At 50.4% G+C, this 115,343-nt stretch carries 117 protein-coding genes and 1 tRNA gene (1 of these 118 running past the window's edge); 37 read left to right on the forward strand and 81 right to left on the reverse strand.

Going from position 1 to position 115,343, the window contains the following annotated elements:
• The 4 genes from VMW30_00005 to VMW30_00020 form a co-directional block, all read right to left on the reverse strand.
• Positions 1–1,556: hypothetical protein (locus tag VMW30_00005; protein ID HUW86749.1), on the reverse strand; the 1,556-nt coding region annotated here is incomplete at its 3' end.
• 314 nt (positions 1,557–1,870) lie between these two features.
• On the reverse strand, positions 1,871–3,058 hold the full coding sequence (locus VMW30_00010) for an SAM-dependent methyltransferase (protein ID HUW86750.1): 1,188 nt from the start codon (positions 3,056–3,058) through the stop codon (positions 1,871–1,873).
• A complete protein-coding gene (locus VMW30_00015) occupies positions 3,055–4,416 on the reverse strand; it encodes a histidine kinase dimerization/phospho-acceptor domain-containing protein (protein HUW86751.1) in 1,362 nt (453 codons plus the stop codon). The genes VMW30_00010 and VMW30_00015 overlap by 4 nt, the downstream gene beginning before the upstream one ends.
• Complete coding sequence (locus VMW30_00020) at positions 4,413–5,108, reverse strand: response regulator transcription factor (GenBank protein HUW86752.1); 696 nt, start codon at positions 5,106–5,108, stop codon at positions 4,413–4,415. The genes VMW30_00015 and VMW30_00020 overlap by 4 nt, the downstream gene beginning before the upstream one ends.
• Positions 5,109–5,296: 188 nt before the next feature.
• On the opposite strand from VMW30_00020, the gene VMW30_00025 reads away from it, so the two are divergent.
• Positions 5,297–5,929, forward strand: coding sequence for a hypothetical protein (locus VMW30_00025; protein HUW86753.1), 633 nt, complete (start codon positions 5,297–5,299; stop codon positions 5,927–5,929).
• 47 nt (positions 5,930–5,976) lie between these two features.
• On the opposite strand, the gene VMW30_00030 is transcribed toward VMW30_00025, so the two are convergent.
• Genes VMW30_00030 through VMW30_00040 form a run of 3 tightly spaced genes read right to left on the reverse strand, consistent with a single transcriptional unit; the run spans position 5,977 to position 10,865 of the window.
• Positions 5,977–7,368 carry an FAD-linked oxidase C-terminal domain-containing protein gene (locus tag VMW30_00030; GenBank protein ID HUW86754.1) on the reverse strand — a complete coding sequence of 464 codons (1,392 nt, stop codon included), beginning with the start codon at positions 7,366–7,368 and terminating at the stop codon, positions 5,977–5,979.
• Positions 7,365–10,154 (reverse strand): FAD-binding and (Fe-S)-binding domain-containing protein, encoded by a 2,790-nt coding sequence (locus tag VMW30_00035; GenBank protein ID HUW86755.1) that lies wholly within the window; start codon positions 10,152–10,154, stop codon positions 7,365–7,367. The genes VMW30_00030 and VMW30_00035 overlap by 4 nt, the downstream gene beginning before the upstream one ends.
• A gap of 30 nt (positions 10,155–10,184) precedes the next feature.
• A complete protein-coding gene (locus tag VMW30_00040; GenBank protein HUW86756.1) occupies positions 10,185–10,865 on the reverse strand; it encodes a hypothetical protein in 681 nt (226 codons plus the stop codon).
• 131 nt (positions 10,866–10,996) lie between these two features.
• On the opposite strand from VMW30_00040, the gene VMW30_00045 reads away from it, so the two are divergent.
• Both VMW30_00045 and VMW30_00050 read left to right on the forward strand, forming a co-directional pair.
• Positions 10,997–11,392, forward strand: coding sequence for a hypothetical protein (locus tag VMW30_00045; GenBank protein ID HUW86757.1), 396 nt, complete (start codon positions 10,997–10,999; stop codon positions 11,390–11,392).
• A gap of 30 nt (positions 11,393–11,422) precedes the next feature.
• A complete protein-coding gene (locus VMW30_00050; protein HUW86758.1) occupies positions 11,423–12,328 on the forward strand; it encodes a TerC family protein in 906 nt (301 codons plus the stop codon).
• Positions 12,329–12,334: 6 nt separating this feature from the next.
• On the opposite strand, the gene raiA is transcribed toward VMW30_00050, so the two are convergent.
• The 4 genes from raiA to VMW30_00070 all read right to left on the reverse strand — a co-directional run bounded on the left by raiA (position 12,335) and on the right by VMW30_00070 (position 16,286).
• Entirely contained in the window at positions 12,335–12,676 is a 342-nt protein-coding gene (gene raiA / locus VMW30_00055; protein ID HUW86759.1) for a ribosome-associated translation inhibitor RaiA, read from the reverse strand.
• 305 nt (positions 12,677–12,981) lie between these two features.
• Positions 12,982–14,097 (reverse strand): aminotransferase class I/II-fold pyridoxal phosphate-dependent enzyme, encoded by a 1,116-nt coding sequence (locus tag VMW30_00060; protein HUW86760.1) that lies wholly within the window; start codon positions 14,095–14,097, stop codon positions 12,982–12,984.
• Complete coding sequence (locus VMW30_00065) at positions 14,094–15,248, reverse strand: aminotransferase class I/II-fold pyridoxal phosphate-dependent enzyme (protein ID HUW86761.1); 1,155 nt, start codon at positions 15,246–15,248, stop codon at positions 14,094–14,096. The genes VMW30_00060 and VMW30_00065 overlap by 4 nt, the downstream gene beginning before the upstream one ends.
• A gap of 33 nt (positions 15,249–15,281) precedes the next feature.
• The gene (locus VMW30_00070) at positions 15,282–16,286 is read right to left on the reverse strand and encodes a LacI family DNA-binding transcriptional regulator (GenBank protein ID HUW86762.1); all 1,005 of its coding nucleotides are present in this window, start codon (positions 16,284–16,286) and stop codon (positions 15,282–15,284) included.
• Positions 16,287–16,405: 119 nt separating this feature from the next.
• Between VMW30_00070 and VMW30_00075 the strand changes: the two genes are divergently transcribed.
• Positions 16,406–16,996, forward strand: a complete 591-nt coding sequence (locus VMW30_00075) for a DUF4389 domain-containing protein (protein ID HUW86763.1) — start codon at positions 16,406–16,408, stop codon at positions 16,994–16,996.
• Positions 16,997–17,014: 18 nt separating this feature from the next.
• The gene (locus tag VMW30_00080; protein HUW86764.1) at positions 17,015–17,638 is read left to right on the forward strand and encodes a hypothetical protein; all 624 of its coding nucleotides are present in this window, start codon (positions 17,015–17,017) and stop codon (positions 17,636–17,638) included.
• A gap of 51 nt (positions 17,639–17,689) precedes the next feature.
• Here VMW30_00080 and msrB read toward each other — a convergent pair whose 3' ends face one another.
• Complete coding sequence (msrB, locus tag VMW30_00085; GenBank protein HUW86765.1) at positions 17,690–18,118, reverse strand: peptide-methionine (R)-S-oxide reductase MsrB; 429 nt, start codon at positions 18,116–18,118, stop codon at positions 17,690–17,692.
• A gap of 4 nt (positions 18,119–18,122) precedes the next feature.
• Positions 18,123–18,656, reverse strand: a complete 534-nt coding sequence (gene msrA / locus VMW30_00090; protein ID HUW86766.1) for a peptide-methionine (S)-S-oxide reductase MsrA — start codon at positions 18,654–18,656, stop codon at positions 18,123–18,125.
• Positions 18,657–18,747: 91 nt separating this feature from the next.
• On the opposite strand from msrA, the gene VMW30_00095 reads away from it, so the two are divergent.
• Positions 18,748–18,819 (forward strand) — tRNA-Arg (locus VMW30_00095).
• Between the two features lie 208 nt (positions 18,820–19,027).
• On the forward strand, positions 19,028–19,297 hold the full coding sequence (locus VMW30_00100; GenBank protein ID HUW86767.1) for a WhiB family transcriptional regulator: 270 nt from the start codon (positions 19,028–19,030) through the stop codon (positions 19,295–19,297).
• Positions 19,298–19,331: 34 nt separating this feature from the next.
• Here VMW30_00100 and VMW30_00105 read toward each other — a convergent pair whose 3' ends face one another.
• From VMW30_00105 to VMW30_00120, 4 genes are read right to left on the reverse strand one after another with little or no spacing between them, the layout of a single operon-like run.
• Complete coding sequence (locus tag VMW30_00105) at positions 19,332–20,801, reverse strand: sensor histidine kinase (GenBank protein HUW86768.1); 1,470 nt, start codon at positions 20,799–20,801, stop codon at positions 19,332–19,334.
• Positions 20,802–20,813: 12 nt separating this feature from the next.
• Complete coding sequence (locus tag VMW30_00110) at positions 20,814–21,203, reverse strand: hypothetical protein (GenBank protein HUW86769.1); 390 nt, start codon at positions 21,201–21,203, stop codon at positions 20,814–20,816.
• Positions 21,204–21,222: 19 nt separating this feature from the next.
• Complete coding sequence (locus VMW30_00115) at positions 21,223–22,323, reverse strand: hypothetical protein (protein ID HUW86770.1); 1,101 nt, start codon at positions 22,321–22,323, stop codon at positions 21,223–21,225.
• Positions 22,316–22,915 (reverse strand): SAF domain-containing protein, encoded by a 600-nt coding sequence (locus VMW30_00120; GenBank protein HUW86771.1) that lies wholly within the window; start codon positions 22,913–22,915, stop codon positions 22,316–22,318. The genes VMW30_00115 and VMW30_00120 overlap by 8 nt, the downstream gene beginning before the upstream one ends.
• A 125-nt stretch (positions 22,916–23,040) precedes the next feature.
• Here VMW30_00120 and VMW30_00125 point away from each other — a divergent pair, with 125 nt between their 5' ends.
• Complete coding sequence (locus VMW30_00125) at positions 23,041–23,553, forward strand: Rv3235 family protein (protein HUW86772.1); 513 nt, start codon at positions 23,041–23,043, stop codon at positions 23,551–23,553.
• On the opposite strand, the gene secA is transcribed toward VMW30_00125, so the two are convergent.
• From secA to fdxA, 13 genes are all read right to left on the reverse strand, one after another.
• The gene (gene secA / locus VMW30_00130; protein HUW86773.1) at positions 23,548–26,226 is read right to left on the reverse strand and encodes a preprotein translocase subunit SecA; all 2,679 of its coding nucleotides are present in this window, start codon (positions 26,224–26,226) and stop codon (positions 23,548–23,550) included. The genes VMW30_00125 and secA overlap by 6 nt on opposite strands.
• A 72-nt stretch (positions 26,227–26,298) precedes the next feature.
• The gene (locus VMW30_00135) at positions 26,299–26,937 is read right to left on the reverse strand and encodes a hypothetical protein (protein HUW86774.1); all 639 of its coding nucleotides are present in this window, start codon (positions 26,935–26,937) and stop codon (positions 26,299–26,301) included.
• Between the two features lie 42 nt (positions 26,938–26,979).
• Positions 26,980–28,551 carry an MtrAB system histidine kinase MtrB gene (gene mtrB, locus VMW30_00140; GenBank protein HUW86775.1) on the reverse strand — a complete coding sequence of 524 codons (1,572 nt, stop codon included), beginning with the start codon at positions 28,549–28,551 and terminating at the stop codon, positions 26,980–26,982.
• A 1-nt stretch (position 28,552) separates the two neighbouring features.
• Positions 28,553–29,239: an MtrAB system response regulator MtrA gene (gene mtrA, locus VMW30_00145; protein ID HUW86776.1), complete on the reverse strand. Its 687-nt coding sequence runs from the start codon at positions 29,237–29,239 to the stop codon at positions 28,553–28,555.
• Entirely contained in the window at positions 29,239–30,531 is a 1,293-nt protein-coding gene (ahcY, locus tag VMW30_00150; GenBank protein ID HUW86777.1) for an adenosylhomocysteinase, read from the reverse strand. The genes mtrA and ahcY overlap by 1 nt, the downstream gene beginning before the upstream one ends.
• A gap of 63 nt (positions 30,532–30,594) precedes the next feature.
• On the reverse strand, positions 30,595–31,956 hold the full coding sequence (locus VMW30_00155; protein HUW86778.1) for a phosphomannomutase/phosphoglucomutase: 1,362 nt from the start codon (positions 31,954–31,956) through the stop codon (positions 30,595–30,597).
• Between the two features lie 2 nt (positions 31,957–31,958).
• A complete protein-coding gene (locus VMW30_00160; protein ID HUW86779.1) occupies positions 31,959–32,342 on the reverse strand; it encodes a DUF3499 domain-containing protein in 384 nt (127 codons plus the stop codon).
• A 54-nt stretch (positions 32,343–32,396) separates the two neighbouring features.
• Positions 32,397–33,794, reverse strand: a complete 1,398-nt coding sequence (locus tag VMW30_00165) for a DUF5719 family protein (GenBank protein ID HUW86780.1) — start codon at positions 33,792–33,794, stop codon at positions 32,397–32,399.
• Entirely contained in the window at positions 33,695–36,742 is a 3,048-nt protein-coding gene (locus VMW30_00170) for a glycosyltransferase (GenBank protein HUW86781.1), read from the reverse strand. Before VMW30_00170 ends, VMW30_00165 begins: the two co-directional genes overlap by 100 nt.
• Before the next feature lie 20 nt (positions 36,743–36,762).
• Positions 36,763–37,038, reverse strand: coding sequence for a WhiB family transcriptional regulator (locus VMW30_00175; protein HUW86782.1), 276 nt, complete (start codon positions 37,036–37,038; stop codon positions 36,763–36,765).
• 182 nt (positions 37,039–37,220) lie between these two features.
• Positions 37,221–38,222, reverse strand: a complete 1,002-nt coding sequence (locus VMW30_00180; GenBank protein ID HUW86783.1) for an NDP-sugar synthase — start codon at positions 38,220–38,222, stop codon at positions 37,221–37,223.
• Positions 38,223–38,229: 7 nt separating this feature from the next.
• Positions 38,230–39,306: a succinyldiaminopimelate transaminase gene (dapC, locus tag VMW30_00185; GenBank protein HUW86784.1), complete on the reverse strand. Its 1,077-nt coding sequence runs from the start codon at positions 39,304–39,306 to the stop codon at positions 38,230–38,232.
• Between the two features lie 12 nt (positions 39,307–39,318).
• A complete protein-coding gene (gene fdxA, locus VMW30_00190) occupies positions 39,319–39,639 on the reverse strand; it encodes a ferredoxin (GenBank protein HUW86785.1) in 321 nt (106 codons plus the stop codon).
• 103 nt (positions 39,640–39,742) lie between these two features.
• On the opposite strand from fdxA, the gene VMW30_00195 reads away from it, so the two are divergent.
• Both VMW30_00195 and cysS read left to right on the forward strand, forming a co-directional pair.
• Complete coding sequence (locus VMW30_00195; GenBank protein HUW86786.1) at positions 39,743–40,735, forward strand: GNAT family N-acetyltransferase; 993 nt, start codon at positions 39,743–39,745, stop codon at positions 40,733–40,735.
• On the forward strand, positions 40,735–42,096 hold the full coding sequence (gene cysS, locus VMW30_00200) for a cysteine--tRNA ligase (GenBank protein ID HUW86787.1): 1,362 nt from the start codon (positions 40,735–40,737) through the stop codon (positions 42,094–42,096). The genes VMW30_00195 and cysS overlap by 1 nt, the downstream gene beginning before the upstream one ends.
• Before the next feature lie 7 nt (positions 42,097–42,103).
• Here the strand turns inward: cysS and VMW30_00205 are convergent, their stop codons facing one another.
• Genes VMW30_00205 through moeZ form a run of 3 tightly spaced genes read right to left on the reverse strand, consistent with a single transcriptional unit; the run spans position 42,104 to position 44,486 of the window.
• A complete protein-coding gene (locus tag VMW30_00205; GenBank protein ID HUW86788.1) occupies positions 42,104–42,415 on the reverse strand; it encodes a hypothetical protein in 312 nt (103 codons plus the stop codon).
• Positions 42,416–42,418: 3 nt separating this feature from the next.
• A complete protein-coding gene (gene mshB, locus VMW30_00210) occupies positions 42,419–43,303 on the reverse strand; it encodes an N-acetyl-1-D-myo-inositol-2-amino-2-deoxy-alpha-D-glucopyranoside deacetylase (protein HUW86789.1) in 885 nt (294 codons plus the stop codon).
• Position 43,304: 1 nt separating this feature from the next.
• Positions 43,305–44,486: an adenylyltransferase/sulfurtransferase MoeZ gene (moeZ, locus tag VMW30_00215; protein HUW86790.1), complete on the reverse strand. Its 1,182-nt coding sequence runs from the start codon at positions 44,484–44,486 to the stop codon at positions 43,305–43,307.
• A 126-nt stretch (positions 44,487–44,612) separates the two neighbouring features.
• Here moeZ and VMW30_00220 point away from each other — a divergent pair, with 126 nt between their 5' ends.
• Genes VMW30_00220 through VMW30_00230 form a run of 3 tightly spaced genes read left to right on the forward strand, consistent with a single transcriptional unit; the run spans position 44,613 to position 46,919 of the window.
• Positions 44,613–45,239: a TetR/AcrR family transcriptional regulator gene (locus VMW30_00220; protein HUW86791.1), complete on the forward strand. Its 627-nt coding sequence runs from the start codon at positions 44,613–44,615 to the stop codon at positions 45,237–45,239.
• 47 nt (positions 45,240–45,286) lie between these two features.
• Positions 45,287–45,544 (forward strand): DUF3107 domain-containing protein, encoded by a 258-nt coding sequence (locus tag VMW30_00225; protein ID HUW86792.1) that lies wholly within the window; start codon positions 45,287–45,289, stop codon positions 45,542–45,544.
• Between the two features lies 1 nt (position 45,545).
• Positions 45,546–46,919 (forward strand): DEAD/DEAH box helicase, encoded by a 1,374-nt coding sequence (locus VMW30_00230; GenBank protein HUW86793.1) that lies wholly within the window; start codon positions 45,546–45,548, stop codon positions 46,917–46,919.
• Between the two features lie 29 nt (positions 46,920–46,948).
• Here VMW30_00230 and VMW30_00235 read toward each other — a convergent pair whose 3' ends face one another.
• The 11 genes from VMW30_00235 to VMW30_00285 all read right to left on the reverse strand — a co-directional run bounded on the left by VMW30_00235 (position 46,949) and on the right by VMW30_00285 (position 55,265).
• Positions 46,949–47,569, reverse strand: coding sequence for a MarC family protein (locus tag VMW30_00235; GenBank protein ID HUW86794.1), 621 nt, complete (start codon positions 47,567–47,569; stop codon positions 46,949–46,951).
• Entirely contained in the window at positions 47,566–48,408 is an 843-nt protein-coding gene (locus VMW30_00240) for a PHP domain-containing protein (protein ID HUW86795.1), read from the reverse strand. The genes VMW30_00235 and VMW30_00240 overlap by 4 nt, the downstream gene beginning before the upstream one ends.
• Positions 48,405–49,319 carry a DMT family transporter gene (locus VMW30_00245; GenBank protein ID HUW86796.1) on the reverse strand — a complete coding sequence of 305 codons (915 nt, stop codon included), beginning with the start codon at positions 49,317–49,319 and terminating at the stop codon, positions 48,405–48,407. The genes VMW30_00240 and VMW30_00245 overlap by 4 nt, the downstream gene beginning before the upstream one ends.
• Positions 49,319–50,437, reverse strand: coding sequence for a P-loop NTPase (locus tag VMW30_00250; GenBank protein ID HUW86797.1), 1,119 nt, complete (start codon positions 50,435–50,437; stop codon positions 49,319–49,321). The genes VMW30_00245 and VMW30_00250 overlap by 1 nt, the downstream gene beginning before the upstream one ends.
• Positions 50,434–50,733 carry a sec-independent translocase gene (locus tag VMW30_00255; protein ID HUW86798.1) on the reverse strand — a complete coding sequence of 100 codons (300 nt, stop codon included), beginning with the start codon at positions 50,731–50,733 and terminating at the stop codon, positions 50,434–50,436. The genes VMW30_00250 and VMW30_00255 overlap by 4 nt, the downstream gene beginning before the upstream one ends.
• A gap of 55 nt (positions 50,734–50,788) precedes the next feature.
• Entirely contained in the window at positions 50,789–51,949 is a 1,161-nt protein-coding gene (locus VMW30_00260; protein HUW86799.1) for a trypsin-like peptidase domain-containing protein, read from the reverse strand.
• 133 nt (positions 51,950–52,082) lie between these two features.
• The gene (locus VMW30_00265; protein HUW86800.1) at positions 52,083–52,709 is read right to left on the reverse strand and encodes a class I SAM-dependent methyltransferase; all 627 of its coding nucleotides are present in this window, start codon (positions 52,707–52,709) and stop codon (positions 52,083–52,085) included.
• Positions 52,709–54,190: a leucyl aminopeptidase family protein gene (locus tag VMW30_00270; GenBank protein ID HUW86801.1), complete on the reverse strand. Its 1,482-nt coding sequence runs from the start codon at positions 54,188–54,190 to the stop codon at positions 52,709–52,711. The genes VMW30_00265 and VMW30_00270 overlap by 1 nt, the downstream gene beginning before the upstream one ends.
• Before the next feature lie 27 nt (positions 54,191–54,217).
• Positions 54,218–54,400 carry a DUF3117 domain-containing protein gene (locus tag VMW30_00275; GenBank protein ID HUW86802.1) on the reverse strand — a complete coding sequence of 61 codons (183 nt, stop codon included), beginning with the start codon at positions 54,398–54,400 and terminating at the stop codon, positions 54,218–54,220.
• Positions 54,401–54,521: 121 nt separating this feature from the next.
• Positions 54,522–54,710 carry a sigma factor-like helix-turn-helix DNA-binding protein gene (locus VMW30_00280; protein ID HUW86803.1) on the reverse strand — a complete coding sequence of 63 codons (189 nt, stop codon included), beginning with the start codon at positions 54,708–54,710 and terminating at the stop codon, positions 54,522–54,524.
• 24 nt (positions 54,711–54,734) lie between these two features.
• Entirely contained in the window at positions 54,735–55,265 is a 531-nt protein-coding gene (locus VMW30_00285; GenBank protein HUW86804.1) for a TIGR00730 family Rossman fold protein, read from the reverse strand.
• 29 nt (positions 55,266–55,294) lie between these two features.
• On the opposite strand from VMW30_00285, the gene dapD reads away from it, so the two are divergent.
• On the forward strand, positions 55,295–56,224 hold the full coding sequence (gene dapD / locus VMW30_00290) for a 2,3,4,5-tetrahydropyridine-2,6-dicarboxylate N-succinyltransferase (GenBank protein HUW86805.1): 930 nt from the start codon (positions 55,295–55,297) through the stop codon (positions 56,222–56,224).
• Here dapD and VMW30_00295 read toward each other — a convergent pair.
• The 4 genes from VMW30_00295 to VMW30_00310 form a co-directional block, all read right to left on the reverse strand.
• Positions 56,217–57,488 carry a SpoIID/LytB domain-containing protein gene (locus VMW30_00295; GenBank protein HUW86806.1) on the reverse strand — a complete coding sequence of 424 codons (1,272 nt, stop codon included), beginning with the start codon at positions 57,486–57,488 and terminating at the stop codon, positions 56,217–56,219. The two genes, dapD and VMW30_00295, sit on opposite strands and share 8 nt — an antisense overlap.
• The gene (locus VMW30_00300; protein ID HUW86807.1) at positions 57,475–58,161 is read right to left on the reverse strand and encodes an ABC transporter ATP-binding protein; all 687 of its coding nucleotides are present in this window, start codon (positions 58,159–58,161) and stop codon (positions 57,475–57,477) included. The genes VMW30_00295 and VMW30_00300 overlap by 14 nt, the downstream gene beginning before the upstream one ends.
• 97 nt (positions 58,162–58,258) lie before the next feature.
• Positions 58,259–59,089, reverse strand: coding sequence for an ABC transporter permease (locus tag VMW30_00305; GenBank protein HUW86808.1), 831 nt, complete (start codon positions 59,087–59,089; stop codon positions 58,259–58,261).
• 37 nt (positions 59,090–59,126) lie between these two features.
• Entirely contained in the window at positions 59,127–60,119 is a 993-nt protein-coding gene (locus tag VMW30_00310; protein ID HUW86809.1) for a glycosyltransferase family 2 protein, read from the reverse strand.
• A 36-nt stretch (positions 60,120–60,155) separates the two neighbouring features.
• Between VMW30_00310 and VMW30_00315 the strand changes: the two genes are divergently transcribed.
• From VMW30_00315 to VMW30_00325, 3 genes are read left to right on the forward strand one after another with little or no spacing between them, the layout of a single operon-like run.
• Positions 60,156–61,298 (forward strand): LCP family protein, encoded by a 1,143-nt coding sequence (locus tag VMW30_00315; GenBank protein HUW86810.1) that lies wholly within the window; start codon positions 60,156–60,158, stop codon positions 61,296–61,298.
• 28 nt (positions 61,299–61,326) lie between these two features.
• Complete coding sequence (locus VMW30_00320; protein ID HUW86811.1) at positions 61,327–62,640, forward strand: UDP-glucose/GDP-mannose dehydrogenase family protein; 1,314 nt, start codon at positions 61,327–61,329, stop codon at positions 62,638–62,640.
• The gene (locus VMW30_00325) at positions 62,637–63,053 is read left to right on the forward strand and encodes a CoA-binding protein (protein ID HUW86812.1); all 417 of its coding nucleotides are present in this window, start codon (positions 62,637–62,639) and stop codon (positions 63,051–63,053) included. The genes VMW30_00320 and VMW30_00325 overlap by 4 nt, the downstream gene beginning before the upstream one ends.
• Here VMW30_00325 and purE read toward each other — a convergent pair.
• The 3 genes from purE to VMW30_00340 are packed head-to-tail and all read right to left on the reverse strand — an operon-like array spanning position 63,050 to position 65,240.
• The gene (gene purE, locus VMW30_00330; protein HUW86813.1) at positions 63,050–63,562 is read right to left on the reverse strand and encodes a 5-(carboxyamino)imidazole ribonucleotide mutase; all 513 of its coding nucleotides are present in this window, start codon (positions 63,560–63,562) and stop codon (positions 63,050–63,052) included. The two genes, VMW30_00325 and purE, sit on opposite strands and share 4 nt — an antisense overlap.
• The gene (locus VMW30_00335; GenBank protein HUW86814.1) at positions 63,555–64,436 is read right to left on the reverse strand and encodes a hypothetical protein; all 882 of its coding nucleotides are present in this window, start codon (positions 64,434–64,436) and stop codon (positions 63,555–63,557) included. The genes purE and VMW30_00335 overlap by 8 nt, the downstream gene beginning before the upstream one ends.
• 9 nt (positions 64,437–64,445) lie before the next feature.
• Positions 64,446–65,240, reverse strand: coding sequence for a biotin--[acetyl-CoA-carboxylase] ligase (locus VMW30_00340; protein HUW86815.1), 795 nt, complete (start codon positions 65,238–65,240; stop codon positions 64,446–64,448).
• Between the two features lie 18 nt (positions 65,241–65,258).
• On the opposite strand from VMW30_00340, the gene VMW30_00345 reads away from it, so the two are divergent.
• Genes VMW30_00345 through VMW30_00385 form a run of 9 tightly spaced genes read left to right on the forward strand, consistent with a single transcriptional unit; the run spans position 65,259 to position 75,075 of the window.
• On the forward strand, positions 65,259–66,830 hold the full coding sequence (locus VMW30_00345; protein ID HUW86816.1) for an acyl-CoA carboxylase subunit beta: 1,572 nt from the start codon (positions 65,259–65,261) through the stop codon (positions 66,828–66,830).
• On the forward strand, positions 66,827–66,988 hold the full coding sequence (locus tag VMW30_00350; protein ID HUW86817.1) for a hypothetical protein: 162 nt from the start codon (positions 66,827–66,829) through the stop codon (positions 66,986–66,988). The genes VMW30_00345 and VMW30_00350 overlap by 4 nt, the downstream gene beginning before the upstream one ends.
• Entirely contained in the window at positions 66,989–67,606 is a 618-nt protein-coding gene (locus VMW30_00355) for a nucleoside triphosphate pyrophosphatase (GenBank protein ID HUW86818.1), read from the forward strand.
• Positions 67,603–69,321 (forward strand): biotin carboxylase N-terminal domain-containing protein, encoded by a 1,719-nt coding sequence (locus tag VMW30_00360; protein ID HUW86819.1) that lies wholly within the window; start codon positions 67,603–67,605, stop codon positions 69,319–69,321. The genes VMW30_00355 and VMW30_00360 overlap by 4 nt, the downstream gene beginning before the upstream one ends.
• A complete protein-coding gene (locus tag VMW30_00365; GenBank protein HUW86820.1) occupies positions 69,318–70,154 on the forward strand; it encodes a purine-nucleoside phosphorylase in 837 nt (278 codons plus the stop codon). The genes VMW30_00360 and VMW30_00365 overlap by 4 nt, the downstream gene beginning before the upstream one ends.
• Positions 70,155–70,158: 4 nt before the next feature.
• The gene (locus tag VMW30_00370) at positions 70,159–71,823 is read left to right on the forward strand and encodes a phospho-sugar mutase (protein HUW86821.1); all 1,665 of its coding nucleotides are present in this window, start codon (positions 70,159–70,161) and stop codon (positions 71,821–71,823) included.
• Between the two features lie 35 nt (positions 71,824–71,858).
• Positions 71,859–72,767 (forward strand): deoxyribose-phosphate aldolase, encoded by a 909-nt coding sequence (gene deoC / locus VMW30_00375; protein HUW86822.1) that lies wholly within the window; start codon positions 71,859–71,861, stop codon positions 72,765–72,767.
• Between the two features lie 12 nt (positions 72,768–72,779).
• Positions 72,780–74,234: an aldehyde dehydrogenase family protein gene (locus VMW30_00380; protein HUW86823.1), complete on the forward strand. Its 1,455-nt coding sequence runs from the start codon at positions 72,780–72,782 to the stop codon at positions 74,232–74,234.
• Positions 74,227–75,075, forward strand: a complete 849-nt coding sequence (locus tag VMW30_00385) for an aldehyde dehydrogenase family protein (protein ID HUW86824.1) — start codon at positions 74,227–74,229, stop codon at positions 75,073–75,075. The genes VMW30_00380 and VMW30_00385 overlap by 8 nt, the downstream gene beginning before the upstream one ends.
• Positions 75,076–75,078: 3 nt before the next feature.
• On the opposite strand, the gene VMW30_00390 is transcribed toward VMW30_00385, so the two are convergent.
• The 10 genes from VMW30_00390 to VMW30_00435 form a co-directional block, all read right to left on the reverse strand.
• Positions 75,079–76,176 carry an adenosine deaminase gene (locus VMW30_00390; protein HUW86825.1) on the reverse strand — a complete coding sequence of 366 codons (1,098 nt, stop codon included), beginning with the start codon at positions 76,174–76,176 and terminating at the stop codon, positions 75,079–75,081.
• A complete protein-coding gene (locus VMW30_00395) occupies positions 76,173–77,462 on the reverse strand; it encodes a thymidine phosphorylase (protein ID HUW86826.1) in 1,290 nt (429 codons plus the stop codon). Before VMW30_00395 ends, VMW30_00390 begins: the two co-directional genes overlap by 4 nt.
• Positions 77,455–77,853: a cytidine deaminase gene (locus VMW30_00400; protein ID HUW86827.1), complete on the reverse strand. Its 399-nt coding sequence runs from the start codon at positions 77,851–77,853 to the stop codon at positions 77,455–77,457. Before VMW30_00400 ends, VMW30_00395 begins: the two co-directional genes overlap by 8 nt.
• Before the next feature lie 11 nt (positions 77,854–77,864).
• Complete coding sequence (locus tag VMW30_00405; protein HUW86828.1) at positions 77,865–79,139, reverse strand: ABC transporter permease; 1,275 nt, start codon at positions 79,137–79,139, stop codon at positions 77,865–77,867.
• The gene (locus VMW30_00410) at positions 79,139–80,308 is read right to left on the reverse strand and encodes an ABC transporter permease (GenBank protein ID HUW86829.1); all 1,170 of its coding nucleotides are present in this window, start codon (positions 80,306–80,308) and stop codon (positions 79,139–79,141) included. Before VMW30_00410 ends, VMW30_00405 begins: the two co-directional genes overlap by 1 nt.
• Complete coding sequence (locus tag VMW30_00415; GenBank protein ID HUW86830.1) at positions 80,309–81,823, reverse strand: ABC transporter ATP-binding protein; 1,515 nt, start codon at positions 81,821–81,823, stop codon at positions 80,309–80,311.
• A gap of 131 nt (positions 81,824–81,954) precedes the next feature.
• On the reverse strand, positions 81,955–83,016 hold the full coding sequence (locus tag VMW30_00420; GenBank protein HUW86831.1) for a BMP family ABC transporter substrate-binding protein: 1,062 nt from the start codon (positions 83,014–83,016) through the stop codon (positions 81,955–81,957).
• A 131-nt stretch (positions 83,017–83,147) separates the two neighbouring features.
• Positions 83,148–84,137, reverse strand: a complete 990-nt coding sequence (locus VMW30_00425) for a BMP family ABC transporter substrate-binding protein (GenBank protein HUW86832.1) — start codon at positions 84,135–84,137, stop codon at positions 83,148–83,150.
• Positions 84,134–85,132, reverse strand: a complete 999-nt coding sequence (trpS, locus tag VMW30_00430; GenBank protein HUW86833.1) for a tryptophan--tRNA ligase — start codon at positions 85,130–85,132, stop codon at positions 84,134–84,136. The genes VMW30_00425 and trpS overlap by 4 nt, the downstream gene beginning before the upstream one ends.
• A 5-nt stretch (positions 85,133–85,137) precedes the next feature.
• Positions 85,138–86,460, reverse strand: a complete 1,323-nt coding sequence (locus VMW30_00435) for a hemolysin family protein (GenBank protein HUW86834.1) — start codon at positions 86,458–86,460, stop codon at positions 85,138–85,140.
• 190 nt (positions 86,461–86,650) lie between these two features.
• Here VMW30_00435 and ugpC point away from each other — a divergent pair, with 190 nt between their 5' ends.
• Positions 86,651–87,733 (forward strand): sn-glycerol-3-phosphate ABC transporter ATP-binding protein UgpC, encoded by a 1,083-nt coding sequence (gene ugpC / locus VMW30_00440; protein HUW86835.1) that lies wholly within the window; start codon positions 86,651–86,653, stop codon positions 87,731–87,733.
• A gap of 811 nt (positions 87,734–88,544) precedes the next feature.
• On the forward strand, positions 88,545–88,868 hold the full coding sequence (locus tag VMW30_00445; GenBank protein HUW86836.1) for a nuclear transport factor 2 family protein: 324 nt from the start codon (positions 88,545–88,547) through the stop codon (positions 88,866–88,868).
• An 80-nt stretch (positions 88,869–88,948) separates the two neighbouring features.
• On the opposite strand, the gene VMW30_00450 is transcribed toward VMW30_00445, so the two are convergent.
• From VMW30_00450 to VMW30_00460, 3 genes are all read right to left on the reverse strand, one after another.
• Positions 88,949–89,443: a GNAT family N-acetyltransferase gene (locus tag VMW30_00450; GenBank protein HUW86837.1), complete on the reverse strand. Its 495-nt coding sequence runs from the start codon at positions 89,441–89,443 to the stop codon at positions 88,949–88,951.
• Positions 89,444–89,625: 182 nt separating this feature from the next.
• A complete protein-coding gene (locus VMW30_00455) occupies positions 89,626–90,417 on the reverse strand; it encodes a hypothetical protein (GenBank protein ID HUW86838.1) in 792 nt (263 codons plus the stop codon).
• Between the two features lie 105 nt (positions 90,418–90,522).
• Positions 90,523–90,789 carry a hypothetical protein gene (locus VMW30_00460; GenBank protein ID HUW86839.1) on the reverse strand — a complete coding sequence of 89 codons (267 nt, stop codon included), beginning with the start codon at positions 90,787–90,789 and terminating at the stop codon, positions 90,523–90,525.
• 274 nt (positions 90,790–91,063) lie between these two features.
• On the opposite strand from VMW30_00460, the gene VMW30_00465 reads away from it, so the two are divergent.
• A complete protein-coding gene (locus tag VMW30_00465; GenBank protein ID HUW86840.1) occupies positions 91,064–91,738 on the forward strand; it encodes a hypothetical protein in 675 nt (224 codons plus the stop codon).
• 120 nt (positions 91,739–91,858) lie between these two features.
• On the opposite strand, the gene VMW30_00470 is transcribed toward VMW30_00465, so the two are convergent.
• Positions 91,859–92,107: an excalibur calcium-binding domain-containing protein gene (locus tag VMW30_00470; GenBank protein HUW86841.1), complete on the reverse strand. Its 249-nt coding sequence runs from the start codon at positions 92,105–92,107 to the stop codon at positions 91,859–91,861.
• 130 nt (positions 92,108–92,237) lie between these two features.
• Between VMW30_00470 and lepB the strand changes: the two genes are divergently transcribed.
• Positions 92,238–92,918, forward strand: a complete 681-nt coding sequence (lepB, locus tag VMW30_00475; GenBank protein HUW86842.1) for a signal peptidase I — start codon at positions 92,238–92,240, stop codon at positions 92,916–92,918.
• Between the two features lie 393 nt (positions 92,919–93,311).
• Here the strand turns inward: lepB and VMW30_00480 are convergent, their stop codons facing one another.
• Both VMW30_00480 and VMW30_00485 read right to left on the reverse strand, forming a co-directional pair.
• Positions 93,312–94,304, reverse strand: a complete 993-nt coding sequence (locus VMW30_00480; GenBank protein ID HUW86843.1) for an ABC transporter permease subunit — start codon at positions 94,302–94,304, stop codon at positions 93,312–93,314.
• Positions 94,301–95,251 (reverse strand): ATP-binding cassette domain-containing protein, encoded by a 951-nt coding sequence (locus VMW30_00485; protein ID HUW86844.1) that lies wholly within the window; start codon positions 95,249–95,251, stop codon positions 94,301–94,303. The genes VMW30_00480 and VMW30_00485 overlap by 4 nt, the downstream gene beginning before the upstream one ends.
• 93 nt (positions 95,252–95,344) lie before the next feature.
• Here VMW30_00485 and VMW30_00490 point away from each other — a divergent pair, with 93 nt between their 5' ends.
• The 5 genes from VMW30_00490 to VMW30_00510 all read left to right on the forward strand — a co-directional run bounded on the left by VMW30_00490 (position 95,345) and on the right by VMW30_00510 (position 100,018).
• Positions 95,345–95,680 carry a PadR family transcriptional regulator gene (locus tag VMW30_00490; protein HUW86845.1) on the forward strand — a complete coding sequence of 112 codons (336 nt, stop codon included), beginning with the start codon at positions 95,345–95,347 and terminating at the stop codon, positions 95,678–95,680.
• A 1-nt stretch (position 95,681) separates the two neighbouring features.
• Positions 95,682–97,031, forward strand: coding sequence for a hypothetical protein (locus VMW30_00495; GenBank protein ID HUW86846.1), 1,350 nt, complete (start codon positions 95,682–95,684; stop codon positions 97,029–97,031).
• Positions 97,028–97,987 (forward strand): hypothetical protein, encoded by a 960-nt coding sequence (locus VMW30_00500; protein HUW86847.1) that lies wholly within the window; start codon positions 97,028–97,030, stop codon positions 97,985–97,987. Before VMW30_00495 ends, VMW30_00500 begins: the two co-directional genes overlap by 4 nt.
• Entirely contained in the window at positions 97,984–98,376 is a 393-nt protein-coding gene (locus tag VMW30_00505; protein HUW86848.1) for a hypothetical protein, read from the forward strand. Before VMW30_00500 ends, VMW30_00505 begins: the two co-directional genes overlap by 4 nt.
• Positions 98,377–99,412: 1,036 nt before the next feature.
• Positions 99,413–100,018 carry a hypothetical protein gene (locus VMW30_00510; protein HUW86849.1) on the forward strand — a complete coding sequence of 202 codons (606 nt, stop codon included), beginning with the start codon at positions 99,413–99,415 and terminating at the stop codon, positions 100,016–100,018.
• Positions 100,019–100,110: 92 nt separating this feature from the next.
• Here VMW30_00510 and VMW30_00515 read toward each other — a convergent pair whose 3' ends face one another.
• The 12 genes from VMW30_00515 to pcrA all read right to left on the reverse strand — a co-directional run bounded on the left by VMW30_00515 (position 100,111) and on the right by pcrA (position 112,575).
• Positions 100,111–100,635: a GNAT family N-acetyltransferase gene (locus tag VMW30_00515; GenBank protein HUW86850.1), complete on the reverse strand. Its 525-nt coding sequence runs from the start codon at positions 100,633–100,635 to the stop codon at positions 100,111–100,113.
• Between the two features lie 235 nt (positions 100,636–100,870).
• Positions 100,871–101,593: a Type 1 glutamine amidotransferase-like domain-containing protein gene (locus VMW30_00520; protein ID HUW86851.1), complete on the reverse strand. Its 723-nt coding sequence runs from the start codon at positions 101,591–101,593 to the stop codon at positions 100,871–100,873.
• Positions 101,594–101,601: 8 nt separating this feature from the next.
• A complete protein-coding gene (locus tag VMW30_00525) occupies positions 101,602–102,816 on the reverse strand; it encodes an NADP-dependent isocitrate dehydrogenase (GenBank protein HUW86852.1) in 1,215 nt (404 codons plus the stop codon).
• A gap of 38 nt (positions 102,817–102,854) precedes the next feature.
• Positions 102,855–103,805, reverse strand: a complete 951-nt coding sequence (mdh, locus tag VMW30_00530; GenBank protein ID HUW86853.1) for a malate dehydrogenase — start codon at positions 103,803–103,805, stop codon at positions 102,855–102,857.
• A gap of 65 nt (positions 103,806–103,870) precedes the next feature.
• The gene (locus tag VMW30_00535; protein ID HUW86854.1) at positions 103,871–104,098 is read right to left on the reverse strand and encodes a hypothetical protein; all 228 of its coding nucleotides are present in this window, start codon (positions 104,096–104,098) and stop codon (positions 103,871–103,873) included.
• Positions 104,089–104,928, reverse strand: a complete 840-nt coding sequence (locus VMW30_00540; protein ID HUW86855.1) for a bifunctional methylenetetrahydrofolate dehydrogenase/methenyltetrahydrofolate cyclohydrolase — start codon at positions 104,926–104,928, stop codon at positions 104,089–104,091. The genes VMW30_00535 and VMW30_00540 overlap by 10 nt, the downstream gene beginning before the upstream one ends.
• A 48-nt stretch (positions 104,929–104,976) precedes the next feature.
• Complete coding sequence (gene purH, locus VMW30_00545) at positions 104,977–106,521, reverse strand: bifunctional phosphoribosylaminoimidazolecarboxamide formyltransferase/IMP cyclohydrolase (GenBank protein ID HUW86856.1); 1,545 nt, start codon at positions 106,519–106,521, stop codon at positions 104,977–104,979.
• Positions 106,514–107,089: a phosphoribosylglycinamide formyltransferase gene (gene purN / locus VMW30_00550; protein HUW86857.1), complete on the reverse strand. Its 576-nt coding sequence runs from the start codon at positions 107,087–107,089 to the stop codon at positions 106,514–106,516. The genes purH and purN overlap by 8 nt, the downstream gene beginning before the upstream one ends.
• The gene (locus VMW30_00555; protein HUW86858.1) at positions 107,086–108,195 is read right to left on the reverse strand and encodes a DUF6350 family protein; all 1,110 of its coding nucleotides are present in this window, start codon (positions 108,193–108,195) and stop codon (positions 107,086–107,088) included. Before VMW30_00555 ends, purN begins: the two co-directional genes overlap by 4 nt.
• 5 nt (positions 108,196–108,200) lie before the next feature.
• The gene (sucD, locus tag VMW30_00560) at positions 108,201–109,082 is read right to left on the reverse strand and encodes a succinate--CoA ligase subunit alpha (protein HUW86859.1); all 882 of its coding nucleotides are present in this window, start codon (positions 109,080–109,082) and stop codon (positions 108,201–108,203) included.
• The gene (gene sucC / locus VMW30_00565) at positions 109,082–110,245 is read right to left on the reverse strand and encodes an ADP-forming succinate--CoA ligase subunit beta (protein ID HUW86860.1); all 1,164 of its coding nucleotides are present in this window, start codon (positions 110,243–110,245) and stop codon (positions 109,082–109,084) included. Before sucC ends, sucD begins: the two co-directional genes overlap by 1 nt.
• A gap of 47 nt (positions 110,246–110,292) precedes the next feature.
• Positions 110,293–112,575 (reverse strand): DNA helicase PcrA, encoded by a 2,283-nt coding sequence (gene pcrA / locus VMW30_00570; GenBank protein HUW86861.1) that lies wholly within the window; start codon positions 112,573–112,575, stop codon positions 110,293–110,295.
• Between the two features lie 55 nt (positions 112,576–112,630).
• Between pcrA and VMW30_00575 the strand changes: the two genes are divergently transcribed.
• On the forward strand, positions 112,631–113,353 hold the full coding sequence (locus tag VMW30_00575; protein HUW86862.1) for a PIG-L deacetylase family protein: 723 nt from the start codon (positions 112,631–112,633) through the stop codon (positions 113,351–113,353).
• 76 nt (positions 113,354–113,429) lie between these two features.
• On the forward strand, positions 113,430–114,419 hold the full coding sequence (locus VMW30_00580; GenBank protein ID HUW86863.1) for a sodium:calcium antiporter: 990 nt from the start codon (positions 113,430–113,432) through the stop codon (positions 114,417–114,419).
• A 29-nt stretch (positions 114,420–114,448) separates the two neighbouring features.
• On the opposite strand, the gene VMW30_00585 is transcribed toward VMW30_00580, so the two are convergent.
• Complete coding sequence (locus tag VMW30_00585; protein ID HUW86864.1) at positions 114,449–115,210, reverse strand: peptidylprolyl isomerase; 762 nt, start codon at positions 115,208–115,210, stop codon at positions 114,449–114,451.
• A 45-nt stretch (positions 115,211–115,255) separates the two neighbouring features.
• Positions 115,256–115,343, reverse strand: partial view of a glutamine-hydrolyzing GMP synthase gene (guaA, locus tag VMW30_00590; protein HUW86865.1) — the final stretch only. The gene runs 1,463 nt beyond the window's last position; the window shows 88 of its 1,551 coding nt (coding positions 1,464–1,551); the start codon falls outside the window, past its right edge; the stop codon is at positions 115,256–115,258.

Here is a 115,343-nt window from a genome sequence, read left to right on the forward strand (position 1 = left end):
AGACCCGAGGGTCCCTGGATTCCTTCAGGCCCGGATGGGCCGCTGACACCTTGTGATCCGGTGGCCCCGGTGGGCCCGCTTGCTCCAGCACTGCCCGATGGACCCGATGGGCCCTGGGATCCGGTGGCACCGGTTGCCCCGTCATTTCCTGCGACACCTTGAGGACCTGATGGACCAACCGGGCCCTGAAGTCCGGAAGGTCCTTGGGCACCGGTAGCACCGGTAGTTCCTGTTAATCCTGTTGGGCCCTCAGGTCCGGAGGGGCCCTGTGATCCTGTGGCACCGGTTGCACCAGTTCCGGCGGGCCCCGATGGACCCTGGGATCCGGTGGCCCCGGTTGCCCCGTCATTTCCTGCGACACCTTGAGGACCTGATGGGCCAGCTGGGCCCTGAAGTCCGGAAGGTCCTTGGGCGCCAGTAGCACCGGTAGTTCCTGTTAATCCTGTTGGACCCTCAGGTCCGGAGGAGCCTTGGGCACCCGTGGGACCTTCAGGGCCAGAGACCCCTGTTCCTGAACCCGCTGGTCCCGCTGGTCCCGATGGGCCTGCTGGACCTTGCGCTCCTGCCGATCCCGCTGCTCCTGACGATCCTTGTGGACCAGATGGGCCGACTGGACCTTGAGTACCTGCTGGGCCTTGTGGTCCAGATGGACCTTCCGTGCCAGTTCCGCTTCCAGATGGACCGGATGGGCCTTGCGGACCCGCTGGGCCGGATGGACCACCCGAGCCCGCTGGACCTTGCGGACCCGCTGGACCGGATGGACCGCCCGCAGGGCCGGCTGGACCCTCCGGACCGGCTGGGCCCGCTGGACCTACAGAACCACTACCTCCAGGGCCCGCTGGACCTTGAGCTCCACCTGGACCTTGCGGGCCCGCTGGGCCTTGAGCTCCATTGGTGCCATTCGCCCCAGCAGCCCCGGGTGGTCCCGATGGTCCTTGGGCCCCGATTGCCCCGATTGCGCCGGTTTCACCCTTTTCCCCTTGGACCCCTTGTGGACCCTGAATACCTTGAATTCCATCAATTCCCTGGAGGCCTTGGATTCCCTGTGCTCCGATATCACCCGCGGGTCCTGCGGGTCCCGGTGGGCCAGGCGGTCCGACTTCTCCCTGTAAACCCTGTGCTCCCGTGGCACCTCGTGCACCAACGACAACCGCTGTTCCGGTAATTCCAGCAACCGCATTAGAGATTGCTGCGGCTCCTCCGCCACTTCCCGAAGATCCCGCCGATCCTGTAGAGCCGGACCCGGTAGATCCGGAAGCATTGATGGGTCCTTTGATGGAACTAGGTGACTTGGAAGGCGAAGGTACAACAACCGTTCCGCTCTTACTGTCAACAAAAATAGGTGGTTTTAAACTCGATGAAAATCCTCCGGAAGCCTTCGCCGAAACGATCGGTCCGGCTAATCCAAGAGAGGTGATGAAAGATTGAGATTCTGCCGCATTTGCACTTGTGGCTGATAATCCAGAAAATGACAAAATAAGAGCCAAAAACAATGATAATTTGATTTTAGGCGCGCCAAACCTTGCGTTGTCAGCGCCTACCCATGTTTTTGCCATGGCTCCTTTGACCGATCAGGGGTGATCGGTTTGCGCGTAGTGTACGGGGAATATTCGGAAATTACTTACCTAATTTCTGGGGAAGACCCCCCAAAAAAGCGAGAGGTTGCCAACCAATGTCCCTCGGATTGGCAAAATGCATGCTCCGCCTGTAGTTAAGGACTCCGTTTACACGATGATTCAAGGACCTCTGGTTTAAGGGACTTGGCACCTTCGAAAACTCGCCTGACTTCCGAAAGCGCCATGCCAGCATTAAAACTTACAAGTGCGTTGGTTAGTCAATCCACCTTCCGTCACATTCATCTCACTCTTCCTTACTCTTCTTTCAAAAGTCTTGTTGCGAGTGCCGGTCTAATTTTCCAGAGTTTTATCAACTCTTGATAGCGTGCCACGTCATTTGAGTCAGGTACCGCGCCTGTCTTGACGGCACGAATCAACAAGTTGCGGGGCGTGTGTTCTCCTCCAACAAATTCGATCACTTCAGACCGATATCCGACGAGCTTAAGAATGTGGGCCCGGAGCGCATCCGTCATCAGGTCCGCGAACCGCTCCTTTAGAAGTCCATGTTTCATAATTACTTGCCAAGGATCCGGAATCTCGACAATTTGCGCTTGTAAATCATGGTGGCAACATGGCGCTATAAAAAGCAATTTCGCATCATGTTCCACCGCCCACGCAATAGCGTCATCAGTTGCGGTGTCACACGCATGTAATCCAATAACCACATCTACCCGTTCGACTTTTGCCTGTGAAATTTCCTCGGCCCGGAAATGAATTGACGAGTCAACTCCCAGTCGCGATGCAATCTCCTCATTTCGTTTCCGTGATTCTGGACGAATATCAATTCCGATAACCTCCACTTCAATGTCAATACTCTTCAAATACTGATGTACGGCAAAGGTGAGATAGGCGTTTCCGCAACCAAGATCAACAATTACTAGAGGCGATTCTTTCGTGGGTATTGCTACATGCCCCGCTTCTAGTGCGTTCTTGAGAGTCGGAGCAAGCAACCGCAGGAATTCCTCCACTTGGCGGTACTTATCTTGTCTTGTCGGCTTGATGACTCCGTGCTTATCAGAGATCCCCACTTCTCTAAGAAACGGATCATTCGAGTCTAGAAGGCGACTTTTCGATCTGTCATGATCAAGAACTTGTTCATTGTCGCCACTTTCGCGATGTATCAATGGACGTTCCTTCTTGCTGATTCGAAGTGACATTGATCCCGAAGTTTGCTCCACCAAGATGTTTGAGAATCCGCTCGCAAGAAGTTCTTCAATATTCAACTCCCCGATTTCAAAATTCTTCGTTTGAGTTTGGCGTCCATTATTTGAGGCGACTTGCAGAAACAGTTTGCCCTTTAATTGAACTGGGCGAATATCAATGCGAAGAGCAGGTGGCGTCATGGCACGCCTCGAACCAGAGAGCACCGCTCTCACTAGAGATTCGGGGTTTCCTATTAGTGCAGCAGCCTCTGAAATCGCTTCATTCAATGGCGCACTCATGCACTCAAGTTACCAAAAAAGACGTGGACACCTAAGCCTCCGAGTTTACTTGGACGCAAAGTGATGGTGCCTCCGTGTTCCCGAACGATTGCGAAAATAATGCTCATGCCCAATCCAGACCCGCCATTTTCGCGAGAACGCGAACTATCAAAGCGCTGGAAATTCTGAACACCCTCTTTATAAGCACTCTCCGGCAGCCCTGGACCACCATCTTCGATGAGCAGACTGATGCCATGCTCACTTCGGTTGAGTCCCACGTTAACGGAGGCATCCGCTGGAGTGTGTCGAGAAATGTTTGCAAATATGTTTGCGAACAATCGCTCAATGTGCGATTCCGAACCCTTAATGATCAGGTGATCCTCAATATCATGCGTTATTTCTCTGTTTTTATTGAAGGTCGAAAAGTCCGATAAATGTGAGCGTAACAATTTGGAAAGGTCCACATCCAGAATTTCTTCCGTTGGTACGTGGCCGAATTCGGCAAGGAAGAGAAGATCAGCAATCAGAGTCTCCATCCTTAAGATCTCAGAATTCACACGGCTAAAAGCGCGCGCCCTTTGTTCTGCGTCGACCATTGACCTTCCCGAAAGCAACTCCACGTAGCCTTTTACCACCGTCAACGGAGTGCGCAACTCGTGTGAGGCATCGCCTAAGAATTCCTGCATCCGCTTGGAGGATAGTTCTTCAATTTCCGCCGTCCTTCTCAAGGAAATGACCATGCGATGCAAGGACTCTGCGAGCTGATCCACTTCAGAGTTTCCCTTAATGGACGGAATGTCAATGTCCATGTGTCCGAGGGAGATCTCCTTGGCCGATGAAATGAGAATCTCGATTTTCTTGGTGTCCCGTCGAACCAAGAATGCCGTCATAGCGATGCTAGAAATGAGTGCAAGAAGAATGAAAATTGAAAGTCGAATCAAATCACTTTTGTATCGGGCATCAACTTCCTTGAGCGAAACCGCGACGACTAGATACTCCTGGTCGGATAAATTGATGGTGCGCATCCGATAAGTCTCGGGACCGCCATGTGTCACAGGTCGGGTGAGGCTCTGTTTGCGCTCGCGAGCCGTGGGGTTTGGAACGACGCTCAACTTAGAATCATTCAAAATCGAGGGCGGCTGTCCATAAAGATAATAGACAAGCGTTAATGCAATTTCACTTTGCTGTGCTGAATAAAGGGCTTCAGAGAGCGCGGCATTTGTACGACCGTGGACTGAAGTCACAACCTGAGAAAGGGAATTGTCGAGGAGTTCAACCTCGGTATCGCGCGTGGAATTTATTGCCAAACCGCCGATTACAAGAGTGCTCACAACCGTCACAATTGCGGAAGCAAGAGTGAGGCGTGAGCGAAGTTTCACTTCTTACCTTGTGGCTCGAGAATCTGGAAGCCGATGCCCCGAACTGTCTTGATCCCATCAAAATCATCCGAGTGAAACTTTCGCCGCAGGTAAGAAACATAGGTATCCACGACTCCGGTCTCGGATTCGAAATCAATGCCCCATACCGAACTCAATAAGTTGGATTTAGTAAGCACGCGACCTTTGTTTTGCATCAGATACTGCAGTAAACGGAACTCCGTCTTGGAAACTTCAATGAGATCCTCATTTAAATAGACTTGATAGGTCTCTTCATTCAGAGAAATTGGTCCGCAGGTAAGAACCGAGAATTCCGCCGCTTCGCGTCGAGTCCTGCGAAGAATCGCGTGGATCCTCAATGTGAGCTCTTCTAAACCAAAGGGCTTTGTCACATAGTCATCCGCGCCAATACGTAGACCCCGAGAGATGTCTCCGCGATCCTTGCGGGCGGTTAGCATGAGTGCTGGCACTAGATCCTTGTTGGACCGCACCCTTTCCAGAAAATCGAAACCGTCCATCACTGGCATGTTCACGTCAATCACCAACAAATCGGGTTTCGCTTTTCTCATGACGCTGAGAGCGCTCATCCCATCTTTGGCGGCGATAGTGTCAAACCCACCAAGCCGCAGGGCATCGGTCAAAAGTTCACGAACGCCAATCTCATCATCGACTATCAGTATCAGTGGCTTCTCCATTGGGACCTCCTGCGCTGAGACTAACTCCCCCACTACCCCATTGCATGAAAGAATGGGATTTCCGCAAAGCCGCCAGAGGGTTTTCACAGAAAACACACAATGTCAGGGTCCAAAATCATGCCATAAAGCATGACAACTTTATCAACGTAAAGTTCTACCCTCGAGTTCCAACGTTAGGGAGTTATCGGATGAAGACCAAGAAGTTTCTTACTGCCACACTATTGAGTGCTGGTCTCGTTGCGGGCTCGCTCACTTCGGCAAGTGCCGCAGATCCCACTCCCACGCCATCAGCGTCGGCAAGTGCGTCCGCGTCCGCAAGCGCGTCAACTTACCAAGCCCAGTTGGAGGCGTACAAAATTGCCTTGGCTGCATATAAGGCTGAACTGGTTAAGTATGAAGCAGATATGGATAAGTACCTTGCCGCCTGGAAAATCGCCAATGAGCAGTATCGGTTAGCTGGCCAAGCGATCAAGGTAAAGCGCAAGGCAGTAAACACAACATTCCAAGCCGCAGTGGCCAAAGTAATCGCCGACTTCAAGACCGCCATGGTCGCAGCGACCACGGCAGATCAGAAGAGTGCAGCTGAAACAGCCCGCAAAGCAGCAATTGCCGCAGCGACAGCTGCACGAAAAACATCATTGGATGCGCTTGGACCCGAGCCTGTTCGACCATCAAAGAAGGATGCCTTGGCCAAGTTGGCTTTGCCGGTCCAACCGACAAAGCCCATTGCGCCGGTTAAGCCAGTTGCACCCGTTAAGCCCTCTTCTTCAAAGGCTTCAGTAAATGGCGAAAAATCAAAGAAGAACAATAAGAAGGATTGAATCTTCCCCTAAAAACGACCCGTACCTCTCAGGTGCGGGTCGTTTCCTTATGCGCGGAAAATCTTCCCCGGATTAAGAATTCCGTTGGGATCCATAGATGCTTTGATACCCCGCATCACTTGCACTGCCTCTATGCCCGTTTCGGCTGTCAGAAGATCAATCTTTCCTGCCCCGATTCCGTGCTCGCCGGTACACGTCCCACCCATCTCAATAATCTTCAAAGTCATCTCGTGTACCAACTCGCGAATTGCTACTAATTCTTCTGGCTTCGTAATATCCGTCATCAATTGCGAATGAAAATTTCCATCAGCTACGTGACCAAGAATTGTGTAGGGAAATGGCTGCCGCGAGAGCATTGCATCGACCATGGCGACAGCTTCGGCAAGTTTCGACGGCGGAACCGCCATATCTGTGCTCACTCCTTTTTTCCCGGGGTTTGCTGCCGCGGCGGCGAAATGTGAGTTGTGCCGTGCCTGCCAGAGCTTGCGACGTTCGCCCTCATCGCTCGTCCAAACGAATTCAGTACCGCTGAATTCAGTAACAATTTCCTGCACGATGCGCGCATCCTCGGCAACACTCTCCGGACTTCCGTGGAATTCAAAAAAGAGCGTGGGGGACTCGGTCAACGAGAGGTGCTCGTGCGCATTCAGATTTCTTATGCAGAGCGCATCCAAGAATTCACACCGCGCAATTGGGACACCGGATCGAATGATTGCGGATGCTGCTGCGACTCCATCGTGCAACGTTGGGAAACAGACAACGGCTGCCGCCATTTTCTCTGGGATGCCAAACAGGCGAAGACTTAGTTCGGTGATCACCGCCAGCGTTCCCTCTGAACCTACGAGCAATCGAGTTAAGTCATATCCAGCAGAAAGCTTCCGCGTTTCACGACCTGTCCTGATAATTGTCCCATCTGCCAGAACGGCAGTCAGAGCCATGACGTTTTCTCTCATGGATCCGTAACGCACCGTTGTCGTGCCGGCGGCTCCCGTCGCTGCCATTCCGCCCAATGTCGCGTCCGCCCCGGGGTCTACTGAAAAAAATATGCCCTGGCTTGATAATTTCTCATTGAGCATCACCCGTGTGACACCAGCTTGCACTCGAGCGACGAGGTCATCTGGTCGGATTTCAAGAATCCGATTCATATTCGTTAGATCAAGACTTACTCCGCCAAATATTGGAACAACGTGACCTTCCAAAGAAGTGCCCGCTCCAAAGGGCACGACGGGGATTTTCTCCACGTTGCAGTAAGCCAGAACACGTGAAACCTCTTCGGTGGAATTGACCATGACTACAGCTGAAGGCCGGGCAGGGGTAAATGCCGATTCATCATGACCGTGTTGATCAAGTACTGATTCATTTGTCGAGATTCGCCCATCCACGATGCCCCGAAGATCTTCCAATTGGCGAGAATCAAGTTCGACGCGAGTAACTATCATGGGCGAGAACTCCGTTCTAAAACTTGCAAAAGATGTTTGTAATTCTCTCCCGTTGCCTGTGACATTGCGATCTCACAGGGTCTATTGGCGGAGGAGTACTCTGAGAATGTTCGACCCTTGATTTCGTGTGCCTCAGCAAAAGTAGCAGATTCGGTGAGTTCCGGATGAAGCAGACCACGGTCGCCGCCGAAGCCACAGCACGCCCAATTTTCTGGAATATAAACTTCATCCGCAACAAAATGCGCGATTTTAGTCATGCTTTCATTGAGACCTAATTGCGTGCCCGAACAAGTTGGGTGAAGCGCAATTGAAGCGAGCTTTTTATTCACATTTAGGCGAGGCAGTATTCGATCTACAATAAAAGAGAGAGCATCTAATATTTCAGCGCCACTGCGGTCCTCATCCTCGAGACCCATTAATCCGTCCGTACAAGAAGTAGCATCGCAAACAATAGGAATTTTGCGGTTTTTTGAGGTCCCTAAAATCCGTTCCCTTGTGACTCTGCTCATCACTTCATAGCCACCCGTAAGTCCTTTTGACTTCCATGGAGTCGTGCAGCAACTCCCCTCGATTCCTTCCGGAATCATGACTTCGACCCCAGCACGAGCGCAGAGCGCCAGAAAGGCGTCCTGAACATTAATTTCTCCTGAGGGTGCTCCAAAAAGAGTGTTGACGCAGGATGGAAAATAAAGGATCTCTGCTTTCTGATTATCGATCGGCTTGCGGGCGGACCCACCTCCCGGAAGTCCTTTGTTCCAGAGTGGAAGCCGATCTTCTCCAACACCCATTCTCAAAAGGCGATTCACACCGATGATAAGAGGTGCAGGTGATTTCTTCGCAACACTCAACACACCGGAAAGAAAAGTGGTGATGGGTCCCCAATTCTTCGCAACTCTCTCTCCCACTTTCTTAGGCGTTTCGCTTTGCTGTTCAGCCCGAAGGCGTTTGACGAGAGTCCCCGTATCAATGTGGACTGGACATGTCACGGCGCACATGCTGTCCGCCGCGCATGTTTGGACGGCATCGTAATCAAAACGACTATTGAGTTCGCCCACCAACTCCATATCTCCAGACTTTTCGGCATCGACAAGCGCGCGGCGCAGCACAATTCGTTGACGTGGAGTGAGGGTTAAATCCCGACTCGGACAGACTGGTTCGCAGTATCCACATTCAACACATCGATCTACCTCAACATCTACAGTTGGGCTAACTTTCAAATTTTCGATATGAACAAGATGATTTTCACTAATCAGTACTCCGGGATTCAAAATATTATTGGGATCGCACAACTTCTTTATTTGGAGCATTACTTCATATAGTTCATCCCCGCACTGCCGACGAAGGTACGGGGCCATGATTCGACCAGTTCCGTGCTCCGCCTTGAGAGAACCACTCTTCCCTAAGATCAAGGAGACCATATCTTCCGTAAAATGCTGATAGCGCACCAGTAATTCAGGGCGATCGAAATTCTCATTTAGAAGAAAATGAAGATTCCCATCTTTGGCATGTCCAAAAATCACACTTCCTTCGTAATTATGTTTGTTGAGTAATTCTCCCAGCGCAATGGTCGTCTCATGAAGAGCATCCATTGGCACGGCAATGTCTTCGAGTATCGCCGTGGTACCTGATGGACGATTTCCCGCTACGGCCGCGTATAAACCTTTGCGTGCATGCCACAATTCCTTGCGAATCAATGGATCTCGCGACAATGTGACCGGCCTTATTGGCAAGCTAGTAATTATTTTCCGAGCAACTTCGAGACTTTGAGACAATTCATCGTCCGTAACAGATTGGTACTCGAGAAGCAGGGCCGCGTGATCAACAAACTGAACACCTGCGAGAACGGAGTCCGCCATATGTTCACGCTGAGCGACAACGAGCGATGAAGTATCCAATAATTCGATAACCGCAGCACCGGATCGTTTTAGATCCGGCAGCGATCGAGTCGCATCCTCTAGGTTTTCAAAAATGAGCAAGCCCGTTGCGAGTTTAGGAAGGACGGGAATTGTATTAAACACAACCTCAGCTATGAACGCCAAGGTACCTTCGCTACCCACTATCAAATGGGCGAGTAGGTCGATCGGTTTGGAATAGTCCAGAAATGAATTAAGAGAATAACCCATCGTGTTCTTGATGGAATACAGGGAACGAATCTTTTCTACAGAAGAATCACGATCATGAATGCGCTTGTGCAAGGCTAGAAGGCCTTCATAGAGCAGAGGTTCGCTTGCTCTAAGTTTCTCATTGGCATCTGCCTGTCCTGTGTTGATCACCGTGCCACTAGGAAGCACGAGCGTCATAGATTTGAGAGTGGAATAAGTATTGAACTCAGTACCACAGGACATTCCGCTTGAGTTATTGGCGACCACTCCCCCGACCGTACAAGCTACTTCGCTAGCGGGGTCAGGACCCAACTTCTTACCATACTTGGCAAGGGCTGCGTTTACTTGACGAATCGTTACGCCCGGTTGTATTCGCACCTGATTGCCATCGTTTAAGACTTCTACTTCCTTGAAATTCCTTCGCGTATCAACAAGTAATCCCGATCCAACTGCCTGTCCACTGAGACTCGTGCCACCTGAACGAAATGTAACTCCAATGTTCTGCTCTTTACTTGCTCGCAGGATGTCACCCACCTGTGTAGCAGTCTTGGGCCGCAGAACTAGTTGTGGCGTGAGTAAGTAGTGCGATGCGTCATTTGCCATAGATTTGCGGTCAAAAATACTGTTGAGAACCCCTCCGGGCAGAATGGTCTCCAGCGTTTCTGTCAGACTCTTACTCGTCACCGTCACCCCTCGTGAAATTCAAATACATGTTCAGTGCAGGATATTAACTGCACGAGCAAAGACCAAACCGACCATCAAAAGTGCCGTCATGGATTGAAGTAGCATCAACATTTTCGCCCATCGGCTTAGCGGCATTACATCGGTGGGACTGAATGCGCTGGCATTTGTAAAGGAGGTATAAAGGTAGTCAAAAAAGTTTGGGTGCCAGGTGTGAGGCGCATATAAAGGATCTGACATTTGAGGGAATATGAAATCAGGGTAAGGGTGAACAGCTTCCGCCCTCTTTCCTGGGCCACCGCGGTCCAACTCCCAGTACCAAAGTCCAAAAACCACGACATTCGTGATCCAAATTGAGCCACCAAATCCCAAGAGGCTGCGAGCATCGGTGACATTCTGCGTAATAATCGCGTCTATCAATTTGATTGCGGACGCCGTATTTGAGAGTGTCATGGTGGCAATCAGAACAAGTCCAAAAGCCCGCGTTGTTGGAACATGACTGGAAATGCGTCGCGGGTTAATCACCAGCAAGGTCAGGAGAAATGCTGCCTCTATGTAACAAACCAGAGTTTGAAATGAGAGAGAAAGATTATGTGGGAGTGAGTACTGCAAGCCAATGACAAGTGAAACGACGAGAAGAACCGGCCACCTGTGTTCGCCCATATGCGGGCGGTGCCAGTGCGGCCTCAAATCTGCCTGATCATTTGCTTGCATCGTGGTCGAGGGTACCAATAAAGAGCTTTCACTGACGAAACCAAAACGGATGGCTATAGTCTTTCCTTCTCTTTGATTATCCTGGGTGAATAACTCAGAAGGCAGAACCTATCGCGACGAAAGAAGTTCCTATGAACGCTTTGGTGGAATTCAATAAGATGCTTGCCGGTCGGATCACAACAATGGTTGGCACAATGTGGTGTGCCTATCTATTCGCACTAATAGCCTTGATTTCTTTACCTGGCGCCATAAGAACTCACGACACGATAGTGATCGTCTCATGGGTCGCCCAGACCTTCCTGCAACTTGTCTTGCTCTCCATCATCATGGTGGGTCAGAGTGCTCAGTCCGAGAGCGTAGAGCTGAAAATAAACGAGACTCACGAAGCGAGTTTGGGAGAATTCGAATTGGCGAAAGAATCTCGCGAAATCGCCAATCGCGAACTCAAAGAGCTCAAGGTAATTTCGCAAGAGGTGCATCGGCTTCTTCGTGAAATCGAAGGTAGAGTCAAAAATTCTCAAAAATAACTCGCCAAAGCTTATGGCAGACTACCTCCCATGATTTCGACGACCGCCTGGATTCTTACGATCGGCATTCTAAGCCTGATAATCCTCTTTGATCTTGCGCTTGCCATTGTCCGACGCAACAAAGAGACTTCGCTTCTAGAAGCGAGCTTTTGGACAGTCTTCTACATCGCTACAGCCATTGTCTTCGGAATTATGTTGCCAATGTGGTCATCGGAGCAAGGACAACAAGAATTCTTTGCAGGTTGGCTCACCGAGTATGCACTTTCAGTAGATAACATCTTCGTTTTCATCATCATTCTTGGCCACTTACATGTCAAGAAGGAGAAACAACAACTCGTTCTGTTACTTGGAATCATGTTGACGATCCTCATGCGTGGGGCGCTTATCCCAGTCGGTGCCGCACTCATCTCTCACTTTTCCAGTATTTTCTTTCTATTCGGTGCGTTTCTCATCTACTCGGCATACGAACTTGCGAAGGAAAAAGGCGACGATGACGAATGGAAAGAAGGCCGCATAGTCACGAAGATGAAGGAAAAGGGAATTAGTACCTTCACTATCGCTCTCGTTGCCCTTGGTTTAACCAACCTGGTCTTTTCGCTTGATTCAATCCCCGCGATCTTTGGATTAACAAAGAATGCCTACATTGTTACAACCGCAAATATTTTCGCCCTTATGGGGCTACGCCAACTTTATTTCTTGCTCGAAGGACTTCTCACGCGATTGATCTATCTATCTAAGGGTCTCTCAATCATTCTGGCCTTCATCGGAGTGAAGATGATTCTTGAGGCCATGCATGGGGTGGGTATTAACGAGGTCGTTGGACTCCACGTGCCCGAAATTTCTCTCAATTTCAGCCTTAGTTCCATCTTGACCATTTTAATAATTACAACCGTTGCAAGTCTGACAGCAACCCGCGGAATTGCGGGGGCCGAGTAGGAGCGACTATTCCGAAACAGCCTTCTTCCGAAGACTGTCATGAGCAATCTCTTTGTCTCGCTCATGAATTTTTCGAATCTGCAATTCAAAGTTCTTTATGGCAAGATCAAAGGCCGCCACGTCATTGAACGCCGCGGCTTGCGCTCTCAGAAGCGGGCCCACTCCATGCGAAGTCAATATGACTCGGTGCGAAAATTTTCCCTGTCGCGGATTTCCTTCGTGGATAATTTCAACTTCAACGCGATCAATCACCACACTAAAGCGGTTCATTGAATGCAATTTCTCTTCGACAATTTTCTTAAAGTCTTCTGCAAGTTGAGCTTGGCGAGCGTGGATTACGATTTTCATTCTTCACTCCCTGTCTCCGATACCTACAATGCCACAAAGCAATAGGTGGTGGTAGGTCTTCCACATAAAAAGAACTGAGAGTTTTCACATAATATAAATAACTTAGGCGTCTTCAAACTCATCTTCGTCTGACCATACGCTCTGGGGTTCGTCTTCTTGTTTTTCTACCCATGACAGGAATGAGCCGACCGCGCGGAAAGAGAGCATCGTTAAAGCAACTATGCCTGCGATCCTCCGAGCGACTTTTAACATAGGGATAAAATACTCTACTTCTGAGTCACTCGCCCGCTCATTAACAGTTCGCCTCACGCATTTTCAAGCGCTTGAGAAATGTCATTCCAAAGATCCTCAACGTTTTCACACCCAACAGATAGGCGTATCAAGGTTTCGGGAACCGAATGACTCTCACCAGACCACCTCCGTCTTCGCTCCCAGAGAGACTCAACGCCACCCAAACTTGTCGCGTGAGTGATGACTTTAGAAGCCTGACAGACTTTCTCCGCCTCTTCCGGTCCTGAATAAAGAGTGAAAGAGAGGACCGCCCCGAAGCCACCCATAAACGCGCTCGCACGCTCGTGGAACTTGTCACCAGCAAGACCGGGGTAAAAGACGTTCTCAATCTTTGGATGACGTGCAAGTCGTGAGGCAATTTCAAGAGCGCTCGCCTGTGCTTTTTCGAAGCGAACTGGAAAGGTGCGGATTCCGCGAAGCGCCAACCACGCCTCAAATGGACCTGGGATAGCGCCCCCAATCCTTCTCGCATCATCTAGTCTGGCAAAGAGCGCAGGATCAGTCGTTGAAATGGAACCCAGTATTACATCGCTATGCCCAGCCAAATATTTCGTCACCGAATGAACCACCATGTCGGCACCCATCGTGAGGGGTCTCTGTCCAAGGGGTGTAGCAAAAGTGTTATCTACCGCAACCCCACAGCCTGCCGATTTCGCAGCACCTATTAGACGAGGCAAATCGGCAACAGACATCATCGGATTAGTTGGCGACTCTAACCAGAGCAGAGCGGTTCCAGGAAGTGCAGAAAGAACTTGCTCCGTATTTGCTACATCGACGTACCGCACCTCGATCTTTCCAGATGCCTCCAAAGTCTTGAGCAAAGTCATGACTCCGCTATAGCCTTGATGTGAGGCAGTTACCACCGCGCCCGCAGGCAAAATCGAAAAAACCGCGCTAATCGCCGCCATACCTGATGAGAATGCAAGTGTGGGTCCACCCTCCAACGCTTGGATTGCACTCTCAAGGTTGGCCCACGTTTCATTGCCGTATCGCCCGTATCCAATAAGTCCGCCAGCATGAAATGTTGAACTCAATGTAATTGTGGAATTAATTGAGCCGTCAGATATACGCGCCGGTCGACCCGATGTTATGGCAAGGGTTTCTGGGTGAAAAGATTTTTCCTCTTTCATGAAATAGCTACCACCATTCGCTCGACCGCCTCTTCCAGTATGGAGTGACTCGTTGCAAAATTTAAACGTACAAACTGCGAAGTATGGGGACCAAATGAACCCCCCGAATTCAACGCCACCTTTCCCCGCTCTAATAAGACAGATGAAGGATTGACGCCCAAATTAAGATCCGATAAATCTAGCCAAGCTAAGTAACTATTCTGCGGAATTCGATATTTGATTTGAGGAATTTTTACTGAAAGAAGTTCTGCAAGATAATGACGATTCGAATCCAATGTGGCAATAACGCCATCTAGCCATTCATTCCCTTCTTCATACGCCGCCGCGGCAGCGAAACCACCTAAGAGTGAAGCGCGATAGTGTGTGGCCTTCGGAAGCCCTTTGAGCACTGAATCCATGGCCTCGCTCTGGCTAATAGTTAACGCACATTTAAGGCCAGCGATGTTCCACGCCTTGCTCGCGGCAGTAACGACAATTCCAACGGACTCAGCCTCAAAACCCAGGGAGAGAAAGGGAACAAAAGTCGCCTCTGAATATGTAAGTGGTGCATGAATTTCATCGCTAATCACGACTACCGAATACTCATGTGCAAGTTTGGCAATGCGCCTTAGTTCTTCCTTTGTAAATACTCGACCAAGTGGATTCTGTGGATTGCAAAGCAAGTGAACTTTGGCACCCTTCTTGTATGCACTTTCAAGAGACTCAAAATCTATAAACCAACCACTCTCCCGCTCAACAAATGGGACATCAATCTTCTCGAGATGAGTCTCATCTATCCAGGTGTAAAAATTATGATAGACCGGTGAATTCACAACCACAGTGTCACCCGGCGTTGTGATCAACCGAAGAACTTCAACCACCGCTACGCCCACATCCGTCGCAAGATGAAATTGGTCTACGTCAGCACTCCAGTCCCATCGCTTCTGGGCAAACTTCACAAATGAAATGGGCAATTCAGGAATCGGACCAAGATAACCAAGATCGGAGTGAGAGACCATATCCAGCAAAAGATCACGAATTGGAGCAGCAATGGGGAAATCCATTTCCGCCACAGGCAGTGGCAGTACATCGCGGGGATACTCACGCCACTTTTCGCTGCGATGAGTTCTTAATTCTTCTAGAGATGGAGCCCGTACTTCTAGCGACGTCATCCGTCTAGTATCCCATCTCTGAGACATGTAAGCCTAGGCATTAATTCTTCGAGTCGAATTCCGAACGATCAGTGTCGTAGGTAAAGTAGTAGATGAATAATTAGTATTGGGTTTCTTAATTTTCTCCATAATTGCCTGAGCGGCCAATTCGCCCATGAGCTGTACGGGTTGCTCCATGGTTGTCAGATCCGATATTTCAGCCATTTCGTGGCCATCGAAGCCGACAATGGAGATGTCATCGGGCACCTTTATGCCATGTCTACGACATGCTTGCATCGCACCCAGCGCCATTTCATCAGATTCGCAGAAAATTGCAGTGGGACGATTTGGTCTTGCGAGTAGTTCATCCATGGCGCGAGCGCCTCCATGCATGGTGAAATCCCCGTGCACTTCACGATTGGGCACCCACTCCAAACGATTCTCCGCCAGAACTTGCATGAACCCCATGCGTCGATCTTGCGGGACACTAAAATTAAATGGATCATCTGGGCGGCCAGACATAAGAGCTATTTCTCGATGACCTTGATTAACCAAATGTTGCGTAGCGGTACGCGCAGCAGCTACATCGTCGATTGCAATGCTCGCGCAACCCTCATTGTGCATACCAACGAGCGCGATGGGAATTCCCAGACTCAACATTGAATCAAATTCCTCTTTAGTCGGGGGAAGACTTATCACGATGATGCCATCCACCCGACCCTTCAACAATTGATGTTGGAAAAGCCGCTCTCGACCCTTCATCTGTCCGAAGTTGTAAAGCAACAAGTCATACCCAGCCTGACGCAGCGCGTTCTCGGCCCCATGAATAACATGAGAAAAGTACCAATTGGATATGTATGGGGCGACAACTCCGACGCTATGCATACGGCCAACGGTTCCTGATGATTTCTCCTTCTCCAATGGATAATTCAATTTCTCGGCTGCGCGAACAATTCTTTCGCGAGTTTCGTCACTTACATGATGCAAACCGCGCAAGGCTCTGGAAACTGTCGCGGTGGAGACCTCCGCGAGGGCCGCAATCTCCTTAATCCCAGCCATGTAGCCCCAATCTCTCTTTTTCTGCAAAAGAAGAACCCATTTTCAGCAATTTTCAGACCAATTGGTTAAAAATAGAGCAACCCTGTAACAAAGAGCAAGAGAAGCCTTAGATTATCTTCATGAATCAGCAAATCAGAACGACCATCGATCTACAACTTGAAAATCGCAACCGCGTATCTACCTTTTTCCGGCTTATCCTGGTAATTCCAGTTGCTATATACGCCAATGCGTTTGGTGATTACTACAACACAGATAATTATCTATCTGCTGGAATATTTGTGCTCCCTGTCATTTTAACTCTACTTTTTGTCGGGACATACCCCTCATACGTATTCAGTTTCAATAAGAGCATTCTTGCTCTCGGAGTGAGAATTTCAGCTTACGTCTTTCTACTCACGGATGAGTATCCATCCATCGAAGCGAATGAAAAATTTAATGTGGAGTTTCCAGAGATAGATGGGGGAAAGTCTCTGAGCCGCGGATTGCCACTTGTGAAGTGGCTCCTTGCCATCCCTCTTTACTTCGTCGGTGCGGTCTACGCCATTTATGCGCTGATGTTGACGATTGTCGCTTGGATCACCATTGTGTTCACCGGAGAGTATCCAGAGTGGTGCGCAGCAGGAGTCATCGGCACAATCGGCTATTGGAATAGAGTCGCTGGATATGCCTTTGTTCTCGTCACTGATGAGTATCCAAGTTTTTCTCTCTAAAAAAATTGGGTATATGAGATGACGTTTAGCACTGCCCAAATGAAACGTGCGGTTGCCGAAATATGTGAAGCGGATCCAAAGTTTATTCCGATCGTAGAGGAGAGTCCGCTTTGCAGAATTGGCTACAAGCCATCTACGGTCTCTCACTTCGAGACACTTGTTGAATCGGTCATCTCTCAACAACTCGCTGTTCGAGCAGCCGACACCATTCACGGGCGCCTAGTCTCTTTGGCAGGAGGGAAAATATCGCCGGCTAGAATCGCCAAATTAACTGAGAGCGATCTTCGAGCAGCCGGACTCTCAGGTGCAAAGGCAAAAACAATTAAGGGGCTAACCCAAGCAGCGTTGAGCGGAGAAGTGCCGATCAACAAACTTCACCTGCTTGACGATGAAATTGTCGATGAGCAATTGAATTCCCTCTGGGGGATTGGTCCGTGGACGGTCGATATGTTCATGATCTTTCAACTGGGCCGCATGGATATCTGGCCAACTGGTGATCTAGGGGTTCGACGTGGATGGGAAAGAATCCACCGATTAAAAGAAGAAATCGAACCAAAGAAACTCCACATCAAGGGCGAGAAGTTCCGTCCGCATAGGAGTATTGTCGCCTGGTACTGCTGGCGTGCGATTGAGGACAAATAGACAAACAAGATAAGTGTATGTGGGCTCCGATTGGATTGAGACCGAAGAGATTTATTTAGGCTCCAGAAACATTGAAACCGAATTAATACACCAGCGCTGATCTGTTGGTACGTCATACCCTTCGCCTTCAAAGACGTGCCCGAGGTGCGAACCGCAAGAAGCACAACGAACTTCAGTTCGAACGCGCATGCCGAGAGAGCGATCTTCTAGCAAAAGGACTGCATCATCTTTAGTTGGCGCATAGAAAGATGGCCACCCGCATCCTGAATGAAATTTCGTATCGCTCCGAAATAATTCTGCACTGCACGCTTTGCATCTGTAGATTCCCACAGTCTCGGTATCTACATACTCGCCCGTAAAAGGTCGCTCTGTTGCACCGTGCCTTAAGACATCAAAGGATGTCGGATCAAGGTTCTCCTTCAATTTCTTTTCATCGAGAGAAACAGGAAATGCCGTTCCATCGGGGCGTGCGCTCTCCATAAAGTTATTTCACACTTTCTATGGGACTGGCTGGATATAGAACTCCAGTACTTGAATGACAGTCGTACCCGCTGGGGTTCTTCATCAAATACTTCTGGTGATACTCCTCAGCGAGCCAATATGTGTTGCCATCAGCGAGCGCAATTTCGGTAACGATCTTCCCGTATCCGGCCTTTGTGATTTCTCCCTGATAAAGATCACGCGTTACCTGCGCAAACTCCATTTGTTCAAGCGTTGTTACAAAAATAGCACTTCGGTATTGAGAGCCGATGTCATTGCCTTGCGCGTTGAGGGACGTTGGATCGTGCATGGTCCAAAACTCCTCGAGCAATGCTACGTACTCGATCTGGCTCGGTTCAAAGACGACTTTGACGGTTTCGGCGTGCCCAGTGACGCCGGTGCAAACCTGCTCATAATTTGGATCAGGGCGAGTCCCGCCCATGTAGCCGACACTCGTTTCCTTGACTCCCTTGAGTTGCCAGAAACGACGTTCGGCGCCCCAGAAACATCCAGTGGCAAAGTAAGCGCTCTCCAACATGGTTGTATTCTTCCCCAGTCTCATAATTGCGCCACTCACTGATAATCTCGACCCATACAGGGCCCCCGGTTGCCAGGACGAGCAGACCAGGGCCCCCGTAGCTCAGGGGATAGAGCACCGCCCTCCGGAGGCGGGTGCGCAGGTTCGAATCCTGCCGGGGGCACTTTCGGCACAAAAGAGTCGATCCATCCAGTAAGATATCTTGAAAGCGAGATAAATCACGCTCGCCGCGGAAATCTTTTCGTCAATCTCCTTGTTAATGTGAGCGGGGTCAGGGAGAATTGGTCTCTCGGATTCCGTACATTGAGTCCTTAACCATGTTTTGGGGCAATGTAGCCGCCGCAAGGAATATCCCAAGGAAGGCTAGGTCTATGGACTGGCGACATCAATCTGCATGCCGCGACGAGGATCCCGAGCTTTTTTTCCCTGTCGGTAACACTGGTCCTGCCATTACCCAGATCGAAGAGGCTAAAAAGGTCTGTCAACGCTGCATCGTCAAAGATGCCTGCCTCGCCTGGGCACTGGAGAGTGGTCAAGATGCCGGGGTCTGGGGTGGCCTTTCCGAGGATGAGCGTCGAGCTCTCAAGCGTCGGGCAGCCCGAAACCGGGCACGACTTATGGAGCAGAGCACTTCGATTTAACCGGTGTACCCCGGAATTGCCTTCTGGGTGAGAATTAAAGTGGGAATTTGACTAGCGCAGACGTGCCCTCAACTCCTGAAAGCAGTTTCAGTTCCCCTTTGAGCTCGTTCTCGGTAAGAGTTCGGACAATCTGCAAACCCAAATTCGACGAAATGGCCAGATCGAAGTCGGTCGGCAACCCAACACCGTTGTCGAAAATTCTGATCGCGATTTCACCCAAATCTCTCTCCACAACTATCCGCAGAGCATTCCCCTGCGTGGCCAGTCCATGTTCCAAGGCGTTATGGATGAGTTCGGTAACCACGAGTGCCAATGGGGTGGCAAGTCTGGGTTCAAGGGTCCCGACATGTCCTTCTCGTTCAATGGAAATTGTATTGACCCGCGGACTGAGTTCGCGAGCATTTGAAATAAGCCGATCGAGGACTTCATCAAATGCCACGGTTTCTTCAGTACTCCCAGAGAGGGTTTCGTGGACCATAGCGATCGAGCCGATGCGGCGCACCGCCTCCTCAAGTGCTGCGCTCGCGGCTGGATCTTCAATTCTTCGTGATTGCAGTCGGAGGAGTGCCGAAACGGTCTGCAAATTATTTTTTACTCGGTGGTGCACCTCGCGAATCGTTGCATCCTTCGTAATCAATTCCTTATCGCGGCGACGTAGTTCCGTAATGTTATGCAATAACACAATCGCGCCGATTCGGTCATTACCTTGAATCAGCGGCATTACAAGTAAGTCGATGGTGCCATCCTCATTTTCACATTCGACTCTCTTTAGAGCTTTCCCACTCAAAGAACTTTTCAATCCCTCTTCATGTGCATCTCGCCGTGTCTTAGTCACTGACTCCGCAACTTCGCCTAATGAATAACTCTCCAATTCGTTTGCCCATCCGAGACGGCTAAATGCTGAACGCGCGTTAGGACTCGCATAGGAAATTACTCCGTTGACATCAAGTCGAATCAATCCATCCCCAACACGGGGTAGCGGATCAAATAATGAAATGGCATCAGGATATGGGAATGTTCCTTCTGCAACCATTCGATACAAATTGTGAGCGATTTCTCTGTAGTTAAGTTCGAGGCGGCTAGGAGACCTCATTAAATCCGCATTGCGGTGACGTGAAATCGTCGCAATCACTTGACCTTCAAATGTGACCGGAATTGTTTCTTCCTTAATCATTAACTCGCCGACTTGCTCGGGCTCTGAGTCGCGAATGATCTCGCCATTAGAGAGAGCGGCATCTATTCGCCCACGGATTCCCCAAGCAATTTCGTCACCGATGACATCGTGAGCAAAGACAGTTGCAGCCGTCGTAGGTCGAATATGCGCCACAGCTACATGTCCGGTTGGCCAACTTTTACTATCTTTCCGAAGTGGTACCCAAAGGATCAAATCTGCAAAGGAGAGGTCGGAGAGCATCTGCCAATCTGCCGTCAATTCATGGAGCCGATGAATTTGCGCAGAAGTTAAGGCGCTTCGCCCCTTTACGAGATCATCCAACTGTCCCATGTGACTACTCTCTCACGCCTTCCAGGTAGGAAGGTAGGTGACTAACTCTTGGCTGGCATACCAAGTTAGTTCAGGTTCTTCTGATTCTGAAACAAGGATTGATTCAACTTGCGACCACGCTATTTCCGAGCGGAGTTGAACTTGGTCACCTACCGTGTCACCTATCTGACCATGTGCGAGATCTACGGCTAGAACAAATCCCATTGCTTGCGGAGATTCCTGCCCACTTCGGGATGCCTGCGCAGCACTCCAAGAAAGTTCAAATTCCAATTCCTCTTCGTCAAGTTCAGAATTCGCCTGAGCAAATTCTGTGGTCAGAATAAAGGCAGTACGAAAAGGAAAGGAATCCTTTTCCAGCAATGCAGATAATTCATCGGTGGTTACTGCTATATATGCTCGCATGCGAGAAGGATATAAGAGGTTAACTCGTTACATCGACCGCAATCTTGGCGATTGACTTTCGAAGCTGACCTTTTTCGCCGATTTCAATAAGACTGGCGCGCTCACGCTCCGCCTTTATGACCGATCGACTGTCCCGCGGGAGGGAGTAGATCCGATACGGCTTGAGGGATGTAATGGCGGAGTTGAAATGACTCTCTCTTTCGTCACCTCTTTTCCCACCTTCTTTCATATTGAGTAGAACGCTGATTCTGGCTCTAATTGTGACCTGATCAAAATTCTTTGCAAGTAATGTCATTCGATGTATCCCCAGGACATCTGCCTTTCCTACTATCCAGAGTTCATCTGCGCGTTCGCACGACCAATGGATCAAAGTCGAGGTCCAGCGCCTATCTGTCAGCGAATCTGAAACTCCGTCGATAGTACCCAGATCGATGACAACGTAATCATATTTCTCTGTAAAACTATCAAGGTATTCCGGCAATTGAGAAATTCGAGATTGTGTGAATTCGCTTAAACTTAATCGCTGTGCAATTATCCGCGCATCAAGATCGGCATCCAGTTTATGCTGGGAAAGAAGCACAGCCATCGAAGGATGTCGAACATCTGCATCCAAGAGAAGCGTCTCCTTGCCTAATAAACTCAACTCCACTGCCAGATTGATTGCCACGGTTGTGCATCCAGTTGAACCTGAAGGCGTACCCAGCGCGATGACCTTCGCCCTTCTCGTGCCGAAAATGTGAGGTTCTGCCTTTCTGAGCAACGGAGCGCGAACATAACTCCTGATGATGTTAAGTAATTCAGAAGCATCGTTTGGAATTGACAGAAGCCCCGAATATTCCGAGTGCTGATGCAAGTCTGTAGCGAACCCCACCACCTGCCGCAAAATTCCTTGCAGATCCGCAATCGCCCTAGGGGTCAGACCTGAAAGATCCGGAGAATAGATGAGGATGATATTTTCGGTTTCACTCGAAGATTTCGTTAGATAATTTGAGAGAGAATGGGCATCTAGAGCACGATGGATGACATTCCAGCCCTGACTAAATAATGTGCTAGCGACAAATCCCTCCAATTCAGAATTCGCGATAGCCGTCACGATGAGTGGAAGCGCTATTTCAGCCATATACCCGTACCACCACAAAATGGCCCGACGACATCGACGTCAAGAGGCGAAAAATATTCTTACTACTAGCTGAGATCGTGAGCGAAAGATCTCCGCCTAAATTCTCCCCCTTTCGATTGATTCCCAAAATTGAAGTCCTGGAAATCACAAGTGATGGAAGTTCTACAGCTCCTGAAAGTTGCGAATCACCCACATGATAGAGATTCACAATCTCCCCTACTGATATATCGGCTGGCAGATCTGACAGGTGAATCTTGACGGGCACTGCGTTGATATCGAGTGACGTACTTCGCGAGCTAACGGAACTCGAAGGAATTAGTTCACCCGCTCCTAAGGGCCGGAGAACACGAAACTCACGCAAATCACGATCGGCCCTCACGTAGAGGGAGTTTCCTTCTGGCAACGAAACACGTTGGGTACGAAGATCCGAAGCAGAAATTCTCGCCCCGGCCGCTAGGGGGACTCGAGTCGACCAGATCAGAACTGTGCGATTAGCGAGAGATGAAAGTATGTAGGCCGAAGCGAATGATGCAACGATCAGGGTAATGGCCATGATGTTTTTGGATTGATTTCTTTTCTTGGTGTTTCTCATAGTTGGCAACTAAAGGGCTATCCAGTCACAACCCACTATTGGTTTCCACACTCATCCAAACGGATGATGAATTTCTCGTCCGAAGGGATGAGGTGCCCTGCAAGATGGTCGCTCATTCTGTGTCAATGACAAATGCATCAATAACGGCTCGTCCAATCACCATGCTTACTGTATCCAGCATCGAACCCGAACTTTGGAACCACCCGATGTTGGATTTATACCGACGTGAATCAGGACCTCACGTGGAGCGAGAGCCAATGCTCTACTCGCTACCATCGCAATTTGGAGAGGAATATGACCCCGAATTCGCGCCACAACCAACCTCCGCCTCCCAACTTCCAGATCTCCGGACGTGGACGCTGAAATTTGGCGTGAGTGTGCTTGAAATTTGGGCAGCAAAGCGTCAGCCGGCACAACTTTCTCGATGGTGCCACCACACGATCTATTCGGAGTTAGTGAAGAAAGTCGGGTCTCAAAAGGAAGTGGGTCGGATCCGGAAACTCCATCAGTGCGAACCGCTTGACGGTATCAGTGAATCCACAATCACCGTAAGATTTGAAAAAAGAGTGCGCTCTATTGCCCTGCGATTTGAAGGCGTCGACCATCGCTGGCTCTGCACCTCACTCACCCTCTTATAGAGCCTGTTTTTCTCCGTGGCAACGCTTGTACTTCTTCCCCGATCCACACGGACAAGGGGCGTTACGCGAAATTCCAGTTGACTTGGTAGACCCGGATTCATCAGGTGATGAATATTGCAATTGAGTCGGAGCAGAGTGAGCGTCCAAACCTTTGCCAGTGACTTCATTACTTGATTCCTCGACTGTGACTTCGATATTAAAGAGGTAACCCGCTATCTCTTCCTTTATTGCATCCATCATTGCTGAGAATAATTCGAAGCCCTCGTTCTGATATTCAACAAGCGGATCTCGTTGAGCCATTGCACGAAGCCCAATTCCTTCTTGTAAGTAATCCATCTCGTATAGGTGTTCACGCCATTTTCGATCGAGAACAGAGAGTAGAACTTTTCGTTCAAGTTCTCTCATTACCTCTGAACCAAGCACCTCCTCGCGCTTGGCATAAGCAGCAAGCGCGTCATCAAGAATCCTCTGATGAAGGAAATCAATGTCAAGTGCGTTACGACCCCCGAGTTCGGCATCCAACTCCTCGATTGAGAAGGAAATTGGGTAAAGAGTCTTCAATGCAGCCCACAGAGTTTCAAGATCCCAATCCTCAGCGTATCCGTCTGCTGTGGCGGCATCGACATAGGCAGCGATGGTTTCGGTAAGAAAAGTTTGAACTTGATCCTGAATGTCTTTGCCTTCAAGAACTAATCGACGCTCACCATAAATAACTTGGCGCTGCCGATTTAGTACATCGTCATATTTCAGAACGTTTTTACGCATTTCAAAGTTCTGCGCTTCAACTTGAGTTTGAGCCGAACGGATTGCATTACTCACCATTTTGGATTCGATGGGCGCATCTTCAGGAATGCCGGCGGCAGATAGGAATCTCTCCACCATGCCTGAGTTGAAACGGCGCATCAGATCATCTTGCAAAGAGAGATAGAAACGAGACTCTCCAGGATCGCCTTGACGCCCGGACCGTCCACGCAACTGATTGTCGATACGTCGTGATTCGTGGCGCTCGGTGCCAAGTACATAAAGACCCCCAAGTGCGATCACTTCCTCATGTTCCTTGGCAACAGCGGCTTTCTGCTTGGCAATCTCCCCTGGCCACGCTAGTTCGTACTCTTCTGGTGCATCCACCGGCGAGAGTCCACGGCGCTGCAATTCGAAATCTGCCATGAATTCCGGATTACCACCGAGCATGATGTCGGTACCGCGGCCGGCCATATTCGTCGCCACCGTGACAGCACCGACGATTCCGGCTCTGGCGATGATTGCAGCTTCTCGTTCGTGATGCTTTGCATTCAAAACCTCATGCGGGATGCCATTCTTCTTTAGAACAGTTGAAAGTTCTTCTGATTTCTCAACACTTACAGTTCCTATGAGAACTGGCTGACCCTTTCGGTGGCGCTCGACAATGTCTTGTGCCACAGCCGCGAATTTACCAATTTCGGACTTGTAAACCAGGTCGGCTTGATCCGCACGGATCATTTCTCGATTCGTCGGAATAGTGACCACGCCCAACTTGTAGATCTGCTGGAATTCGGCCGCCTCTGTCATGGCAGTTCCGGTCATTCCCGATATTTTTTCGTAAAGTCGGAAATAGTTCTGCAGCGTGATCGTTGCAAGCGTCTGATTTTCGTCTTGAATTTCAATGTGTTCTTTTGCTTCAAGTGCCTGGTGCATTCCCTCGCTATACCGGCGACCGGCAAGAATTCGGCCAGTGTGTTCGTCCACGATGAGAAGTTCGCCGTTCATAACGACGTAATCCTTGTCTCGCTTGAAGAGTTCTTTTGCTCGAATCGCATTATTCAAGTAACTGATGAGTGGCGTGTTAGCAGCCTCATAGAGATTCTGAATTCCGAGAAGTTCTTCAACTTTCGTGACACCCTCTTCGAGAATCCCCGAGGTGCGCTTTTTTTCATCCACTTCATAGTGGAGGTCTCGTACAAGTTTGTTGGCGATATTTGTGAATTCGACGTACCACTTCGTTGCCTTGTCGGCGGGGCCGCTGATGATCAAAGGAGTTCGTGCTTCATCAATAAGGATCGAGTCGACCTCATCGACAACTGCATAGTAGTGATCGCGTTGTACGCACTCGTCAAGGGTCCAGGCCATGTTGTCGCGGAGGTAATCGAAGCCAAACTCATTATTCGTGCCGTAAGTGATATCCGCTGCATATGCAATTCGTCGTTCAGTCGGATCCATTGATCCAAGAATTACTCCAACGTTCAAACCGAGGAAACGGTGAATGCGTCCCATCCATTCGCTATCGCGCTCGGCCAAATAGTCGTTAACGGTCACAACATGTACACCACGACCGGCAAGGGCGTTGAGATATGAAGGAAGGGTTGCAACCAGGGTCTTTCCTTCACCAGTTCGCATTTCAGCAATATTTCCGCGGTGAAGCGCCGTGCCACCCATGAGCTGAACGTCATAATGACGCTGACCGAGTGTGCGCTGTGCGGCTTCCCGAACCACGGCAAAGGCTTCTGGCAGGATCTCATCAAGAGACTCACCAGAGGCTAGGCGACCCTTAAATATCTCGGTCATGCCACGTAGCTCTTCATCGCTCAGCGCTGAGATTCGACCCTCATGAGAATTGATTACGCCGACAACTTTGCTCAAATCTCGCAGGGTTCGTCCTTCACCCGCGCGCAAGATTCGATCCAGGAATGCTGGCATGGCACTACCTTCCTTACCAAAAGAAAACTACAACAAATGAGGACTGGGCGTTAAGGGTGTGAACCCATAGTCCTATCGTAGGGGAAGAGATACAAGCGCAGTAACCGCACCTACGACCCTAAATCCGCCCATTTCTAAGGTTTTCACAGCCTCATTTAAGGTTGCTCCCGTTGTCACCAGATCATCTATGAGAAATACCTCCTGGACACGGAGGGGGAGTTTTTTTAGAGCGAGCGCGCCCTCAAGATTCTTGTATCTGGCAGATGCATCCAAAAGCGTCTGATCCCTCACTTTTCTATTGTGTTGGAGAAGGCTCTGAGTTGGCGGGCCAACCAACGCTGAAACTCGTTGGGAGATCTCACACAGGAAATCTCGTCCCCGCCTACGTATCGCCTGCGATGACGATGGAATAGGGACAAGAACTGGAGTCTTACCAGTTTTCCGCAATGCATATCGAAGCGAATGCTCCAAAGCGCTGACAATGAGATCGTCGGCTCCACGTACTCCATCCTCCTTAGATGCGAGCAGGATTCGTCGCGCGACTGAACTGTAAGAAACTGCAGAGAATGTCGGAATGATGCCAACGCTTGATAAAAAGTCACGTATCTCAAAAGAATCCTTACAGCGAACGCACAAACTCTCTCCGCGCACACCGCAGCCATGGCAATACAACGGAAAGAGAAGCTCTTGAAGTCCCACAAATATCTGCATCCCTTAAGTCTGGGTTTTTCACACATATTAAAAATAAGTACCTCACGGCGTTGTGGATGAGTAATCCTCTGGCTGAAGGCGGATGAGGCGGGACTCCACTACCCCTCCTGTCCAACGGGGAAGGGTCAGAACAAAATGAGCACCTTTTCCGGGCCTCCCCCACGCTTCAAGTTCGCCATTGTGTAGTCGCGCATCCTCTAGCGCGATTGAAAGTCCAAGGCCAGTTCCACCTCGCACCCGTGCTCTTGAAGGATCCTCACGCCAGAAGCGATCGAAAACCCGGTATGTCGATTGTTCATCTAAACCCGACCCATAATCGCGCACGCCTACCGCAACTTCATTTTCCGAGGCCACAATTCGAACTCTTATCGGAGTCTCGCTTGAGTACTCAATCGCATTGCTCAATAAGTTACGTAAAATTCTCTCCACGCGGCGCGTATCTGCGTGGACCAAGATTTGAGCATCCGCATGACGCAATTCGATAGTTGTGGCACGCTCTTTCGCCAACAAACTCAAATCGTCAATGCATTTCGTCACGAGTGCAACCATGTCGAATTCTACGCTTTCAAGAACTGCGGCTTCTGCATCAAAGCGGCTCACTTCCAGAAGGTCTTCTAGTAATCTTTCAAATCGATCTATCTGAGCAACCAGCAATTCAGCACTTCGGGCGATTGTGGGATCAAATTCATCGCGAGCCGTGTGAATCACTTCCGAGGCCATCCGAAGAGTTGTGAGCGGCGTTCTTAGTTCATGTGAAACATCCGAGACAAATCTTTGTTGAACGCTTGATAGATTTTCCAAACGAGATATTTGATTCTGTAAGGAAAGTGCCATCTCATTAAATGAATTGCCAAGGCGCGCAATCTCATCATTGCCCTTTACCTGCATACGCTGTTCCAAGTGACCGGCAGTGAATCCTTCTGCGATTCGAGCCGCTTCACGTACCGGCCGAACCACCTGGCGTACAACTAACCAAGCAATGAGTGCAATAAGGATCACCAATGCTAACCCGGTAAAGAGAAGCGAACGTGCCAGAAGATCAAGTGTCGCGTTCTGACTTGTCAAACTGAAGAGAAGGTACATCTCATATGCGCCGGCACCCGGAATTGTTATCTTCTCTCCAACCGCCAAAGCAGGAACCCTCCCCCTTTGCGCATAGCGAATTGAGGTTTCGGCCCATTCCGTAGAAATACTTTTTCCAACTCGCTTTCGCAATTCCTTCGGAATGGAAGAGAGCAACATTCCATTAGATGTCCGTTGATAGTTAATAGCATCCGCCGTCGCTGGACCCGTGCGAAGAAGTGCTACCTCGCGACCAATGATTGAAGTACCTATAACGCTTGGTGAATTAACAATCACATCGTCAACAATTTGTTTGATCGCTTGCGCTTTCGATTCGGAGGCGACGACGATTCGATACTGCGCATTGAAGATTGCTGATCGCGTCTCAGCGACCGACGATTCAATGGTGACTTTACGAATTCCATCTGATAATTGAGCGTAAAGCGCTGACCCAGTAAGCCAGACCACACCCAAGCAGAGTAGGACTGTCGAAAAAATAACACGGAAAGCAAGAGAGTTTCGAAATCGGGCGACTCGAATTCGACGAGTCATTTCATACCCTTCCCGCTACTCCTGCTTTGTATCCCACCCCTCGAACAGTTACAACAATTTCCGGATTTTCTGGGTCGTGTTCAACCTTGGCTCTTAGTCTTTGAACGTGCACATTCACCAACCGCGTGTCGGTCGAGTGCCTATATCCCCACACTTCACTTAGTAGGGCATCGCGAGTAAAAACCCGTCGCGGTTCCTTTGCTAAAGCAACCAGTAGGTCAAACTCGAGGCGAGTGAGTGCAATCGCTTTGTCCCCACGCGTGACTTGATGAGCCACTAGATCTATTGCTAAATCCGCCAACGTAATTCGACCAGTGAGCCCCGCGGAAGATCGTCGGAGACGTGTATGAATTCGAGCCACCAATTCGGACGGGTGCTTGAAAGGTTTAACCATGTAATCGTCAGCCCCAGCTTCAAGGCCTTCAACGACGTCATGAGAATCACCTTTTGCGCTCAACATTACGATGGGAACCATTGATTCGGCACGAATCAATTTGCAGACTTCGATTCCGTTTAACCCAGGAAGCATCACATCCAACAAGATGAGATCGGGTGGGTTGGCGTGAAAGACATCCATTACTTCGTCTCCGCGGCTCACCAAATCAACATCAATACCTGCTCCAGTTAAGACGATGCCGAGCATCTCGGCAAGGTCTTGGTCATCATCGACGACCATAACTAGAGTCATTAACTGCCGTGCTCCCACGAGTTGAGGTAGATATCTTGCGCAGGAGTGAGCGTATCGATCCGACCGCCCATGCTCTGAAGTTTCAATTTGGCAACTTCTTTATCAATGTACTCTGGCACTTCATGCAAACCAGCTGGCAAATTCTTCGCCTCTTTAACAAGCCATTCAGCGGTGAGTGCTTGATCCGAGAATGACATATCCATTACTGCAGCAGGGTGACCCTCGGCTGCACCGAGGTTGACCAATCGACCTTCGGCTAGGAGTAAGAGTCGACGGCCATCCGCCATGACGTACTCATCGGTTTGGTGGCGCATCTTTCGGTTCTTCTTCGTTGAGTTCTTTTCCAACCAAGCAACATCGATTTCAATATCGAAATGTCCCGAGTTGGCCATGATCGCGCCGTCCTTCATGACTGCAAAGTGCTCGTCGCGTAGCACATCACGATTGCCTGTCACTGTAATGAAGACATCTCCGACGGCAGCAGCGTCAATCATGGGCATAACGCGGTATCCCTGCATCATCGCATCTAACGCCTTGGTCGGGTCAATCTCAGTCACAATGACGTCAGCACCCATTCCCTTTGCTCGCTCTGCAACGCCTTTGCCGCAATATCCAAAGCCTGCAACCACAAGAATACGTCCAGCCAGCAAAAAATTAGTAGAACGGAAGACGGCATCCAAGGTGGATTGACCGGTGCCGTATCGGTTATCAAACATGTGCTTCGTGTCCGTGTCGTTGACGGCAATCATTGGGAACTTAAGGGCCCCATCTTTTGCCATTTGGCTCAGGCGGATGACGCCAGTTGTTGTCTCTTCACAACCGCCGGCAATACCCGGAAGAAGTTCGGTGCGGGTGGTATGGAGAGTATTTACAAGATCGCAACCATCATCAAAAACTTGATGAGGTTGGATATCGAGAGCGGCATTGATGTGCGAGTAATACCCATCTCGATCAACTGCATTTCGAGCAAAGACACTGATTCCATATTCGTGAACTAGGGCTGCCGCAACATCATCCTGAGTCGAAAGAGGGTTGGAGGCGCAAAGAGCGATCTCCGCTCCACCAATTTTCAGGGTGCGCATGAGATTTGCGGTTTCTGTAGTCACATGCATACAGGCCGCAATTCGCACTCCGGTGAAAGGTTTGCTCTTCTCGAATCGATCTCGAATCTGCGCCAGCACAGGCATGTTTCGCTCTGCCCATTCGATGCGTTTGCGACCTTCTGCTGCCAAAGCGGCATCTGCAATGTCGTGGCGTGGAACAGTAATTGTTGCTGATGAATTCACGGACAATCTCCCTTAAAAGACTCGAATCAAGAGCCCAAGGCTACTGCGTCCGGCAATAATCAGCACATTTCAAGGCTTCAGTAGAGTCAAGACCTCATCACGTACTCGAGTCAATCGCGCTTGCGTCTTCGCCTCCACATTGAGCCTTAAGAGAGGCTCTGTGTTGGATGCGCGAAGGTTAAACCACCAAGATTCCGAATTGACTGTCAGGCCATCAAGATGGTCCATCGATACTCCCTCTTTGCCGCCAAAGACCTTTTCGACGCGCGCCATAATTTCTGCAGGATTGGGGACGATCGAGTTGATTTCCCCACTTGAAAAGTAGCGTTGGTACTTCTTCAGTATTTTGGAAAGCGGAGCCTTCTGAGATCCAAGCGCCGCTATGGCATGAAGGGCCGCGAGCATCCCTGAGTCGGCACACCAGAAATCACGGAAATAAAAATGTCCTGAATGCTCCCCGCCGAATACCGCATCCGTATCAGCCATCAGTTTCTTTATGTACGAGTGTCCAACTCGACTTCGAATTGCGATCCCGCCACACTCTTCTACGACTTCGGCAACCGCTCGTGAAGAGATTAAATTGTAAATAACTTTTGAGTTCGGATATCTGGCCAACTCTCGTTCTGCAATAAGGCCAGTAAGCGCTGAGGGATTCACTATCTCGCCATCCTCGTCCACCAAGAAGCAACGATCAGCATCTCCATCAAATGCGAGTCCGATATCCGCTTTATGCTTCCGCACAGCCTTTTGAAGGTCTTTCATATTCTCTGGGTCAATCGGGTTTGCGTCGTGATTTGGGAAAGTGCCATCTAGATCAAAGTACAGAGGGACCAATTCAACGTTTAGCTTTTCAAAAAGTGGCTTTGCTGTATAACCAGCCATTCCATTTCCAGCGTCAACAACTATCTTCAGCGGACGAATCTGGGAAACATCCACCAGTGAGAGCAAATGCGAAATATATTCATCCAGCATATTTCTCGTTCTTTCAACACCAACCGGGCGCATTGGGATTGGGCTTCCATCAAAAACATACCGCTCGATGACTTGCAGGCCAGATTCCTTTCCGACTGGTCGAGCACCACTCTTACACATTTTTATTCCGTTATATTTGGCGGGATTATGGCTAGCCGTAAACATTGCACCAGGCATATTCAATTTGCCTGATGCAAAGTAGAGCATGTCGGTGGATGCCAATCCGATGCGAATAACATCCATCCCGTTTGAGGTCGCTCCCGCAGAAAATGCTTCTGCTAGTAAGGGAGAAGACGGACGCATATCCTCTCCGATGACGATTGTTCCCGGCTCTCGTTCTTGCTCGAGGTAACGAGCAAAAGCGAGGCCCGCTTGAAAAGAGAAATCGGGAGTCAACTCTGTCTCGACAAGTCCCCTAATGTCGTAAGCCTTGAAAATCTGTGGTCTAGGCTCATCCATAACTAGGTGCGCACCGCGCGAAGATGTCCACGCCGACCTAGATTCTGACTATTTACGGGGCTAGTTATCTGACTTTGTGATGCTGAGTTGGTATTTGTCGCATTCCTCACAGGGTGTGCGACTTCTCGCACAGCCTCTGCGATGGCCATCAAATCCTCATCTGATGGTCCAGGTTCAGTACCACTGCGTTCTTGACGGATAACCTGCCATCCATTGGGAACCGTAAGACGATCACCATGGATTTCGCAGAGATCATAAGCGTGCGGTTCAGCAAAGGTCGCAAGCGGACCCACAACGGCTACTGAATCGGCATATACATATGTCAAAGTTGTGACGGCTCTGCGACGACAACCCCCGCGCGAGCACCCACGTCCTACATGAGACATCATGCCCATTAGATTAGTGGGCGCACGCCTATTTCCAGGGCAATGACCCGTGAACTATCGATTAATAACTTGGATGTTTGATATAGGAACTGCAGCTCTTGTTAAAACGCTACCAGGGACCAACGGAAAAGTTCCGATGCCGCTAATAGTAGAAAGCAAGCCAGCAGCCGATACCGGAGATCGAATGTCGAAGAACTTCACTGTAAAGGCATTCTCTGGCGCCTTCCACGTCAGGATGTCATTACCCGCGAGAGTTACTTCCTTCGTGGAGCCGGTCGTCAGGCGCGTACTGACCTTTAATCGGATTAAATCTCCCGTAAAGACAAAGACTGGACTCAATCCCTTGATCGCGAGTGTCATTGGACTCAAAGTTGGTGTTACGGCGTTCCAGACGAAATCTTGATGGTTCTGTACTTTGAGCACCGAATAAACGGCGGCCACAAGTGGTTGATCTGAACGAATGTGCAATGCGAAGACTGAAGCATCAATGGTCGGATTGAGCGCAATATCGATAACCCGACCTTGTGTGACATCGCGCCCATCTAGCCCTACCGGTGCAAATACACCATCCCGAGAGATCAGATCCACGCGGATATTGGCATCTGTATTACCAGGTACCAGAACCCGCAGAAAATGGCTCCCACCTTTTCCGGCAATGACTTGATGTGGGATACCGGAAATGACGAAATCAGTTCTTGGGAACTCGTCCGAGCTTACGAGATCGCCACCTAAAGTTTTCAAACCCTTTTTCCGCTCGTCAACGAGGAAGGCATTGACGCGTCCTGAGCGAGAGGCAACCCTTAAGGTGAGACGGGTCTGCCCCGCCGCCAATGAATCAAGACCGACGCGAACTGAGGAATTCGCCGGAACGGTAATAACTTTGCCGGACTGAACTCCCCCCTCACTCCACACCGTGACGTCAACGATCGAATCACTTAGTCCGCTATTTACCACGACGAGTCGACCCTTACTTGTTACATTGGCGGTTCCTCCAACAAACCACTGATCCCCCTGTGGCGCCATACACAAACTGGCCCCTGCCCAAATTCCAGAGAGGGACTGCCAGGTAACCGATGTGACGCCACCTTGATCAAGGAGAATCGCCTCGCTCTTAATGACATATTGAGTACGCCGAATAGGCGTGAGAGCGGTGGACTTCTTCTGAATTATTCGGAAAGGGGTGGTCGTGGAAGCGGTAGAAACTGCAGATGCAAGGGATGAATCAGTCGGCGGGCAAACAACGGCAGGGTAGCTCTGTGAATAGCCCTGGGAACCGACCCTGGCGGTGAGTAAATTACTAATAGTCAAAGTGATTGCTAGTGAAGCCGCAACAATTACCAGTCGGCGAATTTTCATGTCAGTCTCTCCGATGAAATTTCCCTCTTCCTTCGTCCGGCTGGCAATGCCATAACCAGCACCACAAGCAGAACGATCAACTCCAGAGAGAGCCATGCTCGCCGCGTCGTGCCATCGTGAATCAGAATAAATTCTCCGGCTTGAGGGACATCAAATTGTGGAAGTCCGAAGGCATTGCGAGAGCGAATAAGTCGCTTGCCCTGTTGGATGACTTGCCATCCGGAAGAATAGTTTTCCGCCAAACTAAGAGTCCCAGGACCGGCAACCGAAGATCGCGCGGAAACTTCACCAGTGGGGATCGCCACTGCCTTTCCACTCTTATCGGTAAACACCAGGCGTTCGCTCACCCCCGCGACACGCCAAACAATTCCGTCCTGTGTTGACGAAGTGCGAAGGAAGCCACCAAGGCCATCTACGGTTCGAACTAACTGAGAATCGACGGGATTTTTCATAAATACATATTTGATCCCATGCGCGGAGAGAACCTTGCTGCTATTGATTCCAGAACCATCCACCATTTCGCGAACGGCAGTTTCAATTGCAGTCGATGGTGGTGGAGCGACATCTGGATCAGCAAGAAGCGCGTCCCGTTCGCGCGCAATATAAAACGAAAGCGTAACGACCTGCGCATCTTCTAGGTTGCGAAGAACCAGAGTCTTCACACCCGGCGTGACCGCCAAGTAAGCCGGAAGAATTGTTCCGTGGTCTGCTCGAACGGGAGAACTAGCACCCGCCGTTGCGGCCCAAACAGCGGTCGTCAACCCGTATACGGCAGTTGAAGCAATCACCAAACCGGCAACCATATGTCGGTAGTGGAAATGAGTTCTTACTAAGCGCTTTCGCACCCCGTTCAAAATTATCACTGCACAACAGATCGCAGCGACAGTCGCGAAGGTCAGCAATGTTCCAACCCATAAAAGCGAGTTGGTGGAAGTCGCATGCGATGAAAAGGAGATGACGCTCAATAAGGTCGCGCCAAGCAGGAAGGCGAATCCGGCTTGGGCGTACTTGCGAGCGATTGATGAAGAGAATAAGGAGCCAATCAGAAGCAGAGTGATAGGGCTTATAAACCACCATGGAACAGAGCCCGGTCCGCCCGGATTAGCCAGAATCGCCAGATTTGGGCCTCCGCCAGGAATCGAGATACCTGGCTCTAACAGGAACTGAGATGGATGAGTAAAAGCTTCAAAGGACCATGGGAGGCAGAGTAAAAACGGAACAACGACAAGTGTGGCTCTTCGTTTTAGGCGGTCTTGAACAAGAGTTTTATCTTGGGTAATTCTAAAGTCTTGATAATCGCGAAACATTGAAAAAATATGAAATAACGCGATTCCAATAAAGGCCTGCAGCGTGAACGAGGCGAGAACCCCGACAAGCAGACTAAACCCAAAAATAAAGCGCCAATGGCGCCTTTCTATCCCAATTAATCGCGGGGCATAATAAACAATCCGGGGCAACAAGATGAGGGTTGCAATAGTTCCGAGTCGTCCTGAATTTATTGAAGTTACTGCAACCGGAGATAAGGCATAACCAATGCTCGCCCCGACGCTCAGCCATGAATTGCTAGAGATTTTTCGAAGAAGTGAATACATCGAAAGCATGAAAAGTATGGGGGCAACCCAAAAGAGAAATGCAATAAAAAAGCTTGCTTCCCCAAGAAAGAGCGTCGAGAGAAGAGCTAAAATAAGTATCCATGGAGGAGTAGCTGTCGAACTCCCCATTCCAACTTGATGCCACGATTCTCCATACAGTCTCCACAGATCACTCGCCCCAATAGGAGCGTTGGAAAGTGCGCCTCCGACAAGCGACCCATATCGATGACTCGACCAGAGTGAAGTGAGCACTAATAGAAAAAGAAGTCCCCCGACTTCAGGACGTCTCAGTATGGATACCCAACGAACAGGAGCTGCGGGGACGAGGAGGTCTTCATCTTCGGACTGTGTTTCCAGGGCTCCAACCAGTTCTGAAGTGGCGGGTAAAAGAGTCGTTCGGATTGCCTCCGTGGCTCGGGTTATGCTCAAACGAAGTTGTGACCAACGTGGTGGAATGAAAGTTGACACGACGCGCGAAGAAATCAATCGCTGGCCGCGCCGCAATTTTCTCGCCTCAAAAATGATGCCTGGCCGGATGAGGAGATACCCCACGGCGAGAATTTCATCTGATGCATAGCCCGGAAGCTTGGCTAACAAATAGCCCACCGCTCTCGCTAAAGCACTCGAAAATAGCTGAAGGGCCAACCAAGGTAAATGCCACCAAGACGAATTTGCAAGAAGCACGTAAGCCGCGTTACGGCGATCAAGTATGAGTGGACGGTGCAAAAATGCACTTTTAACATCGACTCCGCGTCGCTCAGACGAAGCCGCTTCAGCGTGGTATGCGACCGCCTCCGTCACGATAATTACCTTGTGCCCTGCAACGTGCGCCCTCCATCCCAGGTCAACATCATCCCGGAACAGAGAAAGATTCGGATCAAAACCACTGAGCTCTTCAAATACATCTCTTCGAATGAGCATTCCCGCTGTGCTCACAGAGAGAACGTCGCGAATGCCGTCATGCTGTCCTTGGTCATACTCCTGTGCTTCCAGCCCTGTCCAGCGTGCACCGTTGCCGGCAATACTCACCCCGGCTTCAAGCAGGTGGGTGCGGTCATACCAATCACGCAATTTCGGACCAGCGATGGCGACTTGTGGTCGATCCGCGACGGCCATAAGTAATGCCTCGAGAGCACCAGGCTGTGGCGCACAGTCATCATGAATGAACCAGAGCCACTCGCTCTGGGTGGAAGATTTCGGGATGTGTTCGAGAGCGGCGCGAATTGCGACTCCAAAGCCTGTTTCCCGTGGCATTGAAAATGATGGAACGCGTGCGTTCTTCAAAAGTTTTGAAGAACTGTCTTGAGAACCAGTGTCGATCGCCAGCGTGTAATCAATAGGGCGCGTTTGGGATGCTAGGGAAGCCACAACTTCAGGCAACCAGGCTGCTCCATCATGAACGACGAGGATTGCCGTTACACGAGGGCGAACCGCGCTCTGTGCGTCAGACACGCGCAACGCCGTTTAAAAGTTTAGGCAGGGCGACGCTTAAGGCGGCGGCGCTCGCGTTCGGATAGACCGCCCCAAATCCCGAAGCGCTCATCGTGCGCGAGGGCATAATCCAGGCATTCTGAACGGACATCACAAGACATGCATACACGCTTTGCTTCGCGAGTTGAACCACCCTTTTCGGGAAAGAAGGCTTCAGGATCAGTTTGCGCGCAAAGTGAGCGCTCTTGCCAAGAAAGTTCAACGCTTTCTCCGGTAACGAGTTGGATGTTGGGGCCATCAGGTCGAATATCTGACATTCCGACACTCCTCAATACGGTCAATAATGGTTCATTGCTTCGGCTCCGCCCGATTGACGGAAATCCAATAACTGAATTACACGCGTGTAATCCCTTTAAGTCAAGTCATTTGTTGGCTTTACGCATTCCCAATTTCCCGCTATAAGGAGGCTTTTTAACTACCTGGCGAGCAATTATTCACTCTACAGATCTTGAACTCCATGCACGCCGATATACATGTTGGAATAATTCACGCCCGCCGCGACAATCGCCCGCTCAGCAACAAAGCACCCGCTAATTGAAGCACCCGCTAATACTTGGGCATTGGCGCAAACGATTGAACCCTCAATCTTTGCCCGCGCCGCAATCATAGATTGGCGGCCTATGGAAGAACCGCCGTACACCTCAGCGTCACCAGCAATTACCGCTCCCTCCATGGCAACAAATTCGCTGGACCTGAAAGAGAACGTGGCTGCGTCGAGTGCATCTGAATTTGCCACGCCGCGGACAACATCTATGGAAGCTCGCAGCAGAGAACGTGAGGTGCCAATGTCAACCCAATATGAATCATCAACCAGGCCCAGAACGAGGCGTCCTGCCTCTACGAGATCAGGAAATACCTCTCGCTCAATACTGACAACCTTGCCCTCTGGTATCCGTTCAATCACACGTGGGTGAAACACGTAACATCCAGCATTAATGGTCTTTGCTATCGGTACTTCCATCTTCTCCAAGAAAGCTGTCACACGAGAATTTTCATCCACGGGGACGCACCCAAAAGCTCTAGCGTCCTCGACATGGGTCAAATGCAAAGTTATGTCGGCATCTCGTTCTTCGTGCATTTTGATCTGACCAACAAGATCATGAGAACTCAAAATATCCCCGTTGAAAATCACGATTGACTCGCGGCGATTTAGAAATTGTGAGGCGTGACGAATTCCTCCGCCCGTTCCCAACGGCTCCGCTTCCACCGCATAGATAATCTCTAGTCCCCAACGCGAACCATCTCCAAAATAAGGCATGAAGACTTCCGACAGATACGAAGTCGCAAGCACTAGCCGGGTGATTCCTGCATTCTTTGCACGCACTAATTGATGCTCCGTGACGGGCAATCCTCCAACCGGAAGCATGGGTTTAGGCGTGTCCTGCGTTAGAGGCATTAAGCGGGTTCCAAGACCACCTACCAGAAGAATCCCCTGCGCCATGAAATAGCTACTTTCTCACTGCGCTTGACGAATTGAGTCGGTGGATTGCTGCATCGATATGAGAATCAGTGGCTGTCAACGCGATCCGGATATGGCGAGCGCCTTTCTCTCCATAAAAATGACCCGGGGTCGCCAATATGCCCAATTCAGCTAACCAGGCAATAGAATCCCAATCCGTCTCATCCCTCGTGCACCATATGTAGAGACCGGCCTTGCTTTCCTCAATGCGGAATCCCACCCTCTCTATCGCGGGCCTCAATCGCTCGCGTCTAGCGTTATACAGATCGCGTTGCTTGGCCACATGTAATTCATCTCCGAGGGCAACCGTCATAGCATTTTGGATCGGCAGAGGAACAATCATTCCCGAGTGCTTTCGAATCTCGCGAATACGAGAAATCAAGTCAGAGTCGCCGATGAGAAAGCCGGCACGGTATCCAGCCATTGATGACCGCTTTGACAAGGAATGAACCGCAAGAATGTTCTGGTTCTGGCCATTTGTGTGCATCAAAATGGATGTCGGTTTAAAACCATTACTGAAATCCAGATAACACTCGTCTGAGGCGACAACAGAATTATTCGAACGGCTCCAATCAATCACTGCTTGCAGCTCGCTGACAGAATGAACTCGACCAGTTGGATTTGACGGCGAATTAATCCACGCCAAGTCGGCGCCTGGCCAAGTTGAAGGATCAATTGGCACAGGCGTGCCGGTTGCCGACGCGAGAACTGCGCCAACGCTATATGTGGGATAAGCAATCTCCGGGTAAAGAACTCTCTTGACCTGTAAAAAAGTAGGCAGCCAGGCAACCAATTCCTTTGAGCCAATAAGAGGTAAAACATCAAAAGCACCTGTGGCACCTAAACGCTTTGTCGCCCAATCTCGAATGGCAGACCGTAAATGTTGAGTTCCCATGGTGAGCGGATATCCAGGAGCATTTGAACTTTCCCGCAAAGTCTTCTGGATTATTTGCGGAGTTGGGTCGACAGGTGTTCCAACCGAAAGGTCAATAATTCCACTCGGGTGTTGGCGAGCACGCTGCCCGTACGGTGCAAGTGTGTCCCATGGAAAATCAGGAAGCTTCAGCGCAGAACTTTCTTATGCCTCGTGTGGCGGTTCAGCCGCAACCAGGGGGTGATCGCCTTCCGTGACGCCAACCTTGCTCGCTCCGCCAGGAGATCCAAGTTCAACAAAGAATTCAGTATTTACCTTCGTGTACTCACTCCATTGCGATGGCACATCATCTTCATAATAGATCGCCTCGACCGGGCAAACTGGCTCACATGCGCCGCAGTCCACACACTCATCTGGCTGGATGTAGAGCATCCGCGATCCTTCATAGATGCAATCCACCGGACACTCCTCGATGCATGACTTGTCTTTAACATCGATACACGGCTCAGCAATTATGTACGTCAAGGTAGACCTCCATCGGGTTGGCTGGGCTCATCCTAATCATCATGTCTGCACGGCGCGATTCATCTCCATGTCAAAGTCGAGTCATACCAATTATCGTTAGACCATGTCGTCTCAAAATTCAGCCGTAAATCCAAAGAGGTCGCCTCCCGGAATTGATGAGGTAGGTCACAGGCTGACCGTGCGATTTCACGATCCGGAAGGAGGATTCCGGGACGTGCTGGGAGTCTTGGAATCTGAGACTTCAATCCGAAAACGTGATGGATCCCTCATTCAGTTCAGTCCAAGTGAGATCGCTGTGTGGCGAGTCGTTGCTCCACCATCGAATCGGGCCGGGACGGGTTCCCCACTTTCACTACGAATTCGGGATATTGAATTGGCCGCTAACGCTACGTGGCCTGCCAAAGAGCAGGTTCGACTGGGCGACTGGATCTTGCGGGCCTCTGGCAAATTTACGAAGCGCGCGAACTCGGTTCTGGCCATCGGAGATCCTGGGGTCAGTCAGGAAGATGCTATCGATAAAGTTATGGAGTTCTACCACTCACGCGGGCTTACTCCTACTTTTCATATTGCGCTACCAACATACGCCGAGTTGGCGCGCTGCTTAAAGGAGAGGAACTGGCGCAGTGACGTCTCCGTAAACGTCATGGTGGCCGACATCGATGAAGTCATACTTGCAACTCATTCCAATGATTCTCGCGCTAAGAATGTTGCTGAAATAAATGATGCGCCCAGTGAAGAATGGATCGCACTTCAGAATGATCACGGTGTTCTAGAGATCATGACCCGATCTCCCGCTAGATACGCCGCATTTCGAAGTGACGGAAAAATCATTGGCGTCGCACGCGCATCGAACTACGCAGGCTGGACAGTTTTGACTCGGTTGTATGTCCTTCCAGATGAGCGGGGAAAAAGTCTAGGGCGCGATCTCATCTATTCTTTACTTCTTGATGCTCGAACTCTCGGTGCGTCGAAGGCTGCCCTCCAGGTCGATTCAAAGAATCTTGGCGCAATCGCGCTTTATGAGAAAATGGGATTCCGACTCCACCACACCTACCAATATTTCGCATACGCCCCCGAAGCGTCGACAGGATGCTGATGCCACTTTCAATGTACGACACTAAGAGCCGAGAACTTCGCCAGATCGCCCCGGAGAAAGATCCGGTCAGAATGTATTGTTGCGGGCCGACTGTCTACAGAGATGCACATGTTGGAAATTTGCGAACCTTTCTTCTATCTGACCTTATACGGCGGACGCTTCAGCTCCTTGGGCATCAAGTAGTTCTAATTCAGAACATCACCGATGTGGGTCACATGTCGGAGGATCTGCAGGCTGAGGACAAGCTCATCCTCCAATCCAGGGTGGAGAAAATTGACCCTTTCCAGGTTGCCAGAAAATATGAAGCGGCTTTTCATGACGACCTAGCACGTCTCAATATATTGCCTGCAGAAATGTATCCACGAGCGAGCGAATGCATCACAATGATGCAAGACCTCATCGCAGGTTTGCTGGAGCGACATTATGCATACGTAGGAACAGATGGTTCAGTCTACTTTGATGCAGGGTCATTTCCCGAATACGGACAACTCAGCGGCAACCGTTTGGATTCGCTTCAACCTGGTTATCGGTATGAATACTCTGATGACGGAGGAAAGCGTTTCCATGCCGACTGGGCTCTCTGGAAGTTGGCCGGACATAGAACAGAGATGGTCTGGGACTCTCCCTGGGGGGTTGGCTTTCCAGGTTGGCATGTTGAGTGCTCCGCGATGTCAATCCATTTTCTTCATGGTCACGTTGATGTTCACGTTGGTGGAATTGATCTTCGCTTCCCACATCACGAAAACGAACGCGCTCAATCAAATGCGATAACGGGTCGAGAAGTTGTAGATCTCTGGGTGCACGGGGAGCACCTTCTCTTCCAAGGTAGAAAGATGTCGAAGAGTGCCGGAAACGTCCTTCTACTCAGCCAGGTAATCCAGGAAGGGTACGACCCGCTGGCGGTCAGATTGGCACTTCTTGAGAATCGCTACCGAAGTCAGATGGACCTCACTTGGGATTCCATTTCGGCTGCACATAAAACACTGCGCCGCTGGCGCAACTTAGTTGGTCAATTGCCTTTAGTTGCACAAGTAGTCAACGAAGATATTCTCAAAGCTTTTAGTGATGACCTTGATACGCCGCGGGCAATCCAAGTGATTCGCAGACTTGAGAAAGATTCGAATCTGCCTCTTGAATTCACGATTGGTTCCATGCTCTATGCCGATCAAGTGCTTGGGTTGAATTTGACCAGGAAGGAGACTCGCGTCTTGACAATCGAACTTGAAGAACTACTTGAGCAGAGACTCAATGCCCGCAAGCAACGAGACTGGACTCAGAGTGATCTCCTAAGGGACACCCTTGAATCAAAGGGACTCATCATCGAAGATTCCCCGACCGGCCAAGACTGGCGCTGGCGCTAAATCGGAATTAATGGCGCAAACTAGCAGCGACGAGAAGTACTAGTAATCCTCCGACAACGAGCGCATTTCCCGTGATATTGCCTTGAACAAGTAATTCATTGCCTACGCCGAGGGAACCGGCACGAAGTATCACTACTAGCCATGCAGACACCGTAGCAACTTTGTATCTACGGCGCCCCCACATACGACCCACGAGCCAAACCCCAATTGAAGATCCAAGAAGGGCAATGAACAAGCCAAATGGCGGGTATGCGTCGTGAAGCAGCACTGCAGCTGCCCCTAAGACGATTCCCCAGATGAGCGAGGCGAGAAGTTTCATCAGTTATACCAACGAAATGCCGGCAAAAAGATTTGTCTCGCGTCCCATACTGTCGAAAGGTTCCGCGGCTACACCTTTGACCAGCGTATAAAACTCCCGGCCCCATATTTGTGTACCAAGATTGTTGGCCATGGCAAAGAATGGTTCTTCGAAGTCAATCTGGGTTTCGTGCGCTTTCATCGCCGACATTTTCTGTCCTACAAAGGCACTTCCGTCAATCGCCGCAGTTACAAACTCATCGTCCTTTGCAAAAGGAATATCGTCGGCACTTTCCGCACCAAAGAAAGTAGATCCAGTTTTTTTCATTTCTTCGATACCCAGAGCGATAACGGATTTGGGGAAGACGTTCCAATAGATTTTCGGAATATTCCACCGCCCGTTGAGTTCCGCGAGTTCAGCCGCACGCATTGCCACCCGGTGGGCCTGTATGTGATCTGGATGACCATATCCGCCAATTTCGTCATAGGTGACGAGTACATGTGGGCGCACTTCATGAATGACCTCGACCAGCAATTGTGCTGCAATATCAACGTCTGCCTGCCAGAAGACATCGGGTCGATCATTTGGTGGCGTACCCATCATGCCGCTATCGCGATAAAGAACGGTCGGCTCGCCCAGGAAGCGATGGTCATCTACTCCCAATTCCCTCATAGCCGCGGCGAGTTCTGTGACGCGGTGTTGGCCCAGCGCATCAGTTTGTGCACTTGCCAAGTGGCTTAAGCCAGGGACAAGAACTTCACCCTCTTCTCCACGAGTGCATGTTACTAAGGTGACCTGGGCGCCCATCGCTGCGTACATGGCCATTGTTGCACCGTTGTTGATCGTCTCATCGTCCGGATGGGCGTGTACAAAGAGCATTCGATGGCCGTGCAATTGCGTTGAACTCATCTCAATAGACCGGCAAAGAAGGATCGATCTGCTTCGCCCAAGCTATAACGCCGCCACTCACATGGGCCGCGTCCGAAAATCCAGCGTTTTTGACAATCGCAAGACATTCAGCAGAACGAACACCTGATTTGCAGTGCAAGATTATTTGCTTATCTTGTGGCAATTTGGAGAGTGCTCGACCGTCGAGGAATTCCTGTTTAGGTATAAGTACCGATCCAGGGATTCGAACGATCTCCCACTCACTGGGTTCACGGACATCGACCAAGTAAAATTCTGCTTCTGCATTCATCATCTCTTTAAGCTCGGTCACTGTAATTGTTGAATCTTTCACAGCAATCTCCGCTCCCTCCGTAAGCACTCCACAAAAAGCTTCATAGTCCTCTAGCAATTCCATCTGCGTTGGTTCTGTACCGCACACTGGACAGGATGGGTCTTTTTGAACCTTGATCTTTCGATAGGACATTTCCAAAGCGTCATAAATCATGAGTGAACCAATCAAGGGTTCTCCGATACCCATGATCAACTTGATAGCTTCGGTGGTCTGAATTGACCCAATCGAAGCACAAAGCACTCCCAGCACACCACCTTCTGCGCAACTTGGAACCATTCCCGGAGGAGGTGGCTCGGGGTAAAGACACCTGTAACACGGGCCGTACTCCGCCCAGAAGACGCTTGCTTGACCATCAAAACGATAAATAGAACCCCACACGTAAGGTTTCTTCAAGAGAACACAGGCGTCATTAACCAGGTATCTTGTCGCAAAATTATCTGTCCCATCAACGATGAGGTCATACTGGGCAAAAAGTTCCAGGACGTTCGAAGCATCTAACCTGAACTGGTGAAGATTAACCTGCACATTCGGATTGATCTCAGAAATCTTCTCCTGCGCACTCAACGCTTTACTCTTACCAATATCTGATTGACCATGAATTATCTGTCGTTGGAGATTCGACTCATCCACGGTATCGAAATCAACGATTCCAATCGTGCCTATACCCGCGGCAGCCAAATACATGAGAGCTGGAGATCCAAGCCCGCCCGCGCCGACGCAGAGGACCTTGGCATTCATCAATCGTTGCTGACCCGCCATTGCGACGTCGGGAATGATGAGGTGGCGGCTATAGCGGCGAACCTCACCAACACTGAGGGCTGGACCGGGTGAAACCAGCGGTGGAACCTTCATAGAGACATCCTCGAGAAAGAAATATGGATAATGCTTGGTGTGCCATTCTGTCGCACAGACGCACGACTGACAATTTCGCTAGGTGAGACGCTCCCCCGTGCCGGGATTGCCCGTACCATATGGTCAATGAGTACAAGTGAGATTCGAACTGAAAACAAGGCACGCCTTCCGCGTGACGAGCGGCGCGCTCAGCTCCTGAGCGCCGCACTTGAGGTATTTACAGCCGCTGGCTACCACGCAGCCGCCATGGATGAGATTGCCGATCATGCCGGTGTGAGCAAGCCCGTTCTCTATCAACACTTCCCATCCAAACTTGAACTCTACTTGGCGGTCCTGGATCTCCACATCGATACTCTGGTATTCAAGATTCAAAAGGCAATTGCTTCAACGCCCGAAAATGCGAATCGGGTGAGTGCAACCGTTGAGGCCTATTTTGATTTTATAGAGAGCGAAGGCGAAGCCTTTCGGCTTCTATTCGAAAGCGATATGAGTGTCGAACCAGCCGTTCGCGAGCGCCTCAACCGGATGACATATGACTGCGCTGCTGCGGTCAGTGCCGTCATTTCTATCGATACTGGATTACCACGAGAGGAAGCGATGCTCTTGGGTGTTGGGCTGATCGGATCTGTCCAAGTTACAGCCAGACATTGGCTAGATCGCGACAGTAAATTATCGCGTGAAGTTGCAACGAATCTTTTAACGAGCATCCTTTGGCGGGGAATTTCTGGATTTCCACGCACGGATGAGCGGTAATCACTCGTCATTCGGCAATCACTCGCCTGACTCGGTAGGATTCGAGCATGAGTGCAAAGAAGACAGCTCCAAGCCAGAAAGTCGAAGTGCGCATCGCCATTACCAATATCGCGAGCGAACTAGCGTTTGAATGCCCTTCGAGCGTAGATGAGATTAGATCTGCGGTAACGGTGGCGCTTGCTTCCGGGTCTCCTCTGGTACTGAGTGATATTCGGGGTCGGGAAATAATTGTGCCTTCCGACAAGGTTGCGTTTGTTGAAATAGGGGAGCAAGCAGAGCGCCGAGTCGGCTTCGGCACAGTTTAAGGTGACAAAAACTTTTGCTGATCTATCCCTGAGACAAGAGACTGTCGCAGCTCTTTTGGCCCATGGATTTACATCGCCTTTTGCCATTCAAGAAATGGTCTTGCCCATCGCTCTCAGCGATGGTGATGTCATCGGACAGGCAAAAACTGGAACTGGTAAGACCCTGGCTTTTGGCATTCCGCTTATCGAGCGAATAATCGCTCCGCTAGATCCTGAATGGGCCACCTTTGAAAATGCTGATCTGCCACAAGCCCTAGTGGTTGTGCCAACACGTGAACTCTGCTTGCAGGTAGCGCGTGATATCGAAGAGTTGACTGCGGGGCGCGGAATCCGGGTACTCGCTATATACGGCGGACGGGCTTTTGAACCGCAGATCGAGCAGTTGCAGGATGGAGTCGAGATTGTTGTGGGCACTCCGGGACGCCTGCTTGATCTCTATCGCCAGGGTCAATTGAAATTGAACAAAGTCGCCCGTCTTGTACTTGATGAAGCCGATGAAATGTTGGACCTTGGATTTCTGCCAGATGTAGAAAAAATCTTCACCAGCACGCCGAATCGCCAACAAACAATGCTCTTTTCAGCAACCATGCCGGGAGACATCATTGCCCTGGCTAGACGATTTATGTCTCAACCAATACACATCCGCACCCAAGAGAACGATGACGAAAGCGCGGTTGTCTCTCGCGTTGAACAACACATCTTTAGAGCGCACGCCATGGACAAGATTGAGATGTTGGCACGAATTTTGCAGGCGCAGGGTCGAGGTCCCACGATGGTCTTCTGTCGCACGAAGCGAACCTGCCAGAAAACTGCCGACGATCTGCTCGAACGCGGATTTAGAGCTGCACCAATCCATGGTGATCTTGGCCAGAGTGCCCGTGAGCGCGCACTGTCAGATTTTAAAGCTGGCAAGTCCGATGTGCTAGTCGCTACTGATGTCGCCGCACGCGGTATCGACATTGATGGAATTACGCATGTCATTAATTTTCAGTGTCCAGAAGATGGCAAGACCTACGTTCACCGCATCGGACGTACTGCCCGCGCTGGAGCACACGGAATTGGTGTCACTTTTGTCGATTGGGATGACATGCCCAGGTGGAGTCTCATCAACCAATCGCTAAAATTGGGCCTAGAAGAGCCGCTTGAGACGTATTCTTCGTCAGAGCATCTTTTCGACGAGCTAAATATTCCCGCCGGCTCTACTGGTCGCATGACGAAGGCTCGCCCGGTCACGGTCACTGCTTCACGAGCAACTTTCAAAGAAAAGGCACATCACGCACCCAAATTGGCAGCCCCTGCCAGCCCCAAGACCGAACGTACAAGGACAGAACGAACAAGGACGAGAAGTAAGAAATTTAAAAGTACTGCAAGTTAGTTTTATTTGAGTTGGCTAACAAGGTGAAGTTACCACGTTGAAGCAAATCCCTTTATAGCCTCGACCATCATCTGAACCGCAATCGCTGCGAGCAACAATCCCGCGACGCGCGCCACTAAAGTCACACCTGACTCTCGAATAATTCGAACAATGGTGGTTGAGCCGTGCAATGTGAGTCCTATTGCCAGATGGACCGCAATCACCGCAATGATGAGTCCTGTTATGCGGGCTGGTGTTTGTGCCTGCTGAACGAAGATCATGGTTGCGACAATCGCTCCCGGGCCTGCTAAAAGCGGGGTTCCAAGTGGAACGAGAGCAATATTTGTTTTCGAATCCGCACTTTCAGGGTTGCTGCGTCCGGTAAGTAACTCTAGTGAGATGAGAAGCAGGAGAAGTCCACCCGCAGCTTGCAGCGCCTCAATGGAGACATTCAGGTAACCGAGGATGAAACGTCCAAATACTGCAAAAAGGGCAATGACGAAGAGTGACACTGCCGCCGCTTGATAGGCAAGCCGACGTCGCACTCTTGGAGTCTTATCCGCCACCAGAGCCAGAAATATAGGCGCAGCTCCCGGCGGATCCATAATTACAAACAGGGTTACGAAGGCCTGCACAGAGAAAGTTAGGGCGCTCGCGGTATCTGGCTTCATATCCGAATCACTTTCCCTCTAGCTTGGGACTCCAATTTAGCCCACTCCTCGGGGGTTGTGACATTCTCACCCAATCTATTGAGTTTCCCCGTTCCGTGATAATCACTTGAGCCAGTAACCGCGAGGTCTAATTCATGCGCGATTTCCCGCAATATCTTTCGCTCTTCGGGAGACTGGTCTCTATGGTCGACTTCGATCCCGTTAAGACCGGCCTCAAGCAACGGAAGAAAATCATCAGGAGATAATGTTTCTCCGCGATGGGAAGCAAATGGGTGGGCAATGATGGCGATGCCCCCCGAAGAGCGTATCTGCGCAATCGCAATCTCAGGTGTAGGCGCCATGTGAGCCACGTAGTATTTGGATTCGTTATTGAGCAAACCTTTAAAGGCATCGTCTCGCGATTTGATAAAACCTAAGGAGACGAGAGCGTCAGCGAGATGGGGACGTCCTAGCGTTGCGCCCGGAGGTTTCACTGCATCGATGTCTTCCATAGTGATCGAGATTCCATCTGCATTGAGTAACTCGATCATTTTTATCATGCGAGGAATGCGGTCATCCCGAGTCTGTTCGAGCATTTCCAACATTGCGACATCATTGCCATCAAATAGGAGTCCGACCATATGCACACTCAAGCCACTCAAAGTGAGACAGGAAATTTCGGCTCCGAGGGCTAGTTTCAGTTTTCCTCGAATCGCACCGCTTGCTTCCTCCCAACCTGCGATGGAATCGTGATCGGTCACGCCTAGGACATCCAGGCCCTGAATAATGGCATTGTTGACCAATGCCCGTGGCGAATCTGTTCCATCGCTCACGGTCGTGTGTGCGTGAATATCTATCATGTGAGAACCGCAAGCCTTGCTGGCCTAGCTCGAAGGACTACCAGGGCGCACCCAAAAAGAATCATCGCAATTCCAGGTACAACCCAGATATTTGGGCGTTGGTCTAGCCACCAGAAAGCCAGGATCGAACTCACGGGAACTTCGAAAAAGACAACGAGAGAAACAATTGCAGGTGAAACTCTTTTCAGCGTTGAGTTAAACATGGTGTGCCCGAGAATTTGCGCCCCAAGAATTAGCCCGCCAACGATCCACCACTCCTTAGCCGTGAAATGCAGGATCTGAAGTGAATTCATCAGCGAATAGGGAAGCACGGTCACTGCGCAGACGAAATAACAGATGGTCGTATATGTAGTGGTTTCAATGGTTTCCTGGGCACGCGCTCCCACCATCACGTACAAGGCCGCCAGTGCTGCGGAAATAAACGCAGCAAAATCACCCAGAAAGGATCGAAATGAAATGTGGAGATCTACTCCAGACACAAGCAGCACTCCACCAAAACTCACGGCCATTCCCAGCCATGCCCGAGAAGGAATGTGTGCCCCAGAGAACTTTACAAAGAGAGCTGCAAAAATCGGTTGAAGTGCGACGATGCCGGTTCCTGCCGCGACGGTTGTCATTCTCATTGCCAGAAAGAAACCGCAAAAGTGAAGAGCAAGGAGAATTCCAGCGAGGATCGACCACTTCAGTCCAGCTCGCTGCGTGAGTTGCTTATGCCGGAAAGCGAAGGGCGCCGTCACGATCGCGCCACCCAGATTCCTCCAGAAGATAAGGGTGGATACTGGCATAGAACTAAGCGCAATTAACGGACCCGATGTTCCGATTCCCAATATCCCAATACCTAGTCGAACTAGGTCGTGCTTGCCAGGTATCGAATCGTGGCTCGTAATTTGATTGGACCGCGTGGAACCCATTAAGCAAATCCCAGTGGAACTCCGACCAGAGACTTCTTTCTCACAATTAGATTAGTCACAATTTCAACAATCGCCACCGATGCGGGCAAATCCGGATTGGAGAGAACAACCGGGGTCCCCAAATCACCACCAGTTCGTAGGGCGTCGCTAAATGGAATCTTGCCCAGAAGAGGTACATCTGCGCCCACTAATTGCGAGAGGCGCTCCGAAGTGGCTTCACCTCCACCTGTCCCAAACAAAGAAATCGGCTCACCGCAACTGGGGCACGGAAAATCAGACATATTCTCGATCACACCGATCACGTGCTGCTTTATTTGATGAGCAATGCGGCCCGCCCTTTCGGCAACCTCTGCCGCAGCAATCTGCGGGGTAGTAATCACAATAATTTCCGAGGCAGGTACCAATTTACCTAGGGAAATTGCCAAGTCGCCCGTTCCGGGTGGTAAATCAACAAAGAGAAGATCCAGATCGCCCCAATATGCATCGCTTAAGAGTTGCTCTAGGACTCGGTGAAGAAGAGGGCCACGATAGGCAACTGCATCAGAGCGCTCTGGCTTAAACATCTCCATAGAAACTGTTTTCACTCCATAAGATTCGAGAGGGATAAACATCTGGTCAATCGCGGTAGGTCTCTGCCCCATTAACCCCATCAACCGTGGAACAGAATGTCCATACACATCCGCATCAAGAATTCCCACGCGTAACCCCTTTTGTGCGGCGGCGACTGCGAGATTTACGGTGAGAGACGACTTACCAACCCCACCTTTGCCGGAGGCAATTCCGATAACTCGAGTTAGCGAATCTGCTTGTGCGAAGGGAATGAATTTTTCCCGACCATTTCGAAGAATCGTCTTTACATTATTTCTCTGCTCTTCGGACATGACACCGAAATCGAGGATCACATCCGTGACTTCTTCAACACTTCGCAATGCACTGCCAACATCATCCCTCAAGCGATCCTGCATCGGACATCCAGAAATCGTGAGAAGAACTTTTATCCTGGCAGTGCCACCGTCAAATTCAACAGACGCAATCATTCCCAACTCAGGAAGTGGTCTGTGCAATTCTGGATCCTGAACCTTCTCAAGAGCAGCATGGATTTTTTCGATAACGGTCATAGGACATCCGGATCTATTTTTGGGATTGGAAGTGAGGAGTCGTTTTTTTCATCAAGCGCTTCGGCAAGCTGTTTCTTAATAAAAGTCCTTGGATTGAGGTCTGACGGTTGAAGGTCTTCGAATCCAGGACCTAGATTCTCCTTCAACTCATTGGTTGCCGCCTGCGAGAATTGTTGGATCTTCCGGACTATGCGAGCAGCATCGGAGGCAAGTTTGGGAAGGCGCTCAGGACCCACCAGAATCATCCCAAGGACGGCTAATCCGATCATTTCGCCGGCTCCAATATCAAAAAACATAAGTAGAGCCTACCCTTTTACCCTCGAAGCAACCGCCGAGCATTACTTGGCCGAATTATTCGGCAGCGATAAGAGTCACAACCACATCATGAGACACACCATCTCGGAGATAGGTGAGCGAAACGGTGTCGCCAACGCTTTTTGCACGGACTGCAACGATCAATTCGTCGGCACTACCGATCGCTTTGCCATCAAATCTCGTGATGATATCTCCCGGCTTCAATCCCGCCTTGTCTCCGGGACCCCCGGGACGAACTCCTGCGGCACCACTGGTGATCTTGGCTCCACCGTCGCTGAAATTAGATTCAACCGAGATCCCTAGGATCGGATAAGTTGCCTTTCCGGTCTTGATCAATTGATTGGCAGTCTTGCGCGCTTGGTTAATTGGAATCGCGAAACCCAGTCCGATAGATCCGGATTGACTTCCGTAAGACGAGCCGAGAGATGCAATCGCCGAATTCACCCCGATGACCGCACCTGTCGAATCGACAAGTGGTCCACCCGAATTACCAGGGTTGATGGCCGCATCGGTCTGTATGGCATTAATAAATGAGTTGCCACCACTTGGTCCGCCTGCAGTCACAGCACGATCCTTCGCACTGATAATTCCTGATGTAACAGTCCCAGACAGTCCCAATGGAGATCCAATCGCAATCACTGGGTCACCAACCGCGATCTTGTCGCTATCACCGAATTGAAGGGCGGGGAGATTCGTTGCTTTGACTTTCAAGACCGCTAAATCGTAGGAGGAATCCCTGCCAATTACAGTCGCGTCTAGCGTCCGACCGTCGTTGAGTTTCACGATGATTGATCCAGACGTGTTCGTAGCGCCCTCAACCACGTGATTGTTGGTCAGAATGTATCCCGAACTATCAATCACAAAACCAGAGCCAGTATCACTTCCGCTTTCAGTCTGCGTGGATATGGAAACAACCGAAGGAAGAACTCGACGCGCAATACCTGCCACCGAGTTGGGTTGCCGCTCGATTGAACTAGATACCGAAACCAGATTGACGCGATGGCCCAGAATCGAACTGCCACCTGTTAGTTCACCGACTGTTCCACCAACAAGACCTGCGACTACCGCCAATATGACGGCAGAACCGAGAGGTATGTAGGTGCGTTTTGGTTTGTAAATTGGATCAGACCACCAAGCGTGAGTAGGTGTCTCCGCAGAGGGATACGTCTGCGACTCGTTAGGCTCCATCGATTCCATACTCAACTCACTTGCCCCTTTACTCTCTTGCGAACCTCTTTAAAATCCATCAATGGCCCATTCAATATCGCGTTACAGAGAATTTCATGAGAGAGCGCTCCCAGATTTCCTAGAAATATGGATCTCTAGGAATTCAACGTTTCGTTGCAAGTAACAACCCGTCTCCAACGGTCAAAAGCGAGGTCACCCACGTATTCGTCGCCAATTTAATACTCTTACCTGCTTCTCGCAAAGCAATAGTGCGCGGATCACGTTGGGCAGGATCGCAAACTTTGCCACCCCCGTAGAAACTATCTATGACCAAGACCCCACCGGTGCGGAGTATGCGATGGGCTTCGTCGATAGCAAAACTCAGATCCTCGGGCTCGTTTCGAAGAACCACAAGATCGTATGCGCGGTCAGTGAGTTTGCTGATTACGTCCAGCACTGGATTGGTTATTAAACGGTACCTCTGGGGCGCAATTTCCGCCTCAGCAAAAGCCGTTCGAGCGATTCGGGCGTGCTCGGCTTCGCTATCAATGGACGTCAATGTGCCACTTTCTATCATTCCACGCAGTAACCACAAGCCGCCAACCCCAGATCCAGTCCCGACTTCTACGACTGATTGTGCCGAAATCAAGTGCGCCACAAAGTGAAGGAGGGCTCCCGTGCCAGATGAAATGTTATTTGAACCGATTTCGACACCGCGCGCACGTGCCCGCATCAGAACTTCATCTTCTGTAATAAATGCTTCGGCGTAAGTATGCATATCAACTTTCATTACAGCCCCGCAATCCAGTCAATCAGAAGTCGAACGCCAAATCCCGTGCCACCTTTTGGATTTTCTCCCGCATCGCTCTCACTTCGCGCCGGTCCAGCTATATCTAGGTGTACCCAATTGCGTTTGCCGGCAAAATGTTCGAGAAAGAGCGCGGCAGTCACGGAACCCGCGGAAAATTGGGCTCCATGCGCCGTGTGATTAAAGTCTGCGATCTCACTTGTTAGGGCGCCTTTGTAATCATCAAGAAGAGGCATGTGCCAGACACGATCACCTGACTTCTCCCCCAATGAACTCAGGGTCTTGGCTAACGCCACATCCCGCGTGTACATTGCCGCGTAATTCCGACTCAAGCTTGCGGTTGCTGCGCCAGTAAGGGTTGCTACATCCACCAAGTAATCTGGATTTAATTTTCTGTCAGCGTAGGCAAGCCCGTCGGCCAGGACTAGCCGGCCTTCCGCATCGGTATTTATAACCTCTACAGTCGTACCGCCGTAATGTTTAATGACATCACTGGGACGTTGGGCAGTTCTTGAAAGTGAGTTCTCCGCACACATCAATAATGCTGTCACCCTTACGCGTGGTTTGATATCGGGCATTGCAGTTATAACGCTTAGCACCGCTGCAGCACCCGCCATGTCGCTTTTCATGCCGATCATGTTGTCATATGGGCGCTTGAGAGAGACGCCACCAGTATCAAAAGTGATTCCCTTGCCAACCAGAACGACGTGGGGCCAAGCCTTAGAGCCCTTCGGAGCGTAAGTAACCTCTATAAAACGGGGACCAGGGATGGGCGATGAATTTCCGACAGCAAGCAGTCCGCCGAATCCATCTAACTCCTTACCAGCAAGAACCTTAATTGCCAGGTCATTCTTCTTCGCCATACTTTTAGACTGTTCTGCAATCCAAGCAGGATTCTTTATATTGGAAGGCGTATGAATGAGATCGCGGGCAAGCCAAACGTGCTTTGCCATGAGCGCGGCTCGCTGAACCTCATGCAGGTGAGTGTCCGCAACTACAAACTTTGGAACCTCACTTTTTTTGGTTTCAGATTTCTGACTCCACTGATAAGTGCCAAGGACAAGTGCAATCGCGTGTGCACGAACATCCGTTCGCGATGATGCCGCTAAGCTAAAAAGAGATTTCGAAGTGCCTTTCATCTTGCGGCCCACGGCGGCTCCGGCATTTCTAAAATCTGCAACGGATTGCTTCCCGAGTCCTACAAAAATTAACCGCTCGGTTTTCACATCAACTACGCTTACGGGAATTTCAAAAACCTCACCCGCTTTTCCGGTAGTTGGAAAAAAAGCCAACTCGTCGGCAAGGTTGAGTTCAAATTTAGATTCAATGCGGTTGACCATTGCCACGGAAGATGGGAAAGCGAATTCACCACTTTCGGATTTAGTGAATCCAATTGCTACAACATCGGAGTCGACGACTAACTCAAACTCAAGGGGCCGCGCGACAAGCGTCGGTATTTCCATGGCGCTCACGCTAGCGAAGTGAGTGAATTATTTCTTGACTAACAGTTGTACCGCCGCGTGGAGCGCGTTTCCAAGATTCGCGGCTTCTTCGCCATTGAGTTCGACCACAAGACGTCCGCCACCTTCGAGCGGGATGCGCATCACCAGACTACGAGCCTCCTTTGTGACCTCCATGGGTCCATCGCCAGTACGAGGTTTCATGGCTGCCATCTTCGGACTCCTTCTCAATCACGTCTGCAGACCCTGCCGGGCTAGCGATCCACACCTACTCGCGGGATGAGGGAGAAGTATCTCGCATTTACCGCCCAAGCAGGAAATTGGGGGCGAATTCTCACATATTTAAGCGTGCGGTGAGGCGAGTTCTTCCCGCAATTATTACTCCAGAAACTGCCCTTTCTGGGACGTGCAGGATTTCGGCGATCTCAGCCGAACTCAGAGAACGCACGTAATACAGGGTCAGGATGATCCGCTCCTCCTCGGGCAGACTGGCAAGCAACTGGGCCAGAGTCTGCGAAGTCATGGCTCCAAGATTACAGACATGGGGTCACCGACAAAGGCCCAACGCCTCTTCAACCGTCGTGCTCCAATGGAGCAACTCTCTCTGGCCGGGCTTTACAAACCCCTCTCTCTCAAGATGGTCAAGGAGTTCTCGAAGTGGATCGTAGAGACCAAAGGGATCAAGAATAATCACCGGTTTGTTGTGAAAGTTAAGAAATCTACCAACCCATATTTCGAAAAGTTCTTCCAGCGTTCCTGGCCCACCAGGCAGTGCAATAAATGCCTCGGACATATCTTCCATCATTGCTTTTCGTTCTCGCATGGAATCAACGACATGCAACTCGTGGTTGTCATTGTCGGCAAACTCAATGTCGACCAGAGACTGCGGAATAACGCCGATCGTGCGACCTCCACCAGCACGAACACCCCTGGCCACCGCCCCCATCATCGAGATATGCCCACCGCCAGAAACTAATTCCCACTTCTTTGCACCGATCGCACCGCCCAAATTGGTGGCAAGGTCAAGATACTTACTATCGATCGTCGGAGATGATGAACAGTAAACGCAGACACGCATCCCCGAAGGATAGGGGCTACCCTTTGACCATGTCGCCCATTTCGCGCTCCGCTCACGGTCATGGCCTAGCAACAGTCACATTTGACGGGGTCGTGCTCGACGCTTGGTTCCCTTCTCCCGCACTAGGTGAGAAGGCTGGTCCTGCGCCGGATTTTCTCGAAGCACTCATCAGGCGTGATGAGGATCGTCGTGTCAACCGCGAATTGTTCTCAGTAGAGATTGACCTTAATGAAGCCCCGAAGAATGTGGTTGACGCCTACTTGCGTCTGCATCTGCTCTCCCACCGACTTGTTCCGCCGCACGGCCTCTCCCTGGCAGGCATATTCGGAGTTCTCAATAATGTGGTCTGGACTTCGCAAGGTCCCTGCTCAGTTGAAGGTTTTGAGGAAACTCGCGGCAGACTCCTTGCGAAACACGCAAATGTGACAGTTTTTGGAGTTGATAAATTCCCCCGCATGGTCGATTACGTAATCCCTAGCGGGGTTCGTATTGCGGATGCCGATCGCGTGCGCCTCGGCGCTCATCTTGCCTCCGGCACAACGGTCATGCACGAGGGTTTCGTCAACTTCAATGCCGGAACCCTGGGTACCTCCATGGTGGAGGGACGAATATCTTCCGGAGTAGTCGTCGGAGACGGATCAGATATCGGTGGCGGAGCCTCCATCATGGGGACGTTAAGCGGTGGCGGAAAAGAAATTGTATCAATTGGCAAGGGCTGCTTACTCGGTGCCAATTCCGGACTTGGCATATCACTAGGCGACAATTGCATCATCGAAGCTGGCACCTACATTACTGCGGTGGCAAAAATTACGCTGCCAGATGGTGAGGTAGTAAAAGCTAAAACCCTGTCGGGAGCAAGCAACCTTCTCTACCGTCGAAATAGTGTGGGCGGAAATCTAGAAGCGGTCATGCGCACCGGCACGTGGGGTGGACTTAACTCAATTTTGCACGCTAACTAATAATCTCAAACCAGGCAGAGGGCAACTTCGTTCTACTTTGAAAAATCACTCCTTTGATTGTGATTCTCTTTCCGTCACTTGACATACCCATGATCTTTGCCACAGTGCCGCTTGAATTTCTTGAGACCACCTGAAGGCTCACGACATCGGGTAATCCGAAGGCGCTTGACACGAGTGCTTGCGTGACGGGACGGACCCATTTTGCGTAGCGAGAATTATAAGTCGGGTCCAAACTCCATGGATCGGGGACGCTGATCGCATAAGTAAGCGCAGTACCCCAAGCATTCTGTGATGATTCAGTGATACCACCGGATGAAGAAGAGTAATAGGCACCGATGGGTTTAGAACCCAAAAGGATTGCTAATCCAGTTCTGTCATCAGTGGAAGTGGAAGTAACCGCCGCCTTCCACAACTTGCCGTAGGTTGCCTCCGACTCTTTGGAATATCCAACAAATGCCTGGTCCTGCGAGGATCCGTATATGTTGCAGTCACAACTGGTTTTGAGCGATCCGACTTTGTTGAGAGCATACGTCCTCGAAGCAATTGCCTGCGCCTGCAGCGCTGCCAGCGGCCAAGAAGACGGAACTTCCCCTATTCCCCAAAGGTACTCATCATGAAGACGGACAGTATTTGTCACCTCAATTCGGTATCCAAGAACGGCCGTCTTCACGAGTTTCACCTGAATCTGTCCATATCGGTATTTCGTAGTCACCTTTCCGTTCACAAACAAAACAGTTGCTGGTAAACCTTCTAGATATCGAGTCCCAGTCCAACGAATCGTCCAGGTTGTGCCACTCGGTAGTGAATCAACTGTTCCATCCGGCGCAAGAATGGTTGGGAAAGCTACGTCGCCGAGCAAAGTGAAGTTCAACTGCGCTTTAGTCGGCATCACTCTCAACGGTTCAACTAGCAAAGAATCTTTCACATCGCCCGCAATAATTTGCACTTGCCCGAGCAGCGTGTCAGTTCGAAGAGAAAAATTGGTAAGCAGGTGGCCAATGTTTACTCGCAGCATCTGATCATCCTTAAAGGGTTCCACTGTCACGTACGAGTAGTAGTAACGCAAAATTTGAGAGGCCGTTCTGCCTTCCAAAGCCTGCGCCCTCGCGCCGATCTGACTCATACCAATTCCATGTCCGTACCCTGAACCTTGAAAATTGAAAACGGTCGGAATTGTGGTATCTGCGTGCGCAGAAACTGGATTTGTTGCGACTAGGAAAAAGAGTGAAACTATAAAAAGGAACGGCCCCTTAAATATCCTCATCGGTAGCTGCACTTCTTCCGACCTTCAAGAACTTCTCGTAGGCTCCAACGACTTCGTTTGGCTCGCCGCGTTGAATCAATTTGCCTTTGTGCAGCCAAGCAACTTCGTTGCAGACATCTCGAATCGTTGCAAGACCATGGCTCACTAGTATGAGGGCACGATCTTCACCACGCAGTTCTTTGATCTTATTGAGGCTTTTCTCTTTGAACTTTGCATCCCCCGTACTCAGCGCTTCATCCACTATCAAGATGTCGGGCTTAATTGTCACTGCCACGGAGAATCCAAGCCGGGAGAACATTCCACTGGAATATGTGCGCATCGGGGCATCAATGGCCTCACCTAGTTCGGCAAAGTCGGCGATCTCATCAAACTGCTCTTGAATTTCCTGGCGCGACATCCCCGCTGCTAACCCGCCAAGTTGCACGTTTTCTCGACCGGAGAGGGAAGGATTGAAGCCGACGCCAAGTGCCAGCAACGTACTTACTTTTCCGTAGACCTCGACACGCCCCCGCGTGGGCGGCAAGATTCCAGAAATCACGCGCATTAACGACGATTTACCAGCGCCGTTGGCACCTACAACCCCCAGAACAGATCCATACGGAACATCGAGTGAGACATCGTCAAGGGCGTGGATAATTCTTGTGTGTTTTGTTCCGCGACCGAGAGTACTCATGCGGGCTTTTAACGTCGAACGCCGGTCGATCGTTGTTTTGTACACGAGGCCCAAGTGCTGAACCGAAATTGCGAGTTCACCAGGTTTATGTTCGGAATTAGACACGGACAGCAAAATCGCGCTCCCTCGATAAGAAGAAGTAGGTTCCGATAAACAAGATACCTAATGCCCATGCCAATCCTTGGAGCATGCTAGTTAAGTGCGGTACCTCGTTGTGAACAATACTTCTGGACCAGGAATCGAGCATAGGAAAGAGCGGGTTGAAAGCTTCAATCGATCGCAGTTGTGGACTGAGAGTGGATACCTCATAGAGGATTGGTGAAAGGTAGAGCCAGGTTCTGCTGAGATATGGCAAGAAACTGGAGATGTCGCGGAAATAGACCGTGGCGCAAGAAATCAAGATTGAAAGCCCCAGCGCGAAAATTCCAGTTATTAGAACTACCGGAATCGACCAGAGCAATGCCCACCCGAATGGAAATCCCATTGCCGTTCGAATAACAAAGAACACCAAAATTGTGGGGAGGAAATTGATAAAGGAAATGTATGTCACTGAAATGGGAAGCATGATCCGGGGAAACGCGGTATTGAGAATGAGTTTCTGGCCCCTGACTACAGATTTCGATCCGGCAGTCATGGAATTAGCTACAAAATAAAATAGGAAGAGGCAACCCGTTAGATGGACGTAACGCACCTTGTCACTGTGACCGCCGATGATCACGATCAGTAAGAAGTAGACTCCAGATAGAAGTAGTGGATTGAGAACAAGCCAGACCTGGCCAAAGACGGAATCAAAGTGCTTCTCATGCAGCTCTGAACGCGAATATTCAGAAATAAATGCCCGGCGCGCCCAAAGAGAGCGCCAATACTTTCGAAGTGGAGGCAACCCCACCTTATACGGCTCATAAATTTCAACTGGAACAACTTGCATTGTGACAGGTTACCGCAAGGGGTCCGAGGAGCAGGACTCACCCGGAGGGTACGAGAGACCGTGGCGAGAACAGGTATCCGGCGCCCCACGACATATGCATGGTAAATAAGATCCAGGGAAGTCTCAGGTAATCCGCAATCCTTTGACCAATAAGTAGTGACGCAAAACATAGGAATAATAGATAAACGCAGGCAGGGATGAGCCAAAGCGGAGAAAACAGAAGACCAAACAAAATTGAAAAAGCAGTTCCAAGAAAGGCCATTGGAGGTGCGAGGTATCGAAGATTGACAGTGCCTTGATGCCTCCTGATCACAACATGGCGCCAACGACCATACTCAAAATATTGCCTTGCCAACGCTTTGAGATTCGGCCGTGGCCTATACGTCACTTGAAGTCGCGGATCGAAATAGACAACCCCATCCGCCGCCCGCAGCCGATAATTGAGTTCCCAGTCTTGGGCTCGCGTAAAACGCTCATCAAAACCACCAACAGCAATGAGCGCATCACGCTTGAAAACACCCAAATAAACCGTATCTACCGGGCCGGCGCTTCCCCCGGTGTGAAAACGGGATGCTCCCACGCCCAATGAACTTCGCATTGCAAGAGCGACGGTTCGTTCAAAATTCGTCTTTCCTTCCGCGGCCATGACTCCACCTACGTTGACTGCGCCTGTTTCCTTCAATATTTGGACAGCCAATGAAATGTAATTATTTGGAATCTCGGCATGACCGTCTACTCGGACAACGACTGGGTAGGCAGATACCTTGATCGCCAGATTGAGGCCAGCAGCAGTCTTCCCTGATGGATTCTCGACTATCACAACTCGAGAATCCCTTTCTTTCAATTCATCAGCAACTATCTGGGTCCGATCTGTTGATGGCCCTATGGCGAGAATGACTTCCAACTTCCCGAGATAATCCTGAGAAAGTATCGCTTCTACGGCATGCGCCAGATAACGCTCTTCATTGAGGACGGGCAGGATCACAGATACGCCATTTTGGGCGTGACCATCGGACTCAACTAATTTCATAACACCACCACGCTATCGTGCAAGTACGCTCTCCCTGTGAAATCCACGCGCACAATTCGGATAATAACCTCACTTTCCGTCGGGGTGTTATTCGTCTCCGCCTTCTCCTGGCTTGGGTTAGGGCATGTGAGCGGATCCCTTAACAGGGTTAATGCATTTGAGGGATTGAAAACACGCCCGGAGAAAGCATCTACCGCGCTTAATTATCTGCTTGTCGGTTCTGATACCCGTGAAGGATTGACGAATGCAGAATTAAAAGTATTGCGAGTTGGCCGGAAGACAACTGCCGCTGGCAAACGCTCTGACACCATACTTCTTGTCCACATCAGCAAAGAACGAGATAACGCCGTCATCATCTCACTGCCTCGTGACACATTGGTGACAATTCCGCAACGCACTGAGCCCGATGGGAGGATAATTCCGGCAACTCGAGCAAAACTCAATGCCGCCTATAGTTGGGGCGATGCGCCTTTACTTATTCAAGTCATAGAAGAAATGACGCAACTTCGCATTGACCACTACATTGAAATTAGCTTTGCGGGATTCGCGCATGTGGTCGACGCGCTCGGTGGAATTCAAGTCTGCACTAAAACAAGTATTAATGACCCTAAGAGCCACTTGGTCATGTCGGCTGGCGTTCATACCCTGAACGGGATTGAAGCCCTGAAGTACGTGAGAACCCGAGATTTTGATGGCATGGGTGATCTAGGTCGCATGCAACGGCAACAACAATTCATGAGTTCAGTGCTCCGCAAGGCGATGAGTACCGGAGTACTTCTCAACCCAGTTAAATTGATTAATTTCTTCAATGCCGCAATCGCGACTGTTAAAACTGATTCAGCACTTAATAGTGCAGACTTAGTTGATCTGGCAAAACAGGTACGCAACTTATCTGCAACCAAGATTCGCACACTCACTGTTCCTTTATCAAATGTTAATTACTCAGTTCCTGGTCTTGGATCAACAGTTGTCTGGGACCCAGTATTGGCCCCGGAGTTATTCACTCGGCTTCGCAATGACCTCTCCGTCGTGGACACCGTAACTCCATCCCCTAGCGCTACATCAACTAACGTCAAAAAAACGGTCAGCGCGAAGCCCAGCCCTTCTCTCACTACCACCATCATCGATAAATTCGGGACTCGGACCGCAAATGAGAATCCTTGTGGTGCGCTCAAATAGGTGATGGAGCCCTTCTATACTAAAGCCCATGAAACACGTTCTCTCTGTTATTGGCACTGGATATCTGGGCGCAACTCACGCAACCTGCATGGCCTCACTTGGATACACGGTCGTAGGAGTCGATTCCGATAGAGAAAAAATCGCTCGACTCTCGCGCGGTGAATTACCATTTTACGAGCCAGGTTTGGAAGATCTTCTTCGTGAACAGCTCGCGACTGGTCGGCTCACATTCAGTTCAGATTTTTCAGATCTTTCCAATGCCGACGTGCACTTCATTTGTGTCGGAACGCCTCAGAAAAAGAACAGCCTGGCTGCCGACCTCAGTTATGTTGAAGGCGCCCTCGAATCCATGATGCCTTTTCTTAAACCCGGCGCACTCGTCGTAGGAAAATCAACTGTTCCGGTCGGGACCGCAGAAGCTCTCAGCAAGAAACTTGCTACGTCAGCGCCGCAAGCCGAACTAGCATGGAATCCAGAGTTCCTGCGCGAGGGGTTTGCGATCGAAGACACGCTTCGCCCCAATCGAATCGTTGTTGGGGTTGCTGGCGATGCCGCAGAAGAAACCCTCCGAGAAGTGTTCGCACCCCTTCTCGAAATCGGAACGCCATGGATTCGCGCCGATCTTCCCACTTCAGAGTTGGTGAAAGTCGCAGCAAACTCATTTCTGGCAACAAAAATTTCTTTTATTAACGCGATGGCCGAGGTGTGTGAGGCGGCGGGCGCTGACGTAACCGTTCTCTCACAGGCCATTGGATATGACCCACGTATTGGCAACAAATTCCTTCAGGCTGGAATTGGCTTTGGCGGGGGTTGCCTTCCTAAAGATATTCGCGCGTTTATGGCAAGAGCAGATGAATTGGGAGCCAATCAAGCTCTCGAATTCCTACGCGAGATTGATGCCATCAATTTGCGTGCCCGCCGAAGAGTAATTGAAGTAGTTCACAGGCTCTTGGGAAAAGATTTATCCGGATTCAAAATTGCCATTCTGGGCGCCGCATTTAAACCTGAAAGCGACGACGTTAGAGATTCGCCGGCCTTGGACATCGCATCCCAACTACACGGTACGGGCGCGAAAATTACCGTCCATGACCCGAAAGCAATTGATAATGCCCGCAAGCGCTTTCCTCAACTCTCCTTTGCCGATGAGATTGAAGATTGTCTCGATGAAGCCGATATCGTCCTACATCTCACCGAGTGGCGCGAATACCGCGAACTCAAGCCATTCGATCTCATCAATGTCGTGAAAAATCCGCTCATCCTTGATGGACGTAATGCCTTAAACCGCGAAGAGTGGATTCGGGCCGGTTGGAGTTTTCATGCTCTTGGGCGCGCGGATAGATGAAGAAAGACACGACCGAAGACGTTATCGATCAAATTCTCGCCCTGAAAAACTGGGCGGTTGTTGGCCTAAGCAATAACGCAGACCGTGCTGCATATGGAGTGTCCGATCTTCTTCAAAAAAAGGGACATCGAATAATTCCCGTGCATCCAAGGGCAGAAACTGTCCACGGTGAACCGGGTTACGCCTCACTTTCAGCTATCCCTTTCCCCATCGATGTTGTAGATGTATTCGTAAATTCGAATCTCGCCGGCGCAGTCATAGACGAGGCAATTTCCATTGGCGCTAAGGCGGTGTGGCTACAACTCAATGTTATTGATGAAGACGGGTTAGAGCGTGCAAAAAAAGCGGGACTGCTCGCGGTAATGGATCATTGCCCGGCGATTGAGTATGGAAGACGCGAATCTAAAAACTAGAAACCAGTTCGTTGATTGCGACGAGCCTGAAGATTCTCGCCTTTCGCCTTCGCTTCATCATGGATCTCGACCATGGCTTTTGAAACCAGGGCCGAAATGGCGGCGTCGCCAATTCCCAAAATGCGCGTCGCCAATATCGCGGCGTTCTTGGCACCACCTACGCTGACAGTGGCCACTGGAATGCCTGCCGGCATCTGGACGATTGAAAGCAATGAATCCATTCCATCAAAAGATTTCAAAGCAATGGGGACTCCAATAACCGGTAGAGGAGTGAGAGCGGCAATTACTCCGGGAAGTGCAGCGGCTCCACCCGCGGCCGCAATGATGATCTTGATACCTTGCGCCTGCGCGCTCTGGGCGAACTCAACAGTCTCTAGTGGCATTCTGTGTGCAGAAATGACCTGCACCGAATAGGTGATCCCAAAAGAATCAAATACTTTTGTCGCTTCTTCCATGATGGGCCAATCAGAGTCAGATCCCATAACTATTGCAACAGTTGCTTCATTCATTGACTGCTCCGCTCATATAGTCGATTGCATGGGTAACGCACTGCTGTAAGTCTACGAGATCATCCCCTACTGCGGTGACATGTCCTTGCGGGGTACTTATTCCACCATCTGGGCGGTATTGATGGAATTTTAGAGCGGGACTGCGCGCCATCAAATGAAGATACGGACGGTACATATTTTCGGAACTTCCTAAATGAAAGGTTGCAGATACCGCAAAATCTGATGTCATCGTCGGATCACCAAGTGGTAAATCCAGCACCCCCCGCAGATGCTGTTCGAATTGACTGGTTCGAGATCCGTCGAGTGTCCAATTTCCCGCCAGATTAAGATGAACGTCTATATGCGTTACTGCCCAAATTCCAGAATTCAGAGTTATTTCCATATGCATGACCCCTACTAAGCCAATCTCGCGGGCAATTTCAAGTGCCAATTCTTGAGTTCGTGCAGAATCATTTAAGAAGAAGTCCGGCGGTGGCGTCACAGAAAATAGAGAGTCGCCATATAGTTGAGAGGGGCTCCATACCGAACATTGATTGTGCGGAGAGCGAGCAACTATAAGTGAAAGTCGAGAGTCTGAATCACTTACGTGCATCTCGGCAGATTTCGCATTAAATTCATTCGCAAAAATAATAGCCCTTGAACTTGGCCGAAGGTTGAATCCTTCCTCTTCCAAAGTGCGAATTGTGGAAACTGCCAGAGCGCCTTCTTCATGCAAAATCACATCACACTTGCAAGCGAAATCTCGTAAGTCATTTAGATTAGACGTAGGTATGAATTTCAATAAGTCCACCCCAAGATCAATCGCGGGAGCAACGATGAGACGTGCAGTAGGACCAGAACCAATAAATCCGAGAACAGGGAAACTATTTGTCACAATGGAATCCTAATTGGCCCGTATATGCACTACATCTCCGACAGTAATCTGGCTGCCATTTTCAAGTGTGAGCGCTCCGGATCGTGCAACTGAGACCGCGACTGACTCTATTCGGTCACCGCTCGGCAATTCAATGGAAACTGGTTTGCCGATTGTGGCACTTCGATCAATATATTCCTGGATCAAGGACACATCACCGCGATCCCATCGTTGCAAATATAAGGACATATTTTTCAGAAACGAAACGAGTAGTTCTTCTCTGCTTGTTCCGGTAAATCCTTCAAGCACTAGGGACGTCGCATTTGATACTGGAAGCTCCTCCTGAGTTGCAAAGAAGTTGAGGCCAATGCCCACTACCACCCCAGGACCATTTTCAGAATCTACCCGTTCGGCAAGAATTCCTCCAACCTTACGATCATTTAGCAAAATATCATTGGGCCATTTAAGTAAGGGCTTCGTAGTGGAAGTAATTGTTAGAACATCTTCCATCGATTTGCAAAGTGCTTGGCCCGCAAGCAGTGGAAGCCACCCCAATTCAACTTTTTCCTTGCCTAGAGTTATGAAGAAGGAAAAAAGCAAGGCGGTGCCTGGCTGCGCCACAAAACTTCGATCGAGTCTTCCGCGACCGGCGCTTTGAAATTCAGTTACCAGGACCTCGCCATGTGTAACCTCGTTCTTGCGAACCGCTGTCGTTAAATCAGTCTGAGTGGAACCAGTGATATCAACCACGCTTACCCGCCAGTAACTGTCTTCTAATGCGGAATTTAATTTCGAAGAGTCGAGTGGGATACCGAAAGGGCTCATGCCTAGTACCGTAGGGGTATGAGCCGTGATCTGCATACAACAGCGGGAAAAATCCAAGACCTGCGCGACCGATTGACTGATGCAGTCCATGCTGGGTCAGAGCGGGCGATCGAAAAGCAACACGCCAAAGGGAAGATGACCGCGCGCGAGCGCATCGCCAAACTCGTAGACGCGGGATCCTTTACCGAACTCGATGAGTTTGCCCGCCACCGCTCGACCAATTTCGGGATGGATAAGAACCGTCCCTACGGCGATGGGGTTGTAACCGGCTACGGCACCATTGATGGGCGAAACGTGGCCATCTACTCCCAAGATTTCACTGTCATGGGTGGCAGTCTCGGAGAAGTATTCGGCGAAAAGATCGTAAAAATTGCAGAACACGCGTTGAAGACGGGGATTCCCCTCGTTGGAATCGTCGACTCGGGAGGTGCTCGAATACAGGAGGGTGTCGCCTCTCTGAGCGGCTATGGCAAGATTTTTAGGCTTAACGCCCGCTCCTCTGGCGTGATCCCGCAGATTTCCATCATCCTCGGACCTAGTGCCGGAGGCGCTGCATACTCACCCGCGCTGACTGACTTCACGGTGATGGTGAACCAAACTTCCCACATGTTTATTACCGGACCAGATGTCATCAAGACTGTGACGGGCGAAGAAGTTGGCATGGAAGAACTCGGTGGAGCGCATACTCATAACGTCCGTACTGGCAATTCTCACTACCTGGCCGAAAATGAAGAAGATGCTCTGGATTATGTAAAAGCGCTACTCTCCTATTTGCCGAGCAATAACGTTGATGGTGCGCCGATTCTCGAACCAACTGAAACGCTGGAGCATAAAACCACAGACGCTGCGCTTGATTCCCTCATCCCAGATAGCCCGAACCAGCCGTATGACATGAAAGTTCTTGTCCAGGCATTGCTTGATGAGAATGAATTCCTAGAAGTGCATGCACTTTTTGCCCCAAACATCATCGTTGGCTTCGGGCGAGTTGAAGGTCATACCGTTGGAATCATCGCCAGTCAGCCACTTCAACTCGCTGGCACCTTGGACATCGATTCAAGTGAAAAGGCCGCACGCTTTCTTAGATTCTGTGACGCTTTTAGCATTCCAATTATCACACTCGTTGATGTTCCAGGATTCTTGCCCGGAACAGAGCAAGAATGGAACGGCATTCTTCGCAGAGGGGCAAAGTTGCTGTACGCCTACGGCGAAGCCTCCGTGCCTCTTATTACATTGATTACCCGCAAGGCCTATGGCGGTGCATTTATCGTGATGGGTTCTAAGCACATGGGAGCGGATCTCAACCTTGCTTGGCCAAGTGCCGAAATTGCCGTGATGGGCGCACAAGGTGCAGTAAATATTCTTTACCGTAAGGAATTGGCAGAGGCCAAGGATGCAGTCGCCCTTCGCGCCGAATTAGTCAATGACTACAACGAAACTCTGGCAAACCCCTACTTGGCAGCGGATCGTGGCTTTATTGATGCGGTGATTGAGCCAAACCAGACCCGCGAATATATTACAAAGGCCCTTCGAGCTCTGCGGAATAAACGTGATGTGCTTCCTCCACGTAAACACGGAAATATTCCTCTGTGATCCGATACACGATCACTTCGGGTACTCCTACTCCTGAGGAATTGATTGCTCTAGAAGTTGCGCTCAAAACTCATCGTGATTCCAGGCCCAAGAAGAAAGTATTAAAGAGCACTTGGGGCGAGCCGCAACTTCGTCAACCGCTTCCAAGGAAAGTATAAATGCTTTCAATCATTCTTGCCTCAGCATCTCCATCTCGTAAGCGACTTCTCGAAGCCGCGGGCATTAAGCCAACGATTGTGGTCAGCAACGTCTTCGAAGAAGATCCCATCTATGAGTCAATGCCTCCGCGTGAGATGGTGATCGCATTGGCCATCGTCAAAGCACACACAGTTCGGGAAGTCATTTCCGTGTCCGGACTTATCATTGCTTGTGACTCTACTTTTGAATTTGAAGGAGAATCTTTAGGTAAGCCGCTCACACCTGAGGTGGCACGCGAACGTTCGAGAAAGCTCAGCGGAAAATCGGGACTCTTACATACAGGTCATTGCATTATTGACACAGAACGCGAGATCGAAATTTCCGATATTGCTACTACCAAGGTGAATTTCTCTGAACTCACGGATTTGGAAATAGACGACTATGTGGCCTCTGGAGAACCACTGGGAGTAGCGGGAGGATTCACTTTGGATGGTTTGAGCAGCGCATTTATTTCCAGCATAGAAGGCGACTACACCAACGTAATCGGACTTTCAATTCCCCTCGTTCGTAAAATGACGACACAGTTGGGCTATACCTGGCACGATGTAACCAACCAACCTGATGAGGTTCAAAAATGAAGAGCGTATTGATTGCCAACCGTGGCGAGATCGCAGTACGGATTATTCGTGCGTGCAAAGACCACGGAATCAAAAGTATCGCCATCTACTCCGATGAGGATCGAGGTGCGATCCATGCGATCTCAGCAGACGCTTCCTACTCTCTTAACGGTCTAACCGCGGCGCAAACTTACCTTGATATTGAAAAAATCATCGCCATCGCTCGTGAATCTGGAGCAGAAGCGGTTCATCCTGGGTATGGCTTCCTCTCGGAAAATGCCAATTTCGCTCAAGCTGTCTTAGACGCTGGTTTGGTCTGGATCGGTCCATCACCGGATGCCATTCGCTTGCTCGGCGACAAAGTCTCTGCAAGAAAAATCGCCGCAAAAGTTGGCGCACCTTTGGTTGCAGGAACCGCGGATCCAGTAGATGGTCACGAACAGGTAACTGCGTTTGCAAAAGAACACGGACTTCCAGTGGCAATTAAAGCCGCCCACGGCGGTGGCGGTCGCGGCTTAAAAGTCGCCCGCACCATGGAGGAAATACCCGAACTCTTTGATTCTGCCGTACGCGAGGCAATAGCGGGCTTTGGTCGCGGCGAGTGTTTCGTCGAAAGATATCTGGACCGGCCTCGTCACGTCGAAACTCAAGTACTTGTCGATTCTTTTGGCCATGCCGTTGTGATTAGCTCGCGGGATTGTTCACTTCAGCGTCGTCACCAAAAATTAGTTGAAGAAGCGCCCGCACCATTTCTGACGGATGAGCAAAATGCCGAGCTATACCGATCGAGCAAAGCAATCATGAAGGAGGCTGGGTACGTCGGTGCGGGGACATGCGAATTCTTGGTGGGCCTTGATGGCACCATCTCCTTTCTCGAAGTCAACACCCGCCTTCAAGTAGAGCATCCGGTGAGTGAGGAAGTAACCGGGATTGATTTAGTGCGCGAACAATTCCGTATCGCCATGGGCGAGCCACTCGGATTCGATGATCCCATCGTCCGCGGGCACTCTTTGGAATTTCGTATTAATGGTGAAGACCCGGGACGATCTTTCCTTCCGGCACCCGGCCGCATTACAGAGTGGAGAGTTCCCTCTGGGCCAGGAGTTCGGGTTGATGCAGGATTTAAGAGTGGCGACATGATTGGCGGAAATTTCGATTCACTACTCGCTAAATTAATTGTGACAGGGAGTTCTCGTAAGCAGGCCATCGAACGTGCGCGCAGAGCACTAGATGAATTCCATGTCGGTGGCCTGGCCACGGCGCTTCCATTCCACCGCGCAATTCTTCAGGACAGAGCATTCACGGATGATTTCTCTGTCTACACAAGTTATATCGAAACCGAATTCATCAACGAGATTCCTGAATTCAATAAACACACAGTTCACGTACCTACTCATGCGGCTGCCGAACACCTCGTCGCGGAAGTAAATGGGCATCGCTTTGACGTCATTCTCCATGCACCCGAACCCATTCATAAGCGCCATCGTGCGAAACAAGGAATGAGTGGATTAGTGACCGGCGACGGCCTCACCAGTCCCATGCAAGGGACCGTCGTGAAGATTGCTGCAGGTGAAGGCGACTTCGTTGAGATGGGAGATCTAGTGATTGTTCTTGAAGCAATGAAAATGGAGCAACCACTCATGGCCCACAAGTCAGGAATCATCACCAACCTTGTTGCAATTATCGGAGAAAACGTTTCAAACGGAGCCATTCTCTGTGACATTATTGACGCATGAGCCAGAACGATTTGAAAGATCTTTATAGCGATCCCATTGGGACAGCTACCGTGGCGGCACGTGAGATTGCTGCGATAACGGGGTTACAAAAGCATGACGTAGCCCTCGTGATGGGTTCGGGATGGATCGATGCTTGCGATGCCCTCGGAACTCCAGCGCACGAATTCGACGCACACGATGTTGCCGGTTTCCTTCGTCCTTCAGTTGTTGGCCACTCTGGAAAGATTCGCTCGTACGAATTAGAGGGCAACCACGGACCGCTCAACGCACTCGTTTTCCTCGGAAGAACTCACCTGTACGAAGGCAAGGGTCTGGAACCAGTCGTTCATTCGGTGAGAACGGCTGTTAAAGCCGGTTGCTCGATCGTGATTCTCACAAATGCTTGCGGTGCGATTAACACCACATTCCGAGTCGGCCAACCAGTGCTCATCCGCGATCACATCTCCTTGACCGCTACCAGCCCTCTGATTGGTGCGGATTTCGTAGATCTCACAGACCTGTACAGCAAGCGAATTCGCGAAATTGTAAGAAGAGAGGATCCTTCTCTAGAAGAAGGTGTCTACGTTCACTGGCGCGGGCCAGCGTATGAAACCCCCGCCGAGATCCACATGATGCGTACGATTGGTGCGGATCTTGTTGGGATGTCCACCGTCCCCGAAGCCATTGCCGCTCACGCCCTCGGCGCTGCGGTATTGGGAATCTCACTGGTCACGAATGCGGCAGCCGGGATAACCGGGGAGAAACTTAATCACAAAGAGGTAATCGAAGCTGGCAAGGAAGCGGCGGGTCGAATGGGAGCTCTTCTCAAGGCTGTTATCCCAAAACTACTCTAGAGCCATGAGTTCTGAGCATGCTGAATTAATCGCTGAGGTAGAAGAATGGATCGCAGATGATCCTGATCCATCGACAGCCAAGCGACTTCGCGAATTACTCGACGCAAAGAATTTTGAGCAACTAAAAAAACACTTTTCAGGCTTTCTACAATTTGGAACAGCAGGACTGCGTGGCCCGATCGGACCTGGGCCATCATCAATGAATCGGGCAGTCGTTGGTCGCGCTGCAGCGGGACTTGCCAACTTCATGAAAGAACATGGTCTTACGAGCGTCGTCATCGGGCGCGATGCGCGGCATGGCTCGGAAGATTTTACTTTTGAAAGCGCAGAAATCATGAGTGGGGCGGGGATGAAAGTCTTTGTACTCCCCCGACCTCTTCCAACTCCGGTGCTGGCTTTCGCAGTCAAAAACCTGGGAGTGGATGTGGGGGTCATGGTGACTGCCAGCCATAACCCACCGCAGGACAATGGCTACAAGGTTTATCTGGGCGGGACAATCGATGGAATTGATTACCGGGCATCGCAAATAGTTCCCCCCACGGATATTGAGATTTCGCGCGAGATTTCCCTCATTACATCGCTCGCCTCCCAACCTCGATGCAAAGATTGGGAGATTGTTAATGAATCCGTAGTTCATTCATACGTATCAAGAACTGCCGCGCTTGTCTCTCGCCCCAGTGATCTTAAAGTTGTTTACACAGCAATGCATGGAGTCGGAACAGAGACCCTGCAACATGTCTTTCACAAAGCCGGCTACGCGTCGCCCATCCTCGTCCAATCCCAGTCAGCACCTGACCCTGACTTTCCGACGGTCCCCTTTCCAAATCCCGAAGAACCTGGCGCAATAGACCTGGCTTTGGAAACGGCTCGAAATTTCGGAGCAGACCTTGTCATTGCCAACGACCCCGATGCGGATAGATGCGCAGCCGCAGTTAATGACCCTGCACAGGGTTGGAGAATGCTGCGCGGAGATGAATTGGGCGCGCTCCTTGGCGAATACATCGCATCTAAGTCTTCAGGTGGCATTCTTGCCAACTCGATTGTCTCCTCCTCAATCCTAAAGAAGATCGCAACGTATTATTCAATGGAGTATCGAGAGACACTTACTGGATTCAAATGGTTAGCAAAAATCAAGGGACTCACCTTTGGATATGAAGAGGCAATTGGTTATTGCGTAGATTCGGAGACGGTAAACGATAAAGATGGAATATCGGCTGCTCTGGTTCTAACTCAACTCGCTTCAGAACTGAAAAGAGATGGTCGAACACTCTTGGATCTATTGAATGAAATTTGGATTCGATATGGTTATCACGGAACTGAACAAATTTCGGTAAGAGTTGACGACATGGCCCAGATCGCGACCGTTCTCAATTCGTTGCGAAGTAATCCACCAGAGAGTATCGCGAATTATCAAGTCCTAAGCATGGACGACCTGATGAAACCGAAGGACAAATTGCCACCCACGGATGGACTGCGTTTCTGGCTCAAAAAAGATATACGAGTGATTATCCGCCCTAGTGGCACCGAGGCGAAAATGAAGTGCTACCTAGAAGTTATTACAGATAAAGGTGCAGAAGAGGCTCAGAAAATTCTTAATCAACTGCGCGCTCCACTCTCAAATCTCCTCATTTCAGGCGCCGCTGGCAGGGAAGGTAGAGTGATTCAGTGAAGTTCTACGGATTAATTGATGGAAGTGAAAGTTCAATGCTGCACTTCCTCAATGCCTTACCTGGTGTCGATCAAACTGGAGCGGAAGCTCGGGCGGCCATGCTCGCGACGCGAAGCATTAAAACTTCTGCAAAAAATTTCGCAATCGATCTGGCTATTTCCATGGTCGACCTCACCACTCTGGAAGGCGCCGATACGCCAGAGAAAGTAAGAGCGCTCTGCGCAAAGGCAGTCCGGCCGGATCCGACTGATTTGTCAGTCCCACATGTTGGCGCAATATGCGTCTATAACGACATGGTCTCGATTGCACGAACACAATTGGATCTCATCGGCGGAAAGGACATTCCTGTCGCTGCCGTTGCAACGGCGTTTCCATCCGGGCGCGCATCAATGGCGGTTAAGATTCAGGATACAGAAGATGCCATAGCGGCCGGTGCCGGAGAGATCGACATGGTGATCGATCGTGGCGCCTTTCTATCGGGTCGGTACATGGATGTCTTCCAAGAGATCATTGCGATTCGGGAGATATGCGGAGATCGTGCGCACTTGAAAGTAATCTTGGAAACGGGCGAACTTGTCACCTATGACAACGTGCGCAAAGCCTCCTTCCTTGCGATGCTTGCCGGGGCTGACTTCATCAAAACTTCTACTGGGAAAGTGGCGCCCGCCGCGACTGCGCCCGTTGTTCTCGTCATGCTTGAAGCAGTGAGAGATTTCTACCAGATGACGCAGCACCGAATCGGCGTGAAGCCTGCCGGCGGAATTCGCAATACCAAAGATGCCATCAAGCAACTGGTCCTTGTTAACGAGACCGCCGGACCGGAGTGGCTAACGCCCTCTCTATTCCGAATCGGCGCAAGCGCACTTCTCAACGATTTGCTCATGCAAAGAATGAAGATGCGAACCGGCTTTTACACCAGTCCAAATTATGTGACGATTGATTAAGGCAGGATAAAGATGACCACCTTCGAATATGCGCCGGCCCTTGAATCGCGATCTATCGTCACGATCGACCCTGAATACGGGCACTTCATCAATGGCGCTTTCACGCCCGGAAAGAACCATTTTCCAACTCTCGATCCTTCCAGCGAGGAAGTTTTGAGTCAGATTGCTCTGGGTGGAGCCGACGAGGTCGATGCAGCAGTGGATGCGGCGCGGATCGCTTATGAAGCAATCTGGTCAAAGATGAGTGGGAAAGATCGGGGTAAGTATCTCTACCGAATCGCGCGAATTATGCAGGAGCGAGCTCGCGAATTTGCAGTACTTGAGACCTTAGACAACGGCAAACCGATTCGTGAATCACGCGATATCGATGTGCCATTAGCGGCTGCCCACTTCTTCTATCACGCCGGGTGGGCGGACAAGTTAGATTACGCAGGGCTTGGTCCTTCTCCTCATCCGCACGGGGTGGCCGGCCAGATCATTCCCTGGAATTTTCCGCTACTCATGCTCGCGTGGAAAATTGCACCCGCCCTCGCCGCTGGAAATACAGTGGTTCTAAAGCCAGCAGAAACAACCTCACTGACTGCACTTCTCTTTGCGCAAGTCTGCCAACAAGCTGAACTTCCTGCAGGGGTTGTAAATATTGTCACCGGCAACGGCAAGACGGGTGCCGCTCTCGTGAATCATCCAGGCATCGACAAGATTGCCTTTACTGGTTCTACTGAAGTGGGCAAATCAATCGCGCGCGCGATCGCTTCCACTTCCGTTAAGGCAACCCTCGAACTCGGAGGTAAAGCAGCCAATATTGTTTTCGATGATGCCCCACTCGATGAATGTGTTGAAGGGATCGTCAATGGTATTTTCTTCAATCAAGGACATGTCTGTTGCGCAGGATCTCGCTTGCTTCTTCAAGAGAACATTGCGGATGAAGTACTCACAAAACTCAAATTGCGTATGGAAAAAATTCGAGTCGGCGATCCCCTCGACAAGAACACAGACCTCGGAGCCATTAACTCACGCGAGCAACTGGGCAAGATTGAAGAGTTGAGCGCAGCGGGCGATTCAGAAGGTGCCCAGCGATGGAGTCCTGCATGTTCGCTTCCGGAAACCGGCTACTGGTTCCCACCCACAATTTTCACGGGTGTCACTCAAGCTCACCGCATCGCCCAAGAGGAAATATTTGGACCAGTCCTCTCAGTCCTTACCTTCCGCACTCCTGCTGAAGCCATAGAGAAGGCCAATAACACGCCTTATGGGCTCTCCGCAGGCATCTGGAGCGAGAAAGGGTCGCGAATTCTCTGGGCGGCGCAGCGGCTCAAAGCGGGTGTCATTTGGGCAAATACCTTCAATAAATTCGATCCGGCCAGTCCTTTTGGTGGGTACAAAGAATCTGGGTGGGGTCGCGAGGGCGGGCGCCATGGTCTGACTGCTTATCTCAAGAGCATGGAAGTAGGTGGCGAAAATGAGTGATCGTCTGGAAGTGAAGAAGACGTACAAACTATTTATTGGTGGTGCCTTCCCGCGCAGTGAATCAGGGCGAACCTATGAAGTTCACTCGAGCGAGGGTACTTTCGTTGCAAACCCGTGCCTTGCCTCACGCAAAGATTTGCGTGATTCAGTACTCGCCGCCAGGTCGGCGCAAGACGGTTGGTCAAGTGCAACGGCGTATAACCGGGGACAAATTCTTTATCGGATTGCAGAGATGCTAGAGGGGCGAAGCGATCAATTCGCGGCAGAGATTTCTCTTCTAGATGGCATCTCCGTCAACGCGGCTTTGCAGGAAGTTCATGCCGCGATCGATCGTTGGGTTTGGTATGCCGGCTGGAGTGACAAATTGGGCTCGATCGCCGGTGCGACAAATCCAGTATCCGGACCTTTCTACAACTTCACTATCCCCGAGGCCATCGGTGTAGTCGGCGCGATCGCTCCAGAGTCAGGAAGTCTCATCGGACTAGTGGATGCGATCGCTCCAGTGATTGTTTCTGGAAATACCGTCATTGCACTGGCTAGCACCCGCGCCCCTTTGTCCGCCATCACCTTCGCTGAAGTCCTTGCAACAAGTGACCTTCCAAACGGTGTGTGCAATATTCTCACCGGCAAAAAAGAAGAACTTGCGCCTTGGTTTGCCTCGCACATGGATATTGACGCTCTCGATGTGAGTGGTATCGATGATCCATCACTCGTTGCCGACATGAAGATAGCCGGCGCTCAGAACCTCAAGCGATTCCATGCATTTAGTGCTCAGCAATCACCACAACGAATTCTTGCCTTCATGGAATCCAAGACGATTTGGCATCCCATTGGGGTCTAGTACTTATTCTGAAGCAATAGCGGCGTAAGCAGGTTTAACCACATTTTCGATAATGGCTAACCGCTCTTCAAAGGGAATAAAGGCACTTTTTAGGGCATTTATTGTGACTCGCTGTAAATCTTGAAAAGTCCAGTCGAAAGCCTCGACCAATTGAGACATTTCTTTTGTCATCGAAGTTTGACTCATCAAACGATTATCCGTGTTAACGGTGACACGAAAACGCATCTCTCCGAGTTTGCCAATGGGATGTTCCTTGATCGATTTTGCCGCACCGGTTTGCAGATTGGAGGTTGGGCACAGTTCCAATGGGACTCGACGATCGCGAATATAGGAGGCGAGCCGGCCGAGCCGTGGCTCGGAACCTGAAAGGTCGATGTCATCCATGATGTGCACTCCATGTCCAAGTCGCTCGGCCCCACATAGTTGGATCGCTTCCCAAATGGATGGAAGTCCGTAGGCCTCACCCGCATGAATGGTGAAATGCGCGTTCTCTCTGCGCAAGTATTCAAAAGTCTCTTGCTGATCACTTGGCGGATATCCATCTTCCGGGCCAGCGATGTCAAAACCTGCTACACCCGCATCACGGTACTTAACAACAAGTTCTGCTACTTCTTGGGATTTATCATTTTGGCGCATTCCACAGAGAATGGAGACGACGCGAATCTCAAATCCTTCTTTTCGCGCTTCGGCCTCACCTAGTCGATAACCTTCGAGAGTAGATTCGACGACATCAGCCATCGTCAATCCTTTTTCCGTAAACAATTCTGGGGCTCCACGTACTTCTGCATAAACGACGCCGTCTCTTGCTAAATCAACAACGCATTCGCGCGCGACTCGTACGATGTCTTGCGGCCGCTGCATCACTGCAATTGTGTGACTAAAAGTCTCGAGGTACCTGACTAGGGAGCCAGAGTCGCACGATTCGTGAAACCACGTCGCCAATTCTTCAGCATCCGTTGTTGGAAGGGCGGTGTATCCAATCTCGCCGGCAATATCAATAATCGTTTGCGGACGTAATCCGCCATCCAGGTGATCGTGCAGGAGCGCTTTCGGCAATCTCTTAATCTGCTCTGGCGTTGGAATCCTTGCCATCTCGCTCATTTTTGTATTCTCTCCACGATTAAAGGTAGTCGTTTTACTTCACCATTAGGAATAATCGTTATGCATCCCTCAAGAATCTCAAGAGCGCGAGCGAAGCGTTCGGGTTCATCCGTGTGAAGAGTCATGAGGGGTTGACCAATCTTGATCGCATCTCCTGGTTTGGCATGAAGTTGGACCCCAGCGCCGGCTTGCACTTTCTCGCCCTGCCTCGAACGCCCTGCGCCCAGTCGCCACGCGGCCACTCCCACCTGCATGGCGTCCATGCCGACCATGCGACCCTGTGCAGTTGCAAGGAGTTGGTGTTTCTCGCGCGCCCAAGGCAGGGGTGCATCAGGATCGCCATCTTGCGCTTTAATCATCCGCCGCCAGACATCCATGGCACTTCCGTCCCGCAGGGCAGTTTCCGGATCTTTCCCAACAATTCCTGCCGCACTGATCATCTCGCGGGCAAGGATCAAGGTAAGTTCGACCACATCGGCAGGTCCACCACCTGAGAGCACCTCGACTGATTCACGAACCTCCAATGCATTCCCGACCGTGAGACCAAGTGGAACATCCATGGCGGTGACAAGTGCGCGAGTGGTAACTCCGGCATTTTCACCGAGCTCGACCATGGTGCGTGCCAAAATCCCAGCTTGCTGTGGGTCACTCATAAATGCACCACTGCCAGTCTTCACATCCAGAACAAGCGCCGAGGTTCCTTCTGCAATCTTCTTACTCATAATGGAAGAGGCGATCAGTGGAATTGCCTCAACCGTTGCGGTGACATCGCGGAGTGCATAAAGTTTTTTATCGGCAGGAGCAAGCCCTGGGCCCGCCGCACAAATAACTGCCCCGCACTCTCTCAATACTGAAAGCATTTCTTCGTTGGACAGGGCAGCGCGCCAACCGGGTATCGACTCCAATTTATCGAGAGTTCCTCCTGTGTGTGCGAGCCCTCGTCCAGAAAGTTGGGGTACTGCACCTCCACACGCCGCAACCAGAGGTGCGAGTGGAAGAGTAATTTTGTCGCCAACTCCCCCGGTTGAATGCTTATCAGTGGTCGGTCTATCAAGCCCCGACCAATCCATCCTTGACCCGCTATTAATCATCGCCTGGGTCCAGCGCGAGATTTCCCGAGAAGTCATGCCGTTAAGCAGTATCGCCATCAGCAATGCTGACATCTGTTCATCGGCGACTACGCCGTTGGTGTAGGCAGCGATCACCCAATCAATTTGTGCATCACTCAACTCGTGCCGATCACGCTTGGCCGCGATTATTTCGACAGCAGCAAACGGTTCAATCATGACGGCGCGTCATCTCCTCTGGGCCAAAAGCCCAGGGAAGTAATTCTGAGAGCGGGACTGCCTTCTCTTGCGTCATGATGAGAAGTGAGTTACCGCCATGTTCCATCAAGAGTTGGCGACATCGGCCACATGGCATCAAAGCATCTCCATGCGAATCCACACAATAGAGAGCCACTAACTTTCCGCCTCCCGTGAGAATGAGATCTGAAACTAGCCCGCATTCGGCGCAGAGCGTGATTCCATAGCTTGCATTCTCTACATTGCATCCGCTGACAAAGCGTCCATCATTGACTAGGGCTGCGGCGCCGACTGAAAATTTGGAATAGGGTGCGTAGGCTTTCTCCATTGCCGAAGTCGCAAGTGAATGTAAGTGGTTCCAGTCAATTTCCATGCCGGGCGCCATCAGTGCGCGTCTCCTGGTCTATACGGAATTCCATCGGCCGCGGGCGCGCGCACGCGACCTACAAAACCAGAGACCGCAATAATCGTTGCAATATATGGCGCCATCAACATGAATTCAGATGGAATTGGAGTACCAGTGATGGAAAGTACGCCCTGCAGATTGTCCGCAAATCCGAAAATCAAGGCTGCGGCGACTGCGCCTAACGGACTCCAGCGACCGAAGATCAACGCGGCAAGCGCGATAAAGCCTTTACCGGCCGTCATTTCTTTGCCGAACGGACCAACCGCTCCGATCGTGAAATATGCGCCACCGAGTCCAGCGACTGCCCCCGCAAGAATGACATTGCGGAATCGGATTGAGTTCACTTTTATTCCGACGCTCTCGGCCGCGGTGGGGTGTTCACCAACCGCACGCATCCGCAACCCCCACTTAGAACGAAAAAGGCCAACATGAATCAGTGCCACGATGAGATACATCAGGTAGACGATGATCGTCTGCTCGAAAAATATCGGACCAAGTACGGGAATCTTGGAAAGGATCGGAATTCTAATTGGCGAAAGAATTGGTCCGGAGTTCCAGGTGTCTTGGTATGGAATGAGAAGTCGTTTGTAAAGAAAACCAGTCAGACCGATGACAAGAACATTGAGCACAAAACCCAAAATGACCTGATCGATGCCGAATCGGATGGCGAAGACAGCTAATAGGTATGAAATCATCGCACCAGCAAATGGTGCGATGAGCAATCCCATCATCGTGTTCTGCGTCAAACTCGCGAGCACCCCTGATGCAAAAGCACCGGCGAGCAGTTGTCCTTCGATGGCAATATTGATGACACCAGAGCGCTCGCAGAGCACTCCAGCCATCGCTCCAAATACAAGTGGGACCGCAAGGAGCAGACCGCCTTGAAGCAGACCAGTAAAAGGAATGAACTTCCCACTTGCTGCCCAGCAGAGAAAAGACATCAAGAATGAGAACCCGAAAATGGCACTAGCGAAACGAATCGTCTTACGCGCCCGGAACTGCAAGTAAGCCAGGATCGTTGCCGCAAGCGCGAGGATTGCAAAACCAAGTGATCCGGTCTTTGAACTCACTACCCACTCATGGAAGAAGACCCACTCTCGATCCATCACAAAACCGAAAGTGACTTTCTCATTCTGCTTGGGAATGATGACAAAGCTGAGAAAAGCCCCGATTGCAAGGGCAAACATCGTGATGACCCCACGACGGCGACGGCGCTCTGGCGCGGATAAGGAGAGCACTTCAACTTGAGTCATCAGCCGTTCCATCCTTTAGAAACCACACCAGTACCGGTCTGCAACTCTTTAATTCGGAAGATCCCCTTTATGAGAGCCGGTGCAGCAATGAAGAGCACCACCAGTGCTTGAATGACGAGCACGAGGTCAATCGGCGTCTCGGTATTGGCCTGCATGGTCAATCCGCCGGCGCGAAGTCCACCGAAGAGAAGGGCCGCGAAAACTGTGCCGATCGGATTTGCTCGACCAAGCAGTGCAACTGTGATGGCATCAAAACCGAAACTTCCTCCTGCCCCAGCGGTGAGAGCGTATTCACTTCCAAGGATTTGAACCGCCCCGCCAAGTCCAGCCAGTGCACCGGCAATAACCATCACCATTGTCGTAACTAATGGGACAGATATGCCGGCGGTTTTTGCAGCTGCTGCATTCGCCCCAACTGCGCGGAATCTAAAGCCCCACGTGCTTCGATTGAGCAACCACCAAATCCCCGCGGCTGCGGCTAGCGCTATGAGCAGACCCGCATTTACTCGCAAACTTTCCCCAGCAAGGTGAGGCAGTTGCGCATTCTGCTTAACTGGCGGAGCAATCGGATCCTGTCGGCCCGGCCGTAAGAATGGAGTTGTGCTGAGAAGCCAGAGAAGAAAATAACTTGCGACATAGTTGAGCATGATGGTGACAATTACCTCATGGGCACCAGTTTTGGCTTTCAATAACCCGACAAAGCCACCCCATAATCCCGCGAAGAGCATCGCGGTGAGTACTGCTGCGATTGCGTGAATCCCAACCGGAAGGTCGGCTTTGAATCCCACCACAGAGGCTCCAATAGCACCGAAAATAAACTGTCCCTGTGCGCCGATATTGAAAAGGCCCGCTTTAAACGCGAGAGCAACTGAAAGCCCAGTCAGTATCAGTGGAGATGCAGAGACCAGAGTTTCAGAGAGCGGATATAGGCCGTTAAAGAAATTGGGATGCGCAAGATTCGGATCATAAATTGCGCCCTCAAAGAGAGCCCGGTACGCCCTACCCGCCGCCGTCACTGCTGCATTGAGAAAGGTGAGCGGCGATTTGGCCAATTTCAACACATTCGGATCAGAGAATGCGATGAGCAATCCGCTGACGAATAGCGCGGATAGGAAGGCGAGCCCTGGCAGAGCGATGGTTCGTAGTGCCTTTTTCGCTAACCCTCGCATCTAGGCGCTCTTCTCATCTGGGTGGACGCCCGCCATTAACAGGCCAAGATCCTCACGTGAAGTAGTGGCGGGAACTATGGCGATAATCTCGCCGCGATACATCACCGCAATGCGATCCGCGAGGTCGCTCACCTCATCCAACTCAGTACTAAAAATCAGAACAGCGCGACCCGAATCTCTCTCAGCGACAATTCGCTGGTGGACGAATTCAATCGACCCGACATCAAGACCCCGGGTTGGCTGAGAAGCAACCACCAATTTCACCGGACGGGAGAGTTCGCGGGCTAAAACTACTTTCTGTTTATTTCCTCCTGACAACGATGAAGCCGGATCTTGAATACTCTGGAGTCGTACATCAAATTCTTTTACTCGTAATTCTGCCTCACGAGCAACGACGCTCGGCGAAAGCGACAGCCCCTTGGCATATGGAGGCATATCATGCAGATCAAGGATGAGATTCTCCGCGACAGAGAAGGACGAGATCAACCCATCCAATTCACGAGACTCAGGAACGTAAGCAATACCCGCACGGAGCGTCTCCCGTACTGATGCAGCGGTGATGTCCTTCCCATCTAGGAGAATTTTCCCTTCGACAAATTCTTGCAGCCCCACGATCGCCTCAGCTAGTTCGCTCTGACCATTCCCCTGGACTCCGGCCACCGCCACAATTTCGCCGGCATGCACCTCAAAAGAGATGTTCTTCACCAACCGACGACCGGTGATATCCCGAACATTCAAGTTAGAAACCGTGAGCACCGGCGCTCCTGGAGAGACGGCTTTCTTGTAAACATCCAATGAGATCGGACGGCCAACCATCATTGAGGCGAGTTCTTCTTGTGATTCATCGGGCGACGGCGTACCGACGACCTTGCCGCGACGGATAACTGTGATTTTGTCTGCCGCTTCCTGGACTTCACGAAGTTTGTGAGTAATGAAAACTATCGACGTGCCCTTATCTCGAAGAATCTTCATATTTCTCAATAGTTCATCCGTCTCCTGCGGAGTGAGAACAGCCGTTGGTTCATCCAGGATTAAAACTTTCGCTTCGTAAATCAAGGCTCTAATGATCTCCACTCTCTGTTGAATTCCAACGGGGAGATTCTCCACGAGTGCATCCGGATCGACATCAAAATTGAATTCCTTTGAGACCCGACGGATCTCTTCCTTGGCTTTGTCGAGTTCCAATATTCCGAATTTATTGGTCTTCTCGTGTCCAAGCACAATGTTTTCGGCAACAGTGAAAACTGGAATCAACATGAAATGTTGGTGAACCATTCCAATACCTGCCGCAAGAGCATCGCTGGGACTTGAGATGAAAATCTCTTTTCCATCAACCAGAATGGTGCCTGAGTCCGGCTTGAGCAGACCGTACACAACGTTCATGAGTGTGGATTTTCCTGCACCATTCTCGCCAAGAATTGCGTGAATTTCACCGTCGGCTACTTTGAGATCAATTCCGTCATTTGCGATGAGTGGTCCAAAACTCTTCGTGATCGCGCGAAGTTCAAGTGACATACGGTCAATCTACCGTCTAAATGCATTAAGGCAAAGAAAGGCGGAGCGGGTCTTTGCAGACTCGCTCCGCCTTCGCCTCAAAATATGAATCCTAATTCACAGCAAGATTCACATGAAGATTTACTTCCTGACTAGTCGACCTTAACTTTTCCAGTCTTGATCGCGATGCCAAGTTGGCGAACTTCATTTTGAAGTTTGCCAGCAACCTTCTTTGCCAAGTCATGATATGAAGCCAGGTAGGTTCCTCGATTGGCCAATGTTCCCATGTAGCCCTTGGAAGTGAACTTGCCAGTTGCAACATCCTTGATGACAGCCGATACGGAAGTGTCGACACCCTTGACAACAGAGGTCAAAAGTACTGACCGATATTGAGGGGCTTGGACGAATCCATCAGAGTCAACCCAGATAGTCACTGACTTCTTACCAGTCATTGACTGTCCTGCAGTTGCTCCACCTAGTCCACCGGCAACTGGGAAGATTACATCTGCACCCTGTTGCTCGAAGTTCTTAGATATCTGCAATGCCTTGGCCTGATCAGAGAATCCACCTACGAATGTTCCGTCCTTCTTGACGGTATCCCAGCCAAGTGCAACAACACTCTTGCCCTTAACTTTGTTGTAATAGGCAACTCCCTTTGCGAAGCCGTCCATAAAAATTGTAACTGGTGGAATATTAAGTCCGCCGTATGTCGCAACTTTTCCTGTCTTAGAGAAACCTGCTGCGAGATAGCCAGCCTGGAAGGCAGATTGGTTGGTTGCAAACTGAACACCCTTCAGGTTTGCGAAAGAATCTCCTGGCCACTTATCGAAATTTGGACCATGATCGAAGCCATCTTGATCGATGATTGCAAACTTTGTACCAGCGTTTGCCTTTGCAGCAGCAACAATCGCATCATTAATCAAGAAGCCAACGCCGATGATGACATTGCATCCTTCATCAACCAACTTCTTGATGTTCGGTGCATAGTCAGCATCCGACTGTGCCGCAAGGTACTTAACCGAAACCGAGCCTGAAGCGGCCTTCTGGGCCCCGCGCCATGCTGAGGCGTTGAATGACTTGTCATCCACGCCGCCAGTGTCGAGAGCTAGACAGGCTTTTACTTTGGTTGCAGCAGTGGCGATGGGAGCCACGGTTATGCCAACTGCCAATGTGGTAGCCGCTAAAAGGGCACCATAACGCAATGACTTTTTCAATGTTCCTCCAAAAACCCCATATCTTTTGTGGGGATTGATTGGGTCTAACCCTAGTACGGCAAAAGGAAATAGCCCATAAAATACCGAGAATTAACCCTCATCCAATGTAACAACTTGGTAAAGATTTTCCCCTATTTGGAAAGTTTTCCCGCCTTGAGGGCGGCCAGGTAGATAGATTTGCGATACTTTGCCAGACTTGCAGACCAGAGCGAGATTTCAATACCGCCGTTCTGGATTCCGTACTTGCGTCCATAAATGCCAAGTTTCGGATCCAGAACGTCAGCCACTGAGCGCCCCGCGACGCTTTCAGAAATAAAATCTACAATCGCCTTGTCCACACGTTTCATCACAGATGCCAGTATGTATTTCTTTGTGCCAGAGGTCAGGGTTACGTATTGGTCTGGTTCTACGACGATCAAGCCCGCATTCGCACCATCCTTATTCGCGCTAACGATTGCGTCGAGCACATCGGAATCCGAACCCGTAGTGGTCAGGAAAATTACATCAGCGCCTCCTGCGACCATCGCAGCAGCTGCCGCACCCCAAGAATCCTTTGAATATTTGATACCAAAGGTCAAACCCTTTTTAGTGGCGCGGGCGCCCGCCAGAAAACCTACTTCATACTTTTTTGATTGTGTTGAACTTCCAACCAGACCGATACGATCAGTTTTGGTCGCATATGCCGCGGCAACACCCGCAAGATAACCACCCTGGTCTTCTGCAAAAATAAGTGACGCAACATTGACAAGGTCAACGGTTGCATCATTCACCATAGCAAATTGATGGTTTGGATAAAGTTGTGCAACCTCCTTGATGGCAGCCGCGTATCCGCCCCCGACGGCGATTACCGGTCCCGCACCCATGGCAATAAGGTTCTTAAGCCTTAGTACCCGATCAGATTCTGAACCAGTTGTGACGGTGGCGGCGACTTGAATTTGAAAACGTTTCTTTGCCAAAGCAATTCCCTCGGCAACAGCATCGTTGAAAGCATGATCACCCGGTCCGCCAATTTCATAGGCAATGCCAATCCGGAGGATGTGGGTAGCCTGGGACGTAGTTGCAAGGGTCGTCACGCTCAGTGCAAAAACGATCAGCGAAAGCGCGAAGACGCGAAATTTCATCTCACTAGACCCATATTTCTATAGGTATCTTCCAGCGTTTTCTCTGCCACGATACGCGCCTTAGCGGCACCCTCATGCAGAATTGCTAGGAGTCCAGGCTCATCGTCCAGCAGGTCCAAGGCGCGCTGGCGGATGGGGCTAAGGAATTCAACAACAACATCAGCGACTGCGGTTTTGAAATCTCCATAACCTTTGCCCTCGAACTCCATTTCGACTTCGGCAATCGAGCGACCCGAAATCGCGGAGTGGATTGTGATCAGATTGCTTATCCCTGGCTTCTCTTTCTCATCAAAGCGCACTTCACGACCCGTGTCCGTGACTGCACTCTTTATTTTCTTGGCATTAACTTCGGGTGGATCCATAATCTCAATAACACCCTGCTTCGAAGCAGCGGATTTACTCATCCTGGCGAGTGGATTCTGCAGATCGTTAATCTTTGCACCACTTTTAAGAATGTACGCTTCTGGAAGTTGAAATGTCTGACCAAAACGAGAATTGAAGCGTCCTGCCAAATCCCGCGTAAGTTCGATGTGCTGACGTTGATCCTCTCCAACAGGTACATGATGTGCTTGATAGAGCAGAATGTCAGCGGCTTGCAACATCGGATATGTGAAGAGTCCGACGACAGTTCGGTCGGTTCCGTTCTTGGATGATTTGTCTTTGAATTGTGTCATGCGACTAGCTTCACCGAATCCGGCAAGACACTCCATGACCCAACCCAACTGATTGTGTTGGACCACGTGGGATTGTAGAAAGAAAGTGCACTTCGTTGGGTCGATGCCGATCGCAATAAGTTGCGCAGCCGATCGCAGAGTTCTTTCGTAAAGTACCGCGGGGTCAGTCTCAACAGTAAGGGCGTGCAAATCAGCGATGCAGTAGAAAGCATCGTGATCATTTTGGAACTCCACCCATTGTCGAACCGCACCAAGGTAATTTCCTAGATGAAATGATTCACTCGTGGGTTGAATGCCAGATAAGACTCTTTTGCGCGTCATGCGCCTTATTCTCCCACGTCTGAGGGAATCGGTGAGATCAATAAGGTTCCTGCGCGGTTGCCTTCCATGGTGAGCACTGTGATCCGCGCCGCATCTATATCCGCTACATCGTTGATTTTTGGAATATGACCGAGAAAATGCATCACAAGACCACTCGCGGTCTCGTATGGGCCCTCAGCAATCTCTAACCCAGTCAACTCCTGTAGATCCTCAATGGAAATAAGACCATCCACCTCAAAATCTCCGGTGCGAGATTTTCGCCCCGACTCCGTTTCATCGGTGTCGTACTCATCTTGAATATCTCCGATTAGACATTCGACGAGATCCTCCATAGTCACAATGCCATCGGTTCCACCATATTCATCCAGAACGATGGCAAGGTGTTGATGCTGCAGACGCATCTCGGTGAGAGCGGGCAAAACTCCTTTTGTCCCAGGCAAGAACATAATTGGGCGGACCAACTCTTGAATCTTCTCGCCGCTACCAGCCAAAGAGGTATCGAGAAGATCTCGAACATGTATAAACCCTATAACCTCATCGCTAGATCCACGGACAACCGGGTAACGCGAATGCGCGCGGTCGACCGCGAGCGCGATCGCCTTTCCGACGGTGAGTGACCCGTCAAGAAACTCCACTTCGGTCCGATGGACCATAACTTCATGGACCTGACGATCACTTGCATTGAACACTTCCTCAACAATGTCTCGCTCTTCATCCGTCAAGGCAGCGTGCCCGGCAACGAGATCGAGCAATTCCTCCTCCGACATTTGGTCCCGCTGCTCCTCCGGATCAACTCCAAAGATTCGCACAATGAGATTGGTGGAATGGGAAAGTAACCAGATAACCGGGCGGAAAAACATCGCCACAACATCAATAATTGGTGCCGCCCCCAGAGCGATTGTCTCCGTGCGGAAAAGCGCCAGTCTCTTTGGAACCAACTCCCCAAAGACGAGGGAGAAATAGGCGATGATCAGCGTAAGACCCACGAGAGATATGGCATTGCTCCAACCCTGGGAAAAACCTCGTTCCTGCAGCCACGGTTGGACGTAACTACCAATGCGTTCGGCACCCAGGGCAGCCGAGAGAAATCCGCAGACCGTAACCCCCACTTGGACTGCAGCCAGAAAGCGGTTGGGATTGGCTGTCAGCGCGGCGACCCGGCGCCCCCGCTTCCCCTTGAGCGCCATCTGTCGGACTTGGCTCTCTCTCAATGAGATGAGCGCGATCTCAGCCGCGACGAAGAGGGATCCGAGGAGGATGAAGAAGGCCACAACCCCAATATCGGTGAAGAGTCCCTGGACCGAGCGGCCTGAGGATGCGAGGTTCATGAGTGAAAGCGTATCGGGGTTCAGGTGCCCACTTCCCTAAATCCTCGTCCATGCCGTAGCCTCACGGCAGCGCTGGAGTTCTGTCTGCGGCGCCGACTTCGGCTACTTCTTGGGAATCCTCGAGGGTAGGCGAGGTGCCTTCATCCAACGGACCGTCGGGCACGTACCTGCCCGGAGAAGGAGTCATGTCATGGCCTCTGTCGTATTCGACAAAGCAACACGTATCTATCCCGGAACAACCGCCCCCGCAGTCGACAAATTAGACCTCGTCGTTAATGACGGCGAGTTTCTCGTTCTTGTCGGACCATCAGGTTGCGGCAAGTCAACCTCACTTCGCATGTTGGCCGGACTGGAAGAAATCGATAACGGACGCATTCTTATTGGCGACCGCGATGTAACAAATGTGGCCCCGAAGGATCGCGATATTGCAATGGTCTTCCAATCATATGCGCTCTACCCACACATGACCGTTTCGGAGAATATGGGCTTCGCACTCAAGATTGCCGGAACCCCCAAGGAAGAACGTGAGCGTCGAGTTCTTGAGGCGGCAAAACTTCTCGATCTTGTGCCCTACCTAGAGCGCAAGCCAAAAGCTCTATCAGGTGGACAACGTCAGCGCGTTGCCATGGGTCGCGCCATTGTCCGCGAACCACAGGTCTTCTTGATGGACGAACCACTCTCCAACCTTGACGCAAAATTGCGCGTAGCCACACGTACACAGATTGCCGCACTACAACGTCGCCTCGGAATCACCACCGTCTATGTAACCCACGACCAAGTTGAAGCCATGACAATGGGCGACCGCGTTGCTGTTCTCAAGGATGGCCTCTTGCAACAGGTTGATACACCTCGAAATCTTTATGACAATCCTGCCAACGCATTTGTTGCCGGGTTCATTGGCTCTCCCGCGATGAACTTGCTGACTGCTCCAGTTGTTGGCGGAGTGGCCAAGTTGGGAGCTCTCTCCATTCCAGTTCCAACAAGTGCCGGCAACGTCGTAACAGTTGGAATTCGCCCCGAAGGATTCACTCCTGCAGCGGATGGATTTCATGTTCTGGTTGAGGTTGTTGAAGAACTTGGTGCCGATGCATTTGTTTACGGCAAACCAGCCGATCCAACCGTGAAGTTTGCAAACGCAACCGATGAGGGCGCTCAAGTAATTGTCCGCTGGGATCCTAAGAATCCACCAAAACCAGGTTCAACGATCTCCGTCGTTGCAAATCCATCAGGAATTCACCTCTTCGATGCAGCAACAGGTGAGCGCCTCAAGTAACGTGCATTAAGAAAACTGCCCTCAATCGCTGTGATCGAGGGCAGTTTTTATTTCTCCGAGGTCTTCTTTTTCTCTTCACAAGCAAGCTATTTGCACACTGAGAGTTCGCTTCACATTCCAACTAGTTAAACACTTCTACAGTCACGGCGTCCCAAAGTCTGCTCCCTCGAGAGTTCAACCGATCCGTCATCGGACCAATTGAACTCATGATTTCCTCACGACCGTGAGGAAATTCGAGGAAGGAGGCCGTTATGGATATTCACAGTTGGCTTACTCTCATCGTAAGCGTGGTTCGTATTGTTTTTCTAGTAATAGAAAGACATCGAACGCGCCATGGTGGTGGTAAAACCAACAACGAGTCCTAACAAGGGACGGCCACCTCGAGGTTTTGCCTCGAGGTGGTTCTATTTTTACACCCACTTTGTAATTACTTCAATGACAAATGAGGTGAAAAATCATTTATTTAAAAGAAATGACTTCGCTGTAATCAATTGGGTCTTTTCTGTAACTCTGCGTAATGAACTGAACCCCTTCGGTCGGGACTCTTAATTGCGTCTCCAACTTCTGGGTTTCAGTTCAAACTCGGGGCCCTTCCAATTTGTGCGTTCAGCATCTTGGGCAACCCCGCTAGTCATTAATGCAACCCTATGAAGACCATTCATTCGTTACTCCGAGTGACCTAAATTTCTGTCATACTTTGACTCACGCTGGATTGGCAGGCAAAGAGACTCGGTCACCTACCGGGTCTCTTTGCTTTTCCTCAACGTGCAACCCTTCGCACGCGCCTACGAATTTGTTATGGTGACCCCTAATGAACACCGTTATTGATCGTCTCCTCGCTGCCCTTAATGCGCATAATCTTGAAGCCATCGTTGCCTGTTATGACCCAAAAGCCACGATCGAAGATGGCAGTGACCGAGTTCTTGCCAACGGCCACCTGGGGATTCGCAACCATACTGGCCCAATGTTCGAGACCTATCCAGCACTTCACGTAGAACCACTGGGACGATGGGAAGTTGGATCATTCGTTGCACAAAAAGAACAGGTGACTGGAAGGACAACAGAGCCAGAGCGCCACATTGCTGTCTATCAACTGAATAACGGACTTATCGTGCGAGAACGACTTCTGCGCTAAGTTCGCGTTCACTGTCTTGGGCAATCCAACTAGTCGTTAATACACCCCCATTGGTCAATGCAACTTGTTCGGACGCAAGGCTAAAGGTCGCTATGGACCCAGTACACGAAGTTCGCCATCTGAGGCCGTTCTTCCCATCCATTCTTCGTGTAAAAGCCTCGTTCATACGACTCTCGATGTTTGCCATTCAGGAGCGAAAGCCGAATAGCACCACGTGTCTTGGCCTCCCCCACCAGGTGATCCAAGAAGGCTCTACCGAGGCCTTGACCGCGAGCGTCAGATTGGAGAAAGAGTTCGGATACATAGCCCTCAGGTCCAGACATGAATAAATTGGTCAGCCAGTGAACATTGCTGTACCCCAGCACGTCTCCTTCTTTCGTAATGGCAACCAGCGTTGTGCTCATCGGACTCTCCACCAGCAGATGGAGGTGCTCTCGCACTAGAAGTTCGACATCATTGATTGAAAGGTCTCGCAAGGAGGAAAACCAACCGATGGCCTTGAGCAACTTGGCAATTTGGGATGCGTCATCTTCGGTTGCTGCACGCAATGTGTAGTCGGGAGGTTTCTCGCTCATGAAGATTAAGGTAGCAGTCGTTGTCTTGAACAAGCCGACCATTTTCCGTTGTTAATAGTCTAAAGAAAACGCGCAAAAATAGACCATCCTTAACGCGAGCCCAGTCCGGCCAAGTTGGGCAACCCCACTAATCGTTATTACAACCCCTTGCAGGGAAACATTCTGGTGCCAATTAACAAATCTCAAGAGCCCCTAGGCGCGATGTCATGAAGTTTGCAATAGCCGATGATTGCGTTATCCAAGACTTTCGTGAGACTTGTTCGCCACTCTTCTCCAACGAATTCCGAAGGGTCTGTCGCTTGTGCGATTTCGGCAAAGGATCGGAAAGTTCGAATGAAGGTTGACCGCTCATAAGCAGGTGCCCCCATTGACCACTGAAAAAAAGCGCCTGTCCAAGCCCGATCCATCGGTGGGACGAGGTCGGGTAGCAAGTGATGAAGTGTCTTTGTGCCTGGAACGATGAGAGATACGTTCTGCACCACCGCTAGACGTTCAATTAGTCGCCAAAGCCGCATAGCGGTGAGGGATATGTCGAGCTCTGGGTCATCTAGACGAAGGTGTTCAAAATTAGCAATTTCCTCACCGCAGTCACTTAAACGGTCACGGAATTCAGGCAGAGACACCAGTCGAGAGGCTCGTTTGCCAATTCCCCAGGCGTACAACGTCTGATGAAAGCCACGAAGAAAAACTTCATCCTCAATTGCATCGCGCACGCTTGTGAAGGATCGTCGCCCGTCGATGGTCGCGCGATGCAGGGAGTACTGGCCGGTGCGAGTGAAAGGTAATTGTTGGTCGTAAGTTTCAAGGCAAATAGCAAATTCATCGATAACGCCTGCAACTCGGCGCTCCATCTCGTTGACACCTTTGACATTCGAATGCGAGGCGCGCGTCTGAGCAAAGGGGCGTGGCACTTTCGTTGATCGGGGCTCAACTTCAGGCACTGCGATGCCGAGGCGATATACGCCATGACTCACTCTCACTAACGGTCGACCGCAAGGGCTTGGTGGCCCCTTTCCAGCGTTGGCCGTCATGCCCTGCACAACTGGTTGAATCGAGGACCACGCTCGGTCGGGATCGAGTTACTGAACGCCGTTGACAATTTGAGTTAGACGAAAGTTGCCGGATTCCGTCTGCAAGCGTTCTGCAACAATCAAGATCAGTTTCCAAGTGGGTTGATTCACCACGTTCATTTGGGGTTCCAGTACATCTATTCCTGATTGCGAGTCCGTTTCAAGAAACGGAAACAGATGTCCGCCCGGGACATTTGTTTCGACTTTCGCTCGGGAGAAACTCCTTTTGTCCCTGAACGGCATGAAATAATCTACTAGTGCGCCGAATTTACCCATGGGAAAAAGTATCCAGGGCTTTTCCTATTCTGTATAGAGTTTATAAACTCAGTCGAATTCAGTTAGTAATTCAAATTAAACTCAAACCTAAATTTGTAGGGCTCAACTCGGGAACCTCACTGATCGTTGATACGCCTCATCGGGGCTGGCTCATATTTTTGGGAACTCTGCCGGTTTGCGATTCTCTTGGGGCGGTGCGCGCGTATAGAGGGGTGAGCCTTAGAACTGGCAGTAATCTACAAGCATGGTTGGAACACGGAAGGTTTAGGAATAAATGGAAAATCCATGGCTAACTTTTAACCCCGAAAAAAACGCGCCAAAATTCCACGATCTAGATAAGGATCATGCTCTGGCATTCAATAGAGGGATTGAGACTCGCGAGGAGTATCGATTGGCCGAGCATCTCGAACCATACCCGTATATGGGAGATCCAAATGCAAATGTCTTTGTTTTGCTGGCAAATCCGGGGATAAACAAAAGAGAGACTGATCCTAGTTATCGAACTAACTCTGAGTACGCAAATCGTAATCTAAGAAATCTGAAACATGAATCCGCCGATTCCTTCTTAACATGGGTGCATTCACCGGACAACCCTCAAATGGAAGGCGATTGGCTGATACCTCGAATCAGAAAAGTTGTTCATGAAACGTCTCTGGAAAGAGTTTCAACGGGTCTATTTTTGATTAATTTTCATGCATACAATTCGAAGTCTTGGTATCCGATCCCCTATACGTTTGAAACACAACGCTACTCTTTCCACTTGGTTAGCGAAGCCATGAAGCGAGACGCACTGATAATAATGAGTAGAAACAAATTGGGATGGTTTACCGCAATTCCTGAGTTATACGAATATAAAAATCGCGTGACGTTCGTAAGTTCAAGAAGTGTTCACATTTCCCAGGAAAATCTTGGATCCGAGGCATACGAAAAACTATTGAAGCGCCTATAAGTTTCTCGTTGTTGGCCTGGAATTTCCCTGAGTAACCCCACCAATCGTTGATGTCACCCTTTGAGGCAAGCCCTGATTCGTTGGAAGCTCCCCATATCTTAAAACGGAAAGGACGTTGCTTTACTTCTCACAGGCAATCCCGTCTTTATCACGGTCTGACTTCTTGTTGGCTAGGTAAAGCGCCTTGTTGTACTTAGGCACTTTCTTGGTAGTGCCTCCAGCATTCACAGCACCTAGACGTGCAACGCCTCCTGGATAAACCCTATTTAGTTCTGTGCAGTTCTTGAATACCTTCGCTGCTGCGTTAGCACTAGGTGAAAAGGTGAAGACAACTCCGACGCAAATACTAAGAACCAATAAACGTCTCATTCATTGACCTTACTCAACTCTTCTACCGTTGCCCAGAGAGTTGACGGCTTCATTTCTAGTTGACCTATTGTGACCACTGTTCGGCAGATTATCACGTTCGATATCAACTTATCGCAGTACCATTATCTTTATGCGCATTCGCAGGTCGACGAAAGGAAAACTCCTTGAAGTCCCCTTGCTCCTAATCGTTGCGCTTGGGATTTCATTCTTGATTAAGACATTTCTGATGCAAGCCTTCTACATTCCTTCGGGGTCAATGGAAAACACACTTCACGTTGGTGACAGAGTTAGTGTTAATCGACTAGGAACCATTACTGGCAACGGAATCCAACGTGGTGACGTTGTCGTCTTTCATGATTCTGCCGGCTGGCTTGGAAGCGACGGTACGCCTAAAGGTTCAGGGGCAATTCATTTATTCAAGACTCTTCTAACCGATGTTGGGGTTCTTCCAGACTCATCAAAGAAGTTCTTGATTAAGAGAGTTATTGGCATGCCAGGAGACCATGTGGTCTGTTGCACAACCAAAAGAAATCTGACGGTTAATGGGCACGAGCTTGACGAGTCCTCATATATCTACGCTGGAAATAAACCAAGTGAAGTTGCATTCAATGTGGTTGTCCCTTCAGAGCGAATATGGGTCATGGGAGATCATCGAGGTAATAGCGGTGATTCTCGGTTCCATCGAGATGATCAAAACAACGGATTCGTTCCGGTAAATGAAGTTGTGGGAAGAGCAATTTTCCTGCTTTGGCCTTTGTCTCGAACTTCGGTTCTTAAGAGACCCGCGGGTTTGGAACGCGCAAATCCATAATGCCGCAGGTAGCCATGGTGATGTGTACTAAGAATCTTGGGCAGATTCTCCCTTAGCGACTAGTTAGGTCCGTTGGCCAAAGTGCAAGAAAACTCCTACTCCGCTGCTAACTCAACGTCAGGGTGGACTCCCGGTGCCCAGTTTCATCCCTTCGGGCGCAAGATCCAACAATACAGTTTTTGTGTGCCCTTTCGAGGCGCGAAATCTATGAAGCGGGTATCCTGTTCCAATCAATCGTTACTCCGAGTAACGCAAATGACTGACATACTTTTCCCAACTTCTGATTGGCGAGGAAATGACCCGAGATATTTCGGGTCATTTTTCCTTTCCCTTTTTGTACAATGACCCAAGATTCACACCAATCAAGTTCTAGAAAAAGTGACTCCGTTCTATTTAATTAACGTCGCGCCGTTGGAAGACCACCGCGGATAAGCCAATGACAAGCACGACCAGGAATCCCAAATACGCCGCACTATGACCGAACCCCAGAAGCTTTTCGACACCATCGCAACGGTAATTGCCTTGACTGTCGGTTTTGCAGGTCTGGATGTAGTACTGGGTGCCGTGTTGTAACCATCCCTCCATGTTGAGCCTCAGCAACCAAGGTTGTGCACTTCTTTGAAGCAAGCGGCCGAAGATCGCTTCAACGAGGACCAAATAGCCCAACGCAATACCGATTACCGCAGCAGTGTGGCGTAACAACGTACCCATAGCTGCCCCGACTACGGCCGCGACCACTGCCAGTATGAGTGAGCGTCCCGCCATAAAGCTGAGGTCAGTCCACATCTTGGAAGTCGTGCCGGCGGTGGAACCGTAATGCGCAGTGATCAGCCACACGCCACCGATCAACAGTCCAAGCAACGCCAGCATTGCCGGCACCAATCCCAACCCGACGGCCGCCAACTTGCTCGCATAGACCCGTATCCGCCGCGGTTCAAATGTCAACCAATTACCCATCGAACCGCTACTGAATTCAGCCGCCACAAAACCTGCGCCGATGAGGAAGCAGATAAATGCGATGAGATAGGACCAGCTGAGCAGTATCGAGTGCATCAACTCACCGAACTTCACCTTCGGCTTACCCCAGTTCTCCCATTTGGGTTCCATGTCGTTGCATCGGTAGTTGAGGTTCGGGTCGCTTTTTTGAGCAATGGCCTGTTGTGTCAGGCACTCCTTGCGTTGCCGAACACCGTTTGCTTCCCATGACTGATGTGCCTGATCGAATTGGGCCTTTTGGGATGCCAACTGTTGGCCACTCAGGGGTTTAGCCTGCTGATAGGCATCGGACAATATCAACCCAGTAACAGCCAAGGTGCCAAGCAAAGCAAGAGAGGTGAGTCGGCGCGAGAACAGACGCCGCAGTTCAACTTTAGTTAGCCTTATCATTTTTCACCGCCCCAGGACTCGAGTCCTTCATCGGCAGTCAACTGCAAAAATACCGACTCGAGATCTGCGCGCACAGGTGTCAACTCGTTTACGAAAAGACCATGCGCAGCCAAGCGTTTGGTGATCTCTGCACCATCGGCAATCCCATCAACCACGAGCAATCCCCCGTCTTCGCGGACAAGGAGTCCGCCCTCGATGAGAATGCGTTGCGCCGCAATGAGATCGGCAACTCCTACTCGCACAGATGTCGCAATCTGATTGCCAATCACATCGGCAACTCGACCCGACACCAAGAGTCTGCCGTGGCCGATGATCGAGACCGTGTCAGCTACCTGTTCGACCTCACTGAGGATGTGACTACTGACCAGAACAGTTTTTCCTTGATCGCTCAGTGCGCGCATCGTGTTTCGGATTTCACGGATGCCCGCTGGATCTAGTCCATTAGTTGGTTCGTCGAAGATGAGCAGATCGGGTTCCTTCAAAAGTGTGGCTGCTATGGCCAACCGCTGCTTCATACCCAAGGAGTAAGTCCGGTACTTGTCTTTGCCTCGCTCACCCAGACTTGTTTGCTCCAAAACTTGATCAACAATCCCACGGGGGCAACCAATAGCCTCGGCTAGCAATTGAAGATTCTTACGACCACTGAAGGAAGGAAAAAACTTGGGCGACTCGACAATGGCGCCAACCCGAGCAATCACCTCAGGCAGATGTTTGGGAACTTCGTGGCCGAAGATGCTCATAGTGCCAGCGTCCGCGCGAACCAATCCGAGCAGCATTCGAATCGACGTCGTCTTGCCCGATCCGTTCGGTCCCAAGAATCCATGCACTCCACCGACGGGAACATCAAGGTCTAGGCCATGTACCGCAACGTGAATTCCCTTGCGGTTGCGGTAGGTCTTACGCAGACCTTTAGTGGATATGGCCAACTCTGCAATCGACGTCGTCATCGTTCCCTTCTTGTTGCCACCGCGAAGCGGCGTTGACGCGGAATCTACCGTGATCTACTATACTTTGCATAGTACCGTGGGAAGTGGAGATGCGTGGATAGTTCACAAGTTCTTAAGGGCGTGTTGGATGTAGCTGTTCTCTGCGTTGTAAGTGAAGAGGATTGCTACGGCTATGAGCTGGTAAGGCGTTTGCGCGAACTCGGACTTACCGATGTAGCTGAAGCCTCAGTCTACGGAACCCTTCGTCGTCTTTATTCTTCTGGGCTACTTTCATGTTATGTCGTGGCGTCGGAAGATGGCCCTCACCGCAAGTATTACAAGCTAACTAACGCTGGAAGTAAATCTTTGCTTAAGGGGCTTAGCGAGTGGGATCAATTTGTTGGTGCCATGAAGGCGGTCGTTCGAATCGCAAGAACTAAGGAAGGCTGAGATGAGCACTTCGCGCAATCACGAAAACCAAATTGACAATTATCTTTCGCAGGTTGAACTAAGTCTGAATGTTGTCCGAGATGATGAGCGCGCAGACATCCTTAATGAGATCCGTGAAATTCTCCAAGCCAAGAGGCTTGAAGCGGATGACGCTGATTTCAGTCCAGTTGAAGCCCTAGGAGATCCCGCGCTATTCGCGAATCAATGGCTAGAGGCCGCCGGCTACACATCTCCACTTCCGAAGGCCGGACAGAGACGTAGCAAGAATATTCTGTATGCGGCTCTATTGGTGATGATTGCCCTTGCAGTTCCATTTCGCATTTGGCCTACCATTTCCAATTCTGTCAATAACATTTTGCAAAGAGCTACGATTTTCGGTTTCTCGGTACTGTTCCTATATGCATTTCTCATCGTGATTTTCATTCTTCGCGCCCTCGGTAAGTCGATCACGGATGTGATGATGTCATTCAGTGCGCGACTTAAGAGAAGTATTTCCCGTTCATCAACCGGCACTCATCTCCTCAATTCCTTTGATCAAGTAAAGCCAGTTTGGTGGGTTCTCCGGGCTTGGACGTTGGCAATACTGATCTCGTATCAGCGTGATTCATTTGGCGAAAAGCGCTTTTATCCAATTCCGTCCTGGGATGGCCGTAGATCCATCGGATTGCTACTTTTCATAGCCTTGGTGGTCGGATCCTTCTTCGTTGGGAATCACCTTAAAGCCACTAAGAGGAACTTCTGGTACCTGCCGTTGTTAGTTTCCAACCTGGTACTTATCGCAATGTTCTCAATGATTGTCTTCAGCCAGGCCGATTACAACAACACAAAAAAAGAAGTGCAAGTCTTGGTTAAGGTCATACTTGGAACACAAATTGGTGCCAACTGCACCCTGGAGAATGAAGCCACCAACAAGCCAGGCATAAGCGGTGGAATGCTGATCTGCTTGAGAACCCCCCGAGGTCTAGTCTGGAGTGATTTCAATAATCTAACGGCAGATAAGTACCTGAACTCCGTGTTGCCCAGCTGTAACACGCCATATCAGAAGAGCCTCCTCACTCCCGGAATGATCCAGCTCGCGGAAAATTACTATAAAGATCGCAACTTACTCCCTGTGAAAGTCACTATGTGGGGAGAAGCTAATCGCGCCCTGTTTGCAGAAGGGATAAGGCCCTGCTCAAACGGTATTGGATCCTCCGTAGGCGCTTACTCTGGATTCATTCCTAAAGAGGCTAGCGCTGGTTGGTCGATTATCGTTGTTCATAAAGCGAATGAGTTTGGAAAGACCAATTTTCTCAGCATTGTGAAAGTGGGCAGCACATATAAAGTCATGGATGTTGGAACAAGTCCATGAGAGTTGTTCGCCGGGTTAGTGGAGCGACAGCGGTTCTCATCATGCTGGTCGGATGTGCGGTGCCTTCTCATACAGCGGTGGCGGTTTCGAAACTTCCCGCTTGCGATGCAACTTTTGCCCAACTCGCACAGCCCAGAGTGGCCAATGAGTCCGGGGGTCGGATCCCTGACGCACCGCCCGGGCCTATGCGTCTGTGCAGATATCGATGGGTAAACGCTGAAAGCAAACTAATGCTGGTCGCAGATATCACACTGCCCTTGGCACCTGTCGCACTGATGCACACACTTAGCCAACTCAAATCAGTGGTCGAGGTCTATGGCCACAATATTGTGACCTCGTGCCCGGCTGGGCAAGGCGCCGTTGACATAGCGATTATTCGCTCCACGACAGGATCGAAGTTGACGATCATCGAGGTGAATCGAGATGGCTGCCGCGGCGTAGTTGTTACTCACGCTGACTTCGCGGCATATATTGCTTACCTGGGTTCGGCGTCCTTACGGGCCCAGTTGGATGCAATAACTACTACTTCCACTTCACAGACTAAAACCATGCCGAGTTCATTGTCGCTGTGCACGGTGGCGAATAAAGTAACGACGCTTACCGTTCGCCGTGGAACATTTATGAACCCCACGGTCTTCTCGTTTCCATCTGTAGTGTCAGTGAGTAATGCGGCATCCGTCCGTGCCGTGGCAAAAACTATCTGTGCTATACCGCCCGATATGCGGACTTGGGCCATTCCTTGCCCCTCTGACCAAGGTCTCACCTATCGACTCGTTTTTACTATTCCAAAATATGTTATTACGCCCATCATTCTCCACATGGGTGGCTGCGGGGCAATTGAAGGAACTGGTGCGAAGGGATGGATCCATCTGACCCCAAGCCTTTTCCGGGTACTCGGTAATGCTATGCAGCTTCATCTAGCTACGATAGAAACTTTTGCAGGGAAGATGCTATGAAACGAGAACTGACATGGAAGACAATTTCTTTAACTATTCTGGGCGCCACGTTACTAGCGGTAACGGCTGGTCTGGCAATCTCACTAAAGGTAGGACCCGCCAAGACATCTGTTAGAACTGCGACAGCAAAGCCAATTCAATTGGTGCCCTTTGATCTAATGACGCACTGCGGCATCAATGAACTACGTAGTAATGGCAGATACTTTCAACGTGTCGGCGGAGTCCTCGACGATGGCTCTGGCAACGCCCCATCTGGCTGGGGCAATCCTTTTCAGCACGGAACTCTGAGCATCTCAGGTGATGTTGCGGTGTTCCGAGACAAGGTTGGACATGTCGAGACATTCAAGGTCAGGTCGGGCGCTACCGGATTTTTGAACATCTGCGACTGACTCACATGCGTGGATGCGATAAGAGCCATCGCTTGATCTGTCAATCGTGTATCAACTGCAGAGAACTTGAGACACATTCGCACAACAACTTCGCTAACCCCGCTAGTCATTAATGCAACCCCATCTCCCAACTCGTTAAAGGGAGAACTGGGAGGTCACCTTCTACGGTCGGCTCCCTGTGGTGGGCCTCATTCACACTCCGGCGGAAGGTACTGTTCGGCACCTAAGCGAAATTAGGGGATACAGGCATTGTCCAGACCGCAAATGATCAGGGCTATCTATGCTCTTGGCCTTATCGTCTATCTGGGATTGCTTTACAAGTATCTCCTGACTCCGACGATTCCATCACTTGGCCACCCCCGTCATTACAATTTTGTACCATTCAAAACTATTGCGGAAAATTTGTCAGATTCTGGCACACCGCTAAAACACAGAATGATTCAATTATTTGGAAATCTGTCCGTCATGGTACCGATTGGGTTGTATCTGATTCTTTTCAATAGCCGGCGCAAAATATTTCATACCCTCCTTTTTAGCTTATGCATGAGTCTGGGGGTCGAGTTTTATCAATATTTCGCTTGGACTTGGCGAGTTGCGGATATCGATGATGTGCTTTGTAATTCAGGCGGTGCAATATTCGTAATCTGGATTTACACATTAAATGAAGGCCGAATTGCCCGAGTATTGAAATTAGACCACAAAGTGTCTTGACGTTAAGCGCGAATAAGCCTCAAAGAGAGGGAAGCGGTTGCGTTTACAGGCAGGGAACAAGCAAATGATCAGAAGCATGAATGGTCTTCGTTCTTGCGGGCACTCCCATACAGTCTCTCGAGCGCCGACGGCGATAATCCAAAATGGATGGGATTCAGATAGGGACTTTGGTGTTGCTCGGATCAGCAACATGGCGAACCCCACTAATCGTTAATGCAACCCCTGTTTAGTTTTGGGAGCCACGAGGGGTCTTAGCAGTACTGTTTGTGTTGGCACTTTCCTCGGCGGGATTGTCGATCACGAGTCAGGAGACATAGTGGATCCCATGGTGCTGATATCGATCGCGCTGCTGTTGGTAACCGCGATTTACGCGTGGCTAACGTTTGCTATTGCCAAGGAAACTCGAAAGGCCGCAGAAGCTTCAAGGGATTCGGCTGAATCGGCGCGAACGGCAGCAGAAGCTTCTCTTCGCTCGGCTCTCGTTGCTGAGGCACAAATGAATGTTGATTTTGAGATCAAGATCAACCGCCACACGAACGGAGCCGTTTGGTTTAATTTGGTATCAAGCGTAAACGTTTGGGTTCGGGCGGTGGCGGTAGAGATCGGGGTATTGGTGACGCAAGATGGTCCAGGTAGGGCCTGTCGGGCAGACCTTCAGTTCGCGGACGCTCACGATTCGTTCCCGAAGTATGTTCATGCAGGACAGGGTTTCAGCCTCGAATGGTTAGAACCTGAATACGGGATTGGTGATTATGGGATTTTGGGAACGGCTTCCATTGCCTACTCATTAAACGAAGGCGGGGAAGTTAGGCGCAGAGAAGTTTATTTTCAGTCCCGGAAAGGTATTGGAAGGGACGCTTTGCTGAGATTTGGCATGCTACAGAATGATGACATTGATCGGATTCGTAACATAACGACGGATGAATCATAGAAGCCGTTGTTTGCTGACATGGAAGTTGACTCGGAAATACGGCTAGTCATTAATGCAACCCATGCATTCGGATTTTTGGCTATCCGCTGACGTCAGGAATTCTCCAAAATGGCGTATAGCAGCGAGTCTCGATAAGCGCCTCGGACCAATTTGTCATCCTTCAAGCATCCTTCCAGTTTAAATCCCGTCTTCTCCAGCACGCGCGATGATCCAATATTGTCGGGATGGCACGTTGCAAAGATTCGGTGAAGGCCGAGTTCGCCAAATCCAAAGGCTAGAAGACGTTGGGTCGCCTCGGTGGCGATGCCCTGCCCCCAGAAATTGGCGTTCAGCAGATAGCCGAGGTCTCCCACACGATCGACCCTACTTACGACGCCAAGTCGGGCACAACCAATTACCGGGCTTTGATTGATCGTGATAGCAAAAAGGTAGGAGTCTCGTGGTTCGGCCAGCGTGGCGGCGAGGGTTTCTCGGAAGAATTCCTCTGTGTCCTCGACTGAATTAGGTCCCCAGTCCGTATATCGAGTCACAATTTCGTCCGAAGCATAAGTGTGGACCGCAGAGAAATCCTCAAGAGTAAATTCACGCAAGATAAGGCGTGGAGTCCGAAGTTCCATGTTCGTCATCCTTGCACATGACAAAGACTTCATAATGTTTCGACGTTCGCCTGAATGGACATTGAATTAGAGACAATCGGTTGGGCAAGGCGGCTTGTGTGTGTCCCTCTGCCGCCCGCACAATTAGCCCTAATTTTCGGTCAAGAACACCCATCCAAAACTCTGTCATTGAGTCGTCGTGTTCTCGAGATTCTCATCGATGATAAAGATTCTTGCGTGCTCCGCCAGCGAATGTCTACAAACTAAATTCTGCTCCAGCCTCGAATGAATGAGGTTCTGATCTATTTAGCAGGTGGACTTTCCCTTCTCCCCACACTCTCCATGCAGTCTGCGCACCATCTCGGATGAGCGCCGTGTTCTCGTCGATGCCAATCAAGTTGGTACCGTCTTCAACCCGCATAATCGTTGAAGCAACACGGTCCGGAATCCACCCGAGGAAGCGATCGTAATGAGGAATCGTTTGGATATTCGGCAATAGTCCTAAACCGCGGGTGACATGAGATTTACGAATGGCAATGATTTCGCTACCCATCGCCATGGCACCTGCCGAACATCCCATCAATGATGCTCCAGAATTCCATGCATTGAGAATTGCTTTCCAGGCAGGTGTGTCATCCAATGTCGTCGCCAAGTAATGAGGATCGCCACCCGACAAATAGATTAGCCCCGCGTTTTCAAGAAGTTCCGTAAAATCTACGTTGAAAGCATCATCGCGGTTATAAAGAGGAAGGGAGTGATTCGCCACTCCTAATCGGTCAGCTTGTGCCTTGCCAAGTTGATGCCAGTGATTAAGGCGGTCATCACTCTCTGCACCTGCTGCCGTCGGCAATTGAACAAAGAGCGGACTTTTGCCGCGTGCGACCGCCGCTTGAAGTAATTCACCTTCAAGTGCAGTCATCACTGGCAAATATTCGCCAGATCCAACGAGCGCGATTGCTCCGCACGTCGGACTCTGCATAAGAAGAACTATGCCATTGCTTTCTGAAGATTCTCATCGATAGAGGCCAAGAACTCTTGGGTGGTCTGCCATGGAGAATCTGGGGAAATAAGAATTGCTAGGTCTTTAGTCATCTTGCCGGACTCGACGGTCTCGATGCATACACGCTCGAGAGTGGCAGCGAAACGTGCTAACTCTGGAGTGTTATCCAATGTTGCGCGGTGCGCCAGACCCTGAGTCCACGCAAAGATCGATGCGATGGGATTGGTGGACGTTGGCTTTCCTAGTTGGTGCTGGCGATAGTGACGAGTGACGGTTCCATGAGCAGCTTCGGACTCAACGGTCTTTCCATCTGGACTCATCAACACACTAGTCATCAGACCAAGTGAGCCATAACCCTGCGCAACGGTATCTGATTGAACATCGCCGTCATAGTTCTTACAAGCCCAGACATACCCACCTTCCCAGCGAAGAGAAGTAGCCACCATGTCATCGATGAGGCGGTGTTCATAAGTAATGCCCTGCTTCTCAAAGGCTGCTTTGAACTCTGCCTCATAGATTTCTTGGAAGATATCTTTGAACCGTCCGTCGTATGCCTTGAGGATTGTGTTTTTTGTGGAAAGGAAGACGGGATAGTTGCGCTTCAATCCATAATTTAGAGAAGCGCGCGCGAAATCGCGGATTGATGCATCGACGTTGTACATGCCCATGGCAATTCCCGAACTCTGGAAATCGAAGACTTCATACTCCACTGGTTTTGAACCATCTTCGGGAGTGAAAGTCATTGTTACTTTGCCGGCACCGGGTACCAAGAAGTCAGTTGCTTTGTACTGGTCTCCGAAGGCGTGACGGCCGATAACAATTGGCTTGGTCCACTGTGGAACCAAGCGAGGCACATTGCTGATGATGATCGGCTCGCGGAAAATTACGCCACCCAAGATGTTGCGGATTGTTCCGTTGGGAGACTTCCACATCTGCTTGAGACCAAATTCCTTCACACGAGCTTCATCAGGAGTGATGGTCGCGCACTTCACTCCTACACCGTGCTTCTGAATTGCGTGGGCTGAATCAATGGTTACTTGGTCATTTGTTGCATCGCGATGTTCAATGCCAAGATCGTAATATTCGAGATTGATGTCGAGGTAGGGCAGAATCAACTGATCCTTAATAAACTGCCAGATGATGCGAGTCATCTCATCGCCATCAAGTTCGACAACGGTTCCCGTCACCTTAATTTTATTGATATTAGTCATCTTCTTCTGCTCTCAATTCGTCGATGGATTTAAAGGCTCTGTACATCTGCTTGCTTGGCGCGCACGGCTTCGGCTGCACCCTTGAGTGCTTCCAATTCAGGAGCCGAGAGGTCTGTTTCGACAACTTTGCGGATTCCCGTCTTGCCAATTTCTGCTTCCACTCCTAGGTACACCCCGGAAATTCCATACTCGCCATCGACCCAAGCGCAAACAGGCATGACTGCACCTGAGTCCTCAATGACCGCTTTGGCCATTCGTGCAGCCGCTGCGGAAGGTGCGTAGTAAGCCGAACCTGTCTTGAGAAGGGCAACTATTTCGGCTCCGCCATTGCGTGTTCTGGTTACTAATTCTTCAATCTCTTGCGCAGATAACTTCTCCGAGAGTGGGACTCCACCAACGGTGCACTTGCTTGGAACTGGAACCATCGTGTCACCGTGCGAACCGAGGGTGAGAGTCTTGACTGAAGCCACTGGCACATTGAGTTTCTCAGCCACAAAATTCGTGAAGCGAGCCGTGTCGAGCATTCCGGCCTGCCCCATTACTCGATTCTTTGGAAAACCTGTCGCGATCTGAGCCAGAGCAGTCATCTCATCAAGAGGATTTGATACAACGATGACGACAGCGTTGGGACTGTGCTTGGCAATATTCTCTGCAACACCACGGACGATTCCTGCATTGACCCCGATGAGATCCATCCGACTCATACCCGGCTTTCGCGGAAGTCCCGCAGTGATCACGACTACATCTGAATTGGCAGTGGCTTCATATCCTGCGCCTTCTGCGGTCGTGGTCGCGCCAATAACTTTTGTTTCAAATCCCTCGATGGATCGCGATTGGTTGATGTCGAGAGCAATTCCTTCTGGTTTGCCTTCGACAATGTCTGTCAATACGACGGTATCAAAAATGTTGTACTGCGCTAATCGCAGAGCGGTTGTTGATCCGTAGAAACCTGCTCCAATGACGCTAACTTTCTTACCCATCTTCGTCTCCTTCGACGTTCATCAGTGTTTAGTCTGTAGCAAACTCTCTTGACATCAAGATAACTCTACCGCCCGCGGGGAAGCGCTAACGCCAGGGCGAAGAGCGCTAGCGCTATTGCCAAGGGCAGGAAGCGCCCCACTGTGCTCACTCGAGGAGTGGACATACCCACTCCTGCCATACCAATCGCAACCAAAATTGACCCTATTTGAACCGCACCTAGCATTCCGAGGGTTACTCCGAAGAGGACAAAGGTGTAACCCGAAAGAGAGAGGAAACGCGGGGCTAGCGACATGCTTCCACGACGTTTTTGAGGAGCATTGCCCGCGTCATTGGACCCACTCCGCCAGGCATTGGGGCGACATAGCCAGCCACCTCCATCACGTTTGGGTGAACATCGCCTAATAACCCAGCCTCCGTGCGGGATATTCCGACATCAACAATCGCCGCTCCCGGCTTGATCATCTCCGCGGTGAGGAAATGAGCTTTACCGATTGCGGCGACCACAACATCGGCATTCTTTGTGTGTCGAACCAAATCCTTCGTCCCGGTGTGTGTCAACGTCACCGTGGAGTTCTCACTCTTGCGTGTGAGGAGCAGACCAAGCGGCCGACCCACGGTCAAGCCTCGACCAATCACAGTGACCTCAGCCCCATCGAGGTCAACCCCGTAATGACGGAGCAATTCCACAATCCCGCGAGGAGTACAAGGCAGCGGTGCATCTTCGCCACTTACTAGTCGGCCAAGGTTGAGTGGGTGCAATCCATCCGCATCTTTTTCCGGATCAATCGCCTCCAATATCTTCTGGGAATTTATGCCACGGGGCAATGGCAACTGAACTATGTAGCCAGTGCATTCCTTAGAAGCGTTGAGATCTTTGATCGCAGCGAGAACATCTTTCTCCGTTGCGGAGTCAGGAAGATCTACTCGGATAGAGGTAATTCCAACTTCGTGGCAATCACGGTGCTTGCCAGATACATACGAATGCGATCCGGGATCATCACCAACCAGAACTGTGCCGAGTCCGGGTGCTCTTCCCAAAGCTTTTAATTCGAAAACTTCCTTGGTGAGCTCGCCTTTAATTTTGCTGGCGAGAGCCTTCCCATCCAGTATCTGTGCACTCATGCCCATAATCTAATGCTTTATCTGGTGGTTTATCAGTCCTCTAGGCGACTAAGCATGAGAGAAATGGCGCACACCTGTGAAAAACATGGCGATATTCCGCTTCTTTGCCGCCTCGATTACTTCTTCATCGCGGACACTTCCGCCCGGTTGAACAACGGCAAGCACACCTGCCTCCAACAAAATTTCCAGGCCGTCAGCAAACGGGAAGAAGGCATCACTGGCCGCGACCGACCCAGCCACTCTCTCACCCCCACGTATCACGGCTAATCGCGCCGAATCCACCCTATTGACCTGTCCCATTCCAATCCCGACAGAAGCGCCGTCTTTTGCCAACAAGATGGCATTGCTCTTCACTGCCCGGACTGCACGCCAGGCAAAATTAAGATCCTCCATCAACTCGGGTGAAATGACTGGACCGCAGACCTGCGTCCAGTTGGCCGGCATATCTCCTGGAGCATCCACGAGATCCGTCTGTTGCACCAGCATCCCACCCGAAACTGGACGAAGTTCTCGTTCCGATATCACCCCGTCATCACACTGCAAGATGCGGATGGATGGCTTCTTACTTAAAATCTCTACCGCATCAAGTGCATAACTTGGAGCGATTACCACCTCAGTAAAAATATGTGAAAGGGCCTGCGCCATCTCCACATCAACTTCACGATTCGCTGCCACAACTCCGCCAAAGGCAGAAACCGGATCACATTCGTGCGCCCGTTGATGAGCCTTGGCAATTGTTGCTCCGATAGCAATTCCACATGGATTGGCATGCTTGATTATTGCCACACAGGGTTCCGAATGATCGTGAGCGGCGCGCCAGGCGGCATCCGCGTCTGTGTAATTATTGAAGGACATCTCTTTGCCGTGCAGTTGGGTGGCACCAACCAGTCCACTGGAAGCGCCACTATTTGAATAGATCGCAGCGGCCTGGTGTGGATTCTCACCGTAGCGGAGCCCGTTCTTCTGTTGCCAGATCTGCCCAAACCACTGTGGCAATTCACTCTCACCTGAACCAAGCCAATTGGCAATCGAAAGATCGTATTCGGCAGTGGTACGAAAGACTGCGAGAGCGAGCTCCTGCCGCTGTTGCGCTGTGAATCCACCAGACTTTATGGCTTCGTGAAGCACGCCGTATTGGCTAGGCGAGCAAATCACAGCAACAGAACCATGATTCTTTGCCGCTCCGCGGAGCATGGAAGGTCCGCCAATATCAATCTGCTCTATGCATTCTGCAAAATTGGCACCAGATGCGATAGTCGCAGCGAAGGGATAGAGATTCACAACTACAAGATCAAAAGGGGCAATCTCATGGAGAGCGATCTGCGCAAGGTGCTCTGGGTTGGACTGGTCGGCAAGAATTCCCGAGTGAATACGTGGATGCAGGGTCTTGACCCTTCCGCCCATAATCTCTGGAAAGCCGGTGTAATCGCCAACCTCAATGACGGCAATTCCAGCATCGCGCAAAGTCTTGGCTGTGCTACCAGTTGAGAGAATCTCAACATCCGCCTGAGCAAGGGCTGTGCCTAGTTCGACAAGACCGGTCTTGTCATAAACGCTCACTAGCGCGCGGCGGATGTTTTTGCGATCAGACATGGTCGCTCTCCAGAGTGGGTAGAAGTTTTTTGAGAGTCTCGACGATGAGACCTTGCTCGACAATCTTAATGCGCTCGTGAAGAGTGCTCTCACTGTCTCCTGGCAAGACCTCCACTTCGGTTTGTGCAATAACTTCCCCGGAATCGACGCCGGAATCCACCCAGTGAACCGTGGCTCCCGTGACCGCCACTCCCGCTGCCAAGGCATCTCGGACAGGATGTGCTCCTGGAAATTTCGGCAAGAGAGCTGGATGCGTATTAATCATCTTGAACTTTGATACGAATTCCGGCGAAAGAATTCGCATGAATCCGACGCTCACCACGAGATCAGGATTGAGGGATTCAATGTGACGCATTAATTCAAAATCCCACTCCACTCGATTAGGAAGCATGGGGTGAACGAAAGTCTTGATGCCAGATTTCTCTGCCCTCTCCAAGACCTGCGCTCCAGGCTTATCTGAAATCACCTCGAGAATGTGAATATCGAGTTCGCCATCATTGACGGCATCCATAATTGCCTGAGCCAGAGATCCGCTTCCTGAGGCTAGTATCACAATACATTTTTTCATTTGGTTGCTCCTCGCCGCTCTACAACGTAATTGCGAGTAGCTGGTATCCCCCACGCGAGAGAAATTCCTACTCCAAGCTCGACTGCAATTGCAGCAGTAAGTTGCCATGGAGAGACTCCGACGGTTCGCATGGCATCGGTCATGAGGGCGCCACTGGCAAGAAAAGCGAGAAGTGCCACACTAGAGATTATGAAGATAAAACCGGTCGCAAGTTCGCGAAAACCATTCTTGCGGGTTTTTATATAGAGGAGCATCCCAGCCACGGCCACTAGAACTGTCGCGAAGATGACTGACGGATGCCTTCCCGTTGGAAGCGCTCCAAGTAATGGCAAGGCAGGTATTTCAGAAATTCTATGCGTGAGCGGAGAGATAAGAGTGCCCGCTCCAAGAGCGAATCCAGGACCGACTAAGTATGAAAACGTGGCGATGATCGCATTGGGTAGATAGAGAATGTTGAGCAATAGGAGAAGAACTCCCCCTAGCCAACCTGGTTCTAAAACCACAATCAAGTTTTCAATTGTCTTCGTATTCAATGCCAGAGAAATTCCAAGCACAATGGAAGAGACACCAATTGCAATTGCCATAATCCGCGAAGCAAAGCGCGTTGAGTTAAAAATCCCCAACTCTCTTAATGCTGGCCAAGGCGCCGTCGCTAAAAGTACAAGAAGCACAGAGGCAATCGGCGCCCAATAGAGAACTGGCTTTACGGCCGTTGTACTTGTGCCCCAAGCCAACAAGGTCACCATGGATGTATAGAAAACAACTATAAAAAGTCGCGCGAGACGAATGGCTCGTTCATCCTGTTCCAGACGATCCTTGGCGCGAATAAAACTGACGCGAAGGGCGAGGAGCGGGAACAGGAGTGCGCCAATTGGCAAGTAAGAGAAGAAACCAATCTGGTCTGCTGGTGGAAGAACCAGGTTGAATGGGACGTGATGGGCGGCAAGCCAGATCCAAACCGCAACTTTCATAGGCTCGCCAGTATTTCCATTACTACTTCCGGCAGTAGCCCATGCGACAAGTGCAATGAAGGCAGTAGGTAAGAGCACTAACGCGACGCTCCGCAGTGCCTGTGTCAGCGAGACCCACAGGACACGTTGGAACATTGGTGCTACCGCTTCAGAATTGCGCGCATGAGGCGCGCGGTTTCACTTGGAGTCTTGCCAACTCGAACACCAGCAGCTTCAAGTGCATCCTGCTTACCCTGGGCAGTTCCTGACGAACCAGAGACGATTGCTCCCGCATGCCCCATTGTCTTGCCTTCAGGGGCAGTAAATCCAGCGACATACCCAACAACTGGCTTGGTGACATATTCACTGATGAATTGAGCGGCACGCTCTTCGGCATCTCCACCAATTTCACCGATCATGACGATTGCCTCCGTGGCTGGATCATCTTGGAAGGCACGCAGGCAGTCAATGTGCGTGGTCCCAATGACAGGGTCTCCACCAATACCAACCGCGGTGCTCATTCCAATGTCATTAAGTTCGAACATCATTTGGTAGGTCAATGTTCCCGATTTCGACACAAGTCCGATCGGTCCAGATCCCGTGATGTCGGCCGGAATGATGCCCACATTTGATTGGCCCGGAGTAATAATTCCCGGGCAGTTTGGTCCAATGATTCTCGTGACACCCTTGCTCTGTGAGTATGCAAAGAAGGCGGCGGTATCGTGGACTGGAATTCCTTCCGTAATAACTACAACGAGAGGAATCGCCGCGTCAATCGCGTCAATAACGGCAGCCTTTGCAAAACGTGGTGGCACGAAGACAACCGATGTATTTGCCGATGTCCCTGCAACTGCCTCTTGAACTGTGTTGTAGACCGGAAGAAGATGCCCATCGATATCGACGATCATTCCGCCTTTACCCGGTGTAACTCCGCCAACAATATTTGTCCCTGCAGCCAACATCCTGCGAGTGTGTTTGGTTCCTTCCGAACCAGTCATACCTTGGACGATGACACGACTTTCCTTATCGATGAAGATTGACATTATTTTGCCGCCAATTCTGCGGCGCGAGATGCTGCGCCATCCATAGTGTCTTGTTGTTCAATGAGTGGGTGCGCCGCATCCGTCAAAATTTTGCGCCCTTCAATAACATTATTTCCATCCAAACGGACCACGATCGGCTTGGTTGCACGATCGCCCAAAATCTCAAGGGCTTGGACAATTCCGCTGGCAACCGCATCACAGGCGGTTATTCCGCCAAAGACGTTTACAAAAACACTCTTGACATCCTTATCGCCCAAGATAATGGAGAGACCATCAGCCATCACTTGCGCCGATGCTCCTCCGCCAATGTCAAGGAAGTTAGCTGGCCTGACGCCACCGAACTTCTCGCCGGCGTAGGCAACCACATCGAGGGTGCTCATGACGAGCCCGGCGCCATTTCCAATAATTCCAACTTCCCCGTCAAGTTTTACATAATTGAGGTTCTTGGCCTTGGCCTCTTCCTCAAGTGCGTTAGTGGCCGAACGATCGATCAAGGCTTCGTGGTCCGGGTGGCGGAAGTCAGCGTTGTCATCAAGTGTGACTTTGCCATCAAGGGCGATAATCCGACCATCAGTTGTTTTTACCAGAGGATTAACTTCTACCAGCGTTGCATCTTCAGAGGTAAATACACCCCAGAGCAACACAAGAGTGTCAGCAACTTGATCGACTATGTCTCCTGGGAATGCGGCGTCTTGAATAATCTTTAGCGCCGCAGATTTTGATAAACCTTCGATCGTATTGACAGGCACCTTGAGAAGTTTCTCGGGAGTATCACGCGCGACGGCTTCGATATCCATTCCACCTGCAACGGAGGCCATCACCAAAAATGTTCGGTTTGATCGATCCAACAAGATCGCCAGGTAATACTCAGAATCAATCGGGGCAGCTTGGGCGATCATCACTTTTCCAACTATGTGACTCTTTATGTCCATGCCTAAAATTGCGGCGGCCTTCTCGCGCGCATCGGTGGCATTCTCTGCAAGCTTTACGCCACCTGCTTTGCCTCTTCCACCCACTTTGACCTGAGCTTTGACAACAACTTTGCCACCAATGGCTCTAGCTGCCGCCTCTGCTTCATCAGGAGTAGTTGCAACCGCGCCCGCTAAAACTGGTACGCCGTGCTTTTCGAAAAGATCGCGAGCTTGATATTCAAAGAGATCCACGCGGAACTCCATTTCCCAAATCGATGTACGTGCGAACGGGAGTAATCCTAGAGCTTCTCCACGGGTGCATAACGCAGGAGCAATCTCTTCTCTCCTAGCGAACCAAAATCCACGTTTACGGCCGCGTTGTTTCCTTCCCCTGCCAGGGAGACCACCTTTCCAAGCCCGAATGTGTCGTGAGACACACGATCTCCTACGGCAAGTTCGATGGGCGCAGATATTTTCCCAGTAGGCCGGGCTGGTGGGGTTGTAATATCTCGTCGCTTCGTGGTCGGAAAACTGTTTCCCTTTTTTGACCAATTACGTGATGCCGCAGCATTTCGCCATTCGTCAGCCTCTTCCACTTCACGCCACTCAATGACCGCCCGTGGGATCTCGTCAAGAAATTCAGACGGCGAAGATGACATCACTCCCTTCCACATGGTTCGCTCCTCTGCGCGGGTAACGTAGAGACGTTCCTTTGCGCGAGTGAGACCAACGTATGCGAGTCGTCTTTCTTCTTCCATCTCACTGTTATCTTCAAGTGCGCGAAAATGAGGAAACACACCTCGTTCCATTCCCGTAAGGAACACCGTCGGGAATTCCAATCCCTTCGCAGTGTGGAGCGTCATTAAAGTCACCACTCCGCCATGATCCTCCCCCTGGGGGATATCATCAGCGTCAGCCACGAGTGAAACCTTTTCCAGAAAACCTCCAAGCGAAATAGTCTCGTCATCCCCTAATTCATCCAAAGGAGTATTTTCGTACTCGATCGAATCAGCAATGAGCGCCTCGATATTCTCTATGCGAACGGCATCTTGAGGATCTTCGGTTTTCTCTAATAGTTCGATAATCCGAGTTCGCGTGAGAAGAGCTTCAATAATCGCAGAGGGTTTAGTTTTAGCTTCGACCAATTGACTAATTTCGTTAATCATTCCCAAGAATTGACCAACAGCCTCTACGGGTTTCGCGCGTAGCTCTTGGATTTCGACACACCGACTTAGTGCCTCTCTAAATGGGATGTCCGTCTTGCGTGCAAACGAATCAACCATGTCCAAGGTTTTTTCACTAATAGCCCTGGCAGGAAAATTGATTATGCGTCTCAAAGAAATTTCATCGTCTCTATTCACAACTACGTGCAGATAGGCCAGAACGTCCTTTACTTCTTTGCGGTCGTAGAATTTTTGCCCACCAACCACCTTATAAGGCATGCCATCAAGAGCCAACGCGCGTTCCAGAGCTCGCGACTGGGCATTGGTCCGATAAAAAATCGCGGTATCGCCTAATTCAGATACCCCTTGGGTTCTAAGACTTCGAATTTCCCTGACGATGAACTTGGCTTCCTCGTGTTCATTCCTGGCAACGTACCCGACCAGCGGCGTTCCTGGACCCTGCGCTGACCACAAGTTCTTTTCCTTTCGATTTTGATTTTCGGCTATCACGGCGTTAGCTGCGCTCAAAATATTCTGAGTCGACCGATAATTCTGCTCAAGGAGAATTGCTTTTGCTTTTGGGTAATCTAATTCAAACTGCAAAATATTGCGGATCGTCGCACCACGAAAACCATAAATTGATTGGTCTGCATCTCCAACAACGCAGAGTTCGGCGGGTTGAAAGCCATCCTTCTCATCCCCAACAATTTCCCGAATCAGTATGTATTGGGCGTGATTAGTGTCTTGGTACTCGTCAACGAGAACATGGCGAAATCGCGAGCGAAAACGATCTCGACTTTCCGGAAAACGTTGCAGCACTTCCACGGATTTCATTATCAAATCATCGAAATCCATTGCATTCGCGTCGGCTAACCTCCTCTGATAGATGCCGTAGACTTCTGCGACTACCTTTTCAACGGGGTTATCGGCAGTCCCCGCATAGTCTCGTGGCCCCTTCAACTCATTCTTGGCATTTGAGATACTCGCTTGAATCTGCCGCGGCGTGACGGCTTCTTCGTCACGGTTTAGAGACTTCATAATTATCTTTATCAGTTGCAAACTATCCGATTGGTCATAAATACTGAATGAGTTTGTATAACCTAAGCGGGTGGCTTCCTGACGAAGCAGGCGAACACACGCCGAGTGAAAAGTAGAGACCCACATAGAACGCGCCACTTGTCCCACCAACTCGGTGACTCGGTCCTTCATCTCTCCCGCTGCCTTATTTGTGAAAGTGATTGCCAGGATCTCATAGGACTTTACGTCCCGCCTTTGCATCAAGTAAGCGATGCGGCGGGTCAGAACGCGTGTCTTTCCCGACCCTGCACCTGCCACGACCAGAAGTGGGCCGCCTTCGTGAATAACTGCGGCTGCTTGTTGCGGATTCAGCCCGTCTAGCAATGGATCAGGCATCGTCATGGGGTGAAGTCTATTAGGCTTCACTGACTGGTTTTGTTTGACTTAAGGAGAGCGCATGCAACCGTTGGACGATAGCGAGATCAAGAGAGTATTGGTCGTGAGCGCTCATCCGGATGACTCTGATTTCGGTGCCTCCGGGACCATCTCATCTTGGATCAAGCAAGGTATCCATGTCTCATATTGCATCTGTACAAATGGAGATCAAGGCGGAGAAGAGTCGGGTATTCCTGTCGAAGAAATGCCTGCCGTGCGTCAGAAAGAACAACGTGCGGCGGGTGCAGCTATTGGTGTTACTGACATTACCTTCCTCAACTATCGCGATGGTTCGCTCGAACCAACACTTGGACTTCGCAAAGATATTGTTCGTGCTATCCGCATCGCGCAACCTGATCGTATGGTTATTCAGAGTCCTGAAAGAAACTGGGAACGCATAGGTGCAAGTCACCCTGACCATCTTGCAGCGGGTGAGGCGGCAATTCAAGCGGTGTACCCGGATGCGCGAAATCCTTTTGCTTTTCCAGAGATGCTTGAAGAAGGCCTAAAGACCTGTCGCGTCAAAGAAGTTTGGGTCACTTCACACGCACGGCCAGATCACTTTGTAGATATCACTGATTTCTTTCATCTCAAGATGGCGACTCTTCACTCACATGTTTCCCAAACGGCCCATAACCCTGAAATGGAGAATATGGTTCGCTCGTGGGGAGAACGGAATGCGGAAACTGCAGGGTTTGCGAAAGGCAGAATTGCAGAAGCTTTTAAGATCGTTAACACCAATTAAGCTCACCCCCGCTGCCCGTGGTTTCGGCAACCACCAATCCATTTACTGTCCATACCTTTGGAATGCACTCTAGGAAATGTTTCTTCACGTTCTTTTATTGCTGACATGTGCAATCGCGATTTATCTTGCCTGCGAGTGGTTTGTAAACGCCGTTGAATGGCTTGGGGTTCGCCTAGAAATGGGAACCATTGCCATTGGAACTGTCTTGGCCGCAATCGGAACTGCCTTGCCTGAGAGTGTGGTGACTCTAGTCGCAGTCACTATGGGCCACACGGTCGAGTCAAAGGAGATTGGAGTTGGGGCCGCAATGGGAGGGCCGCTTGCTCTGGCGACAATTGCTTATGGCGTCTCTGGCTATATCTTGTTAAACAAAAAACATGGGCCCGAACCATTGAAGGATGTGGACCTGAGTCAGCTTCCTCGTGATCAGCAATGGTTCTTGATGATCTTTCTTGTAAAAGTTTCGCTTGGGCTTGTTGCTTTTTCATTCAAGCCATGGCTCGGACTCCTTTTCTTCGCTGCTTACGGTGCCTATTTCATCAAAGAGATGAGGGCAGATTCCGAAAAGCACAGCGCTGCCGAGTTAGAGCCCTTGAAACTGCAACCAAAAAAGATAGTCCCATCGGGATGGGCGATAGGAGTCCAAACCCTGGCAAGCCTCCTAGTCATATTTATTACTTCTCAATTATTTGTTGCACAACTTGAATGGGTGGGACCAGCGCTAGGGCTTTCGGCAACAGTCACTGCTCTCTTGCTATCGCCCGTGGCAACTGAACTCCCGGAAGTAATGAACGCGATTATTTGGATTCGACAGGGTAAGACTTCACTAGCCCTGGCAAACATCAGCGGAGCAATGATGATTCAAGCAACAGTTCCATCTGGACTCGGGTTATTGTTTACTCCGTGGAAGTTTGATGGACCTTTGATGCTTTCTGGGGCAGTGACAATTGCGGCGATTGTCTACCTCTTAGCCCTACTCCGCACAGAACAATTCACCCCATTTAAAATTTCAATCGTGGGGATATTTTACGGCATCTTTGCCGTCGGGCTATTCCTGATTGGTTAATACACTTCCAAGGTTTAATTGGTCGGCGCCTAGCTAACGATTACCTTTTCGATTGCGATCTTGACAGCTGGAGTTCCGTCAGAACCGCCGCCAGCAACACCTGCTGCTGCAATGGCCTTTACAATATTGAGTCCTGAAGTGATTTTGCCCCAGATGGTGTAATTAGCTCCAAGTGTGGTGTTGGCATATACCAAGAAGAATTGGCTGCCATTTGTTGATGGACCTGAATTCGCCATTGCGACTGTTCCCTCTGGATAATTGTTTGCTACCTGCTGAGGTAAATTCTCGTCCTGAAAAGTGAATCCTGGCCCACCAGATCCTGTGGCCGTTGGATCCCCACACTGCAACACATAAATACCTGCCGTAGTGAGACGGTGGCAAAGGGATGCATTGAAATATCCGCCCGTCGCTAACGCGGTTAAGGCAGTCATGGTTACCGGCGCTTTAACTCCATTTGTTTCAATAACAATGTTTCCACAATTTGTTACAAGGGTGAATGTTCCCATTCGACCCTTTGTCATTGTGCTTGGCGGAGTAATCGTTATTGGACTGTGACCGAGCGCTGTTGTGTCCTTGCATGCGACTCCAGAAGCAAGCGTTGTTGCTGCCATCGATGGAGTAGTTGCCGATGCGGAAGGAGTAGCCGATGGAGTAGTTGCCGATGCGGAAGGAGTAGCCGTTGATGGAGGAGTAGCCGAAGGTGTAGCGACACTCTTTTTCGGTGTCGACGAGCATGCAGAAAGAGTGGCGACAAGTAGGACGACTAAGCCAAAATAGATTCCACGTTTCACGGTGTGAGCCTTTCGTAGATAGAGTACTTTTTCAACTAAGAGGCCTTACTCCCACTCAATGGTTCCTGGGGGTTTACTGGTTATATCCAACACCACCCGATTTATATCTCGTACTTCATTGGTGATGCGAGTC

It is taken from the genome of Candidatus Paceibacterota bacterium (genome assembly GCA_035530615.1).
Lineage (GTDB): Bacteria > Actinomycetota > Actinomycetes > Nanopelagicales > Nanopelagicaceae > QYPT01.

Excerpts from the sequence above, each read along its gene's own strand:
- VMW30_00010 (HUW86750.1), bottom strand. The coding sequence starts at position 3,058 with ATGAGTGCGCCATTGAATGAAGCGATTTCAGAGGCTGCTGCACTAATA.
- VMW30_00020 (HUW86752.1), bottom strand. The coding sequence starts at position 5,108 with ATGGAGAAGCCACTGATACTGATAGTCGATGATGAGATTGGCGTTCGT.
- VMW30_00025 (HUW86753.1), top strand. The coding sequence starts at position 5,297 with ATGAAGACCAAGAAGTTTCTTACTGCCACACTATTGAGTGCTGGTCTC.
- VMW30_00030 (HUW86754.1), bottom strand. The coding sequence starts at position 7,368 with ATGATAGTTACTCGCGTCGAACTTGATTCTCGCCAATTGGAAGATCTT.
- VMW30_00040 (HUW86756.1), bottom strand. The coding sequence starts at position 10,865 with ATGCAAGCAAATGATCAGGCAGATTTGAGGCCGCACTGGCACCGCCCG.
- VMW30_00045 (HUW86757.1), top strand. The coding sequence starts at position 10,997 with ATGAACGCTTTGGTGGAATTCAATAAGATGCTTGCCGGTCGGATCACA.
- VMW30_00050 (HUW86758.1), top strand. The coding sequence starts at position 11,423 with ATGATTTCGACGACCGCCTGGATTCTTACGATCGGCATTCTAAGCCTG.
- raiA (HUW86759.1), bottom strand. The coding sequence starts at position 12,676 with ATGAAAATCGTAATCCACGCTCGCCAAGCTCAACTTGCAGAAGACTTT.
- VMW30_00060 (HUW86760.1), bottom strand. The coding sequence starts at position 14,097 with ATGAAAGAGGAAAAATCTTTTCACCCAGAAACCCTTGCCATAACATCG.
- VMW30_00065 (HUW86761.1), bottom strand. The coding sequence starts at position 15,248 with ATGACGTCGCTAGAAGTACGGGCTCCATCTCTAGAAGAATTAAGAACT.
- VMW30_00070 (HUW86762.1), bottom strand. The coding sequence starts at position 16,286 with ATGGCTGGGATTAAGGAGATTGCGGCCCTCGCGGAGGTCTCCACCGCG.
- VMW30_00075 (HUW86763.1), top strand. The coding sequence starts at position 16,406 with ATGAATCAGCAAATCAGAACGACCATCGATCTACAACTTGAAAATCGC.
- VMW30_00080 (HUW86764.1), top strand. The coding sequence starts at position 17,015 with ATGACGTTTAGCACTGCCCAAATGAAACGTGCGGTTGCCGAAATATGT.
- msrB (HUW86765.1), bottom strand. The coding sequence starts at position 18,118 with ATGGAGAGCGCACGCCCCGATGGAACGGCATTTCCTGTTTCTCTCGAT.
- msrA (HUW86766.1), bottom strand. The coding sequence starts at position 18,656 with ATGTTGGAGAGCGCTTACTTTGCCACTGGATGTTTCTGGGGCGCCGAA.
- VMW30_00100 (HUW86767.1), top strand. The coding sequence starts at position 19,028 with ATGGACTGGCGACATCAATCTGCATGCCGCGACGAGGATCCCGAGCTT.
- VMW30_00105 (HUW86768.1), bottom strand. The coding sequence starts at position 20,801 with ATGGGACAGTTGGATGATCTCGTAAAGGGGCGAAGCGCCTTAACTTCT.
- VMW30_00110 (HUW86769.1), bottom strand. The coding sequence starts at position 21,203 with ATGCGAGCATATATAGCAGTAACCACCGATGAATTATCTGCATTGCTG.
- VMW30_00115 (HUW86770.1), bottom strand. The coding sequence starts at position 22,323 with ATGGCTGAAATAGCGCTTCCACTCATCGTGACGGCTATCGCGAATTCT.
- VMW30_00120 (HUW86771.1), bottom strand. The coding sequence starts at position 22,915 with ATGAGAAACACCAAGAAAAGAAATCAATCCAAAAACATCATGGCCATT.
- VMW30_00125 (HUW86772.1), top strand. The coding sequence starts at position 23,041 with ATGACAAATGCATCAATAACGGCTCGTCCAATCACCATGCTTACTGTA.
- secA (HUW86773.1), bottom strand. The coding sequence starts at position 26,226 with ATGCCAGCATTCCTGGATCGAATCTTGCGCGCGGGTGAAGGACGAACC.
- VMW30_00135 (HUW86774.1), bottom strand. The coding sequence starts at position 26,937 with ATGCAGATATTTGTGGGACTTCAAGAGCTTCTCTTTCCGTTGTATTGC.
- mtrB (HUW86775.1), bottom strand. The coding sequence starts at position 28,551 with ATGACTCGTCGAATTCGAGTCGCCCGATTTCGAAACTCTCTTGCTTTC.
- mtrA (HUW86776.1), bottom strand. The coding sequence starts at position 29,239 with ATGACTCTAGTTATGGTCGTCGATGATGACCAAGACCTTGCCGAGATG.
- VMW30_00155 (HUW86778.1), bottom strand. The coding sequence starts at position 31,956 with ATGGATGAGCCTAGACCACAGATTTTCAAGGCTTACGACATTAGGGGA.
- VMW30_00160 (HUW86779.1), bottom strand. The coding sequence starts at position 32,342 with ATGTCTCATGTAGGACGTGGGTGCTCGCGCGGGGGTTGTCGTCGCAGA.
- VMW30_00165 (HUW86780.1), bottom strand. The coding sequence starts at position 33,794 with ATGGCTCTCTCTGGAGTTGATCGTTCTGCTTGTGGTGCTGGTTATGGC.
- VMW30_00175 (HUW86782.1), bottom strand. The coding sequence starts at position 37,038 with ATGTCAGATATTCGACCTGATGGCCCCAACATCCAACTCGTTACCGGA.
- VMW30_00180 (HUW86783.1), bottom strand. The coding sequence starts at position 38,222 with ATGGCGCAGGGGATTCTTCTGGTAGGTGGTCTTGGAACCCGCTTAATG.
- VMW30_00195 (HUW86786.1), top strand. The coding sequence starts at position 39,743 with ATGTCGTCTCAAAATTCAGCCGTAAATCCAAAGAGGTCGCCTCCCGGA.
- cysS (HUW86787.1), top strand. The coding sequence starts at position 40,735 with ATGCCACTTTCAATGTACGACACTAAGAGCCGAGAACTTCGCCAGATC.
- VMW30_00205 (HUW86788.1), bottom strand. The coding sequence starts at position 42,415 with ATGAAACTTCTCGCCTCGCTCATCTGGGGAATCGTCTTAGGGGCAGCT.
- mshB (HUW86789.1), bottom strand. The coding sequence starts at position 43,303 with ATGAGTTCAACGCAATTGCACGGCCATCGAATGCTCTTTGTACACGCC.
- moeZ (HUW86790.1), bottom strand. The coding sequence starts at position 44,486 with ATGAAGGTTCCACCGCTGGTTTCACCCGGTCCAGCCCTCAGTGTTGGT.
- VMW30_00220 (HUW86791.1), top strand. The coding sequence starts at position 44,613 with ATGAGTACAAGTGAGATTCGAACTGAAAACAAGGCACGCCTTCCGCGT.
- VMW30_00225 (HUW86792.1), top strand. The coding sequence starts at position 45,287 with ATGAGTGCAAAGAAGACAGCTCCAAGCCAGAAAGTCGAAGTGCGCATC.
- VMW30_00235 (HUW86794.1), bottom strand. The coding sequence starts at position 47,569 with ATGAAGCCAGATACCGCGAGCGCCCTAACTTTCTCTGTGCAGGCCTTC.
- VMW30_00240 (HUW86795.1), bottom strand. The coding sequence starts at position 48,408 with ATGATAGATATTCACGCACACACGACCGTGAGCGATGGAACAGATTCG.
- VMW30_00245 (HUW86796.1), bottom strand. The coding sequence starts at position 49,319 with ATGGGTTCCACGCGGTCCAATCAAATTACGAGCCACGATTCGATACCT.
- VMW30_00250 (HUW86797.1), bottom strand. The coding sequence starts at position 50,437 with ATGACCGTTATCGAAAAAATCCATGCTGCTCTTGAGAAGGTTCAGGAT.
- VMW30_00255 (HUW86798.1), bottom strand. The coding sequence starts at position 50,733 with ATGTTTTTTGATATTGGAGCCGGCGAAATGATCGGATTAGCCGTCCTT.
- VMW30_00260 (HUW86799.1), bottom strand. The coding sequence starts at position 51,949 with ATGGAATCGATGGAGCCTAACGAGTCGCAGACGTATCCCTCTGCGGAG.
- VMW30_00265 (HUW86800.1), bottom strand. The coding sequence starts at position 52,709 with ATGAAAGTTGATATGCATACTTACGCCGAAGCATTTATTACAGAAGAT.
- VMW30_00270 (HUW86801.1), bottom strand. The coding sequence starts at position 54,190 with ATGGAAATACCGACGCTTGTCGCGCGGCCCCTTGAGTTTGAGTTAGTC.
- VMW30_00275 (HUW86802.1), bottom strand. The coding sequence starts at position 54,400 with ATGGCAGCCATGAAACCTCGTACTGGCGATGGACCCATGGAGGTCACA.
- VMW30_00280 (HUW86803.1), bottom strand. The coding sequence starts at position 54,710 with ATGACTTCGCAGACTCTGGCCCAGTTGCTTGCCAGTCTGCCCGAGGAG.
- VMW30_00285 (HUW86804.1), bottom strand. The coding sequence starts at position 55,265 with ATGCGTGTCTGCGTTTACTGTTCATCATCTCCGACGATCGATAGTAAG.
- dapD (HUW86805.1), top strand. The coding sequence starts at position 55,295 with ATGTCGCCCATTTCGCGCTCCGCTCACGGTCATGGCCTAGCAACAGTC.
- VMW30_00295 (HUW86806.1), bottom strand. The coding sequence starts at position 57,488 with ATGAGGATATTTAAGGGGCCGTTCCTTTTTATAGTTTCACTCTTTTTC.
- VMW30_00300 (HUW86807.1), bottom strand. The coding sequence starts at position 58,161 with ATGAGTACTCTCGGTCGCGGAACAAAACACACAAGAATTATCCACGCC.
- VMW30_00305 (HUW86808.1), bottom strand. The coding sequence starts at position 59,089 with ATGCAAGTTGTTCCAGTTGAAATTTATGAGCCGTATAAGGTGGGGTTG.
- VMW30_00310 (HUW86809.1), bottom strand. The coding sequence starts at position 60,119 with ATGAAATTAGTTGAGTCCGATGGTCACGCCCAAAATGGCGTATCTGTG.
- VMW30_00320 (HUW86811.1), top strand. The coding sequence starts at position 61,327 with ATGAAACACGTTCTCTCTGTTATTGGCACTGGATATCTGGGCGCAACT.
- VMW30_00325 (HUW86812.1), top strand. The coding sequence starts at position 62,637 with ATGAAGAAAGACACGACCGAAGACGTTATCGATCAAATTCTCGCCCTG.
- purE (HUW86813.1), bottom strand. The coding sequence starts at position 63,562 with ATGAATGAAGCAACTGTTGCAATAGTTATGGGATCTGACTCTGATTGG.
- VMW30_00340 (HUW86815.1), bottom strand. The coding sequence starts at position 65,240 with ATGAGCCCTTTCGGTATCCCACTCGACTCTTCGAAATTAAATTCCGCA.
- VMW30_00345 (HUW86816.1), top strand. The coding sequence starts at position 65,259 with ATGAGCCGTGATCTGCATACAACAGCGGGAAAAATCCAAGACCTGCGC.
- VMW30_00355 (HUW86818.1), top strand. The coding sequence starts at position 66,989 with ATGCTTTCAATCATTCTTGCCTCAGCATCTCCATCTCGTAAGCGACTT.
- VMW30_00360 (HUW86819.1), top strand. The coding sequence starts at position 67,603 with ATGAAGAGCGTATTGATTGCCAACCGTGGCGAGATCGCAGTACGGATT.
- VMW30_00365 (HUW86820.1), top strand. The coding sequence starts at position 69,318 with ATGAGCCAGAACGATTTGAAAGATCTTTATAGCGATCCCATTGGGACA.
- VMW30_00370 (HUW86821.1), top strand. The coding sequence starts at position 70,159 with ATGAGTTCTGAGCATGCTGAATTAATCGCTGAGGTAGAAGAATGGATC.
- deoC (HUW86822.1), top strand. The coding sequence starts at position 71,859 with ATGCTGCACTTCCTCAATGCCTTACCTGGTGTCGATCAAACTGGAGCG.
- VMW30_00380 (HUW86823.1), top strand. The coding sequence starts at position 72,780 with ATGACCACCTTCGAATATGCGCCGGCCCTTGAATCGCGATCTATCGTC.
- VMW30_00385 (HUW86824.1), top strand. The coding sequence starts at position 74,227 with ATGAGTGATCGTCTGGAAGTGAAGAAGACGTACAAACTATTTATTGGT.
- VMW30_00390 (HUW86825.1), bottom strand. The coding sequence starts at position 76,176 with ATGAGCGAGATGGCAAGGATTCCAACGCCAGAGCAGATTAAGAGATTG.
- VMW30_00395 (HUW86826.1), bottom strand. The coding sequence starts at position 77,462 with ATGATTGAACCGTTTGCTGCTGTCGAAATAATCGCGGCCAAGCGTGAT.
- VMW30_00400 (HUW86827.1), bottom strand. The coding sequence starts at position 77,853 with ATGGAAATTGACTGGAACCACTTACATTCACTTGCGACTTCGGCAATG.
- VMW30_00405 (HUW86828.1), bottom strand. The coding sequence starts at position 79,139 with ATGACTCAAGTTGAAGTGCTCTCCTTATCCGCGCCAGAGCGCCGTCGC.
- VMW30_00410 (HUW86829.1), bottom strand. The coding sequence starts at position 80,308 with ATGCGAGGGTTAGCGAAAAAGGCACTACGAACCATCGCTCTGCCAGGG.
- VMW30_00415 (HUW86830.1), bottom strand. The coding sequence starts at position 81,823 with ATGTCACTTGAACTTCGCGCGATCACGAAGAGTTTTGGACCACTCATC.
- VMW30_00425 (HUW86832.1), bottom strand. The coding sequence starts at position 84,137 with ATGAAATTTCGCGTCTTCGCGCTTTCGCTGATCGTTTTTGCACTGAGC.
- trpS (HUW86833.1), bottom strand. The coding sequence starts at position 85,132 with ATGACGCGCAAAAGAGTCTTATCTGGCATTCAACCCACGAGTGAATCA.
- VMW30_00435 (HUW86834.1), bottom strand. The coding sequence starts at position 86,460 with ATGAACCTCGCATCCTCAGGCCGCTCGGTCCAGGGACTCTTCACCGAT.
- ugpC (HUW86835.1), top strand. The coding sequence starts at position 86,651 with ATGGCCTCTGTCGTATTCGACAAAGCAACACGTATCTATCCCGGAACA.
- VMW30_00445 (HUW86836.1), top strand. The coding sequence starts at position 88,545 with ATGAACACCGTTATTGATCGTCTCCTCGCTGCCCTTAATGCGCATAAT.
- VMW30_00450 (HUW86837.1), bottom strand. The coding sequence starts at position 89,443 with ATGAGCGAGAAACCTCCCGACTACACATTGCGTGCAGCAACCGAAGAT.
- VMW30_00460 (HUW86839.1), bottom strand. The coding sequence starts at position 90,789 with ATGGGTAAATTCGGCGCACTAGTAGATTATTTCATGCCGTTCAGGGAC.
- VMW30_00465 (HUW86840.1), top strand. The coding sequence starts at position 91,064 with ATGGAAAATCCATGGCTAACTTTTAACCCCGAAAAAAACGCGCCAAAA.
- VMW30_00470 (HUW86841.1), bottom strand. The coding sequence starts at position 92,107 with ATGAGACGTTTATTGGTTCTTAGTATTTGCGTCGGAGTTGTCTTCACC.
- lepB (HUW86842.1), top strand. The coding sequence starts at position 92,238 with ATGCGCATTCGCAGGTCGACGAAAGGAAAACTCCTTGAAGTCCCCTTG.
- VMW30_00480 (HUW86843.1), bottom strand. The coding sequence starts at position 94,304 with ATGATAAGGCTAACTAAAGTTGAACTGCGGCGTCTGTTCTCGCGCCGA.
- VMW30_00485 (HUW86844.1), bottom strand. The coding sequence starts at position 95,251 with ATGACGACGTCGATTGCAGAGTTGGCCATATCCACTAAAGGTCTGCGT.
- VMW30_00495 (HUW86846.1), top strand. The coding sequence starts at position 95,682 with ATGAGCACTTCGCGCAATCACGAAAACCAAATTGACAATTATCTTTCG.
- VMW30_00500 (HUW86847.1), top strand. The coding sequence starts at position 97,028 with ATGAGAGTTGTTCGCCGGGTTAGTGGAGCGACAGCGGTTCTCATCATG.
- VMW30_00505 (HUW86848.1), top strand. The coding sequence starts at position 97,984 with ATGAAACGAGAACTGACATGGAAGACAATTTCTTTAACTATTCTGGGC.
- VMW30_00510 (HUW86849.1), top strand. The coding sequence starts at position 99,413 with ATGGTGCTGATATCGATCGCGCTGCTGTTGGTAACCGCGATTTACGCG.
- VMW30_00515 (HUW86850.1), bottom strand. The coding sequence starts at position 100,635 with ATGGAACTTCGGACTCCACGCCTTATCTTGCGTGAATTTACTCTTGAG.
- VMW30_00520 (HUW86851.1), bottom strand. The coding sequence starts at position 101,593 with ATGCAGAGTCCGACGTGCGGAGCAATCGCGCTCGTTGGATCTGGCGAA.
- mdh (HUW86853.1), bottom strand. The coding sequence starts at position 103,805 with ATGGGTAAGAAAGTTAGCGTCATTGGAGCAGGTTTCTACGGATCAACA.
- VMW30_00535 (HUW86854.1), bottom strand. The coding sequence starts at position 104,098 with ATGTCGCTAGCCCCGCGTTTCCTCTCTCTTTCGGGTTACACCTTTGTC.
- VMW30_00540 (HUW86855.1), bottom strand. The coding sequence starts at position 104,928 with ATGAGTGCACAGATACTGGATGGGAAGGCTCTCGCCAGCAAAATTAAA.
- purH (HUW86856.1), bottom strand. The coding sequence starts at position 106,521 with ATGTCTGATCGCAAAAACATCCGCCGCGCGCTAGTGAGCGTTTATGAC.
- purN (HUW86857.1), bottom strand. The coding sequence starts at position 107,089 with ATGAAAAAATGTATTGTGATACTAGCCTCAGGAAGCGGATCTCTGGCT.
- VMW30_00555 (HUW86858.1), bottom strand. The coding sequence starts at position 108,195 with ATGTTCCAACGTGTCCTGTGGGTCTCGCTGACACAGGCACTGCGGAGC.
- sucD (HUW86859.1), bottom strand. The coding sequence starts at position 109,082 with ATGTCAATCTTCATCGATAAGGAAAGTCGTGTCATCGTCCAAGGTATG.
- pcrA (HUW86861.1), bottom strand. The coding sequence starts at position 112,575 with ATGACGATGCCTGATCCATTGCTAGACGGGCTGAATCCGCAACAAGCA.
- VMW30_00575 (HUW86862.1), top strand. The coding sequence starts at position 112,631 with ATGCAACCGTTGGACGATAGCGAGATCAAGAGAGTATTGGTCGTGAGC.
- VMW30_00580 (HUW86863.1), top strand. The coding sequence starts at position 113,430 with ATGTTTCTTCACGTTCTTTTATTGCTGACATGTGCAATCGCGATTTAT.